The following is a 113951-nucleotide window of genomic DNA, read 5'->3' as shown; positions in this document are numbered from 1 at the left end:
CGCCAACCCCATCTGGCCGACGGCGGCGCAGGCCTGCAGTTCGTGGATGTCGGTCGGACGCTGCTCGAAGCCGAGGCGCAGCATGCCCTCGGCGATGGCGCCGGACGACACCAGCACCACTTCCTTGCCCAAGGCCCGCAGGCCGGCGATCTGCGCGGCCCAGCGCGCGATGGCGGCGTGATCGAGGCCGCGGCCGTCGTTGGTGACCAGCGACGAACCGACCTTGATGATGATGCGGGTGGCTTTTTGTATGACGGAATTCATAGAGACGACAATTCTCAAAACAAGCGGATGAAAGGGCTCAGTGCTGTGATTTGGCGGGCGGTTTGCCCTGCTTTGCCGCTATCGACCGCCTGCCCCGCGGTGGCGGAACGGGTGCCGAAATGGAAAGGCATAATCAGCTGATAACTGATTATGCCGGTGATACGGGGGAGACGTCGAGTATTAGTCGAGTATTAATCCAGGATTTTGAAGCGCGGATCGTCCGGATCGATGGACGAGATGCCGCGCGCCTCTTCCGTCATCTGGGTTTCTTCCGCGCGCTGCTCGCTATGGCGCTTCTCTTCCAGGTGTTTCTGGATGGCGTTGACCAGTTCCTGCGTGCCGTCGTGGCTCAGCGCGGAGATCTCGAACACCGGGCCCTTGAAGCCGAACTTCTTGACGAAGTCCTTGACGCGCTTGACGCGCTCCTCTTCCGGCACCATGTCCAGCTTGTTCAACACCAGCCAGCGCGGCTTGTCGACCAGCGCCTCGTCGTACTTTTTCAGTTCGTTGACCAGCGCCTTGGCTTCCTTGACCGGATCGACGTTGGTCTCGAACGGCGCCAGGTCGACGATGTGCAGCAGCAGGCCGGTGCGCTGCAGATGGCGCAGGAACTGGTGGCCCAGACCGGCGCCTTCGGAAGCGCCTTCGATCAAGCCGGGAATGTCGGCGATCACAAAGCTCTTCTCGTGCGACACGCGGACCACGCCCAGGTTCGGGTGCAAGGTGGTGAACGGGTAGTCGGCAATTTTAGGGCGCGCGTTCGACACGGCCGAAATAAAGGTCGACTTGCCGGCGTTCGGCATGCCCAGCAGGCCGACGTCGGCCAGCACCTTCAGTTCCAGGCGGATTTCGCGGCGTTCGCCTTCCTTGCCTTCGGTCTTTTGACGCGGGGCGCGGTTGGTCGAGGTCTTGAAGTGGATGTTGCCCCAACCGCCCTCGCCGCCCTTGGCCAACAGTTCCATCTGGCCGTGTTCGGTCAGGTCGGCCAGGATTTCGCCGGAGGCGTCGTCGATGATCAGGGTGCCGACCGGCATGCGCAGGTGAATGTCGTCAGCACCCTTGCCGTAGCAATCGGCGCCGCGGCCGGGTTCGCCGTCTTTGCCGCGGTGCACCTTGGAGAAGCGGAAATCGACCAAGGTGTTGATGTTACGGTCCGCTACGGCCCAGATCGAGCCACCCTTGCCGCCGTCGCCGCCGTCAGGGCCGCCGAACGGGCGGAATTTTTCACGGCAAAACGAGGCGCAACCATTGCCGCCGTCACCACCGATCACTTCAATTTTTGCTTCGTCGATAAACTTCATGATGTACCGCCATAAAACTAAAAAGGCTCTACCGTGGGCAGAGCCTTTCGATTGAAGGCTTGCGCCTTACAGACTTGGCTCGCAGTGCGAGCCAAGTCGACCCGCATCACTACGAGCCGGGTAGCGCTATTTACGCTGGAACGACGGTAACGAATTGCTTCGAACCTTCGCCCTTGACTACGAACTTGACCTTGCCGTCCACCAGAGCGAACAGGGTGTGGTCTTTGCCCATGCCAACACCTTCGCCGGCGCGCACTGGCGTGCCGCGTTGACGAATGATGATGCCACCAGCATTGATCGATTGACCGCCATAAACCTTAACGCCCAGGCGTTTTGATTCTGAGTCACGACCATTTCGCGTTGTGCCGCCGCCTTTTTTGTGTGCCATTTAAGACTCCTTGGATACTAATTCTCGGGCAAACGGCAATTAGCCGTTGATCGATACGATTTGGATTTCGGTGTAATTTTGGCGATGGCCTTGATGCTTCTGGTAGTGCTTACGACGACGCATCTTGAAAATCTTCACTTTATCGTGACGACCGTGTGCCACAACAGTAACCAGTACCTTTGCACCCTCAACCAGGGGAGCACCAAATTTGATGCTTTCGCCTTCGCCAACGGCGAGGACCTGATCGATGGTGAGTTCGGAACCAATGTCTGCCGGTATCTGTTCTACTTTAAGTTTTTCGCCAGCGACAACTTTGTATTGTTTGCCACCGGTTTTTATGACCGCGTACATGATTTGAAACCTCATCAAATGTTAAGAAATTTTCCTCTCGGCGCCAGCGGAACTGCATGCATGGAAACCGGGGAACCGCTGATTATACATGGGATGGGATTTCACGTCAAAAACTATTCACAAATGGCCGATGGCGTGGTATGTCGGCCGGCTTGCAAGGCCGGGGTGTTATTTTTCAGGCAAACTTGTTGCTCGGAACCGGGGAGGATGCCCCTGCGGGCAAGGGCATGACGTATAATCTCGGCACCAATAGTCTACCGCACAGGTTCGCCTTGTCTGCCGCTACCCAAAACGCCACCCAAAACAACATCGCCCACACGATCGCCGCCGACATGGACGCGGTCAACACGGTGATCCGCCAGAAACTGCATTCCGAGGTCAGTCTCGTCAATCAGATCGCTGAATACATCATCAGCGCCGGCGGCAAACGCATCCGCCCGGTCCTGGTGCTGCTGGTGGCGAACGCCTATGCGTACAAGGGTACGGCGCATCACGAGCTGGCGGCCGTGGTCGAATTCATCCACACCGCCACCTTGCTGCACGACGACGTGGTCGACGAATCATCGCTGCGCCGCGGCCGCGCCACGGCCAACGCGCTGTTCGGCAACGCCGCCTCGGTGCTGGTGGGCGACTTCCTGTACTCGCGCGCCTTCCAGATGATGGTCGGCCTGAACAATATGCGCGTGATGCAGATCCTGTCGGACGCCACCAACGTCATCGCCGAAGGCGAAGTGCTGCAGTTGCTGAACATGCACGACCCGGACGTCAGCCAGGAGCGCTACCTGCAGGTGATCCGCTCCAAGACGGCCAAGCTGTTTGAAGCGGCGGCCGAGCTGGGCGCGCTGATCTCCGGCTGCAACGACACGCAGATCGAAGCGGCCGGCGAATACGGCCGTTCGCTGGGCACGGCATTCCAGCTGATCGACGACGTGCTCGACTACGCCGGCGACGCCAGCGAAATCGGCAAGAACGTCGGCGACGACCTGCGCGAAGGCAAGCCGACGCTGCCGCTGATCTACCTGATGGAAAACGGCAGCGCCGAGCAGCGCCAGCTGGTGCGCAGCTGCATCGAGCAGGGCGACGAACAACACTTCGACACCATCCTGGCCGCCATCACCAGCAGCGGCGCGCTCGACTACACGCGCCAGCAGGCCGAGACGGCCGCCAAGCGCGCCGCCGAAGCGATCGCCGACCTGCCAGACAGCATCTACAAGGAATCGCTGCTGCAGCTGGCCCACTTCTCGGTCAACCGCAACCACTAAAATCAATCCGGGGTCAGATCCGACATTTGGACACGAACTCTGCCGTAGCGGCCTCTACGGCAGAGTTCGTGTCCGAATGTCGGATCTGACCCCGGGCTTCCGGTAGCGGATGAAGGCGTTGACCGTCAGGCGCCCGCGCGCCGGATCGGCATCGAGCAGCTCCGGCGCATCGATCTGCCCCGTGTGAAAAATCGTGGCGTCGTAAAAGATCGCGCGGTTCCATGCCGCCGGCACGGTGCAGATCTTCTCGAAATAGGCGTTGGTGCCGCCAAGATAGCCCGGCTCCGCGCCGATCACCTTGCTGAACGCGCCGTTCTCCATCACCCGCGCCTGGTGCAGCAGGAAGTCGATCTCCTCCGGATGACGGCGCGGCCGGTAGAAACTGGTGCCGCCCATGCGCGCATCCCCGAACAAATACAGCACCGACGCGGTGGCGCCCTCGCCCGGCGCGCAGCTGCGGGCGTCGCGGTGGCAGATGCGCTGCTGCGGCAGCAGCTGCTCCGGCGGCAAGGTCACGATCGACATGCGCGTCGCCATGCCCATGGTCTCGCTGCCGCCGAATGCGCCCAGCAGGTGTTCGGAAAAATACGCGCCGAGCTGCGCATCGAAATCCGCCGTCATCCGCTGCTCGATACCGGGATAGCAGTTGACCGGCGCGACGGCAAACGCGGCGCGCCTGGCCACGGCGGCCTCCACCAGCTTGTGCGGCTCGCTGAGAAAATCGTCGACGACCAGGCATACGCCGCCATCGCCAAGCGAGACTTGCTGTATGACCGGGCGCGGATTGAACATTACAGCAGTTCCAGCACCAGTTCGGACGGACGGCACAGGCGCACGCCCTTGTCCGTCACCACGAACGGCCGGTTGATCAGGATGGGATGGGCGATCATCGCGTCCAGCAGCGTGTCGTCGGACAGCGACGCATCGGCCAGCCCCAGTTCCTCATACAGGTCGCCCTTGTCGCGCATCGCCGCGCGCGCGGTCAGGCCGGCCTTGGCGATCATCGCCTTCAACCCGGCGCGCGACGGCGGATTCTTCACGTAGTCGATGATCTCCGGCTCGACGCCGCTGGCGCGGATCGCCTCCAGCGTCTTGCGCGAGGTGCCGCAGGCGTTGTTGTGATAAATAGTGATAAGGCGGGTGATTGCCATGATGCTGCCCTTGAACGTATCCAAAGGCAGCATTATCGCTTAAAACTTCGCCGCCAGACTGACGCCGATGCTGCGCGGCGCCAGGCGGTAGCCCTGCACGATGGACGCCACCTGCGGGTGCTGGATCACCGTGTCCGTGTCGAAGGCGTTCTTGACGAACAGGCTGACGTTGTAGCGGTCGAACGACATGCCGGTGCTGAAGTCCGTGGTGTGGTAGGCCGGACGCTCGTAGTCGGTCTGCTCCGGATTCAACGAGCCCTTGCTGGCGCCCACCCACTGCATGCCGCCCATGACGAACGCGCTCTTGTCGCCGAACACCGCGAAGTTGTAGACCGCGTTGAACGCCGCGTTATATTTCGGCACGCCCTGGATCTGCGCCCCGGCCACCGCGCCGACGATGCCGTTCTCGATACCCTTGTCGTTCGACAGCTCGGCCTTCACGTAGCCGGCCGACGCGGTCAGGGTCAGGCCGGGCAGCGGCTTGGCCTTGATGTCGAACTCGAAGCCCTTGCTGGTGGCGTCGCCCGCGTTGGCGTTGTAGGTGTAGGCGCAGGTCGGCAGATACACGCCCTGCTGGATATTCTTCCACTTCACGTAGAACACGTCCGCGTTCACCGACACACGGTTGTTCAGGAAGCGCGACTTGCTGCCGACCTCATAGCTCCACAGGCTGTCGGACGCGTAGGTGTCCGGGCCCTTGGTCAGGCCGTTCGTCTCCAGGTCCTGGCTGCACGTGGTCGGCGGCACGTAGATGTTGTTGCCGCCCAGGCGGAAGCCCTTGGCCACGCTGGTGTAGACCGTGTTGGCCGGATCGACTTCCCACGTCAGCGCATATTTCGGCGTGAACGCCTTCGACGACGTGGCGAAGCTGCTGTTGTTGCCAGCGCCGGCCAGGTAGTTGCCGTTGCGCTGGTCCAGCGTGGTGTCGGCCTTCAGGTAGCGCGCGCCGACCGTGGCGTGCACCGCCGGCGTGAAGTAGTAATTGAGCTCGCCGAAGATCGAAGTCTGCTTTTCGCGGAAATGGAAGGCGCCTGCAAACGAGTTATCGTTCGGGAACTGGCCGGGACGGGCGTCCGGCAGCAGGTCCGGATCGGCGATATCGAAGCCGAAGCTCTTGAAGGTGTCGGTCACGCCGAAGATCGGATCGTTCTCGATGATGTTGGTGTGCTGGTTGGAGAAGTAGGTGCCGGCCAGCCAGGTCCACGGCGACACCGCCGCGTCGTACGGATGCGAGGCCAGGCGGAATTCCTGCGACACCTGGCGCACCTGGTTGTTCAGGTAGACGGCCGACGGCAGGCCGGCGATCGCGTCGATCAGTTCGGGCGGCGCCTTGCCGCCGTCGGCGGTCGACGTCAGGAAGGTCGACAGCGAATAGCTGTTGTAGGCCGAGCCGTTTTGCGTGCGGTCGAACTTGCGCTCGAAGTAGCTGGTGGCCGAGGTCAGGTCGAACGGACCCAGGTCCCAGTTGACGGTCACGCTGGGCGTCAGCAGCGTGTCCTTGGACGGCTCACGCACCTGCTTCTGCGCCTGGTAGTTCGGCAGCTCCAGGTTGAAGGCCGCGATGTCTTTCGCATCGACCTTCTGATAGTACAGCGACGGCATGATCGTCAGCGAGCGGATCGGCTTCCACTTCAGCGCGATGCGCGCCTCCTGGTCGCTGATCTTGTTGATGTCGTTGGCCAGCACGTTGCCGTCGCCGTCGACCTGCTTGATATAGCCGCCGGTATGCTGCGCCTGCACGCCGATGCGCAGCGCCAGCTCATCCGGGATCAGCGGAAAGTTGGCGACCATGTTGGCCGCATAGTTCGGGCTGCCGCCCTTGGTGTTGGACAGCTCGCCGTAAGTGGTGAATTCGCGCTCCTTCAAATCCGGCTCGTTCGGCACGAACTTGATGGTGCCGCCCATCGAGCTGGCGCCGTACAGGGTCGCCTGCGGGCCGCGCAGCACTTCGACGCGGTCGATATCGAAGAATTTCGGCTCGACCGTGCCCATGGTGTAGACGTTGCCGACCGTGATGGAGACGTCGCCCAGGTAGATGCCGACCGTGGCCGCGCCCGCCGTCGAGCTGATGCCGCGGATCTCGATATTCTCCGTGCCCGGCCCGGCGCCGCCGTTGCCGCTGGCGGCGGTGAAGGAAATGTTCGGCACCACGCGCGTCAGGTCGGTGAAGTCCTTCACGTGCTCGGCCTGCAGCTGGTTGCCGGTGACGGCGGAGATGCTCATCGCCACCTTGGCCGGATCTTCCTTACGCTTTTGCGCCGTGACCTTGACCACCTCGATCTCGTCCGACTGCGGCCTGGTTTGCGCCCGGGCCGCCTGGCCTGCCATCGTCGCCAACGCCGCAGCCACAGTGCCGTACAGTACCTTCTGCCGTATTTTCATATCCTGGGATTCTCCGAATCGGTGGGCGAATCTTGATATTTTAGCAAAAATGAATGCCGACTAGTGTCATTTTTGTTGTTTTTAGGTCATTCTTTCCCAACAACAGTTCGGAATGCGTTCTGATGTCATGAATTCAATATAGCATCTTGTACCGCTGACAAGTTTTCACCTTCCGGGTCATTCGCGGTCCATAACATTCGCTATATCTGATGACAAAATTTCACAACCACTACGAAAGTCTCAACGTCACACGAGACGCTCCCGCCGAGGTCATCCGCGCGGCTTATCGTTCGCTATCGCAAAAGCATCATCCAGATAAAAACCGTGGCAACCATGATGCCGCGCAGATGATGATACGTTTGAATACTGCCTACAGCGTGCTGTCGGATCCGGACCAGCGGGAACTCTATGACTTGCAGATGCTTGACCAGCAACTGGGTCGTGGGTCGCACTTCGACATGCCCGATGGCGAGCACAAGACCACCGTGGACGCCTGGTTCCAGCATCTGCGCAACTACGCGAAGGGCCGCGATATGCGGGTTGCCGCCATGCTGGTCGGGAGCTTGTCCATCGCACTGGCAATAGTCATGAGCATGGTCTGGAAGGAAAATCAATCGGCGTTGCGTCTCGAACGGGCGGCTGTTTATGCCGTCACCGCCGAACGGGGATCGCTGACCGAGGCAGGCTCCCCGTCCGGACTTCAAGCGCCGGATAGCGCCTCCACCAAGGTCAAGGAGGAACGGTCAAAGCCAGCCGCCGCGCACAAGGCAGCCGTCGCGCCAGCCGCTGCCACCAAGGCTACGGAATATGAGCGCCTGACCGCGATGTTAAAAAGCATGGGGTTCGGCCTGCACAAGCTGGACGTGCCGGCCCCTCCACCGGCGAAGGCGGCCGACGCGACAAGAGAGAGTGCCGCGCCGGTGCCACCGCCTCCCGTGCAAGCCGCCAAAGCAGCCGCACCGCCCGAAACGGTCCGTGTGCGTGAGGAGATCGCCAGCCCTGCGGCGGCTGATCCGGTGCGCAGCGACGCCAAGCCCCTCGCGGTGGCGAGCCTGGCCAGCGCGCCGGTGGCCGCCAGCGCGAACACGGCCAGCGCCGGCCATCCGCTGCGCACCGCAGTGTTCGCCGACGCGCGCGCTTGCACCCCGCCTCCGTATCCGATCAATGCCTACCGCAACGGCGAGAGCGGCTCGGTGCTGCTGGCCCTGCTGGTAGCCAGCGATGGCCGGGTCCTCGAATCGAAAGTGCAGAAATCGAGCGGTTCCGCTGAGCTCGACAAGGCTGCGCGCAAGGCGCTCTCGCTGTGCAAGTTCAAGCCGGCAAGCAGCGACGTCCAGGCCGAGCCGGTGTGGACCAATTTGAACTATGTGTGGACCATCGACTGACCGGGCCCGGACGCACCCGGTTGAAAAATCATCGTAAATCTGCTGTAATTACTCCAACAGTCGGGGTGTGGCTCAGCCCGGTAGAGCGCTGCGTTCGGGACGCAGAGGCCGGAGGTTCGAATCCTCTCACCCCGACCAAGCATGCCCAAGCATGCACATCCCGCGCCCAAAGTTGGTAACATTTCGTGACAACGACGCGCATTGCCCCTCGTCCTGGACAATTGGGACTAGAATCATCCCATATGAAAAAGCCCTTCACTTCCACGATCGCGCATTTCGCCGACTTGCTGATGGATGCAGTCTGCATGGTTGATGCCCAGGGCCGCTTTGTGTTTGTCAGCGCCGCCGGCGAGCGCATCTTCGGTTACACCCAGCAGGAAATGATCGGCATGGAGATGATCGACCTGGTGGCGCCGGCCGACCGGGAGCGCACGCTTGCCGCGGCGCGCTCCATCATGGACGGCCAGCCCAATTCCCGCTTTGAAAACCGCTACATCCGCAAGGACGGCCAAATCGTCCACATCATGTGGTCGGCGCGCTGGTCCGAGGCCGACCAGCTGCGCGTCGCCGTGGCGCGCGACATCACGGTCAACAAGCGGACCGAAGCCATGCAAGCCGCGCTGTATGCGATCTCCGAGGCAGCCCACGCCAGCGACGACCTGCCCGCCCTGTTCCAGCGCATCCACCAGATCATCGGCGCGCTGCTGCCGGCCCCCGTGTTTGGCGTCGCGCTGTGCGGGGAACACGGCCAGTCCTTGCAGTTCGCCTATCATGCCAGCGCCAGCGGCGCCGTGCCCCCGCAACCGCTGGCGCACCTGCTGGGAGAAGAAGTGTTGCGCAGCGGCTTGCCGGTACTGGTGACGCCGGCCACGCTGCCGTCGCTGTCGCCGGCATTGCAAGCGGCGGCCGGCCTGGCGACCGACTGCTGGATCGGTGCGCCGCTGGCCACCAGCCACGACCTGATCGGCGTGCTGCTGCTGCAAAGTGGCGGCGAACAAGGCCGGACCGGCTATACCGACCAGGACGAGGACTTGCTGATGTTCGTCTCCAATCAGGTGGCCACGGCGATCCACCGCAAGCAGCTGCATACCAGGCTGCGCCATATGGCGCAACACGACGAACTGACCCAGCTGCCCAACCGCCGCCTGTTTCACGACCGGCTGGTCATGGCCCTGGCGCGGGCGCAGCGCCACAAGGACCAGTTGTCGCTGCTGTTCATCGACCTGAACAAGTTCAAGCAGATCAACGACTACTATGGCCACGCCTGCGGCGACCTGCTGCTGCGCGAAGTGGCCCAACGCCTGAAGCGCTGCGTGCGCGAAGCCGACACCGTGGCCCGGCTTGGCGGCGACGAATTCGTCATCATTCTGGAAGAAGTGCTGGTATCCGGGGACGCGCTGCAAATCAAGGAAAAGATCCATCAGGCGCTGGCGGCGCCGGTGCTGCTGGCCGACGGCCGCAGCCTGGCCATCACGGCGAGCATCGGCGTTGCCCACTATCCGGAGCATGGCGCCGACATACAACAGCTGGTGCGCCATGCCGATCAGTCCATGTACAAAAACAAGTTGCAGAAGGAACAGGCGGACCAGGCCATGGCCGGTTTTAACGGGCTTAAGGCTGTTTAGTGGGGAAGACGACGTGACCAGACCTACCGACCTCGCCGGCCCCATGGAAATATCGCCGGCCCGCGATCTGGCTGCACTGGCTCTGCGCCCTGTTGATTGTCGGTTTGCTGTGCCTGGGCTGGTACATGATGTCGATCGAGGATGATCCCGGCAGCGGCTGGTACTTCGATCAGCACAAATCGTTCGGCCTGCTGCTGTTCGCTCTGGTGCTGATACGTGTTGTCTGGCGATCCACGCACAAGCCGCAGCCTTTGCCGGCCACCGTCCCCGCGTGGCAAAAGACTTTGGCGGGCCTGACGCAGTGGCTGCTCTACGGCTGCATGCTGGCGATGCCCATCATTGGATTCGTCGGCGCGTCGTACACCAAGCGCGGCGTGGCGCTGTTCGGCGTCAGGTTCCCGGCCTGGCTGACACCCGATCATGACGTCGCCGAACAATTCTTCGCCTTGCATTCAATCCTGGCATTTGTCCTGACGGCCCTGATCGTCCTGCATGTGGCCGCCAGCCTCAAGCACCTGTGGATGGATAAGGACCGCGTCTTTCACAGAATGTGGTTCTGAGCGGCAGCGGATACTTTCAAAAGAAGGCGTGGCAGGAGGCTATAATCGCCCCTCCTATGATCCGTTACCCGAGCTGGATGACTGAATGAAGCTGACCCTGGTGGTTTTTGACGACGTGCAGGCCCTGGATGTGGCCGGCCCGCTGGACGTCTTCGCCGAGGCGAACCTGCTGCTGCCGAAAAAAGACCATTACGTGGTCACGCTGGTCGGCGAGCGTCCGGGCAGCGTCAGGTGTTCAAGCGGATTGGAATTCAAGGTCCACTGCGCGTATCCGGATTTTCACGCCGAGAGCGACCTGCTGCTGGTGGCCGGCGGCCCGAGACTGCCGGAATATCGCCCCGCCCCAGCCTTCCTGAACTGGCTGAACCAGCGCGCGCAAGGCGCCAGCAGGTTCGGCGCCGTGTGCAACGGCGTGTTCCTGCTGGCGCACGCCGGGCTGCTGGCGGGCCGCGAGATCACCACTCATTGGGATCACGCGGAGCGGCTGTCAAAGCAGTTCCCCGATTCGACCGTCAGGCCCGACAAGATATTCGTCCGCGACGGCAATCTGTTCACTTGCGGCGGCGTCACCGCCGGCATCGACCTGTGCCTGTCGCTGGTGGCCGAGGACTGGGGCCACGAGCTTGCCGTCAAGGTGGCCAAGCGACTGATCGTCTACATCCGTCGCGACGGCGGCCAGTCGCAGTACAGCCCTTACCTGGCGGTCGGTCCGGACGAAAACTCGCTGGTCGCCAAGGTCTTGAAGTATGTCACCGACCACATCAGCGATGCGCTGACCATCGAGGACATCGCCGACGCCGTGGGCGTCAGCCGGCGCACGTTCTCACGCGCGTTCGCCAAGCATGCCCATGTGACGCCGTCGGTGTTTGTCGAGCAGCTGCGCATCGACTTCGCCCGCAAGCTGCTGGAGGAAACCGATGTGCCACTGAAGACGGTGGCGTTCCGCTGCGGCTTTCACACCGCGACGCAGATGCGGATGATTTTCTCGCGCCAGCTGAGCACCACGCCCAAGCAGTACCGGGAACGCCACCGCGCCAACGATGCCGCGCCCACACTAGGCTGACAGCAGGTGCCCCCTGGCCAGCGCATGCAACGTGCGCAAGGCCAGGATGACGATGACCACCGTCAGCAAGGCCAGCAACAGCATGGCGATCAATGCCAACCCCCTGCCGCCGACGGCGCCGGAGTACACCAGGGCGGCGTTGGACAGCGCGGCCATCGGGAAGCCTATCCCCCACCACGACGGCGAAAACGGCGCTGGCTTGGTGAGCAAGCGATAAAAGACAATCGAGAACAGGAACAGGCCGAAGTAGAACAGCAGCGCCGCGAACATGTCCACTTTGTGCACCAGATGGACATACGCCAGGAAGCCGACCGAAAACGGCGCCACCAGGATCATCTTGGAGGGACGCATGCCGGCGGCCATCGGCTCGTGGTGCACCAGCCTGGAGAAAATCAGGATGAAGAAAACCAGCGCGCTCACGCTGCCGATGCCGGCCGCCAGCAAATTGACTTCATGCGTCCATTCCGCCGTCAGCGCGCCGCCCGTCACCACGATATCGAGGCTGCCGACGCCGGCGATCAGCCAGCCCGGCATCACGCTCTTGGGATCGGCGTTGCCATTGAGCAGACGCGAAATCATGATCACGCTCAGCGCCAGCACGACCATGGTTCCGATGCTCCACACCAGCAGCTGGGCAAAATCGCTGTAGCTGCTGAGCACACTCGACAGCAACAGGATGCTGATGCCGATGGTGCCGAAGAAGCTGCCGACGACCGGATGCGCAAACTCCTTCCGGACGACATCGGGATGCTTGAACAGCTTGCGCAGATACGATCCGGCCAGCACGATGAACACCGCCACCGCCACAAGGCCGATCGCGTTCGACACGGCGACATCGGTGCCATAGGCTTTGCTGGCAAGGCGCCAGGCCAGTGCGAGGCCGGCCAGGCTCATCACCGAGCCGAACAGGCTAACGGGTAAATATTGAACAGACAGCGGTGTGCGCGGCGCAATAGCGCGGCTTGATTGGGCAGATTCCATGAGGGCTCCAGTGGGTTATGCAAACTAGTGCGTTGCATTCTGCCGGAGCAATGGCGGTCTGTGAGCGGGTCGGCGACTGCCTGACCCAAAAGCGGCTTGTGTTGTCCCGAAAAGCGCTCATCCCGGACCGCTAGGCGAGATGCTTTTGCCCGAAGCGCTTCAGTACGCCACTCCATCCATCGCGTTGCCACCACTCGGCCTTGAACTCCTGGGCCAGGCTCTCAAGCCGGTATCCGCCGGCGATCAGATCCAGCAGCCGCTGGGATTGCGTCAAACTGAGCAGGTTGTTGTCCGTTACCTCGCCGAGACGGATCAGCGCGGCATGCGCACCCGCAGTCGCCAGGCAAGCCCTGATTTCATCGGCAACAGCCAGAGAGGTCGGGGTCTCGACTTCAAAAAAGGCGTGGTTGCTTTCATTTTGCTTGGTCATGTTTTCGAGGAGTGATATGAAATATCCAACTATACGTGAGCAAAGCACCCAAAATGTACACGGATTATCACGCGTCGAAATGACAACCCGTTTTTTTACGTTAATTTAACTTACGGTTAAGCCAGCTTGAGCCGGTTGACGAACCACCTGCCGGCCGGACCGGGCGGATGGTCCTTCATGTGGATCGCATGCATGGAGAAGCCCGGCGCCTGTCCGGCGTGCATCTGCACTTCGATGCGCACCAGCTTGCCGGTGCGCAGATCCTCCTCCACCATATGCAGCGGCATGTAGCCCCAGCCCAGGCCGGCGCGCAGGAAGGCGTGCTTGGCGCCCAAGTCGGCCAGCCGCCATGTCTGCGATGACATCACGCCGAAGTTGCGGCCGGCCGTCAGGGTCGAGCGGTCGGTCAGCACCAGCTGCACATGCCGCGCGGTCTCGGCTTGCGCTATTGGTTGCCGCGCCAGCGTCAGCGCGTGGCCGGGCGCCACCACCGCCACCGCCGCCACACTGAGCAGGAATTCGGAGGCGCAGCCGGCAGGAATTTCCGGCAGCGAGCCGATGATCGCCACCCGGCAGTTGCCATCCAGCAGAGGCTGCACCACGGCGCCCAGCGCCTCGACATACAGCCGCAGCGGCGTCGCCGGGAACGCCTGGTGAAACGCCTGCACGGCGGCCGTCAGCGTCTCGATCGGGAACATCACGTCGACGGCGACCGCCAGTTCCGGTTCCAGCCCTTCGGCCAGCGTGCGCGCCTTGGCCTTGAAGGCGTCCATGCTGTTGGCGGCTTCCCTGGCCTGCTCCAGCAGCGCCCTGCCCGCCTCCGTCAGCTGTGGATAGCGCCCGGTGCGCTCGAACAACGCAAACCCCACCTGCTGCTCCAGGTTCGCCAGCGTGGTGCTGACCACCGACTGCGCCCGGCGCAGCTTGCGCCCTGCGGCGGAAAAGCTTCCTTCGTCAGCGGCGGCGATAAAGGTGCGCAGCTGGTCCATCGACATGGCGTCAAGCATGTATCTACTCCTTGGATGCTATATATCTGATTATATAGGCTTCCGAGATACATAGGCCCAGCCTAACATAGCACCATGCACTGACAAACAAGGAGCAAGCAATGAACCAAGGACAACGACAACTGGCCCACCGCACCGCCGGCAACCGGCGCGGCGGCATCACCCGGCTGGTCAGCCCCGGCGACGTCGGCCAGCTGATCAAGCCTTTCGTCTTCCTCGACCGCTTCCAGATGGAGGCCGGCCGCGGCGGCAAGATGGGCATGCATCCGCATTCGGGCATCGCCACGGTCACCGTCATCATGGACGGCGCCATCGAGTACAGCGAAACCACCGGCAGCGAAGGCGTGCTGCAGACCGGCGGCGTCGAGTGGATGGCGGCGGGCAACGGCGTCTGGCATGACGGCGGCCCGGTCGAAGGCCAGGGCGTGCATGGTTTCCAGCTGTGGCTGGCCCTGCCGGCCGAGGATGAAAACGGCCCGTCGCACAGCCAGTACCTGGCGGCGCCGCAGGTACCGCAAGACGGCCCGGTGCGCGTGATCATCGGCCGCTACGGCGATGCAGTCAGCCCGATCAAGCCGCGCGCTTCGATCAACTACCTGCACGTGAAGCTGGAAGACGGCCAACGCTGGACCTACACGCCACCCGCCGGCCATGACGTGGCCTGGGTATCGGTCGGCAACGGCGCGCTGCATGCCGCCGGCACGGTGATCGGCCGCGAAGTGGCGGTGTTTGAAGAGGGCCAGGCGGCGATCACCTTCGTCGCGGAAGGCGCGACGGAATTCGTGCTCGGATCGGCAGTCAAGCATCCCTACGATCTGGTCACGGGCTATTACTCGGTACACACCAGCGTAGCCGCGCTGGCGCAGGGCGAAAACGAAATTCAGCGCATCGGCAAGCAACTGCGCTCAGCAAATTTAATTTAATCCATCAATTGAAAGGAAATGCCATGAACACCACCAACACCACCGTCATCCCGGTCATCGGCCGTATCCTGCTGGCCACCATCTTCGTGCTCAGCGGCTTCGGCAAGCTGATGGCGCCGGCGGCAACGATAGGCTACATCGAATCGTCCGGCCTGCCGTTCGCCACGCTGGGCCTGGCCATCGCCATCGCCGTGGAACTGGGCGGCGGCCTGCTGCTGGCAGCCGGCTACAAAACCCGCCTGGTGGCCGCCGTGCTGGCCGGCTTCTCCGTCGTCACCGGCCTGGCCTTCCACCATGCGATCGGCGACCAGAACCAGATGATCCACCTGCTGAAAAACTTCGCGATGGCCGGTGGCCTGCTGCAAGTGGTGGCCTTCGGCGCCGGAGCCTACAGCATCGACAACCGCGGCACCGTCAGCACCGGCCGCAAACTGGCATAAGCCAAGGCGCAGCACTCACGCAGCCGTAAAAAGCTGCGCGCGGCTGCGCAGGCGGGGCGCGACGAAATCCAGGAAGGCGCGCAATTTCAATGGCAGCGGCGCCTGTCCTTTGTGCACCAGATTGATGGGTAACGGCGCCGACTCGAACGCCTCAAGCACGACGCGCAGCGCATCGCCGCGCAGGGCGTCCGCCACCTGATAGGACAACACGCGCACCAGTCCGACGCCCAGCATCGACGCCGCGATCGCCGCCTCCGCCGTATTGACGGCAAGCCGAGAATGCACGGGCACGGCCAACTCCGACTTGCCCGCCCCGAACACCCAGGCGCGCTTGGATGCAAGCACTTCGAAGGTGATGCACTCATGGCCGGCAAGGTCGCGCGGCTTGGCCGGCAGGCCATGCGCCGCCAGATAGGCCGGGCTGGCGCAGACCACCCGGCGCACCGCGCCCACGCCCGTCGCGACGAAGGTGCTGTCGGGCAGTTCGCCGATGCGGACCGCGACGTCGGCCGCTTCGTCCATCAGATGCACCACACGGTCCGTCAGCACCAGATTGACGTCGATCTCCGGATACTGCGCGAGAAACTCCGCCACCACCGGCACCACGTGCAGACGTCCGAACACCACGGGCGCAGTGACCACCAGCTCGCCTTTGGGCACCGCATATTCCCCCGTCGCGGCGCGCTCGGCCTCGCCGATTTCCTCGAGTATGCGCCGGCACGCGGCCACATAGGAGGCGCCGGCTTCCGTCAGCGACAGCTGCCGCGTCGTGCGGTGAAGCAAACGCGTCTTCAAACGGGATTCCAGTTCCGCCACCTTGCGGCTGACCGTCGCCAGCGGCATGCCGAGGCGGCGCGCCGCGGCCGACAGACTGCCCGCGTCAACGACAGCGACCAGGACAGACATGGATTCAAGACGGCTCATCTGACTCTATCAAATTATGGAAGGATGATTCCCGATCTTATGGGATTCTCTTTGTGTATGCAAGCACGTAAGCTGCGGCCATACATTGAAAGGAAAGCGTCATGAGCAGCCAGCCCCAGTCTATCCCCTCCGCCAGTCCGGAGACTCCCGCGATGGCGTCGCGCGGCAAGATCGTCATGATGGCGGTCATCGCCGGCGCGGTGATCACCAACGTCTATTGCACGCAGCCGATCCTGCCGCTGATCAGGGCCAGCCTGGGCGTCGACCTGGCGACGGTCGATCTGGTCGCCGGCGCGGCGCTGCTAGGTTTCGCCACCGGGCTGGCGCTGCTGCTGCCGCTGGGCGACCGTTTCGACCGGCGCAAGCTCGTGCTGGGCCAGATTGCGGTTGCTGCCGGCTTCGGTGTCGCGGCGGCGGTCTCGCCGGGCATCTGGTCGCTGGTCGCGGCGTCGTTTGGCCTGGGCATGGTCAGCTGCGTGCCGCAGCAACTGGTGCCCTTTGCCGCCGTCATGTCGCTGCCCGCCGAGCGCGGGCGTTCGGTCGGCACGGTGGTCAGCGGCATCATGGTCGGCATCCTGCTGGGCCGCACGATCAGCGGCGCGGTGGGTGCGGCCTACGGCTGGCGTGCAGTCTACGGGCTGGAAGCGGCGTTCATGGTCCCGGTCTGGATCGCCGCCGCGCTGCTGTTGCCGCGCGGCGTGCCAAGCACCGACCTGTCCTACGGCCGCTTGCTTGCCTCGCTGTGGCCGCTGGCGCGCGACCATCGTCCGATACGCGAATCGATGATGGTGCAGGCGCTGCTGTGGGCGTGCTTCAACGCTTTCTGGGTCAACCTGGCGGCGCTGCTGGCGAATGGCCCCTGGCACCTCGGCAGCGCCTGGGCCGGCGGCTTCGGCATCATCGGCGCGGCCGGCGCGTTGGCAGCCTCATTCGGCGGCCGCGCCGCCGACCGGCTGGGATCGCGCAGCGTCATCGGCGCCAGCATAGGCATCGTCACGCTGGCTTACGTGCTGCTGGCCGGGGCGGATACGTCGCTGGCCCTGCTGGTGATCGGCGTCATCGTGCTCGACATCGGCGTGCAGTCCGGCCTGGTGTCGAACCAGACGCGCGCCTTCGCGGTCGATCCCAAGGCGCAGGGACGCATCAACAGCCTGTATATGACCGCGACGTTTTCCGGCGGCGCGCTAGGCGTCATCGCCAGCGGCTGGCTGATGACGCGCTTCGGCTGGCACGGCGTGGTCGCGCTGGGCATCGCGCTCGGACTGGCCGCGGCCGCCATCCACCGGTTCGGCACACCCTCAAGGAGCAAGGCATGAACATCACCACTCTCGGCCAGAACCTGGACGACTACGACGCCTTCTACGACATGCTGACCGACAGCCATCAGGACCTCAGCGACGACCAGAGCAAGATACTGAACGCCCAGCTGATCCTGCTGCTGTCGAGCCACATAGGCGACATGGCCGTGCTGCGCCAGGCATTCGCGCTGGCGCGTGTTCACGCTGAAATGACGGAAGCGCACTGAGGCTTTGCGCCACCAGGCCCCTACTTCGCCGGCTTGACGAACAAGGCCTGCAGATCGCCGTAAGGCATCGCCTTGTCGATCAGCGGGCCGGCGCTGCCGGTGGCCAGGAAACCCTTGGCCATCTCGGCGGCGACGGCCCATAGCGCCTGCGGGATGCCGGAGCCGGCGCTCAGGCGGCGCACGCCCAGCTTGTGCAATTCGTCCGCCGACGGCACACCCGGCCAGTCCATCACGTTCACCGGCAGGCCGGCGCCCGCCACCACGGCCTTGATGTCGTCGACCTTGCAGATGCCGGGCACGAACAGGCTGTTGGCCCCGGCGGCCTTGTAGATGGCGGCGCGCTTCAGCACCTCGGCGACGCGCTCCCCTTCCGGCGCCAGTCCTCTCAGATATACGTCGGTGCGAGTGTTGATGAAGATATCCTGGCCCGACTGCGACGCCAGCTTCTTGATGGCGGCGATCTTGGCGGCCAGCGCCTGCGGCGTGCCGTTGCCGTCCTCCAGGTTGATGCCGGCGACGCCGGCCTCGATCAGCCGCAGCGCGTGGCGGGCGACCACTTCCGGATCTTCCGAGTAGCCGTTTTCCAGATCCACCGTCAGCGGCACCGTCAGCACGCGCGCGATGTTGGCGGCCACGCCGAGGGCGACATCGGCCGGCATGTTGTCGCCGTCGGCGTAGCCGGCGGCCCAGGCCACGCCGGCACTGGTGGTGGCGATGGCCGGCGCGCCCAGGCTCTCGAACAGACGCGCGCTGCCGGCGTCCCAGGCGTTGGGCAGGTGTAGCAGCTTGCTGCCGTCGTGCAGTTTTTCAAATGCGGTAAAGCTTGGATTCATGTCGTCTCCTAATGGTTGGTGGTGGTTCTTGTCGCTTGCTTGTTCTTGTACATCTCGGCGTCGCCCCGCGCCAGCAGGTCGGCGATGGCGCCGCGCGCATCGGGCGGCAGTTCTACCTGGCCGACGCTGAAGCGGATGTCGTAGCCGCGCCGGTCCACCTCGTTGCGTTCGTTGATCGCGGTGCGCAGGCGCTCGACCACCAGCGCCGTTTCGTCGCGGTTGGAGTCGATCAGCAGCGCGACGAATTCGTCGCCGCCCAAGCGCGCCGGCAGGTCGCTGCTGCGCAGGACCTTGCGCAGCGTTTCTGCGAACACCTTCAGCGCCCGGTCGCCCTCGGCGTGGCCGAAGGTGTCGTTGATTTGCTTGAAGTGGTTCAGGTCGAAGAACAGCAGCGACGCCGGCTTGCTCATGCGCGTGCACAGCTGCAGCGCCTGCGGCGCCGACGCCTCGAAGCCGCGCCGGTTCAGCAGCAGCGTCAGTTCGTCGACGGTCGCCATCTGCACGGCCGCCACTTCCTGCTCCACCATCGTGGCCAGGTCGCGCAGCAGCGCCACGTCTTCGTCGCCGAAGTTGCGCGGGTCGAAGTCCACCAGGCACAAGGCCCCCAGCCGCGACCCGCCCGGCACCGCCAGCGGATAGCCGGCGTAAAAACGGATATAGGGCGCGGAAGTCACGTAGGGATTGTCGCAAAAGCGCGGGTCGGTCCGCGTGTCCGGCACCACCAGCATGCCGTCATTGACGATGGTGTGGGAACAGAACGACAGTTCGCGCGGCACCGGCGCCGAGGACTGGCCGGCGCAGGACAAGGCATACACGGCGTCCGTGTCGACCAGCGTGACCTTGGCCACCGGGACGTTGAACAGGCGCTTGGCCAGCCGCGTGAGCCGGTCGAAGCGCTCGTCCGGCGCGCTGTGAAGCAAGCCCAGCGAATGCAGGACATGGATACGCTGGGTTTCATTGGCAGGCATCTGCGGTGCTGACATGATGTTCCCTCCGGGCTGTACGTGAAATAAGCGGTCAGAAGATAAGCTGTCAAAAAAGGCTGGCTTGCGCCGTCGTCAGGCTGGTAAAACTGTCGTGCATCGGCAGCAGGATCGAATCGGCGATCGGCTGCAGCTGCTTGGTCAAATAGTGTTCGTAGTCGATGTTCGAGCGCATGACCTCCAGCGGCTCGGGGCCGCCGGTCGTCATCACGTAGCTGATCCAGCCGCCATTCTGGTAGCGCAACGGCCGGTGCTGCGCTTGATTGTACTCGTCGGCCAGGCGCGCGGCACGCACTTGTGGCGGCACGTTGACCTTGTATTCATCGAGCCGCTGGCGCAGGCGCTTGCGATACACCAGCAGCTCGTCGTAGTCCCCGGACAGCGTCTTTTGCGCATATTCGCGCACGAAGTCCTGGTAAGGCTCATCCTTGAAGATGCGCTTGAACAGCCCCTGCTGGAACTGCTGGGCCAGCGGCGTCCAGTCGCTGCGCGCCACCTCGAGGCCGCGGTAGATCACTTCCTCCTCGCCCTTGCCGTTGATGGTCAGGCCGGCGTAGCGCTTCTTGCTGCCCATCTCGGTGCCGCGTATGGTCGGCATGAAGAATTTCTGATAGTGCGTATCGAACTCGATCTCGAGGTGGCATTCCAGGCCGTGCTTTTGCTTCAGCATGGTGCGCCACCAGGTGTTGATCTTGTCGGCCAGTCCCTGCCCTATCGCCAGCGCCTCGCCGTTCTCGTACTCCTTCTTCAGCCAGATGAAGATCGAGTCGGTGTCGCCGTAGATGACGTCGTAGCCTTCCGCCTCCACCAGCTCGCGGGTCTGCTTCATCATCTGGTGGCCGCGCAGCGTGACCGAGGACACCAGGCGCGGATTGAAGAAGCGGCACTCGGTCGCGCCCAGCACGCCGCAGAAGGAATTCATCAGCAGCTTCAGGGCCTGCGACAGAGGCTCGTTTTTGGCACGCTTGGCGGCGTCGCGCTGCTTCCATATTTGCGTGGTGATCTCGGGCAGGCAGTGCCGGGTGCGCGAGAACACGGTGCCGTTGACGCCCTCCACCACGGCGGCCGGATCGTCGGCGTGCTCGCCCTCGATCAGCCCGACCGGATCGACCAGGAAGGTGCGGATGATGGACGGGTACAGGCTCTTGTAGTCGAGCACCACCACCGAGTCGTACAGGCCCGGCTTGGAGTCCATGACGAAGCCGCCGGGCGAGGCGCCGCCGGAGATGTCGCCGACATTCGGCGCGACATAGCCTTCGCGATGCATGCGCGGCAGGTAGTGGTGGCCGAAGGCGGCGATCGAGCCGCCCAGGTGGTCGGCCTGCAGCCCGGTCACGGTGGCGCGCTCGATCATGAAGGCCAGCAGGTTGGCCTTATCGAAGATGCGGGTGACCAGCTCGCAGTCCTTCAGGTTGTAGTGGGCCAGCGCCGGCTTGTCCTCGTGGAAGCGGCGCTCGATCTCCGCCATCTTGTCGTAGACGTCGCCGATGTCCTTGCCCTCGCCCAGCATCGCCTGCGACACGTTTTCAAGGCTGAAGGACGGGAACATCCACGACGCCGCCTTCAGCGCGTCGATGCCGTCCAGTACGATGCGGCCGACCACCGGCGCGAACATATAGCCCTGCTTGCCGGGATGCTCGCGCCATTCGATGGTCTTGCCTTCGCGCCCCAGCGTCAGCGGGATCTTGTGCTTGTCGGCGTTTTTCTGCAGCACGCGCAAATCGAACTGCACCACGTTCCAGCCGACCAGCACATCGGGATCGTGGCTGGCGATCCAGGCGTTGAGCTTTTCGATCAGCTGGCGCGGCGTGGCGCAGTATTCGAGATCGAAATCGATCTGCTGCGACGACTGCTGCGGCTCGCCCAGCATGTAGACCTGCCGCTGGCCGCAGCCTTCCAGCGCGATCGAATACAAGTCCTCGTAGGCGCTGGTCTCGATATCCAGCGACACCATTTTCAGTTTCGGCCGGTAATCCGGGGCGGGCTTGAGCTTGCAGTTGTGGATGGAATGCGCGCCTTCCGGGCGGCCGCCTTCGATCTGCACGCCGGCGGTGATGAAGCGCTCCATCAGGTAGCGCTCGGGCGGACGGATGTCGGCCTCGTACATCTTGATGCCGTGCTCGCGCAGGGTGCGCTCGAGCGCCGTCAGCTGCTTGTAGCGCGAGGAGTAGACGCCGATTACCGGTTGCTGCTCAAACGTCTTGAGCTCCAGTTCGCGCAGTTCGATGCCGGAGTTGGCGTCGATCAGGGCCGAGATGGCGTCACGCTGCCCGGCCTCGGCAAAGGCCACCGAGGTTTGCGCGGTCAGGCGGATTTTCTTCGGGCCGTCGTCGGTCGCCAGCCAGAATTCGAGCTCCGTCCCCTGGGCGGTGTCGCGCCAGTGGCGGGTCAGGATGAATCCTTGTTGGGGTGCGTGCGTCATGCCAGAATTATACTGTATGCGCATACAGGCCGCCCATCCTCAAAAAAAATCGCATGCCCGGGACTGCGGCATGCGATTTCAGGTACGGCTAAAGCCTGGCTGATGCTTAGTAACGCACGTCCAGCTTGACGCTGAAGAAGCGGAACACGTCGCGCGGCGGCACCCAGCTGTTGACCGTGAGCGACGGCGAGGTCGCGGTCGGGCCTTCGCGGAACGACGGGCCGCTGGCATTCGCGTTAGGAATGTAGAAGCGGTCGAACAGGTTGTTGACGCGGAAGCTCAACTGGTAGCGGCCCGACGGCTCCTTGATGCCGAAGCCCAGGTCGGTGATGCTGTAGCCGGCGTTGACCGAACGTGGATCGTTGTTGATGTTGGTCTGGTAGTCGTTCTGGTAGCGCGTGTTGAAGTTGACGAAGCCCTTGAACGGCATGCTCGGAACCAGGAACTCGTAGTTGGCGCCGATGTTCAGCTTGATCTTCGGCGTACCCGGGAACACGCTGTTGTCCAGGTTTTGCACACCGGTGGTCGAGCCGGGAGCGATCGGGAAGCAGGCCGTATTCTGGCCGGCGATCGAACCGTTGGCGGCCAGCTTGGTGGTGCCGACGGCGACGTTGGTGGCGTCGGCGTAGCACGGACCGTTGGCCCACTTCTCGATGGTCGGCAGCGTGAACGCCAGCGCCGCGTTGAAGGTCAGGTCCTTGGCCACCAGCAGATGGCTGTCGACTTCGAAGCCGTGGGTGCGGATGCGCGGGATCGAATTGAGCTGGCTGTAGATGGTCGGATCGTTCGGCAGCACGTAGGTGACGTTTTGCTGGTAGTTGAAGAATTCCGAGTTGTACACCGTCGCGGCAACCGACATGCGGTTGTTGAACAGGTTGGCCTTGGTACCGATCTCGAAGGTCTGGCTGGTCTCCGGACGCACAGGGAATGCCGCCGCCGCCTTCAGGCCGGAGGTCACGTCGTAGGCCTTGCCCTTGTAACCGGTGGCGCCCATCACGTAGACCATCAGCTCAGGCGTGACCTGCTTCTGCAGGCTGACCTTGCCGGTGTAGGCGCGGTCGGCGTTGCCGGTGCTCTGGAACTGGTCCACGCCCACGGCGCCCGGCACGAAGCTGGCGCGGTCGACCTGGTTGGTGTAGTAGTTGCGCGCATAGTGGAAGCCCGAGGTTTCCAGGTTGTCGCGCAGGCCCGCTTCCAGGGTCCAGGTCGGCACGAACTCCCACGACGCCTGGCCGAACACCGCCTTGTTGGTGTTGTAGATGTCGGTGTAGTAGTTGGTCGGGCTGGACGGCGAGGTGCCGCTGCAATTGGTCGGCGCCACGCAGTAGCCGCGGATGAAGTGGCGGTAGATTTCGTTATGCGCCGCCCACAGGCCGGCCACGTACTTGAAGTTGCCCTTGTCCGGCGAAACGTAGCGGATCTCCTGCGTCTTGGTGCGGATGTCGTAGGTGCCGAACTGGTTGTTGCCTTGCGTCAGGGCGGTCTTGCCGGCTTCGGCGATGGTCGGCACGTCGGTGAAGTCCTGGTCGCGGAAGTCGTTGGCCAGGTACTGGTCCACCGAGCTGATCGACATCAGCGTGGCGTCGTTCGGCAGCGTGTACGACACTTTCAGGCCGGTGCCGCGGTCGCTGGAGACCAGGCCGGTCGGGAAGTCGCGGCGCACGTTGCGGTTGTTCGGATCGTTGACGTCGATGCCCGCCAGTACCTTGGTGGCCGGCAGCAGCGCGTTGCCGTTGAAGTAGGCGCCGTCCAGGCCGACCGGCACGCCTTTCAGGAAGAAGCCGTTGATGGCGGTCACGCCCTTGGTGTTTTCCGAATAGTTGTAGTGCGGCGTCAGGTCGACCGACAGGTTGTCGAGCGGCGTCCACTGCAGCTTGGCCAGGAAGGTCTTGCCGCCCGAGCCGTTGACGTCGCGGCCGTCGGTCAGGTTGTGGAAGGTGCCGGCCAGGCGGGTGTTGCTGGCGGCGATGCGCATGGCGAATTGGTCGTTGATGCGGCCGCCCATCGACGCGTTCAGGCGCCATTCATTGTCGTTGGTCAGGTAGGCGCTGCCGCGGTAGGTCATCGGGCCCGACAGCGGCTTGGTGACGATGTTGATCGCGCCGGCCACGGCCGATTTGCCGAACAGCGTGCTCTGCGGGCCTTTCAGCACCTCGATGCGCGATACGTCGGCCAGGTCCTTGAAGGCCTGGAACTGGGTGGCGATGGGGATGTCGTCGATGATGACGGCAACGTCGGACTCGACGCCGATGCCGACCGAGACGGTACCGATGCCGCGCATGAAGATGGCGTTATTGGCGGCCGTGGTGCCGGAACTGATGGTCAGCGACGGCATCATGTTGACCACGTCTTCGATTTCGCGGATGTTGGTGCGCTGGATTTCCTGTTCGCTCATGACGGAAATCGCCATTGGAACGCTTTCCAATTTTTCGACGCGTTTGTTGGCGGTCACCACCACCGTTTCCAGCTCGCCCGGCTTGGCGGTCGCCTGGTCCTGCGCTTGCGCGGTCATGGCGAACAGCGCCAGTGCCAACGCGGACGCCATCGGCGTCATCTTGATGGGTTTCATGGTCGATTGTTGCTTGTAATTGTTGTCAAACACTATTGTCCCCTAATTAACAGATAAAAACTGAGGTGCAGCTGCTTTACGGTGATGTGGCTGGAAGTTAGGTAACCGTTTATTGGTACCGGTACCAGTTGTACGATGACTTAGGTTAATGCATTCCATTTTGTACGTCAATCACTTTTGGGAATGACCGCCATTCGGTTGGAAAATGACGACGGGATGCAACAGATCATAGAAAAAAACCAACTCAGGGAGCGGGCTTCGGAAACGGCGGCGGGCGCTCAGGCGCTCTCGCGCTCCATGATGGAAAAGCCGATGTCGAGGATGGAATCCTGCACCACGCGCTCCTCCGAGCGCTCGAAGATGAAGCGCGCCGCGGTGCTGCCGATCCGGGCGCCGTCGATGCGCACCGTGGTCAGCGCCGGATGCAGGTCGCGCGAAAAACTCAGGTCGCCCAGGCCGACCACGGCCAGCTGGCCCGGCACGGCGATGCCCATCGCCTGCGCCTCGGTCAGCACGCCCAACGCCACCATGTCCGAGCTGCAGAACAGCGCGTCGACGTCCGGATGGCGGGCCAGCAGCTCGCGCAGGCCGGCGCGGCCCATGCCGACGTTGGTCGGCGCCGACACCACCCAGCCCGGCACCGTGGTTTCACCAGGCATAGCCATGCCGAGCGCGACAGCGGTGTCGGAAAAGGCTTTCATGCGGCGCATGGCGCGCTGGTCGTTGGCGCTCAGCGTGGCGACCCGGCGGCGGCCCCGTCCATACAGGTAACGCGCCACGGCCTCGCCCACTTTTTCGTGGGAAAAGCCGATCAGCATGTCGATGGGATTGGGCGTCAGGTCCCAGGTTTCCACCACCGGGATGCCGGAGGTCAGCAGGCGCTGGCGGCCCTGCGGCGAGCGCATGATGCCGGTCAGCACCACGCCGTCCGGCCGGCGGCCGATGATGGTTTCCAGCAGTTCGTCCTCGCGCGAATCCTCGTAGCCGGACTGGCCCAGCATCAGCTGGTAGCCGTATCCGGCCAGCGCCGACGTCAGCGACTGCACCATCTCCAGGAACACGTTGCCGGAGATGGTGGGGATCACCGCCGCCACCAGCCGGCTCTTGCGCGAGGCCAGGCCGCCGGCCAGCATATTGGGCACGTAGCCGGTCTGCTCGACCGCCTGCCGGACCCGCAGCAGGATGGCCTCGGACACCGCGTTCGGCGTGTTGAGCGCGCGCGATGCAGTGATCGGCGCCACGCCGGCCAGCTTGGCGACATCGCGCAGCGTGGTGCCGCCGCTCTTGCGGCGGCTGCGGCGCGCCAGCGGCGGTTCCAGAGGATTGGGGTTGTTGGTATCAGTATCATCCATGAAATGATTCTAACACCGCAACATCAGTTGACTAGTGGACTGTAACGTTTAAATTGGGAGCGAAGGACGCGCAGGCGGCGCGCAGGGCAAGGCGCAAAGCGCAGCGATAGCAGGCTATCGCGAGCATTTGCAACGCAGCCATGCGCGTTGCCTGTGCGGCAGGCGCTACCGATTTAAGCGTTACAGTCCACTAGTGTGCTTTAGTTTCTGCTTTGGTTTTATAGCGCGCCAGTTCCATCTTGCCGATCTGGCTGCGGTGCACCTCGTCCGGACCGTCGGCCAGCCGCAGCGAACGCGCGCCCGCATAGGCCGAGGCCAGGAAGGGATCGGCCATGCCGCCGCCGCCCTGCACCTGGATCGCCCAGTCGATCACCTTGCAGGCCATCGCCGGCGCCGCCACCTTGATCATGGCGATCTCCTTGGCCGCCACCTTGTTGCCGACGGTGTCCATCATGTGGGCGGCGTTCAGCACCAGCAGGCGCGCCTGGTCGATCATGATGCGCGCTTCTGCGATGCGCTCCAAGGTGACACCCTGCTCCGCCACCGGCTTGCCGAAGGCGACGCGGCCCAGACTGCGCCTGCACATCTGCTCCAGCGCGCGCTCGGCCAGGCCGATCAAACGCATGCAGTGGTGAATGCGGCCAGGCCCCAGACGGCCCTGGGCGATCTCGAAGCCGCGGCCCTCGCCCAGCAGCAGGTTGGCGGCCGGCACGCGCACGTTGTCGAAGACGATTTCGGCGTGGCCGTGCGGCGCGTCGTCGAAGCCGAACACCGGCAGGTGGCGCAGCACGTTGACGCCGGGCGTGTCGCGCGGGACCAGTATCATCGACTGCTGCAGGTGGCGGTTCGGATTGTCCGGATCGCTCTTGCCCATGAAGATGAAGATCTTGCAGCGCGGGTCATTGCCGCCGGACGACCACCATTTGCGGCCGTTGATCACGTATTCGTCGCCGTCGCGCACGATGGAGCTGGCGATGTTGGTCGCGTCCGACGACGCCACGTCCGGCTCGGTCATGCCGAAGCAGGAGCGGATGCGACCGTCCAGCAAAGGCTCCAGCCATTCGCGCTGCTGCGCTTCGGTGCCGTAGCGGGTCAGCACTTCCATATTGCCGGTATCCGGCGCCGAGCAGTTGAACACCTCCGGCGCCCACACCGCGCGGCCCATGATCTCGCACAGCGACGCATATTCCAGGTTGGTCAGGCCGGCGCCATGCTGGGAGTCGGGCAGGAACAGATTCCACAGGCCCGCCTCGCGCGCCTTCAGCTTCAACTCTTCCATCACCTTGGTCGGTATCCAGGCATTGCCGGCAGCGCGGTTGGCGTCGATCTCGGCGTGGAAGCGCGCCTCGTTCGGGTAGATGTGCTGCTCCATGAAGGCGGTCAGCCTGGCCTGGAGTTGCTTTACTTTCGGGCTATAGTCGAAATCCATGAAGTGCTCCTTAACGGTACGTGACGGCGCCGGGTTGTCCCAGCCATTCGAGGTGCGCGTAGTTGTTCAGGTAACTGAGCGTGATCTGGCCGGGGCGCTGCAGCAGTTTGGTGACGGCGCAATTGGCCAGCGTCCAGGTCATCTCCATCACCTGATAGTCCTGCAATCCCAGCAGGTGTTGCATCAGCGTGGAGATCACGCCGCCGGAGGTGAACACGATGGTCGACTGGCCGCGGCTGCCGGTGTCGAGGCGCTCCAGCGCGGCCACGCAGCGGCGGCGGAATTCCGGCCAGGTTTCGCCGTAGTCGCTGTCATGCCAGCCGCTCATCCAGCGCTGCATGGCGGCGCGGAACAGATGCTCGAGCGCGCGCTGTGGCTCCACATGGCGCGCCATCATCTCCTTGAAAGCGACGGCGTCGCCGAATTCCGGGCAATGGCGCAGCAGCACCTGGTGATGGTCGAATTCGGCGAAGCCTTCGTCGGTAATCCATTCGGTATCGGCCAGCTGCGGCTTCGGCAACTCGGCCAGGCAGGTATCGGCGGTCTGGCGGTGGCGCGCCATGCCGCCGACCACCACGCGCTGGAACGACTGGCGGCCGTTGGCATACCACTGCCCCAGCAGGCGCGCCTGCTCGTAGCCCAGCGTCGACAGCTGATCGTAATTGGCGCTGCCGAACGAGGCCTGCCCGTGGCGCACCAGATAAATTTGTCCCATTTCGCTTCCGCCGTCAGATCAAAACAGCCCCCAGCTTACCGCCCGGCCTATAATTCATCAAATGAATAGTTTTAATTTGGCCCGATAAATATCATGCATATATCCAAGGTGGACCTCAACCTGTTCATCGTCTTCGAGGCTATCTACGCCGAAGGCAGCATCACGCGCGCCAGTTTGAAGATGAATCTGACGCAGCCGGCCATCAGCCATGCGCTGAACCGCTTGCGCCAGCTGTTCGACGATCCGCTGTTCGAGCGCCAGGGCCACGTGATGGTGCCGACACCGCTGGCGCGCTCCATCATCGATCCGGTGCGGCAGTCGCTGCGCGGCTTCGAGGTGACGCTGAACGGCGCCGAGCGTTTCGACGCCGCCACCAGCGGGCGCAGCTTCTCGCTGGCGCTGCGCGACGTGCTGGAAGCGAGCGTGCTGCCGCCGCTGATGGCGCGCATGGCGCAGGATGCGCCGACGGTGGGCCTGAACACGCTGCAGGTCGGGCGCCGCGAACTGGAAAGCGAACTGGCGGCCGGCACGCTGGACGCCGCCATCGACGTCATGCTGCCACTGTCGAACGAGATCCGCCGCACCTTGCTGGCGGCCGACCAGACGGTGGTGCTGGTGCGGCGGGGCCATCCGCTGGTGCAGGATGGGCAGGGAATGGATCTCGACGGCTACCTGGCGCTGGAGCACATCCAGACCAGTTCGCGCCGGCGCGGACCGGGGCTGGAGGATTTTGAACTGAGCCGGCTGGGATTGCAGCGCCGCGTGCGGCTGCGCTGCCAGCACTACTTCGCGGCCTGCCGCGTGGTCAGCCAGACCGACCTGGCGCTGACGATGCCGGAGCGGCTGGCGCGCGTGGTCAACCAGCAGTTCGGCAACCAGATCCTGCCCTTCCCGCTGCAGATGCCGTCACTCGACATCTACCTCTACTGGCACGCCAACATCGACACCGATCCCGCCGGCCAGTGGCTGCGCGAACAGATCATCGAGGCCATGCGGGCGGTGGACTAAGCTTAGAACCCAGGCGGGCGCTGGGCCGCCACGCCGGCGGCTTTTTCCAGCGCCATGCCGGCGCGGGCGATGGTGCCTTCGTCGAACAGGCGGCCGATCAGCGTAACGCCATGCGGCACCCGGCGCGGCGGCGACAGCTTGACCGTGGGATGCGACGGATCGGGCGCCCAGTCGCTGCGCGTCTCGCCGACTTCGACGAAGCCGGTGCGCAGCGTCAGCGACGGATGGCCGGTGTTGTTGGAGATGGTCAGCATCTCGTCACGCAGAGACGGCACCAGCAGCAGGTCCACTTGCGAGAAGATGCGCGCCATCTCCAACGCCACCTTGCGCCGCAGCCGGTCCGACTGCACGAAATCCACCGCCGACAGGAAGCGCGCCTCGCGGAACAGATTGGGCCAGGCATCGGGCGTCTGCTCGCGCAGCTGGTCGATGCGGCCGTCCTCCACGATCTCCTCGAACGCCGCCGCGCCTTCCGCGAACAGGATCACGTTCAGCGACTGATACGGCCAATCGGGCAGCGTTACAGGCGTCGGGATCATGCCCAGCTTCCTGGCCGATTCCAGCGCCTGCCGATCGATATCGGTGGCCGGCGCCTCGTTCATCCACGATGGGAAATAGCCTATCTTCAGGCCGCGCACCGGTGCGCCGCTGTCGAAGTCCAGCCTGGCCGGCACGCTGGCGACGTCGGACGCATCCGGTCCCGATATCGCCTGCAGCACCAGCATCGCATCCTCGACGCAGCGTGTCATTGGGCCGAGCTTGTCGAGCGACCAGCACAAGGTCATCGCGCCGCCGCGCGGCACGCGGCCATAGGTGGGACGCAACCCGGTCACGCCGCAGCGCATGCTGGGACTGACGATGCTGCCGCCGGTCTCGCTGCCGATCGAAAAGCCCACCAGCCCGGCCGCCGTCGCCGCGCCAGGACCGGCGCTGGAGCCGGACGCGCCCTCTTCCAGCAGCCACGGATTCATGGTCTGGCCGCCGAACCAGATGTCGTTCAAAGCCAGCGCGCCGAGACTGAGCTTGGCGATCAGCACCGCGCCTGCCGTAGTCAGGCGCGCGACCACGGTGGAGTCGGCGGCCGGCACGCGGTTGCGGAACGGTTCCGCGCCCCAGGTGGTGGCGATGCCGGCGGTGTCCAGCAAATCCTTGACGCCGTACGGTATGCCGTGCAGCGGGCCGCGGTATTTGCCGGCGGCGATTTCCTTGTCGGCCTGGCGCGCCTGCGCCAGCGCATGCTCGCGCGTCACGGTGATGACGCAGCGCAGCTTCGGATCGAGACGCTGGATGCGGTCCAGGTAAATCGTCGTCAGGCGCTCGGAGCTCAGCTTGCGGCTCTCGATCCAGCGCGACAGCTGGGTCACGGTGGCGAAAGCGATATCGTCGGCGCTGGCGGGCAGCGCGCCGGCATCGGCCCGGGTCCGCACAAAGCGTGCGCGCGACGGGCCAGGCGTAGCGGCGCCCAAGGCGGGATCCCATACGGTGGCGGGCGCCAGTCCGTCGGCCAGCGCGACCTTGCGCGGACCGGTGCGGCGTTCCAGCATCGATGCCATCGACGTGCGCCAGCTGGCGGCAGCCATCGCACGCTGGGCCGGCGTCATCGAGGTTTGCATCAGCTTTTCCGCCTCGGAGAAGGTGGCGGACGATACTTCCGGGCCGACGGCGGGCAAAGTGCCGAAGGTCGGCGGCGAGCCCGCAGGCGCCTCGTTTGCCACCTGCGCCTGCGCGCCGCGCGTGGCGGCCAGCGCGGCCAGAGTGGTGGATGCGTTGATCAGGAATTGTCTGCGGAATTTCATGAGCCCTCTCTATGTCGAATTATTGGCAGCCTGCGCTGCCGCCGGCAGCCAGTCCGCGTATGGCCTTGGACATCTCGGCGGCAATGCGGGCGACAGCGCGGCGGTGGCCCGCGACCAGCGCATCGTAGCCGGCGCCGACAGTTTCATTGGCGACGCTGCGGCAGGTCAGCACCTTCGTACTGCCGACCAGCCGAACGCTCCACACGGCGTCGATCAGCGCATACCGGCCCGGCGCGGATTCGAAGCGCTGCACGTTGGTGCTGATGCGGTAGACCGGCGCGCCGTCGGTGGTCGGCGTGCGGAACACGTCCACCGTTCCCAGCTCACCGGTGATCGCCAGCGACAGCGACTGGCTGATTTCCGCCGCGGGCATCGCCGACCAGCGCTCGTGTTCCAGCAGATCGACGCGCCCGGCCTCGGTGCTGACCACCATCTGGTAACGCGCCACCTGCTGCGGCACCGTCACCGTGGGCAGTTCGATGTAAAAGCCGGGCGATGCGGCCGGCTGCGCCGGCACGCCCATGCCGTTACTCAGGCTGTAAAAGTGCTCGGGCGGACTGGCGGCGCAAGCGGCCAGCAGCAGCGAGCCCGCCATGGCCAGCGCGGTTCGATAGCGCATCATTTAGGTTCTCCCTTGGTGTCTTGCTTGCTCTGCTTGCCGCGTATCAGCGACTCCGGATGCCGCTCCAGATAGTCCGTCAGCGCGTTCAGCGATTGCATCGTTTGCGTCAACTGCTGCAAGGCCTCGCGCAGGTCGGACTGCACCGGCGAATCCTTCTGCAGCAGCTGGTCGGCCGCGCCGAAAGTCTTGCGCGCCGCGCCCAGCGTATCCTTCATCTCCGGCACCACCTGCGCGTCGAGCTGCTTGAACAGCACGTTGGCGCTCTTCAGCGTATCGCGCAGGTTGTTGCCGATCTCGCCGAACGGCACCTGGTCCAGCTTGCGCGCGATGCTGGCGATCTGGGTCTGCAGCTCGTCCAGGCTGTTCGGCACCGTCGGCACCTCCAGCGGATACTGCGCCATATCGAGCTTGACCGCCGGTGCGTTGGGGAAGAAGTCCAGCGCCACGTAGAGCTGGCCGGTCAGCAGGTTGCCGGTGCGTAGCTGGCCGCGCAGGCCGCGCGAGACCATCCGCTCCAGCACCAGCGGCCCGGCGCTGCGTTCCTGCTCGCTGGCGACGCTTTCCTGGAAGCTGCGTCCCAGCCGCGCCGGATACATGTCCACCGTCACCGGCATGCGGAACGATTTCTTGACCGGATCGAACTCCACGCCGACGGAACGCACCTCGCCCAGCACGATGCCGCGGAAGTCCACCGGCGCCCCCGGCGACAAGCCGCGCAGCGACTGGTCGAAATACAGCACGGTGGTGATCGGCACGCCGTCCGGTTCGCGCAGGGCGCTGGCCTGATCGGCCGCCAGCGGGAAATCGGTGCCGGCGGGAGCCAACGCATCGGGCTTCTGGCCGCTGATGGTCTCAAAGGCGATGCCGCCAACCAGCAGCGCCGCAAGCGACTGCGTGTTGACCTTGAAACCGTTGGAGTCGAGCCGCACGTCGATGCCGCTGGCATGCCACCAGCGCGTGCTCTTGCCGACATACTGGTCATATGGTGCGCTGACAAACACGCCCATCTTGACGCCACGGCCTTTCTCGTCCAGATCGAAAGAGGTCACCTGTCCGACCTGGATGCGGCGATAGAAAATCGGCGAACCGACATCGATCGAACCGAGGCTTTCGCCGTGCAGTGTATAGCGCGTACCCTTCTCGTCCAGTGCCACCTGCGGCGGTTTTTCGAGGCCGACGAATTCGTCCTTCTTCTCCTGCGACTTGCCGGCATCGACGCCGATGTAGGCGCCGGACAGCAAGGTGCTCAGGCCGGAAACGCCGCTGGCCCCCACGCGCGGCCTGACCACCCAGAAGCGCGTGTCGGCGGCGGTGAAGCGCTTGGCCTCCTTGCTCATGTCGATGGTCACCAGCACCTTGGACAAATCCTGCGCCAGCGTGATCGAGCGCACCAGGCCGATATCGACATCCTTGAACTTGACCTTGGTCTTGCCCGGCTCCAGCCCGTCGCCGCTGCGGAAACTCACCGTCACCGTCGGCCCCTGGTCCATCACCGACTTGGCCACCAGCGCCAGGCCGATCAGCGCCGCCAGCAAGGGAATCAGCCAGACCAGCGAAGGCAGCCAGCGGCTGGCTTTCTCCACTTTCGGTTCGGGCAACGGCGGCGGGCCGCCTTCGTTTTCAGGCATGGTTCTCTCCATTTGAATCGATCGGGTCCCAGATCAGGCGCGGATCAAACTGCATTGACGCCAGCATGGTCAGCACCACCACGGCGCAAAACGCCATTGCGCCGGGACCGGCGGTAATCACGGCCAGCGACTGGAAGCGCACCAGCGCCACCGTCAGCGTGATGACGAAAATATCGAGCATCGACCAGCGGCCGACAAACTCCACGATCCGGTACAGCGTCGTGCGCTGCAAGGGCCGCCAACGCGAGCGCCGCTGCGCCGTCAACGCCAGCAGCGACAGCGCGGCCAGTTTCAGCACCGGCACCACGATGCTGGCGATGAAGATGATCGCCGCCAGCGCCGGCGAGCCGCTGGTCCAGAAGTAGACCACGCCGCTGATGATGGTGTCGTCCTCCTTGCCGAACAGCGAATGGGTGTACATCACCGGCAGCAGATTGGCGGGAATATAGAGGATGGTGGCGGCCAGCAGGAAAGCCCAGGTGCGGCCCACGCTGTCCGGACGACGCCGGTGCAGCACGGCGCCGCAGCGGGCGCAATGCTGTTTCTTCTGATTGGACTGATTCAGTTGCGCCACCAGACCGCAGCTGTGGCACGCGGCCAGCCGCGCGTGCGGCTTGTATTGAAAATCGGCTTGGGCAGGCCGTCCCGGTCCGGGCAGGTGCTCGCCGATATTCCACAGCATTTGCGGATCGAAGGACGTGACGATGGCCAGCATCAGCGTCAGCGCGCCGAACGCGAACAGGCCCGGTTGCACCATCACCTGCGCAAGGCTGGTCATCTTGACGATGGTGATCAGGATGCCGATCATCAGCACCTCGGTCATGCCCCAGCGCCGTGCCGCGCCGACCGCCCGCAGCAGCCGGTCGAAGCCGCGCGGCCGCACGCCGCTGCGCAGCGCCAGCGTCACGTACAGCAGCGCACCCAGCTCCACCGCGGGCAGCAGCACCGTGAACAGGGTCACGGCCACCGCCACCATCTGCATCTGCTCCGTCCACAGCACGCGGATCGCGCCCAGCAAGGTGGCGCTGGACGTGTAGCCGTTGACATCCAGTTCGACGATGGGACAGGCCTGGGCGATCAGGAAAGTGAAGATGGCGCCCAGCGTGATGGCCGCCATGCGGTTGACATCCGAATGGATGCCACGGTACAGGATCGAACGACAGCGCACACAGCGCGCCTTCTCGCGAGGGCGCACCGGGCCTCGGCGGTGAAGGACACCGCAGTCATGGCAACTGATCAAATCGTATCGATGCACTGGCTGGCCGTTTGGTCAATAATGACCATATCATACGACAATCAGCCTGTCTCCAAACGAAACCGGCTTACTTGATGCTGGTGGCCAGTTCCTGGAAATTCTCCGTCTTGCCCAACGCCTGCCAGGTGGCCAGCAGGTTGGCCGGCGGTGCGATCAACTTGCGGGCGGCCAGGTCGAGCCAACCGCCGGTGCTGGTGACCCGCGCCGCCAGCTTGCCGTCGGCGCGGATGATGTCGGTGCTGAGCGACCAGCGGCTGCCGTCGGCGGACAAACCCGCGACGCCCAGCGTCACGGTAATCTCTTCCAGCAGCATCACTTCCTTGAAGTAGGCGATTTCGTCCTTCATCACCACCGGGCCGATGTTCAGGCGCATGAACTCACTCATCGGAAAACCGTTCTCCGACAGGAACAGCATGCGCACGTCGCCCGCCTTGTCCAGGAAGGCGGTGTTGCGCATATGGCTGTTGAAGTCCATATCGCCCCAGCCGGCCATCATCTTTTTCTCAAACATCTCTACTCTCCAAGGAAATCCAATAGCGTGCATGCTACCACCTTGGTCGCCTTGCGCAGGTCTTCCAGCAGCAAGCGCTCGTCGGCCTTCTTGGCGTTCGATTCCGGCACCGAGCGCGGACCGGCGCCATACAGCACGGCCGGGATGCCCTGCTCGCCGTACAGGCGCGCGTCCGCGTACAGCGGCGTGCCTTGCGCCGGGATCTTCTCGCCGATCCAGGTCTGCGCATTCTGCTGCAGGCTGGCCACCAGCTTTTCAGTGCCCGGCTGTTCGCGCAACGCGTGCGACAGCAGCAGGCGCTTGATCTCCAGCGTGATGCCCGGCAGGCCCTTCACCGAATCTTCGATCAACTCGCGCACCTGCGCCTCCACCGCCACCGGATCTTCTTCCGGTATCATGCGGCGGTCCATCTTCAGCACCACCTTGCCGGGCACCACGTTGGTGTTGGTGCCGCCGTCGATGCGGCCCACCAGCATGGTCGGCGAGTCAATGCCAGGGATGTTCGATTTGATTTTTTTCAGCTCCGGCAGCTGGCCATAGATGGCGTTCAATATGTGGGTGGCGGCTTGCAGCGCATCGTGGCCGGTTTCCGGCATCGCGCCGTGGCCGGACTTGCCGTGCACCGTGATCTCCAGCTGCAGGCAGGCGTTATGCGCGGTGACGATGTTGTAGCTGAAACCTGCGGCGATGACGAAATCGGGCTTGGTCAGCTTTTGCTCCAGCAGCCAGCCCGGCCCGAGCAGGCCGCCGAATTCCTCGTCGTAGGTGAAGTGCAGCTCGACGCCGCCCTTCAGCGGTACACCGAGCGCCTCCAGCGCGCGCGTGGCGAAGATGTAGGTGGCGAAGTCGCACTTGGAGACGGCGGCGGCGCGGCCATAGATGTAGCCGTTCTCCACCACGCCGCCGTACGGCGGATAGGTCCAGTTATCGCCCGGAGGCACCACGTCGCCGTGGGCGTTCAGCGCCACGGTCGGGCCGCCGGCCGCATAGGGGCGGCGCACGATCAGGTTGGTGATGGTCTCCATGCCGTAATCGCGCACCACCTGCTCCGGTACCGCGTGCTTCTCTGCGTTCCAGCCGTAGCCCTTGACCAGGTCGGCCACCATATCCGCATGCGGCGCGTTGTTGCCTGGAGGCGTATCGGTCGGCACGCCAAGCAACTGCTGCAGCACGCGGACTTCCTCGTCAAAATGCGCATCGATCCACTGCGCCAGTTGTTCTTTTTGAGTGCTCATTATTTTTCTCTCACTTTGCGCCGGCTTCGAACCAGGCGCCAAGCTGCGCCCGTTCCGCGTCGGTGATGTTGGTCAGGTTCGCCAGCGGCATGGCTTTCAGCTGGACCGCCTGCTTGTAGATTTTTTCCGCGTTCTGGTGGATCTGCTCCGGCGTCTCCAACATCACGCCGGACGGCGCGGTCGCAAAGCCCGGCTGCGTTGGGTGCGCTGCGTGGCATGCCACGCAGCGCTGGTCGATGATGGTCTTCACCTTGGCGAATTGCGCCGCCGGATCGGCGGCCGGTGCGACCGCCACCGGGCGCGCCGGCGCGATCGCCACGGCCACGCCGGCCAGCAGCGCCACGCCGATGGCCGGATAGCGCCATTCCACGCGGCCCTTGTGGCGCAGGTTGAAGAAGTGGCGGATGAAGACGCCGGCCGCCATGATAAAGGCCAGCACCAGCCACGCGCGGTCGTTCCGGTAGGTCATCGCGTAGTGGTTGCTGATCATAATGAACAACACCGGCAGCGTGAAGTAGTTATTGTGGACGCTGCGCTGCTTGGCTTTCTGGCCATGGATAGGATCGGGCATGCGACCGGCCGACATGGCCTCGACCATCTTGCGCTGGCCGGGAATGATCAGCATCAGCACATTGCCGACCATGATGGTGCCGATCAGCGCGCCGACGTGGATATAGGCCGCGCGGCCGCTCAGCACATGGGTCAGGCCGTAGGCCGCGCCGACGATCAGCGCGAACACCACCACGCCGAACCACAGGTCGCGCTGTCCCAGCGGCGAGCGGCACAGCAGGTCGTACACGGTCCAGCCGACGACCAGCGTGCCGACGCCGATGCCGATCGCCTGCCAGCTGCCGATGTCGGCCACCGACTTGTCGATCATCATCGCCTGCGCGTTGAAGTAGTAGGCGATGGTCAGCAGCGCGATGCCGGACAGCCAGGTGGAATATGCCTCCCACTTGAACCAGTGCAGCTCCTTCGGCAGTTCCGCCGGCGCCACCAGGTATTTTTGCGGGTTGTAGAAGCCGCCGCCGTGCACGGCCCACAGTTCGCCGGACACGCCCTTCTTCGCCAGCTCCGAGCCGGGTGCCGGCGGGCGGATCGAATTATCCAGCCAGACGAAGTAGAACGAGGCGCCTATCCAGGCGATGCCGGTGATGATGTGCAGCCAGCGCACGATCAGATTGAGCCACTCAAGGCCGTACGGGATCAGATAGGCGAATGATTCCATGGATACTTTCAGGTAAAGGCTGTGGCTAATTTACAGAAGATAAACGGATTTGATTCCGGCTACATGAACATTGGAGTATATTAAACATATCCGATCCCGTATAACAAAGTACAGAAATACACGCATATGGCCGCCCTGCCGCAACACCTGGACCTGCACCTGATCCGCATTCTCTACCTGCTGCTGGTGGAGAAGAACGTCTCGCGCGTCGCCCTCAAGCTGAATCAGCCGCAGCCCTCGATTTCCGCGTCGCTGCGCAAGCTGCGCGAACTGACCGGCGATCCGCTGCTGGTGCGCGGCGCGCGCGGCATGGTGCCGACCCAGCACGGCGAGAGCCTGCTGATTCCCGCCAAGCGCATCCTCGACGACACCGAGAACCTGTTCCTGAAAAAGTCGCCGTTCGTGCCGCAGGAAGAAGCGCGCACCTTCCACATCGCCGCGCCGGATTACCTGGACAGCCAGTTCCTGCCCAACCTGGTGGCGCTGCTGCGGCGCGGTTCGCCCAACAGCCGCGTCAAGATCCACGGCCTGGGACCGGGCGTGGACTACGTGCGCCTGCTGTCGGACGGCGAGATGGACCTGGTCATCGCCAACTGGGACGAACCGCCCGAGCACCTGCACATGTCCAAGCTGTTCGAGGACCCGATCATCTGCGTGATGCGCTCCGACTGCCCGTATGCGCTGCGCACCGGCAGCGAGGACATGACGCTCAACGACTACCTGTCGCTGCCCCACGTGGCGCCGACGCAGATACTGCCCGGCTATCACGGCGTCATCGACGATTTCCTCGAACGCCAGGGCCTGCAGCGCAACGTCGCGGTGGAATCGGCCTACTTCGGCCTGATCCCCTACATGCTGACGCAGACGGACCTGGTGCTAACCACCGGCCGCCAGTTCGTCCGCTACTACGAACGCAACATGCCGCTCAAGACATTCACGGTGCCGGTCAAGTTTCCGCCGATGCGCTTCTACCAGCTGTGGCATGAACGCGTGCATCAGGCGCCGGAACACAAGTGGCTGCGCGAGCAGGTGTCCACCGCGGCCAAGGCGCTGGGGAAGTAGGCCGCCCATATAAACCGCAACGGATACCACCTATCCATGACGACACTTTCAGAATTAAACAGTTGTGACGCAGCCACCTTCATCGAGCGCCTTCGAGGTATCTACGAGCATTCGCCATGGATACCGGAACGGGCGGCGGCGCAGCGGCCGTTCGTCAATATCACGGCGCTCAAGCTGGCCTTGCAGGGCGTGGTCAGCGCCGCATCGCTGGATGAGCAACTGGGCCTGATCCGCGCGCACCCCGAGCTGGCGGGCAAGGCCGCCGTGGCCGGACAGCTGACGGCGGAATCGACCAGCGAGCAGGCCAGGTCCGGCCTGCATCTGTGCAGCGCCGAGGAATTCGCCACGCTGCATCGGCTCAACCAAGACTACAACGACAAATTCGGATTTCCCTTCATCCTCGCCGTCAAAGGTCCGGATGGACAGGGGCTGACGCGCCGCGCGATCATCGCCACTTTCACGCGCCGCCTGAAGAACCAGCGCGCCGACGAAATCGCCGAATGCCTCCGCCAGATCAAGCGCATCGCCGAGCTGCGGTTGAACGATCTGCTCGGCGTCGCGCTGGACTTCGGCCCGGCCATCATGCAGTGGTGCGAAACCCTAGGCGCATGGAGCGACGTGGACAACGGCGCGGACACGGACTTCGACCTGACCTGCGCCTACATGACGCCCGCGCACCGCAGGACCGCCGCGCAGCTGACGGACTGGATGCGCGAAGCCGGCATGGACGCGCACATCGACGCCGTCGGCAACGTGGTCGGCGTCTACCGCTCGGACGCGCCGGGAGCGAAGACGTTGATGACCGGCTCCCACTACGACACCGTGCGCAACGGCGGCAAGTACGACGGCCGCCTCGGCATTCTGCTGCCGATCGCCATCGTGCGCCATCTGCACCAGCGCGGCGAGAAGCTGCCTTTCCACTTCGAGATCGTCGGTTTCGCGGAGGAAGAAGGCGTGCGCTTCAAGAGCACTTTCCTCGGCAGTAACGCGGTAACAGGCCGCTTCGACCTGTCGCTGCTGGACCAGACCGACGCCGACGGCGTCACCATGCGCGACGCCCTGCTGGCCGCCGGCCATGATGTGACGCGTATTCCGGCCATCGCCCGCGATCCGGCCGAACTGCTCGGCTTTGTCGAAGTCCATATCGAACAAGGGCCGGTGCTGCTGGAGCGCGACCTGGCGCTGGGCGTGGTGACGGCGATCGCCGGCAGCTCGCGCTACCTGGTCGAGCTGACCGGCCTGGCCAGCCATGCCGGCACCACGCCGATGACGATGCGCAAGGACGCCGCTGCCGCGGCGGCGGAGATCGTGCTGCTGGTTGAGCGACGCTGTGGGCAAGGGGCATCGCTGGTCGGCACGGTGGGCCAATTGCAGGTACCCGGCGGCTCGGTCAACGTGATACCTGGCGCGTGCAAGCTGTCGCTGGATATCCGCGCCGCCGACGATGCGGTGCGGCTGGCGGCGGTGAAGGATGTACTGGACGGCATCGCCGCCATCTGCGCGCGGCGCCAGGTGGATTTCAGCCTGCAGCAAATCGTCGATGCCTCGGCCGCGCCCTGCGCGCCACGCTTGATGCGGCAGTTCGGCGCCGCCGTCGAACGCGCCGGCCTGCCGCGCTTCGACCTGCTGTCCGGCGCCGGCCATGATGCGATGGCGATGGCCGCCATCACCGACGTGGCGATGCTGTTCACCCGCTGCGGCAACGGCGGCATCAGCCACAATCCGCTGGAGACGATGACGGCCGACGACGCCGACATCGCCGCAAGAGTACTGCTCGATTTCCTGCGCAATTACGCCTGAGCCGCGGCGCGCCGGCGCCGCGCCAGCGCCAACGGCAGCACGCCGGCCAGCAGCAGCGCGATGCTGCCCGGTTCGGGCACCTCGCCGATCAGCGCGAACGAATTGTTGAAGGTGCCCGCGCCGACGATGTCCGTTCCCACCCGCAGCCAGTCAGGGGCCAGCGGCTCGTTGCGTATCCAGCTTTGCAGATCCGGGGCGAACGGCCCGGAACCACCCGCGATGGGACGCGGCGCGGACAGCCAGTAGAACTCCCCGCCAGTCACTTCCACCTGCGGCACGAAGAAGTAATGGTCCGCCGGCAGATCGAATGGCGTGCCGAAGTTGACGGTGATAGTGACTTCGGTGCCAGTGACCGCACCGTCGCCGCCGGTGGTCTGGTTGGGTATCGGGTTGATGCCATTGAGTACGCTGTTGGCGGCGGTGAAGGTGCCCAGCGTGGTGATGTTGAAGGTCAGGCCGCCGCCAGCGCTGTCGCGACTGTCGAAGGCCACGTCGGAAGGCGAATTGACGCGGGTCGGCACCCGGCCCGAGGGGGATTGGTCGAATCCTTGGGAAACACCCGGTAGATTTCCGCCACCACCTGGCCGATATTGGCGGCGCTGGCGCCGCCGGTCAGCAAGCCGGTGAAGGTGGCGGTGTTGATCCGCGTTTCCGAGGGCAGGATGAAATCGTCCGCCGCTTCGATTTCTATTTTTCCGCCGGCACCGGGCCGTGTCGCGCTGGCCATCAGGCCGTCCGGCGTGCCGGTGCTGAAAAAGAACGGCGCGGCCGATGCCGGCAACGCCGCCGCCATCGCGGCAAGCAGTGCGCCAAGCGCACAGCCGCGCCGGATGTTGGAATGGATGTTCATGTCGCGTCTCCCTGGTCAATGGCCAGCGGGATTGCCGTCCATTCAGGCGCGATGCACAAACTGTGCCCCGGAATACGGCCCAATGAAATCAGGGGCTTGCACTACCAGATGCCGCCGCCACGGCACCGCTTGTCAGGAAAGCCGACAGTGCCCGCCTGACGGCGTCGATCACCGGCGTCCAATCGCCAGCGCGGGATTGGCGGAACAGGCGCATCGACGGATACCACGGCGTATCGTCACGCTCCGTCATCCAGCGCCAGTCGCACCGGTAGTCGGGCAGCAGCAGCCAGCAAGGCTTGCCCAGCGCGCCGCCCAGATGGGCGACGGCAGTGTCGACGCTGATCACCAGGTCCAGATTGGCGATGACAGCCGCCGTGTCGGCAAAATCGCGCAGTTGCGGACCGATGGCGTGCAGCGTCATGCCGGCGGGCGGCGCCTCCTCTTCTCCCGCTCCTTTTTGCAGACTGACGAAATGCGCCGGCACGCCGCCCAGCGGCGCCAGGGTCAGCAACGAGGGCAGCGAGCGATCCGCGTCGTTCTCGAAGTCCGGATTGCCTTTCCATGCCAGGCCAACGCGCAAGCCCTGCCGCGGCAAAAGGCCGTGCCAATGCCTCACCAGTTCCGGCTCCGCCGCGAGATAGGGCACCGACGACGGGATGCTGGCAAGACCGGTGCCGAACAATCCCGGCAAGCGCATGGGATGCGTCCAGTAGTCCCAGCCCTCGGCCGGTACGATGCCGTCGACCGCATACACCTCATCGACGCCCGCCAGCGTCGTGAACAAGCGCCGCAACGCCGGATGGCAGACCACCGCGATCCGCGCGGCACCGCGCGCCTTCAGCAGCGCGGCGTAACGGCAAAACTGGATCATGTCGCCCTGCCCCGCTTCCAGCGCGATCACCAGCGTTTTTCCTTGCAGCGGCTCGCCGTTCCAGCGCGGACAATGGAAGGCATGGGCCAGGTCATCGAATTGCCAGCGCGCCTCCAGCAACGGCCAGCCTTCGGCAAAGCGTCCCTGGCGCAGCAGCACATAGGCCAGATTGAAGCCCGCCCGCGCATGGCCTGGGTCCAGCGACAGCGCCCGCAGATAACACTGCTCCGCCTCCCGTTCTCGCTTCACGCAAACCAGCAGAACGCCCAGCTGGCTCCACGCGGACGGCGACTCCGGCTCCAACTCGACAGCCGTGCGCATCGCCGCCTCAGAATCGCCGAAACGCCTGGTCTTCAGCAGCAGCACGCCAAGATTCTGATACAGCTGCGCGTGATCGGGCATCAGCGCTATCGCCTGCAGATAGTGGAACTCCGCTTCCGCCAGCGCGCCCTGCCGTTCCTTCAGGTAGCCAAGATTGGCGCGGGCCGCGCCGTGCAACGGCTCCAGCAGCAAGGCCTGCATGAAGCTGTCCTCCGCTCCGGCCAGGTCGCCGGCGGCCATGCGGTGATTGCCATCGAGGTAGGCTTGCTGGGGGTCTGAAAACATCAATCCGGCAGATGCGAGATGAGTGTCGCCAGCTCCGCCGCCGGCAGCGGCTTGCTGAACAAATAGCCCTGGTAGTACTGGCATCCTTCGGCGGCCACGAAGGCCAGTTGCTCCTGCGTCTCCACGCCCTCGGCCAGCACCGACATATTCAACGCCTTGCCCAGCGCGACGATGATGCGCACGATCTCCGCGCCGCTGCCTTCCTTGAAAGCGCCCCAGATGAAGGAACGGTCTATCTTCAACTGATCCAGCGGCAGCCGGTGCAGATAGGAGAGCGACGAGTAGCCGGTGCCAAAATCGTCCAGCGCGAAGCTGACGCCCGCATCGCGCAGCCGCTGCATCTTCGACACCGTGCCCTCCACGTCCTTGAGCAGCAGGCTCTCGGTGAGCTCCAGCCGCAGGTGCGACGGGTTCGCGCCCGTCTCGGCCAGCGCCGCCAGCACCTGTTCGACAAAGTCGGGGCGGTGAAACTGCGTTGCGCTGACATTGACCGCCATCTCCAGCGTCGAAGAATGCGGGTCTCGACTCCAGAGCGCCAGCTGGCGGCAGGCTTCCCGCATGACCCAGCGGCCCAGCGGCAAGATCAGGTTGGACTCCTCCGCCACCGGAATGAACTCGCACGGCGGCACCAGTCCGCGCTGCGGATGCTTCCAGCGCACCAGCGCCTCGGCGCCGACCATGCGTCCATCGACGCCCATCAGCGGCTGATAGTGGAGCATGAATTCATCATTCTGCACGGCGCGCCGCATGTCGGCTTCCAGCGTTGCGCGCGCGTTGACGCGGATTTGCATGGCGGGGTCGAACAGGGACACGGTATTGCGGCCGGCGGCCTTGGCCTGGTACATGGCCAGGTCGGCACGCTGGAGCAGGTCGTCCACACCGTTGGCTTCATGGTCGAAGACCGTGACGCCGATGCTCGGAGTGCTGTAGTGCTCCACGCCGGCGATATCGAACGGGTCGCAAAAGGCGCGGACAACATTGGCGGCAAGGCCATACGCCGCAGTCGCGACATCTTCCGGCGTATCGCCCAGGTCCTCCAGCAACACGACGAATTCATCGCCGCCAAAGCGGGCCACCGTGTCGTCGCTGCGCACCGCCGTGCTGATACGCTCGCCAGCGAGCCGCAGTAATATGTCGCCCTTGTCGTGGCCCCGGGTATCGTTGATGGTCTTGAAGTTATCCAGGTCGATGAACAGGATCGCGCCGGGCCGGGACAGCGACAGCGCATGGCCGATCCGCTCCAGCAGCAGCTGGCGATTCGGCAGTCCCGTGAGTTTGTCGTAGAAGGCCAGGTTGTGAATCTCGGCCTCGATGGCCTTGCGCTCGCTGATGTCGCGGAAGTAGATCGTCACGCCCTCTTCCGACGGATAGGCGCGTATTTCGGTCCACAGGTTGAGCGGCGCGTAGTGCTCCTCGAACGACACGACGCTGTTGGTTTCCACCGCCCGGTGATAGGCAAGGTAATAAGGCCCGCCAACCGCCTCGGGGAACACCGACCAAACGTTCTTCCCCATCACGTCGGCACGCTGCACCTGCAGCAAACGCTCGGCGTTGCCGTTCATGTAGCGGATATTCCAGCTGCCGTCGAGCATCAGCACCGCATCGGTGATACTTTCGAGGGTCGCTGTCAGGCAGGCCGTCTCCAGTGCCGCCGCGTGCGATTTTGGTGGTCCTTGCATGTTGGTAGCCGGTGCGGCGTGATGTATAGGTTGTTAGCCTATCACATTCAGGCGCCACACCGGCTGGCCGAGGCAGCAAATCAGACGATGCGCGCGCGCTCCAGCATGGCGTGCAACAGGACGTTGCAGCCGGCTTCCAGATGCTCGGATTTGGCATCCTCGATTTCATTGTGGCTGATGCCGTCCTTGCAGGGCACGAAGATCATTCCCGCCGGTGCCAGGCGGGCGGCGTAGATCGCGTCGTGACCTGCGCCGGAGACCACGTCCATCGTCGAATATCCCATCTTGGCGGTGGCGTTGCGCACCGCATCCACGCACTCCGGATGGAAGGGGCATGGCGGATAGTAGGACACGCGCTCGATCGAAATCTTCAACCCTGTCTCGACGCGGGTCTTGTCGATAAAGGCCAGCATCTCTTCGTGCATGGTGTTGAGCAGCTCGTCGTTCACGTTGCGCAGGTCGATGCTGAATTTGACTTCGCCAGGGATCACGTTGCGGCTGTTCGGGAATACCTGCACCATGCCTACCGTGCCGCGTCCATACGGCGGGTAGCGGTTGGCGATGGCCACCACTTCCTGCATGATCCTGGTCGACACCTGCAGCGCATCCTTGCGCAGGCCCATCGGCGTCGGGCCAGCGTGCGCCTCCATGCCGGTGACCACGCAGTCGTACCAGGACAGGCCCATCACCGCCGGCACCACGCCGATCACCTTGTCGGCGTCTTCAAGCACGGGGCCCTGTTCGATATGGGTTTCGAAGTAGGCGCCGATAGGATGATCGCCCGGCACCTGGTCGCCCTTGTAGCCGATGCGCGCCAGTTCCTCGCCGACGGACTTGCCCTCGGTGTCCTTGGCGGCGTAGGCCGTCTCCAGGCTGAAGGCGCCGCAAAATACGCCGGACCCCATCATCACCGGCACGAAACGCGAGCCTTCCTCGTTGGTCCAGAAGGCCACTTCAATCGGCGCCTCGGTCTTGATCTTCAGATCGTTCAGCGTGCGCACGACTTCCAGGCCCGCCAGCACGCCGTAGTTGCCGTCGAATTTGCCGCCGGTGGGCTGGGTGTCGATATGGCTGCCGGTCATCACCGGCGGCAGCGCGTTGTTGGTGCCGTCGCGGCGCATGAACACGTTGCCGATCTGGTCGATGGTGACCGACATGCCGGCGTCCTTCGCCCAGCCGACCACCAGGTCGCGGCCCTGCTTGTCCAGGTCCGTCAGCGCCAGTCGCTTGACGCCGCCCTTGGGCGTTGCGCCGATCCGGGCCAGTTCCATCAACGCCGCCCACAGGCGGTCGCCATTAATACGCATGTCGCTCATAATCAAATCTCCGTTAAATCCGTCATTCCCGCGCAGGCGGGAATCCATACTTCGCCGCCCTGGTGATGGCCTATGGATTCCCGCTTTCGCGGGAATGACGGTTGGTATGGTTAGCGCGCCGACGTCGGCTTGAATGCCGGGCGGTCGATGTGGCGGCCCGCGCCCTCCACCGCCATCAGCACGCCGCGATGGAACACGACGTTGCCGGCGGCCAGCGTGGTGCTCGGAATCCCGCGCACGGTGCGGCCTTCGAAGACGTTGAAGCCGCCCTTGGCGAACTGCGTCAGCGACGAAATGGTGCGGGTTCCTTCCGGATCCCAGACGACGATGTCGGCATCGGCGCCGACTGCGATCACGCCCTTGCGTGGATACATATTGAAAATCTGCGCGGTGTTGGTCGATGTGACCTTGACGAACTCCGACGGCGTCAACAGGCCGGTGTTGACGCCCGCGTCCCACACCACCGACATGCGATCCTCCACCCCGCCGCAACCGTTGGGGATCCTGGTGAAATCATCCTTGCCGGCGGCCTTTTGCTCGGCGCAGAAGGTACAGTGATCGGTCGCCGTGGTATGCAGGTTGCCCCCCACCAGCCCTTGCCACAACGCGGCCTGGTGGTGCTTGCTGCGGAACGGTGGGCTCATCACGTGGGCAGCCGCATATTCGAGATCGTCGCTGTGATACACGCTGTCGTCGATGACCAGGTGGCCGGCCAGCGCTTCACCGTACACGCGCTGCCCGTGGGCTCGCGCGCGGGTGATAGCTTCCAGCGATTCGGCGCAGGAGACGTGGACGATATAGACCGGCGTGTTCATCACGTTGGCAATCGCGATGGCGCGGTTTGCGGCCTCCGCCTCCACTTCCGGCGGCCGCGACAGCGGATGCGAGCTCGGTCCCGTCAAGCCGCGTTTGAGCAGATCCTGCTGCAGCTGGAATACCAGCTCGCCGTTTTCCGCATGCACGGTCGGCATCGCGCCCAGTTCCAGGCAGCGGCGGAAGCTCTTCACCAGCGTTTCATCATCGGCCATGATGGCGTTCTTGTACGCCATGAAGTGCTTGAAGCTGTTGACGCCGTGATCCCGCACCAGGATCTCCATGTCGCGGTGCACGGTCTCGTCCCACCACGTGATCGCCACGTGGAAGCTGTAATCGCCGGCGGCCTTCTTGGCCCAGCCGCGCCACTGGTGGTAGGCCTCGATCAGGTTCTGCTTCGGCGCGGGGATGACGAAGTCGATGATGGTGGTGGTGCCGCCGGCCAGCCCTGCGGCGGTACCGGTGTAGAAATCATCCTGCGTGACGGTGCCCATGAACGGCAAATTCATGTGCGTATGCGGGTCTATCCCGCCGGGCATCACGTACTGCCCGCTGGCGTCGATCACCTTGGCCGAAGGCGGGGCGTCCAGGCCTTCGCCCACGGCGATGATCTTGTCGCCGTAGCACAGCACATCGGCCTTGAAGGCGCGGTCGGCGTTGACGACGGTACCGCCGCGAATGATAGTTGACATGGACATCTCCTGAATCTTTTAGGGGTGGGCCGGCGCCCGTATCGCGGGCACGGCTTTACCCTTCATCATAACCCCATACACCAATGCCGAAATAGCGATTCCGACAAACCAGGCGTAGGTATAAATCGTCTTGAATCCGGCCCCCACGTCGGGGAAGGAAGCCGGGAATGCGGCATTGAGGAAGCCGGGTATGTTGGGCAGCACGCCGATCACGAACGCCACCAGCGCGGCCATGTTCCAGCCCTTGCCGTACGAGTACTGGCCGTCTTCGCGATACAGCTCGCCGACGTTCAACTCGGTCTTGCGCACCAGGTAGTAGTCGACAATCAGGATGCCGGCGATGGGCCCCAGCAGCGCGGAATAGCCGATCAGCCAGGTGAAGATATAGCCCTGCGTGGATTCCAGTATCTTCCAGGGCATCATCAGGATCGCGATGCCGGCCGTGATGTAGCCGCCGACCTTATACGAAATATGCTTGGGCGCCAGTGACGAGAAATCGTAGGCCGGGCCGACCAGGTTGGCGGCCAGGTTGACGGAGACGGTGTCGATCAACAGGATCACCAATGCGATCAGCACGGCGGCGCCGGTCATGCGGCTGGACAGGTCGACTGGATCCCAGATCGCCTTGCCGTACAAGACCACCGTTGCCGAAGTGACGATCACCGCCATCATCGCCAGCAGGCCCATAGGCACCGGCAAGCCGACCGACTGGCCGATGACCTGGTCGCGCTGCGATTTGGCGAAGCGGGTGAAGTCGGGAATATTCAGCGCCAGCGTGGCCCAGAAGCCGACCATCGCCGTCAGCGAAGGCCAGAACACGGACCAGAACTGGCCCGCCTTCTTGCCACCCTCGACGAACTGCGAAGGCGCCGACAGCAGGTCGCCGAAACCGCCGGCCTTGTTGTAGACCCATCCCAGCAGCACAAAGCAGATCAATATCTTCAGCGGCGCGGTGTAGGTTTCCAGCTTGCGGATCGCGTCCATGCCGTGCACGATGTACCAGAACTGGATGCCCCAGAAGGCCAGGAAGCACAGCAGCTGTCCGCCGTTGATGCCCAGGCCTGCGATTTTCTCGCCGCCGATTTCACCGCCCATCAGAACGCCCAGCAGCGTGTAGATCATCTGCCCGCCGAACCAGGTCTGGATGCCGTACCAGCCGCAGGCGACGATGGCGCGCATCAGCGCGGGCAAGCGCGCGCCCGATGTACCGAACGAAGAACGCGCCAGTACCGCGTATGGGATGCCGTACTTGGTGCCGGCGTGGCCGATCAAGAGCATCGGCAGCAGCACGATCGCGTTCGCGAAGAACACCGTGAGCACCGCCTGGTAGCCGGACATGCCGCCCTCGATCAAACTGGCGGACAGCGTGTAGGCCGGAATGCACATCACCATGCCGACCCACAGCGCGGCGAAGTGATACCAGCGCCAGGTACGCTGCGCCGCCGTGGTTGGGGCCAGGTCTTCGTTCCAGAGTTGCGTGCTGCCAGAGAGTTCTTTGCTCACGGGGCTTTCTCCAAAGGTTGATGTATCCTTCTATCGCTGCAAGTTCCGTACCCGAGATGTCTATGCCGTTTCGGTTGCCTTCACGTTTTCCGCGCGCGGGTTGCGCGGGTCCTGCGTCCAGTTCATGTATGGCTTGCCGGTATCCTGCGGCACCATCGTGATGCAGCCCTGCACCGGACAAGTGATCTCGCACAGGTTACACCCAACGCACTCTTCCTTGATGACTTCATACGTGCGCGTGCCGGTGGCGGCGTCGATCAGCTGCGCGATCGACTGGTGCGAGGTATCTTCGCATGCCACGTAACAGCGGCCGCACTTGATGCAGTCGTCCTGGTTGATCTGCGCGATCACCTGGTAGTTCATGTTCAGGTATTTCCAGTCCGTCGTATTCGGCACAGCCTTGCCGACGAATTCGCTGATACTCTTGTAGCCCTTCTCGTCCATCCAGCGCGACAGGCCGTCCTTCATCTCTTCGACGATGCGGAAGCCGTGCAGCATGGCGGCGGTGCACACCTGCACGCAGCCCGAACCCAGCGCCATGAATTCCGCCGCATCGCGCCAGTTGCCGATGCCGCCGATGCCGGAAATTGGCAGGCCCTTGGTCTGCGGATCGCGTGCGATCTCGGCCACCATGTTCAGTGCGATCGGCTTGACCGCCGAACCGCAATAGCCGCCGTGGGTGCTGGCGCCGCCGACGATGGGGAAGGCCACCATCTGGTCCAGGTCCAGGTGCGTGATCGAGTTGATGGTGTTGATCAGCGAAACCGCGTCCGCACCGCCGGCCTTGGCGGCGCGCGCCGGGGCGCGCACGTCGGTGATGTTCGGCGTCAGCTTGACGATGACCGGCAGCTTCGAGTGCGTCTTGCACCAGCGCGTGACCATCTCCACGTACTCGGGAACCTGGCCCACGGCGGCGCCCATGCCGCGCTCCGGCATGCCGTGCGGGCAGCCGAAATTGAGTTCGATGCCATCGGCGCCGGTCGCTTCCACCAGCGGCAGGATATCGGCCCACAGTTTTTCTTCGCACGGCAGCATCAGCGAGACGATGATGACGCGGTCCGGCCAGTCCTTCTTGACCTGCGTGATCTCTTCAAGGTTGATCGCCAGCGAACGGTCGGTAATCAGCTCGATGTTGTTGAAGCCGAGGACTTCGCGGTTCTTGCCGTAGTGCGCCGAATAGCGCGACGACACATTGACGGCGGCCGGATCCTCGCCCAGCGTTTTCCACACCACGCCGCCCCATCCCGCTTCGAATGCGCGCACCACGTTGTAGGCCTTGTCGGTCGGCGGCGCGGACGCCAGCCAGAACGGATTGATGGACTTGATGCCGCAGAATTCTATGCTCAGGTCAGCCATTATGCAGCCTCCTTCATACCGTTGATGTCTTGGTGAATGGCGTGCGCCGCCAGTTTTCCGTGCTGTACCGCCTGCACGGTCAGGTCCTGTCCGGGCGCCACACAATCGCCGCCGGCGTAGATACGCGGCAGGACTGTGCGGAACTGATCATCGACGTGGATTTTGTCGCCGTCGCGTTTCAGCGTTTTCGCCAGTGGATCACTGATGCTCGTTTCGTCCATGCTCTGGCCGATGGCTTTGAAGATCGCGTCGGCCGCGATCTCGAAAGTCTCACCGGTGCCAGCCAGACGGCCGTTGGTGATTGCGGTTTTCTCGAAGCGCATGCCGCGCACGCGGCCTGCTTCGTCCAGCAGCACTTGCTGCGGCTGGGCCCAGGTGCGCATGCGGACCTGGTTTTCCTTCGCAATATGTTGTTCGTGTTCGGTGGCACTCATCGCGTCGAAGCCACGGCGGTACACCAGCGTGACTTCTTCCGCGCCCAGGCGCTGGATCTGTACCGCCATGTCGATGGCGGTATTGCCGGCGCCGATGACGATGGCGCGCGCGGGCAGCGGCAGCTTGCTCAGGTCATCTGCCTGGCGCAGCGCGGCGATGTAGTCGACGGCCGCCAGCAGGCCGGGCGCGTCCTCACCGGTCAGGCCCAGCTGCTTGCTGGCGCCAAGGCCCAGGCCGAGGAACACGGCGTCGTACTGCGCGTGCAAATCCTTCAGCTGCACATTGCCGCCGAGTGCCTGGCCGTGCTTGATCTCGATGCCGCCGATTTGCAGCAGGAAGTCCACTTCCTTCTGCGCGAAGTTGTCGGTCAGCTTGTACTTGGCGATGCCGTATTCATTGAGGCCGCCGGATTTCTCCTTGGCCTCGTAGATCACCACGTCGTTGCCCAGCATCGCCAGGCGGTGCGCGCACGACAGGCCCGCAGGCCCGGCGCCGACGACGGCGATCTTCTTGCCGGTCGATGCGGCGCGCTTGAACGGGTGCTCGCTGATCGTCATGTTGTCGATGGCGTAGCGCTGCAGCAGGCCGATCTTCACCGGCTGGCCTTCCGCATCGTGATTGCGCACGCAGGCGTCCTCGCACAGGATCTCGGTTGGACAGACGCGTGAGCAGCTGCCGCCCAGGATGTTCTGCTTCAGGATGCCGACGGCCGCGCCGTTGACGTTGCCGTCGTGGATATTGCGGATGAAACTGGCGACGTCGATATCCGATGGGCAGATGCGCGTGCATGGCGCGTCGTAGCAATACAGGCAGCGCGAGCTTTCAATCGCGGCCTGGCGCGCATTGAGCGCCGGCGCCAGGTCGGTGAAGTGCTCCGCCAGCGTGGCGTTGGCTTCCTTCGGCTGGGGCATGTATTTGAGAGATTCGATCATCATACGATTTCCTGGCTAGTGCTTGGAGAACGTCATCCCCGCGAAAGCGGGGATCCATACTTCGCGTGATGCCATGCTGTGTATGGATTCCCGCCTGCGCGGGAATGACGGGAGCTTACTTCATCTGAGGGAATGCAAATTCTGCGCCAGCGCTTGCGGTGTTCGGCCAGCGCTGCATCACCGCCTTGTGGCGCGTGTAGAAACGCACGCCCTCGGGACCATACGCGTGATGGTCGCCAAACAGACTGCGCTTCCAGCCGCCGAAACTGTTGAAGGCCATCGGCACCGGCAACGGCACGTTGACACCGACCATGCCCACCTGGATCTGCCGCACGAACTCGCGCGCCACGCCGCCGTCGCGGGTGTAGATCGCCACGCCGTTGCCGTACTCGTTGCGGTTGATCAGTTCCACCGCACTACCAACGTCCGGCGAGCGCAGCATGCACAGCACGGGGCCGAAAATCTCTTCCTTGTAAATCGTCATATCCGGCGTGACATGATCGAACAAAGTGCCGCCGATGAAGAAGCCGTTCTCGCGTCCTGCCACGACATGGTTGCGCCCATCGACCACCAGTTTCGCGCCCTGCTCCACGCCTTCGCCGATCAAGCGCTCTATGCGCTGCTTGGCCGCGCTTGAAACGACAGGCCCCATTTCGGCGTCGGACGCCATGCCGTCGCGCACTTTCAGTGCGGCGGTGCGCTTTGCCAGTGCATCGACAATCTTGTCGCCGGCATCGCCGACGGCCACCACCACCGAGATCGCCATGCAGCGCTCGCCGGCGGAACCGTAGGCCGCGCCCATCAGCGCATCGACAGTCATTTCCATGTCCGCATCCGGCATCACGACCATGTGGTTCTTGGCGCCGCCCAGCGCCTGCACGCGCTTGCCCGCGGCGCAACCGCGCGAGTAGATGTATTCCGCGATCGGCGTCGAACCGACAAAGCTCACCGCCTGTACCACCGGATGATCGAGCAGCGCATCGACAGTCACCTTGTCGCCCTGGATGACGTTGAACACGCCGTCCGGCAAACCCGCTTCCTTCAACAGCCGCGCATGCAGCAGCGACGGCGACGGATCGCGCTCGGAAGGCTTAAGGATGAAGGTGTTACCGCACGCCAGCGCCACCGGGAACATCCACATCGGCACCATCACCGGGAAGTTGAACGGCGTGATGCCGGCCACCACACCCAGAGCCTGGCGCATCGACCAGGCGTCGATGCCGCGCGAGATCTGGTCGGTGAATTCGCCCTTCAGCATCTGCGGGATGCCGACCGCGAATTCCACCATCTCGATGCCGCGTGCCACTTCGCCCTGCGCATCGGCGAAGGTCTTGCCGTGTTCGCGCGTCAGCATCGCCGCGAATTCGTCGGTGTGCTGCTGGCACAGCTGCAGGTACTTGAACAGGACGCGGGCGCGCGTCAGCGGCGGCGTGGCGGACCATGCGGGGAAAGCCTTCTCCGCCGCGCGCACGGCGGCGTCGACTTCTTCCGTCGTGCCCAGCGCAACCCTGGCCACCGGCTCGCCCAGCGCCGGATTGAACACGTCCGCGTAGCGGCCGCTTTGCGTATCGACTTTGACGCCGTTGATGTAATGGGTGATGGTGTCCAGGTTGCTCATAACGTTCTCTCTAAAATTCGGATCAGCCCAGCAGGGTGTCCGCGTCCACATACGTATAGCCAAGGCCATGCGCCACCGCTTCATAGGTGACGTGGCCGAGACAGACATTCAAACCGTTCTTCAGGTGCGGATTGGCCTTCAGCGCCTTCTGCCAGCCCTTGTCGGCCAGCGCCACCGCGTGGCCTATCGTTGCGTTGTTCAGTGCGAAGGTCGACGTGCGGGCGACGGCGCCCGGCATGTTGGCCACGCAGTAGTGCACCACGCCGTCGACCACGTAGGTCGGCTTCTCGTGCGTGGTGGCGTGCGACGTTTCAAAGCAGCCGCCCTGGTCGATCGCCACGTCGACCACCACCGCGCCAGGCTTCATGCGCGCGATCATGGCCTTGGTCACCAGCTTGGGCGCGGCGGCGCCGGGCACCAGCACGCCGCCGATGACCAGGTCCGCATCAAGCACCGCTTCCTCGATCGAGTGCGCGTTCGAGAACATCGTCGAGATGCGGTTGCCGTACACCAGGTCGAGCTGGCGCAGGCGGTCGATATTCTTGTCCAAAATCGTCACGCGGGCGCCGATGCCGACCGCCATCTGCAGCGCGTTGGTGCCGACCACGCCGGCGCCGATGATGGCGATATGGCCTGGCGCCACGCCGGGCACGCCGCCCAGCAGCAGGCCCATGCCGCCCTTGGATTTTTCCAGGTGCGCGGCGCCTGCCTGGATCGACATGCGCCCCGCCACTTCGCTCATCGGCGCCAGCAGCGGCAAGCCGCCGTTCGCGCCGGTGATGGTTTCGTAGGCGATGCAAACCGCGCCGGATTCCACCAGGGCCTTGGTCTGCTCGGGGTCCGGCGCCAGGTGCAGATAGGTGTACAGGATCTGCCTTTTCCGCAGCATGGCGCATTCTTCCGGCTGCGGCTCCTTCACTTTGACGATCATCTCGGCACGGGCGAAGATCTCGCTCGCCTCCTCGACGATGGTCGCGCCGGCGCCTTCATACATCGCATCGCTCAGGCCGATGGCGACGCCGGCGTTTTTCTGCACTACCACTTGATGACCACGCAATACGAGTTCCTTGACGCTGGCCGGGGTAAGGCCGACGCGGGACTCCTGGTTTTTGATCTCTTTTGGGACGCCTACCAGCATGGTGTTCTCCTTGTCAGTCGAGGTTTTTCAGTACAGTCGTCAGCTTTCCAAAAAGTTCGTCGATATGTTTTTTCTCCAGCACCAGCGGCGGCGACAGCGCGATGATGTCGCCCGTCGTGCGTATCAGGACGCCGTCGGCAAAGGCCTGCTTGAACGCGGCGAAGGCGCGCGCGCCCGGCTTGCCGGCGATAGGCGCCAGCTCGATGCCGGCGATCAGGCCGATGGTGCGGATGTCGATCACGTGCGGCAGTCCCTTGAGCGAGTGCACCGCATCGGCCCAGTATTCGGCCATGCCGGCGGCGTGTTCGAGGATCTTCTGTTCCTTGAACACTTCCAAGGTCGCCAGCGAGGCGGCGCAGGCGACCGGGTGGCCCGAGTAGGTGTAGCCGTGGAACAGTTCGATGCCGGCCGGCGCTTCCATGAAGGCGTCGTGGATGAATTTTTTGCTGAACACCGCGCCCATCGGGATCACGCCGTTGGTCAGGCCCTTGGCGGTGGTCATCATGTCCGGTTCGACGTCGAAGTAGTCGGCCGCGAACGGCGTCGTCAGGCGGCCGAAGCCGGTGATCACTTCATCGAAGATCAGCAGGATGCCGTGCTTGGTGCACAGCTCGCGCAGGCGCTTCAGGTAGCCCTTGGGCGGAATCAGCACGCCGGTCGAACCAGCCACCGGCTCGACGATGACGGCGGCGATGGTCGACGCGTCATGCAGCGCGACGATGCGTTCCAGTTCGTCGGCCAGCTCGGTGCCGTATTCCGGTTCGCCGCGGGTGTAGGCGTTCTTCTCGAGGTTGTGCGTGTGCGGCAGGTGATCGACGCCGGGCAGCATGACGCCGTAAGGCTTGCGGTTGCCCGCGATGCCGCCGACCGAGATGCCGCCGAAGCCGACGCCGTGGTAGCCGCGCTCGCGGCCGATCAGGCGGGTGCGGCTCGCCTCGCCGCGCGCCTTGTGGTAGGCCAGCGCGATCTTCAGCGCCGTGTCCACCGCTTCGGAGCCGGAGTTGGTGTAGAACACGTGGCCGAATTTGTGATTGGTGTACTCCATCAGCTTTTCGGCCAGGTCGAAGGCGGCCGGGTGGCCCATCTGGAAGGTCGGCGCGAAATCCAGCTGGCCGACCATCTCGCGCACAGCGGCGACGATCTTCGGCTGCGCGTGGCCGCAGGGCACGCACCACAGGCCGGCGGTGCCGTCGAGGATGGAGTTGCCGTCGACATCCTTGTAGTACATCCCTTCGGCCGATACCAGCAGGCGCGGATGCGCCTTGAAGTCGCGGTTGTTGGTAAACGGCATCCAGAAGGACGCCATCGATTCAGGTCTGGACTCGTTCATGCTCATCTCCTGTGATACAGCTCAATTCAGCTTCGAGTTTGCTCGCAAACGTAAGGATTTTTTTGACGAACCGTAAAAAAATTTACCAGTTGGCAAAATGATGATGCAATAATAGACAGCGCAACAACTATGGCACAGATACACAAATATCAAAACTGTCCAACCGTACTGGCAACAAAAACACTACAGTTTTGCTTTACGCAGCAATTGGAGTCAAGGATGGACCTAGCGAATCCTGTGATCGATCAAGCCGACTGTCCGCCCGGAGCGGCCGGCTGGCCCGTGCTCGCCATAGAGCGCAGCAAGAAAGGCAGCCTGGTCGACCAGATCGTCGCCGCCATCAGCGCCATGGTGGGACGCCGGGAGTTGCGCATCGGAACCAAAATGCCCTCCGTACGGCAATTTGCGAAGTGTAATGGCATCAGCACCTTTACAGTTGTCGAATCCTATGACCGTCTGGTGACCCTGGGACTGTTGTCATCGCGCCGCGGTTCCGGCTATTTCGTGGCCCGCCAGGACGTTCCCGCAACACTGCTGCCTTCCACGCTGCAAGCCACGCCGACAGCCATCGACGCCCTCACTCCCGACCTGTATTCCGGCACCTCCGAGGCGCTGGCCGTGGGGGCCGGCTGGTTGCCGCCCGAGTGGTACGGCGAGGACACCATCCTCGACGCCGTGCGCCACGCGATGCGCATCCCGGCCAACCGCCTGCGCGGCTACGGCCACCCGCTGGGCTTCCCGTCGCTGCGCCAGCAGCTGTCGTCGACGCTGAGCGACGAGCTGTTCCCGGTCGAGCCGGAGCAGGTGCTGCTGACCCACGGCGCCACCCACGCCTTCGACCTGATCCTGCGCACGCTGACCAAGCCGGGCGACACCGTGTTCGTCGAGGATCCCGGCTACAGCAACCTGCTGTCGCTGATACGCCACCACGGCTGCGTGCCGGTCGGCATTCCGCGCGGCGAGAACGGCCTGGATTTCGACACGCTGGCCAGACAGGCGGCGCAGACCCAGCCCAAGCTCATGTTCGTCAACACGGTGCTGCAAAACCCGCTGGGCACCTCGCTCAGCGCGGCGCAGGCGCACCGCCTGCTCGGCCTGGCCGAGCAGTTCGACTTCTGGCTGGTGGAGGACGACATCTACCGCGAGCTGGCGCCGCGCGGCGAAGCCTCGCTGGCGGCGATGGACGGCCTGCGGCGCGTGATCCGCGTCGGCAGCTTCTCCAAGACCTTGTCGCCGGTGCTGCGCGTGGGCTCGATCTGCGCGTCGGCCTCGCTGATCCCCGAGCTGCTGCGGGTGAAGATGCTGGCCGGGCTGACCACCTCCGAGATCAACGAGCGCGCCGTCTACCACGCGATCACCGCGCGGCCCTACAAGCGCATGGTGGACAAGCTGGCCGCGCAGCTGGAGGCCGGTCGCGAACGCACCATCGACAGCCTGCGCAGCGCCGGCATGGAACCGCTGGCGCGGCCGCGCGGCGGCATGTTCGTCAGCGCCGGCTGGAGCGATGCGCCCACCGCCGACTGGAACGGCAAGATCATCGCCGACCAGGCGCTCAAGTCCGGCATCCTGCTGTCGCCGTGCGACTTCTTCATGCTGCGCGCACCGGAATCGATCTGGTTCCGGTTCAACGTGGCCTACACCGACCAACCTCAACTCCTGACCTTCCTGAGACTCATATGCCGACAGCAAAACTGAATGCAGAGCCAGCGCCGAAGATCAAGCGGCGCGTTCTCAACCGCGACAAGCTCGAAGCCGACATCGCCGCCGAGGCGGTGCGCGTGTTTGCCGAATGCGGCTACGAGGGCACGTCGATCGCCACCGTGGCGGAAAACGCCGGGCTGTCGAAGCAGAACCTGATGTACTACTTCCCGACCAAGCAGGCGCTGTACCAGCGCGTGCTGGACGAGGTGCTGGACGAATGGCTGGAACGCATGGAAAACCTGGCCGCCGAGGACCAGGATCCGCGCGAGGTGCTGCGCACCTACGTGCAGGCCAAGCTGAAGTTCTCGCGCGAGCAGCCGTGGGCGTCGCGCGTGTATGCGATGGAAGTGATCAGCGGCGCGCAGCTGTACGGCGAGCAGATACAGAGCCGCGTGGTGCCGCTGGTGCGCAAGGATATCGAGGTGTTCGAGAAGTGGATCAGCGAGGGCAAGATCGCGCCGATCAACGCGACCCACCTGCTGTTTGCGATCTGGGCGATGACCCAGTCCTATGCCGATTTCTCGGCGCAGATGGCGTTGGTGTTGAACCGCAAACAGCTGACGAAAAAAGACTTCGACGATGCCGAGAAGGTCATCGTCGACATGGTGCTGGCGGCGATCAGCGTGCCGCAGCCTGCTTGCGGCGGCGGGCAATAAAGCCCATCAAACCCAGGCCGGCCAGCAGCATCGCGTAACTTTCCGGTTCCGGCACAGGACTGGTAAAACCTTGTATGTTGGTCGCCTTGAAGAAGTGGTTGGCGTTGATCTGCACCGACGAGCTCCATGAATCGACGATCACATTCCCGTTGATCACGCCGCTGCCGCCGGTTACGCTGGCCTTCGGTGCCAGGATGTTGGCGGTCAGGCCGGTGTGCACGCCCAGATCGGTCGCCTGATAGAAGTTGAACAGCACGTTGTAATTCTCGAAGCCCTGGTAGCCGCCGTTGAAGCTGGCCTTGTCGCCGCTGACGTTGAAGATCAGCGTGGAGCCAGCGTTCAGGTTGCTGAAGTTGAAATAGGTGACGGAGGACAGCGACTTGGCGTCGATATCGATCACTTCGACAGCCTTCTTGCTGCCGGTGATGTTCAAGCCGCCCCACTGGACCGCCGCGCTGCCGGTGGTCGCCAGCTTCGACAGCGAGGACGAGGTGCTCTTCAGCTGGGTGCTCAGCGCGCCCAGGTTGACCGGCGCGGTACCGGTCTTGACAGGCGAGTACATGTCGACCTGCTTGGTGACGCTGGTCGTGCCGCCGACATAGGTGTCGCCGTTCTTGATCGAGCCGCTGGTGAATTTCAGGTTGCCGCCGACGATCAGCGAATAGCCGCCGAACGCATCGACGTTGTTGTAGTTGACCGAGTAATTGTTCAGCTGGACATCGCGGCCGGCCATGATCGCGCCTTCGACGTCGGCGCTGGGCGCCTTGAAGTCGGTGAACGAAAATACATTGGCGCCGCTCAGCCCCAAATCCAGCACGGCAGCCTGGGCGCCGCCCAGCGAGGCGATGGCGAGCACAACGGCGGAAACAGCACTTTTCGCGACAGCAGGCATAATGTTCCTAAAGGCAATTTAAGTTACCCCAAGGATATCACAACTTCATATTTCATTTCTGAATCACAAGTAAAAACACGCCGGCTTCGCTTTAAATGCGACGAAAAAAAATCAACGATGACCAAATGGCCATCGTTGATCCGGGGTATTGCAGCGCTGTCGGGGCCGGCTTATTGCTTGCGGCGGCGGGCGACGGCGCCCATCAGGCCCAGTCCGGCCAGCAGCATGGCGTAGGTTTCCGGTTCCGGCACCGGCGCGGTCGGGATGGTGCCGCTGAAGCTTTGCAAGTGGACTTCGCCGTACTGGTTCAGCGTCTTGGCGAACACGCCGCCTTCGACGTTGGCGCCGCCCGTATTGCTGAAACTGCCGTCCGCGACCAGCACCTGGCCGCCGAAGGTGCGGCCGACGCTGACGCTGGTGTCGTGGCCGGCAAAGTTCCAGATCAGCTTGCTGCCCAGGCTTTGCGCCTGGTTGAAGTTGGCCATCAGGTTCAGCGTGGAGTCGTTGGTGTTGAAGATTACCGTGCTGGCGTTGCTCAGGTTGAACGAAATATCCGTGGTCGTGGACGAGAAGATCTTCGTGTCGAGCGCGGTCAGGTCGAACACCAGCACGCCGTTGACGCCGCTGCCGTTCAGCGTCACCTGGTGGTCGTTGTTGCTGAAGACCACCGAGGTGCCGGCGGTCGCCTGCAACGACGACAACTGGCTCGACAGCCCGGTCATCACCGACGAGAAGTTGGTCGACGTCGATGCGGCCAGGGTGCTGTTCATGATACCGGTCGGGGCGTTGAGTACGTTGTTGTTATTGGTGCCGCTATAGCTGGCGGCATGGCCCTTGCCGTTGAAGTTGACGCTGGAGGCGCTGCCGACGATCCAGGCGTCGCCGTTGAAGCTCGAATTGCTGGCCGAGCCGCCGACATAGGTGCTGCCGCTATTGACGTTGACGCCGCTGGCGTTGCCGCCGACCACAGCGCCCAGGCCGTTCACATGCGTATTGCCGCTGTAATTGCCGCCCACGGTCAGGCCGGCGTAAGCCGAGGCCGGCGTGTCGTTGACGTGCTGTACATAATCGCCGCCGACGGCGTCGCCGCCCACGTAAGTGCGGCCGTCGACGTGCGAGGTCGAGTTCAGGTTGCCGCTGACCACCACATTGAACTGGCGCAGCATCTCGGTCGCGCTCAGCGGGGCGGCCTGGGCCGCGCTGGAAACCATGGCGACGACGGCCAGGGCAAGACGGGTACGGGTGATCATCAATCTGTCCTCAAGAAAAAGAAGGAGCGGCCTTGCGGCCACTCAACAATTACCAAATATTAATAACAATTGCAATTAGCATATCATAATTTCCTGTCAGCAGTCCATCGTAAAAGCACATTTTGATAATAATTACGCTAAGCTAGAGGGCTGTTACCTCTCGAGTATCGCCATGCCCAGCTTTGAACCATTCCAGCTGCACACTCCGCGCATGACCCTGCGCTTTGTGGAAACCGCCGACGCCGCCGCCATGTTCCGCCTGTTCTCCGATCCGGAAGCGCTGCGCCACTGGAGCAGCGCCCCCTGGCTGGACATTTCCCAGGCTGTCGACAATATCGAACAGACGCAGCGCGCCTACCTGGACGGCAGCGCGCTGCGCCTGGCCATGGCGCTGCCGGACGGCGAGGTGATCGGCACCGCCACGCTGTACGCCTTCGACCGCCGCAACCACCGCTGCGAAATCGGCTACATGCTGGCGCGGCCGCACTGGGGCCGGCGCTACATGCAGGAGGCGCTGGCGGCGCTGATCAGCCACGGCTTCGGCCCGCTGGAGCTGCATCGCATCGAAGCCGATATCCATCCCGATAACATTGCCTCCGCCCGCCTGCTGGAAAGCCTGCATTTCCAGGTCGAGGGGCATCTGCGCGAACGCTGGTTCGTCGGCGGCGAAATCTCGGGCAGCACCATCTACGGCCTGCTGCGCAGCGACTGGACCACTCATCGCGTGGAATAACCGGTTCATTCCGCCGAAACCGCCGTTGGTCGGAATCCTCTGTTGGCCATGGGAAGGCTTTGTTACAGTGATTCCATCGCAACGATTTGATGGAGACACGACATGAGCAAATTCAACAGCCAGGCGGTGGTCGATCTGCTGGAAGAAATCTTCCACGCCCTCGCGCAAACGATACGGTACGGCGTGCGCCTGGTGCAGCGCATGTCGCCGCCGGCGCTGCTGGGTGCGGCGCTGATCCTGGCCTTCATCCTGACCATCCTGCCGCTGGCGATGGTGCTGTTCGCCTTCTTCCTGCTGCTGAAGATCGCGGTCGGCGCGTGCGTGGTCGGCAGCCGCCGCCAGCGCCGCCACCAGGAGCACAAGCAATGAAGAAATCCCGGCTGGCCAAGGCCGGCTACGACAACGCCAAGAGCCTGCTCGACATCGTCCGCGAGATAGGCGAAACCGCGGTCAGCCTGTGGTGGCGTTTCTTCGACTGGCTGGCCCAGGTCGAGTGGCGCAAGCTGATGATGATCTGGCTGCTGTTGCTGATCTTCGGCCTGACGCCGTTCGGCCTGCCGAAGCAGACCGGCGCCTTCATCCTGCTGTCGTTCGGCCTGAAGGTGCTGGCCGGCGGCAAGCGCAAGGCCGAGATCGAGGCGCGCCACGCCACCAGCCACGCCGACGAGGAAGGCATGGAACGGCGCGTGGTCGAGGCGCGCATGGCCGCGCTGCAGGCCCAGGTCGAACCGCACTTCCTGTTCAACACGCTGGCCCTGATCGGCCAGCTGATCGAAACCGATCCGCCGCAGGCGGCGCGCATCCACCAGAACCTGATCGACTACCTGCGCGCCACCTTGCCGCAGATGCGCGCCAAGGGCGCCGGCACGCTGGGCCGGCAGATCGAAATGTCGCGCCTACCTGGCCATCATGCAGGCGCGCATGGGCGCGCGGCTGGCGGTGTCGATCGACGTGCCGGCCGAAATGCTGAGCGCCACCTTCCCCGTGATGATGTTGCAGATCCTGATCGAGAACGCCATCAAGCACGGCCTGGAACCCAAGATACAAGGCGGCCGCATCGACATCCGCGCCAGCGTCGACGGCCAGATGCTGCAGGTCGACGTGCTCGACGACGGCATCGGTTTCAACATCCACGCCGGCGACGGCATCGGCCTGGCCAATGTACGCGAACGCCTGCGCATCCTGTACGGCAACCGCGCGCAGCTGGTGATCGAGGCACCGCTGACGGGCGGCACCCGGGCCAGCGTGCGCATTCCGTATGCGCCGGATATTTTTGCCGGGAGCAGCAAATGAATTTCCCCGCAAGCAGCGGCCAGCGCCGCGCCACCGCGCTGATCGCCGACGACGAGCAACCGATGCGCCAGCAGCTGCGCGCGCGCCTGCTGGACGCCTGGCCGGGACTGGAGATCGTGGCCGAGGCGGCCAACGGCATCGAGGCCGTGGCGCTGGCCGGCCAGCACCAGCCGGACATCGTGTTTTTGGATATCCGCATGCCCGGCCTGTCCGGCATCGAGGCGGCGCGCATGTTGTTCAACCGCTGCCACCTGGTGTTCGTCACCGCCTACGACCAGTACGCGATCGAGGCGTTCGAGCAGGGCGCGCTGGATTATCTGCTCAAGCCGGTCGGCGGCGACCGGCTGAAGACCACCTGCGCGCGGCTGCAGACCTTGATCGGCCAGCAGCCGTCGAACATCGAACGGCAGCTGAGCCAGTTGCTGTCACACCACAGCAAGCCGGAGACCAAGCCGGAGTACCTGCGCTGGATCCAGGCGGTGGTGGGCAGCAACCTGCGCATGATCAGCACGCGCGAAGTGCTGTTCTTCCGCGCCGATGAAAAATACACGCGGGTGCAGACCGAGGGCTCGGAAGTGTTGATACGCAAGACGCTGAAGGAGCTGGCCGACGAGCTGGACCCGGACGAGTTCTGGCGCATCCACCGCTCGACCTTGGTGCGCGTGGATGCCATCGAAGAAGTCACGCGCGACCTGCGCGGACGGCAGATGGTAAAGATACGCAACTTCGCCGAGCAACTGGAAGTCAGCCGTGGCAACGCGCATTTATTTCAGCAAATGTAAGCCCTGTCTGATCGTTATCAATATATACTTTTATTTCTCATCCGCTCGCCCCAGCCCGGCGAACGGCAGGGTGTCAAACGCGATCGAATCTGTTCCACTACCCAGGATAGGGAGAGAACAATGTCCAGCATACCCAAGCAGACTCTCTGCAACGTCATCCCCTGCATGCGCTATCGCGATGCGCCCGCCGCCATCGACTGGCTGTGCACCACCCTCGGCTTCGAAGCGACGCTGGTGGTGCCCAACGAGGACGGCACCATCGCCCACGCACAGCTCAGTTTCGGCAACAGCATGATCATGCTGGGTTCGGTGTTCGACACTGAATACGGCCGCCTGATGAAGCAGCCCGGCGAGGTCGGCGGCTTCAACACGCAAAGCACCTACCTGGTCGTCAACAACGCCGACCTGGTGTACGGCCGCGTGCTTGAATCGGGCGCGAAAATCCTGCTCGACATCAAGGATGAGGACTACGGCGGACGCGGCTTCACCTGCCGCGATCCCGAAGGCCATATCTGGAGCATCGGCACCTACGATCCGGAAGACTAAGGAGCAGACCATGGGACGTCCAGTACATTTTGAAATCCAGGCCAGCCAGCCGCAGGCGCTGATCGATTTTTACGGCTCGCTGTTCGGCTGGAATTTTCACCGCTGGGAAGGCGGCGAATACTGGCTGATCGACACCGGCGACGGCAGCAAGCCCGGCATCAACGGCGGCCTGCTGCCGCGACGCGGTGCGGTGCCGGAGCCGATGCAAAGCGTGAACGCCTTTGTCTGCACGGTCGACGTCGAACAGCTGGACGACACGCTGTCGCAAGTCGACCAGTTGAAGGCGGAAGTGGTGGTGCCGAAGATGGCGGTGCCCGGCGTCGGCTGGCTGGCCTACGCCAAGGACCCCGACGGCAACATCTTCGGCATGATGCAGGCCGATACGTCCGCAGCCTAAAGGCCGGCAAACCAGTTGTAGCCGTGCAGGTCTTCCCAGTAGCCGCTGGTGAATTGATCGGTCACGGTGATCCCGGTCAGGTGCTTGGGGTTCTTGAACCCCAGCTTGGTCGGGATACGCAGCCGCAATGGAAAACCGAATTCGTCCGGCAGGCTGGCCGAGCCGTTGAAGCTGAAGGCCAGCATGGTTTGCGGGTGCAGCGCGCTGGCCATGTCGATGCTGGTGTAGTAGCCGTCGGCGCAGCGGAAGGCGACATATTTCGCGCGCGTATTGGCGCCGACCAGGCCGAGGAAATAATGCAGCGGCACACCGGTCCACTGGCCGACCGCGCTCCAGCCTTCGATGCAGATCAGGCGGGTGATTTCCGTCAGCGGCGGCAATGATTTCAGCTGCGCCAGCGTCCAGTCGCCGGGGCTGAGCACCATGCCATCCACGGCCAGGCGCCAGCCGGCCTCGTCGATTTCCGGCACCGACGCTTCCGAATAAAACGCATTGAAGCGGAACGGCAGCGTCAGTTCGCTGCGCGGGTACAACGGCGCCAGCGTTTGCGGCGAGAACAGCGCGGCCTGCGCCGCGTCGTTGAAGCGCGATACGCCGCGCAGCGCGGCGGCAACAGTGTCGTTGTCGGTGCCCGCGCAGCCTTGCAGCAGCGCGGCGGCACCGCCGCCCAGCGCCAGCCGCAGGAAGCCACGCCGTCCAGCATCCAAGTCCTTCCTCCGTTCCTTCATCTGGTCCTCCTGTTCAACCCCAGCATCGCCAGCAGCAGACGCGGCGACGACAGCGCCAGCACCACATGGCCGGCAACAAACATGCCCAGCAGGGCCATGCAGATGAAATGCACTTCGCGGGCGCGCTGGAAGCCGCCGGCCAGTTGCGTCAGCGCTTGCAGCTGCACCGGCTTCCAGATCGCCAGGCCGGACAGGATTTCCAGCGTCAGCAGCACCAGCACGCCGAGGTAGGCGATCTTCTGCACCCGGCTGCGTTCGCCGCCGGGCTTGTGGCTTCGGCCCAGCGACAGGTACAAGTGCCGCAGGCGGCCGCTGGCGGCCAGCAGCGTCAGCGCGACGATGCCGTTGGCCGCCAGCACCCACATGCCGGCGAAATGCCACAGCAAGGCGCCGGGCAGGCTGCCGCCCAGCGTCAGCGCCGTGGGAAAATGGTCGATCCAGAACGGCGAGGCGTTGAACACCTGCCAGCCGCTGGTCAGCATCAGCAGGAACACCACGGCATTGGTCCAGTGGCACAGGCGTACCCAGAGCGGCGGGCCGCCGCCGATGTCGGTCGATGCGGTCGTCATGCGGCGGCCTCCTCTCTATGCGGCTCAGATCGGCGGCAGGAAGCCGTCGCGGCCCACCATCACAGCGTTGGCGGCGGTGGCGCCATCGGCGGCCGATGCGCCGATCACCAACACCTTGGCGCCGACGACTATCAACTCGCGCTTGCCTGGAACGAACTGGCCGTAGACGGTGTCCTTGTCCAGCACCACCTGCTGCGCCTTGCCGCCGAAGCGCATTTCCAGCTCGGTGGCGCTGGCCTTCTTGACCACCTTGGCGACGGTGGCGTTGGTCATCGTGCCGCGATCGCCGAGATCCCATGGGAAATGGCCTTCGTTCAAGCCGCGCGCCGCCTCGGGGAACACCATCACGCCCATGGCGCGCACCTTGCCCTGCGGCGCCGGCGCGGCGGCGATGCCCAGGTAGCTGTTTTCCTGGATGGCCGCCTGGCTGCTGCGCGAAACGTCCAGCACTTGCGCCTGTTCAGGCAGCTTGATGGTGGTCTTGGTGCCCTTGCGGTCGGTGACGACGAAATCACCGGCGCCAACGGCGGTGACTTCGCCGCGCAGGTGCACCGGGCGGTCGGCGGCAAAACTGGATCCGGCCAGCGCCAGCGTGGCGACGGCGATCAGGGTGGAGATGCGTTTCATGGTGCTTCCTCGTATGGTTGAAGTGAAGCCGCACTATGCGCCGCCCGGCGGCGCCGGGGAATCGGTCGAATGTCCGATGCCTGCGATGCCGCGCCGCTCGCTATAATCGGTCCATGAACCTTGATACCCCCGCCTCCGTCACCGACACCATGCACGCGCTGGCCTATATCGGCGACCTGACCATGGGCCAGCCCACCGACCACTCGCTGCGGACCGCGTGGCTGGCCTGGCGCATCGCAGAAGCGGCCGGCTGCGGCGATGCGGACTGCGCGGCCGTCCCGCAAGTCGCGTTGCTGCGCTGGTCGGGCTGCACCGCCAACGCCCCCGAATTCAGCGAGCTGCTGGGCGACGACGTCGAAGGCCGGGCGCTGATGCTGTCGCAGAAACTGGACGATCCCGCCTATGCACTGATGGGCCAACGGCTGCACGGCGACATGCAGCGGCTGGCCGAGATCCATTGCGAGGTATCCGGCGACGTCGCCCGCATGCTGAATGTATCGGACGACGTCGAACTGGCGCTGCGCTCGATCTTCTCCACGGCCGACGGCGCCAGCCCGAGCGTCTTCATCGTTGCCCTGGCCAGCGATGTGGAAGTGCTCAGCCGCGTGCAGGGGCTGGAGCGGGCCTTGTCCATCATCGTCCACAAAAGCGGGCACGCCTACCCGGCTGCGCTGGCCGCGGTGGCGGTGCGTCATGCCTCGCAGTGGCTGGAGGTGCTGGACCGCGACGAGAGCTGGCACGCCGACCTGGCGTTCGGGGCCGCCACCGGGGACATGGTGCCGCTGGAGTTGCTGGCCGACGTGATCGATCTCAAGCTGCCCTGGATGACGGGCTATTCGCGCCGGGTGGCGGAAGCGGCCCGTTGCGGCGCGCTGGCCATGGGTCTTGAAGCGGAGACCGCGCAGCGCTGCTACCGGGCCGGCCTGCTGCATGGCATCGGCCGCGCGGCGGTGCCGAACACGGTGTGGAATACCGTCGGCCGGCTGTCGGCGGCGGCGCGGGAGCAACTGCGGCTGGCGCCATACTGGACCAGTCGCTCCACGGCGCGCCTGGGCACCCTGTCGGACGCCGCCCATATCGGCTCATATGCCGCCGAGCGGCTCGACGGCAGCGGCGCGTTCAGGGCCTGCGCCGGCGCCGCCATCCCGTTCGAGGGCCTCATCGTCGCCGCTGCCACCGCATGGGTGGCGCTGCAATCTGCGCGGCCATGGCGGGCCGCGATGACTCTGGAACAGGCCCGCGCAGTGCTGGAATCGGAAGCAGCAGGCGGCCGCTTCGACGCCGGCGCGGCGCGCGCGGTCACCGGCGGCACGACGCCGGCGGCGGTTCACACCAACATCGTGTTGACGGAGCGGGAGATTGAAGTCTTCCGGGGCATCAGCCTCGGACAGACCAACAAGGAAGTGGCGCGCGCATTGGCCATCAGCCCGAGCACCGTGCGCACCCACGTTGAGAATGTGTTCCGCAAACTGGGATGCACCACGCGTGCCGCCGCCACGCTGAAGGCATCGACGCTACGGCTGTTGTAGCTCAGGACAAGGCTGCGACCAGGTCCGGGTCGGCGACCTGGGTGGGGCGGATGCGGATGACGCTGCGGTACAGCGGCGGCATGGCGGCGCACAGCGCGGCCAGTTCCGCTTCGGGCATGGCCGGCAGCACGTACTGGAACTGCGTCGGATTCTTCAGCGGCAGCGGGCCTTCCATGGTCGAGCCGTAGGCGCCCAGGTTCATGAAGCTGACCGCGCCGGCATCCGGCCCCTTGGCGAAGACGAAGGTGCCGTCCTTCGGATGGCCCAGGTAGCGGCGCACCTCGTCCTGCTGCGCCACCGTGGCACCGGCCATCAGCTTGTAGCGCAGCTGCGCGTAGGCGCGCGTGGTTTCCATGAAGGCGCTGCGGATGCCAGACTGCGTCATCCGCCCCGGCATGCACAGCAGCAGGTTGCCGAACGAATCCAGCAAGGCCACCGCATCCCCTGCCCCGCCATGTTCGCGGTCGCGCGCCATCGCCTGCTTCAGGAACGGCGCCAGGCCCACGTCCGGCTGATGCGGGGTGCAGCGGTAGGCCAGCGCGTCGGGATACAGCTGCTTCAAGGCGTGCACGATGGCGTGGTCGGGCGGCAGAGTCAATGGACACTTCAATTGCTGCTGCGGCAGATCGGTATTGAACAGCTCCATCACCTCGCCGGAGGTGGCCTCGAACACCAGTGCGCACAAGGCTTGCGTCGGTTCGGAGATGGTTTTGCCGATGAAGAAGGACTTCGGCGTGGCGCCCGAACCGGCGCGCGCGTACAGCGACGATCCGAGGATGGCCGGGTAGCTGAAGCTTGCCGCCGCCTGCTGGCGCAGCGCTTCCGGCAGCGCGTTGAAGCCGGCGCTTTCGTCGAAGTTGACGCCGGCGTTGCGGTCCGGCGCCGCCACCACCACATTGAAGCCGCCCGCCAGGATCGCGCCGCTGCACATGCAGCAGGGATCGAGCGAGGTGACGATGGTGATGTCTTCCGGCGCGGGCAGTTCGCGGCCCTTGGCGCGTTCGGCGTAATACCAGTCGATCAACTGGCGTTCGCCGTGCGCGGTCGGGTCGAAGATCAGGCCCTGCTTGATGACGTTGTTGTGCAGCGACTGCAGCACGTTGCCGTGCTGATCGAGCATCAGGCCGCCGACGCCGAAGGTGCCCTGGGTTTTTGCGGCAATGGCTTCAGCCGCCGCGATCGCGACGGCCGCCTGCACATCGATAGTCTTCTTGAAGGCCAAGGTGGCTTACTTCCTTCTCAGGTCGGCGCCGCCGAACGCGTTCGGCAGTTGCCCGGCTGCGGTGGTCTCGAAGATGTCGCCTTTGAGATTGGTCAGCAGCACCGGCAGCTCGTTGCCGCCCAATTCCAGGATCACCTGGCGGCAGGCGCCGCACGGCGCGATAGGACCGTCGGTCTCCCCGATGACCACCAACTGGTTGAAATCGCCCGGCTTGTAGCCGTGTGCGAAAGCGCTGAAGAAGGCGGTACGCTCGGCGCAGTTGCACAGGCCATAGGAAGCATTCTCCACGTTACAGCCGTGGAAGACCTTGCCGTCGTTGGTCAGCAACGCGGCGCCGACCTTGAAGTTCGAGTACGGCGTGTAAGCCTTCAGGCGCGCGGCGGCGGCTTCGGCGATCAGTTCTTGTTTGTTCATGACCGGCTCTCTTATGGACGGATCGTGCGGTAGATGACCGGATTCGCGGCCGGTGCGGCGTCGGCGATCTGGTAGGCCGCCTGGATTTCGCGCACCGCCTGCTGGGCGGCTTCCTGCGTACGCGCATGCACCATCGCCAGCGGCTGGCCGGCTTCGATCCTGTCGCCCAGGCCTGCCAGGTCGGTCAGGCCGACGGCGAAGTCGATCGGATCGGCGGCGCGGCGGCGGCCGCCGCCCAGCGACACCACGGCCAGGCCGATGTCGCGGCAGTTGGCGGTGGCGGCATAGCCGGAGACCAGCGCAGGCGCCGGCACGATGATAGGCGAGCGCTCCAGGTACTTGTCCGGATTATCCATCAGGTCGGCCGGGCCGCCCAGCGCCACCACCATGCGCGAGAAGCGCTCGGCCGCTTCGCCGCTGTCCAGCGACGCCTGCAGCTTGGCGCGCGCTTCTTCTTCGGTGGCGGCCAGCTTGCCCAGCACCAGCATCTCGGCGCACAGCGCCATCGTCACTTCGTGCAGGCGCGCAGGACGCGATTTTCCGGTCAGGTAGTCCATCGCGCCGCGCACTTCCAGCGCGTTGCCGGCGTATGGCGCCAGCGATTCGTTCATGTCGGTCAGGATGGCCGAGGTCATCATGCCGGCGCCGTTGCCGACCTTGACGATGCTGTCGGCCAGTTCCACCGATTTGTCGTAGGTCGGCATGAAGGCACCGCTGCCCACCTTGACGTCCATGGCCAGCGCATCCAGGCCCGCCGACAGCTTCTTCGACAGGATGGAGCCGGTGATCATGGCGACCGATTCCACGGTGGCGGTCACATCGCGCACGCCGTAGAAGATCTTGTCCGACGGCGCCAGTGACGAGGTCTGACCGATGATGGCGACGCCAACTTCCTTGACTACTTTGCGGAACTGCTCATTGGTCGGCACGGTGGTGTAGCCGGGGATGGAATCGAACTTGTCCAGCGTGCCGCCGGTGTGGCCCAGGCCGCGGCCGGAGATCATCGGCACGAAGCCGCCGCAGGCTGCGACCATGGGGCCGAGCAGCAGCGAGACCACGTCGCCGACGCCGCCGGTGGAGTGCTTGTCGACCACCGGGCCTGGCAGGTCCAGCGAGCGCCAGTCCAGCACTTCGCCGGAATCGCGCATGGCCAGTGTGAAGGCGACGCGTTCGTCCATGGTCATGTCGTTGAAGAAGACGGCCATCGCCAGCGCGGCGATCTGGCCTTCGGTGACGCGGTTCGAGGTGATGCCGCCGACGAAGAACTGAATCTCCTCGGCGCTCAGGACGCCGCCGTCACGCTTCTTGCGAATGATCTCTTGGGGTAAAAACATGGAATTCTCCACTTCAAATTATTGGGTATTGAAAGCACAAGGGCGGGTCCGCGGACCCGCCCGTATTACTGAGCTATTACTTAGACGCCGTAAGGAATCCAGACGTTCTTGACTTGCGACGCATGCGCCAGCACCGCGCGGCCGCCGGCTTGCGCCGTGCTGTACCAGTCGCGGCCCTTGGCCCCGCCAACCCAGGTACGCTTCAGCGATGCGGCCGACAAGCGCTCCACTTCCGCGCAACCTTCGGCCGAACCGTCGTGACGCCATACCGCGTCGATATCCGAGTGCGAAGCCAGCGTACGCGCCAGCTCGTCCGCCGAACCGGTGACGATATTGACCACGCCGTCCGGCAGGTCCGACGTGTCGAGCACCTGGTACAAATCGGTCGCCGACAGCGGATGCGCTTCCGATGGCACCACCACCACGCGGTTACCCAGCGCGATCGCAGGCGCCACCAGCGAGATGAAGCCCAGCAGCGGCGACTCGTTCGGGCAGACGATGCCGATCACGCCGACCGGCTCGTTCAGCGCAACGGTAATGCCGTGCATCGGCGGCTGGTGCGCCAGGCCGTCGTACTTGTCGGCCCACGCGGCGTAGTAGAACAGGCGCTCGATCGAAGCTTGCACTTCTTTTTCAGCGTTCTTGGTGCCGGTCATGGCGGCGATGCGGGCGGCGAACTCCTCGCCGCGCGCGGCCAGGTTTTCGGCGATGTAATACAGCACCTGCGCGCGGTTGTGCGACGTGGCTTTCGCCCAGCCGCCCGCCTTGTGCGCCGCTTCCACCGCGTTGCGGATGTCTTTGCGGTTGCCTTCGCCGACTTCGCCGATGAAGGAACCGTCGGCGCCGTGGATGGCGCGGCTGTAGGCGCCGTCAGGGCGTGCCTGTTTGCCGCCGATATACAGCTTGGCGGTGCGGTCGATGGCGAACGCGCCACCAGATACAGGAGCGGCTTTAGGCTTGGCCTTCGCCTCAACCACCGGCGCCGCAGGGCGCGCATCTTCCGACAGCGCGGTCATGTACTCGTACATGCCTTCGCGGCCGCCTTCACGACCGAAGCCGGATTCGCGGTAGCCGCCGAAGCCGCAGGCGGCGTCGAACTGGTTGGCGGTGTTAATCCACACCACACCGGATTTGATCTGCGGCGCGACATCCAGCGCCAGCGAGATGTTCTCGGTCCACACGCAGGCGGCCAGTCCATAGACGGTGTTGTTCGCCAGCTGCACGGCTTCCGGCGGGGTGCGGAAGCTCATCGCCACCAGCACAGGGCCGAAGATCTCGGCCTGCGCCACGGCGGCGGAAGTCGATGCGCCGGTGATCAGCGTCGGCGGGAACCACGAGCCGTTGGCAGGGATTTCGCACTTCGGCTGGTACACGTCGCAGCCTTCGGCGCGGGCCGATTCCACCAGGCCGGCGATGCGCTGCTGCTGCACCGGATCGACCAGCGCGCCGATGTCCATCGACTTGTCCAGCGGCGAACCGAGAGTCAGCTTGTCCATGCGGGCGCGCAGCTTGGCCAGGAATTTATCCTGCACCGATTCCTGCACCAGCAGGCGCGAACCCGCGCAGCAGACCTGGCCCTGGTTGAACCAGATCGAATCGACCAGGCCTTCAACGGCGGCATCCAGGTCGGCGTCGTCGAACACGATGAACGGCGACTTGCCGCCCAGTTCCAGCGACAGCTTCTTGCCGCTGCCCGCCGTGGCGACGCGGATCAGGCGGCCCACTTCGGTCGAACCGGTAAAGGCCAGCTTGTCGATGCCGGGATGGTTGACGATCGCTTCGCCCACGCGGCCGTCGCCGGTGACGATGTTGATCACGCCGGCCGGCACGCCGGCTTGCACGCAGATCTCGGCGAACAGCATCGCGGTCAGCGACGTGAATTCGGCCGGCTTGAAGACGATGGTGTTACCGGCGGCCATGGCCGGAGCGATTTTCCACGACAGCATCAGCAGCGGGAAATTCCACGGCACGATCTGGCCGACCACACCGACGGCGCGGTAGTCGCTGAATTCTTCGGCTTGCAGTTGTGCCCAGCCGGCGTGGTAGTAGAAGTGGCGCGCGACCAGCGGCAGGTCGATGTCGCGGGTTTCGCGGATGGTCTTGCCGTTGTCCAGCGTTTCCAGCACCGCGAACAGGCGCGCATGCTTTTGCATCAGGCGCGCCAGCGAGTACATGACCTTGGCGCGGCCGTGACCGCCCAGCGCCTGCCAGCCCGGCTGCGCGGCGCGCGCGGCTGCGACGGCACGATCGACGTCGCTGCCGGTGGCTTGCGTCAGGTCGGCCAGCTTGGCCGCATCGGCAGGGTTGGTCGAGGCGAACAGCTCGCCCGGCTCGCTCCACTGATTGTCGATGAACAGGCCGAAGGTGCGGCCGTGCTGTTCCAGCCACGCTTGCGCTTCTTTTTGGCTTTCGGGTGCTGGGCCGTATTCCATAGTGTTCAGGATCTCTTTAATTGATGGCATGACGTGTCCGTAATCTTGTAGCTGCGTTAGGGTTGCGCGTGGCGGTGAGCGGCGGAGTAGTTGCCGGTCACATAGTGCTCAAGCTGGCGTTCGATGTCGGTCAGCAGGCTCGATGCGCCGATGCGGAACAGGTGCGGCTCGAGCCACTCGTTGCCCAGTTCTTCCTTCATTAGGGTCAGATACTGCAGCGCGGCCTTGGCCGTGCCGACGCCGCCCGCAGGCTTGTAGCCGATCTTGAAGCCGGTCTGCTCGTGGTACTCGCGGATCGCGCGCACCATCGTCAGCGACACGGGGATCGTCGCATTCACCGGCTCCTTGCCGGTCGATGTCTTGATGAAGTCCGCGCCGGCCATCATGCACACCCACGACGCCTTGGCGACGTTTTCCAGCGTGACCAGTTCACCGGTCGCCAGGATGGCCTTGACGTGCGCTTCGCCGCAAGCCTTGCGGTAGGCGACCATCTCGTCGTACAGCGCCTGCCAGTTACCCGTCAAGACGTGCTGACGGGTGATGACGATATCGATCTCGGTCGCGCCCGCGGCCACCGACAGCTCGATCTCGCGCACCTTGGTTTCCATGCTGGTCAAACCGGCGGGGAAGCCGGTCGACACGGCGGCGATCGGCAAACGGCCTTGCAGCACCTGCACCGCCGGCTTGATCATCTCGTGGTAGACGCAGACGGCGCCGGTGGTCAGCTTGACGTCCTGCAGGCCCAGCGCCTCGACCAGGTCCGAACGCAGCGGACGCATGGCTTTCATGCACAGGCGCTCGACGCGGCCCGGGGTGTCGTCGCCGGACAGCGTAGTCAGGTCGATCAGGCCGATGGCCTTGACCAGCCAAGCGGCCTGGAACTCCTTCTTCACCGTGCGGCGGTTCGCCAGGCTGGCGGCGCGGCGGTCGGCCGCGCTCTTGTTGATGTGGATGTGGTTGATCCAGCCCAGGTCCAGTGGGACCGCCTCGTTGCGCTTGAAATCAATGCTCATAACAGGTTGCTTCCGTGGGAAAGTGGTTTGACGCCGAGGTGATGGGCCAGGGTCTGGCCGATGTCGGAGAAGGTTTCGGAGATCGGCAGCTGGCGCGCTTTCACGCCCGGACCGAAGAAGATCATCGGGATGTGCTCGCGCGTGTGGTCGGAGCCCGGCCAGGTCGGATCGCAGCCATGGTCGGCGGTGATGACGACCAGGTCGCCCTCTTTCAGCTTGCCGATGAACTCGGGCAGGCGCGCATCCATCTCGTGCAGCGCGTTCGAATAGCCGGTCACGTCGCGGCGGTGGCCGAAGGCCTGGTCGAAGTCGACGAAGTTCACGAACGTCAGCGACTTGTCGCCGGCTTCTTCTTCCACCTTCAGCAGCGCGTCGAACAGCGCCATGTTGTCCTTGCCCTTGACCAGGCGCGATACGCCCTGGGTCGCGAAGATGTCGCTGATCTTGCCGAGGGCGATCACTTCGCCGCCGTCGTTCTTCACGTGGTCGAGCAGCGTAGGCGCCGGTGGCGCGACCGCGTAGTCGTGACGGTTGGTGGTGCGGGTGTAGTTGCCGTTGGCGCCGGTGAAAGGACGGGCGATCACGCGGCCGATGTTGTACGGCTCGACCAGCTTGAAGGCGATCTCACACACTTCATACAGGCGCTCCAGGCCGAACGATTCCTCGTGCGCCGCGATCTGCAGCACCGAGTCGGCGGAAGTGTAGATGATCGGTTTGCCGCTGGCGACGTGCTCGTCGCCGTGCTTGTTGATGATCTCCGTGCCCGATGCGTGGCAGTCGCCGAGGAAGCCCGGCACGCCGGTCAGTTCCTGCAGCTTCTGGGTCAGCTCGGCCGGGAACGACGGCACCGTTTTCGGGAAGTAGCCCCAGTCGAATTCCACCGGCACGCCGGCGATTTCCCAATGGCCGGACTGGGTGTCCTTGCCGGTCGAGCGTTCGCGCGCGGCGCCGTAGGCGGCGGTGAATCCTTCGCGTTGTTCGAAGCCGGCGGCCCACTGGCCGCTGGCGGTATGGGCGGCGGCGGCCAGGCCCAGTTTTTCCATGGTCGGCAGCGACATCGGTTTGCCGCTCTTGGCGGCCCACTCGGCGATGTGGCCGAAGGTATTGGCGCCGACGTCGTTGTACTTCGCGGCATCGGGCGTGGCGCCCAGACCGAACGAGTCAAGCAGCAGAATAAATGCGCGTTTCATTGTGTACTCCCATCCGCTGACGCTCCGTCATTCCCGCGAAAGCGAATGACGAGCTAACAATGCAAAAGGGGCGGACCAGCCGCCCCTCGTTATCTTACGCCTGCGGCGTTTTGGCCACGTTGGCCAGGAAGCCCAGGATCACTTCAATCAGCGACTTCGCCGCGACGGCTGCGTACTTCAGGGTCTGCTCGTGCGACAGCGGGAACGGCGACAGGCCTTCTGCCAGGTTGGTGATGGCGGACACGCCGACCACCTTCAGGCCGCAGTGGCGGGCCGACACCACTTCAGGCACCACCGACATGCCGACGACATCGGCGCCCAGCGTCTTGAAGGCGCGGATTTCCGCAGGCGTTTCGAAGTTCGGACCGGCGTAGGCGATGTACACGCCTTCGTGCATCGGGACGTTCTTCTCGGCGGCCGAGGACTTCAGCAGCGCGCGCAGGTCGGCATCGTAGGCGTTGGCCATGCTGAAGAAGCGCGGGCCGAAGCGCTCGTCGTTCGGGCCCATCATCGGCGTGCCAGGCAGGAAGTTGATATGGTCGGTCAGCGCCACCAGCGAACCGGCGTCGACTTCGGTGCGCAGCGAACCGGCGGCATTGGTCACGAACAGCATCTCGCAACCCAGCAGCTTCATGGTGCGCACGGCGCTGGTCATCACGCCCAGGCCGTAGCCTTCGTAGACGTGGCCGCGGCCCTTCATGCACACCACCTGCACGCCCGACAGCGTGCCGACCACCAGTTCGCCGGCGTGGCCGTGCACGGTGGAGATCGGGAAGCCCGGCAGTTCGTTGAAGCTGATGGTGACCGCGTCGGTCATTTGTTCGGCCAGCACACCGAGGCCCGAACCAAGGATCATCGCCACGCGCGGCTTGAAGCCGGCTGGGATACGGGCGCGAATAATGTCAGCTGCCTGGAATGGGGAATTGTTAGACATGTATATCCTCTGTTTTTCTGTTGTGGCTGGGGAAGCTGACACTATGCATCATCGTCCATATGTATGGCAAATACCATTTTTCTTCATCATTTATACAAAAACCATATAAATAAGGGGTATTATAAATCAATGAAAACTGAGCCGCAGAGCGCGTTTGGCTCAGGGTTTGACTCAGAAGGAACAAAAGTTTATCATGACGGACAATTGTTTAAAAGATGCTGCCGTGACCGATTCTTCTAAAAAGGAACAGCTGTACCAGCTGATCCGCTCCAACCCCTTCATCTCCCAGCAGGACCTGGCGGTCGAACTGCGCCTGTCGCGTTCCGCCGTGGCCGGCCACATCGCCGGCCTGATACGCGAGCGTCGCCTGCTGGGCCGCGCCTACGTGCTGCCGGACCAGCGCCCCGTCATGTGCATAGGCGCCGCCAACCTGGACCGCAAGCTGCGCACCATCGCACCGATGCAGCTGGGCACCTCCAATCCCGCCACCGCCGAGGAAGTCTATGGCGGCGTGGCCCGCAACATCGCCGAGAACCTGGCGCGCCTGAACCTGCCGACCTCGCTGCTGACGGCGCTGGGCGACGACAGCGCCGGCCGCACGCTGCAGGACCACGCCGAGAGCGCCGGCATCGACACGCGCGGCAGCCTGAAGCTGCCGGAAACGGCCACCGGCACCTACACCGCCATCCTCGACGACCGCGGCGAGCTGGTGGTGGCGCTGGCAGACATGGCGCTGTACGACCGCATCACGCCCGCCTTCCTCGACAGCCGCCAGCCGCAGCGCGCCGCCGCCGCGATGACAGTGGTCGACCTGAACCTGCCGGCCGACAGCATCGCCACGCTGCTGGCCGGCGCCCGCGCCGACAAGGTGCCGCTGGTGATCGTCGCCGTGTCGCAGCCGAAGATGGCGCGCCTGCCGGCCAGCCTGGACGGCCTGCGCCTGCTGATCCTCAATCGCGGCGAACTGGAAACCCGCGCCGGACGCGCGCTGCCGACGGAGGCCGACGTGCGCGCCGCCTGCCGCGACGTGCAGGCGCAGGGCGCGCGGGATGTCATCGTCACCTGTGGCAGCCAGGGCGTGTTCCACACCAAGGGCGGCGAGCTGGTATGGCTGGCCGCGCACCAGGTCGAGGTGGTCGACGTCACCGGCGCCGGCGACGCCTTCTCGGCCGCCGTCTGCTGGTCGCTGTACCAGGGCAGCGACGACCTGACGCTGGCCTGCCGGCGCGGCCTGAAAGTCGCCGCGATGACGCTGGAAAGCCCGGACACCGTTTCCCCCCTGCTCGCCGCCGACGTACTCGACGAGATCCACGATTTCGATATGAGCGCTCCGCTCTTCCCTCTCCAAGGCTGAACACCATGCACCAATTCCTACTCTTCTCGCCGGAAGTAGCCGCCGCCCGCGCCGCCGGCAAAGCCATCGTCGCGCTGGAATCGACCATCATTTCGCACGGCATGCCGTATCCGCAAAACGTGCGGATGGCGCGCGAGGTCGAGCAGATCATCCGCGACGGCGGCGCCGTGCCGGCCACCATCGCCGTCATCGGCGGCAAGATCTGCATCGGCCTGTCGGACGAGCAGCTGGAACTGCTGGGCACCTCGCCCGACGCGATGAAGGTCAGCCGCCGCGACCTGCCCTACGTGCTGTCGCAAAACAAACTGGGCGCGACCACCGTCGCCGCCACGATGATCTGCGCCGAGCTGGCCGGCATCACCGTGTTCGTCACCGGCGGCATCGGCGGAGTGCACCGCGGCGCCGAGACCAGCTTCGACATCTCGGCCGACCTGCAGGAACTGGCGCACACCTCGGTGGCTGTGGTCTGCGCCGGCGTCAAGTCCATCCTCGACATCGGCCTGACCCTGGAATACCTGGAGACGCACGGCGTGCCGGTGATCAGCGTTGGCCAGCGCGGCTTCCCCGCCTTCTTCACGCGCGAGAGCGGCTTCAACGCCGACTTCCAGCTCGATACGCCGGCCGAGCAGGCGGCCTTCATCCACACCAAGTGGCAGCTGGGTTTGAAGGGCGGCGTGGTGGTCAGCAATCCGGTGCCGGCGGCGGAGGCGATGCCGAAGGCGGAGATCGACGCCATCACCGCGCAGGCCTTGCAGGAAGCCGCTGCGCAAGGCGTCACCGGCAAGAACGTCACGCCGTTCCTGCTGGGCCGCATCAAGCAGCTGACGGAAGGCCGCAGCCTTGCCACCAACATCGCGCTGGTGAAGAACAACGCCCGCTGCGGTGCGGCGCTGGCCGTCGCCATGCAATCGAACTAAACTCGAACCCACATCGCCCAAGACCCGCCATGTCCATCGACCTGAAACAACTAAAGTACTTTCTCGCTGTGGCCGAAGAAAAGAGTTTCAGCCGCGCGGCCGAACGACTGCATATTTCGCAGCCGCCACTGAGCCAGCAGATCATGAAGCTGGAGAGCGAGCTTGGCGTCAAGCTGTTCGCGCGCACCACCCGCACCTTCGAGCTGACGGTGGCCGGCAAGGCGCTGATGAACGAGGCGTCCGACCTGCTGGCCAAGATGCGCATGACGATCGACACCATCCGCCAGATCGACCGCGGCGAAGTGGGCCGACTGCGCGTGGGCATCGTCGGCTCGGCGATGTGGGGACCGATCCCCAGTTTGCTGGAAGAGTTCCAGACCAAGTTCCCGCGCGTGACGTGGACGCTGCACGAGCTGGGACCGACGCTGCAGTACGAGGCGCTGCGCGCCAAGCAGGTCGACGTCGGTTTCTGGCGCGAGCCCAAGCTCGACGAGGACGACCTGAAGCAGGACAACCTGCGCCAGGAACTGTGCTTCCGCGAAGACGTGTGCGTGGCCATCAACGAGCATCACCCGCTGGCCAAGCATGAATCGATAGAGCTGATGGATATCGCCGACGAGCCGATGCTGACGCTGGCGCTCGACAAGTCGTCGTTCCCGCGCTACCTGATCCAGTGCTGCGTGAAGGCCGGCTTCCAGCCGACGATCTTCCAGGAGGCGTCCGAGCCGCAAACGCTGCTGGCGATGGTCGGTGCGGGCCTGGGAGTGGCGCTGCTGCCGGAGACCACCAGCCGCATCGGCTGGCCGGGTGTGGTGTTCCTGCCGATCCGTACCAATCCGCCGTCGGCGAATTTGTACATCACCTACACCACGCTGGACGATGCGCCGGTGGTGCGGGCCTTCCTGAACATCCTGAATCCGCCGGCGCGCGCCGATTGACTTAGTGCCAGCTTAATCGGTAACTAATGGGTAACGCCGCCCGCCTCGCGCATGTCGACGTCGTGGGCGAGCGTGGTGCGGATGGCGATGCGCAGGCCTTCCACCATGTCCTCCAGCTTCATGCTGGCCGAACCCGGATGCGCGGCCGCCTGCTGCGGCAGGTACGGGATATGGATAAAACCGGCGCGCATCGTCGTGCCCCACTCGTGGGCCTGGTGCATCAAGCCGTAGAACACGTGGTTGCAGACAAAGGTGCCGGCCGACTGCGATACCGACGACGGCAGGCCCGCTTCACGCAACGCATGTACGATGGCCTTGATCGGCAGCGTGGAAAAATAAGCCGCCGGACCGCCGTTGACGATGGGCTGGTCGACGACCTGCCGCATCTGGTTGTCGGCGATCGGCGCGTCGTCGATATTGATCGCCACCCGCTCGATGGATAAATCTACGCGGCCGCCGGCCTGGCCCACCGCGATCACGATACTCGGCTGCAGCTCTTCCACCGCCTGGTGCATCACCTTGTTGGCACGCCCGAACACGCATGGCAGCTGTCGCGCGTGGACGATGAAATCGCCTTCACGCCAGCCTTGCAGGGATCTCACCGCTTCCCACGAGGGATTGATGGTCTCCTGGTTGAAGGGCTCGAAGCCCGTCAACAATATTATCTTTTCCATCTACGTTTGCTCCGATTGCATCCTGCCAGAGCATTACTCTACTCCAACTTCTTGCTTTTCACATGTTCATCAAGAAATAGAGCAGTGCAATATTAGCAAGCAGCAAAGGCAACGCGGTCGGCACCTGTATCTTCACGACGGCGTTCTTGTCGGGCAGCTCCAGCAAGGCCGCGGGCACGATGTTGAAGTTGGCGGCCATCGGCGTCATCAGCGTTCCGCAGTAGGCGCTGAACATGCCGATGGCGGCCATCACTGCGGGATTGGCGTGATACACGCCGACCAGCACCGGGATGCCGACGCCGCCCGCCATCACCGGAAAAGCCGCGAAGCCGTTGCCCATGATGACGGTGAACAGCGCCATGCCGACGCAGTACACCGCCACCGCCACCAGCCGCACATCCATGTTGATGTACGAGGTGACGACGTGCGCCACCGCCTTGCCCATGCCGGCCTCGGTGAACAGCAGGCCAAGCACCGCCAGCATATGCGGCAGCACCACGGCCCAGCCAAGATGGTCGATCAGCCGGCGCGATTCGCGCATCGCCTGCAGCGGCGTCGAGCGCGTCAGCCAGCACGCGGTGGCGACGGCGAACAGCGAACCGCAACCGAGGCTGACCAGCGTGGCGTTCTTCGGATCGAGCAGTAACACATCGCCGAGGTGTACGTCCTTCAGCAAGGTCGAGCCGATCACCGTGGTGAAGGGAATGATCAGCGCCGGTATCAGCAGGCGGTGGCCGAGGCGCTGCGCGCTGCTCTTGCGTTCCTGCGGCGTGCGGTCGCCGTAGCGGCCCAGCGCGACGCCGCCGAAGCCGGCGATCAGCGCCATCACCACCATCAGCACGCCCGCCGCCACCGGCGGCAGATAGTCGCCGGCCAGGTAGACCACCGCATACAGCACCCAGAACAGCGCGCTGGAATAGCGCTTGGGATTGTGCGGATCACGCAGCGCCATCAGCGCGACCACCAGCAGCATCACGCCGAGGACGTCGTAGAAGTACTCCAATTTGAGGATCATGCGCCCTCCTTCAGCATCGCGCGCGCGATGTGCGCGTCGAGCCGGTGCAGGCGCCAGGAATGGATGATGAACGCGGTCACCGCCGTCGGTATGCCCCACATCGCCATGTGCAGCGGATCGACTTCCAGGCCCTCGCCGCGCAGGATGGTCTGCATCAGCAGGATGGCGCCGAAGGCGACGAACACGTCCTCGCCGAAGAACAGGCCGACGTTGTCGGTGGCGGCGGACATGGCACGGATGCGGTGCCGCAGTTCCTGCGTCAGCGCCGGATAGCGCACCTCGGCGGCGCCCTCCGCCATCGGCGCGATCAGCGGACGCACCATGTTCGGATGGCCGCCGATGCTGGTCAGGCCGAAGGCCGCGCTCAACTCGCGGATCGCCAGGTAGACGATCAGCAGACGGCCGGTGGTGGCGGACTTGATGCGCGCGATCGAGGTCTGCGCATGCTCCTTCAGGCCGTAGCGCTCCAGCAGGCCGATGGCCGCCAGCGGCAGCAGCAGGATCAGCGGCAGGTTGCGGGTCTTGATGAAAGCCGCGCCCAGGGTGGCCAGCAGCTTTTCGACCGGCATGGCGGCGGCGATGCCGGTGACGGCGCAGGCGGCGATCACCACCAGCACCGGATGCGCGCGCAAGGCAAAGCCGAGAATGATGACGGCCACGCCCAGCAGCGGCCACAGGTTGACGACGGTGTGATTCAAGAGAGGCTCCCCAATGTAAAAATCCCCGCACGCCTTGCGGCAGTGCGGGGATTTTAGCGGTTATCCTGGATTAGAAGTTAACCTTGAAGGTGCCGCCCCAGGTGCGCGGCTCGTTCAACATGCCGGTCAGGTTGTCGAAGTCGATGGCGCCGATCAGGACTTGCTTGTCGGTGATGTTGCGGCCGAACAGCGCCACTTCATACTTGCCGTTGCCCCACTTGTAGCCTGCGCGTACGCCGCCTTCGGTCAGAGGCTTGGCCTTGTACTCAGGCGCCTCGTACAGGAAGAAGTTGTAGCTGCTGCGGTAGGTCCAGTCGGTGTAGGCGTAAAACTCGCCGTTGCCGATGTCCTTGCTGTACTTCAGCGTGAAGTTCAGCTGGGTCTTCGGTGCGCGCGGCAGCGGGTTGCCGTCGATCTTGGAGGTGCCGGCGAACGGGCCTGGCGCATTGGTCGGGGTGCAACCGCTGCTTGGGTTGTTGTTCACGTTACCGCAGTACTGGACGAACAGGTTCTTGTCCTTGATCTCGGTATCGTTGTAGCTGCCGCCCAGGGTCATGCTGAACTCGTCGCTCAGGTTGGCCTGGAAGTCCACCTCGACACCCTGGCCGGTCACTTTCTCAGCGTTGATCAGCTGATTCATGTTGACCGCGCCGCTGCCTGCCGTCAGCTGCTTGTCCTTGACGCGGTACTGGAACACCGAGGCGCTCAGGCGCGCGCGCTTGTCGAACAGGTCCTGCTTGATACCGGCTTCATACGACAGCGCTTTCTCGGCGCCGGCGAACGATGGCTTGTCGGTCAGGCCGTTCAGGCGGCCCTGCATCGACGGTGCGCGGTAGCCGGTGGCGACGCGGGCGAACAGGTTGGTGGTCTTGTCCAGCTCATAGGTGCCGCTCAGGTCCCAGCTCACGTTGTGCGAGGTGTTGTTGATGTTGAACGGGCCAGAGCTTGCAGGCGGTTCATAGCGCGAGGCCGAGAATTCCTTCTTGTCGCTGGTGTAGCGGATACCGCCGCGCATCTTGAACTTGTCGGTCACCGTGTAGTTCAGCGAGCCGAAGGCGGCCCACGACTTGGCGTTCTGGAACTGCTGCGCATAGGCCGCGTTCTGTGGATTGCCAGGGGTGAAGGAGTCGAAGCTGATGCTGTCGATCTGGATGCTCTCGTCGAAGAAGAACAGGCCGCCGATCCACTGCAGCGGACCCTTGTAGTTCGACTCGGCGCGGAACTCCTGCGAGAACTGCTTGTGGTTAGGCAGCACGTCGGCCGTCTCGACCGGGAACGGGATCACGCCGGGACCGCTGCCCTTGGCCGCTTGCACAGGACCGCAGAACAGCGTGCAGCCGTAGCCGCCATCGACGTCGCCGCGGCTGTAGAACTTCAGCTTTTCGTAGCCGGTGATCGAGTGCAGCGTGATGTCGTCCATGTTGTACTTCAGGCGGATGCTGCCGCCCTTGGTGCTCAGGCTCTGGTAGTTCTGGCCGTCGGTCGGGTAGGAACCGTAGTCGAAGCCGTCGACCAGGTCGTTGGTACCCTTCTTGATGATATTGGCGCGGAACAGCGTGGCGCTGCCGTGGTAGTCGCGCTCATGGTAGTTGAACAGCACGTCCAGGTCCTTGTTCGGCTTGACCAGGGCTTGCAGGCGGAAGGCGTTGTCGCCGTAGCCTTCGAAGTCCTTGGTGCCGGTGTTGGCGACCGGATTGGTGTTGTGCACGCGGTTGTCGCGGTGCTGGGTGGTGCCGGAGAAGCGCAGCGCCACGGTGTCGCTGACCGGGATGTTGAACATGCCTTCGGCGGTCTTGGACGAGTAGTTGCCCACGCCCAGGGTGACATAGCCTTCCTGTTTGAACACCGGCTTGGCGGAGTCGAACTTGATCACGCCGGCCGGGGAGTTGCGGCCGAACAGCGTGCCTTGCGGGCCGCGCAGCACTTCAACCTGGTCGACGTCGAACACAGGGAAGCCCTTCAGCATCGCGTTTTCCTGGACGATATCGTCCATCACCAGACCTACGGGCTGGGAAGCGTTCAGGTCGAAGTCGGTGTTGCCCAGGCCGCGAATGTAGAAGCGCGGGAAGGTACGGCCGTAGTCCGATTCCACGTTGACGGATGGCGAGCGGCCGGCCAGGAAGCGGATGTCGGCGGCGCCGGAAGTCAGCACGTCCAGCTTGTCGCCCTTCAGCGTGGCGATCGACATCGGCACGTCCTTGATGTTTTCCGCGCGGCGCTGCGCGGTCACGATCACGGTTTCCAGTTGGCCCTTGGTGGCGGTGTCCGGGGCGCTGGCCGCTGCGGCCTGGCCTTCGGCGGCATCCGTTGCTGCTGCGGCGGCGGCGTCGGCCGCCATTGCTGCGTGCAGCGGGAAGGCGCTTGCGACAGCCAGGGCGATCAGCGATCGCGCTGCGTAACCACTACTTTTTTTGCTCATGAGTGCTGCTCCCTATTTATTGTGTAGGCAAGTTGTAAATACCATCCGTAATCCCGTCCTCCCCCGCGCTTGGCAGCGGGACGATGTCTTTTTATTGGCAAAACTTATTGCTAAAACAGTACTAAAACTACTAGCTTCCGCATAACAATATGCAGATTGCCAACCATGCTAGCATGGAAAAAAATGACAGAAACTCACTTTTTGAGTGTTTCGATTCATATATATTTTATATAAATAGCTAAGTAAAATCGAATTTGTCGTACATATCGCCGCTGATGCATAGTAGTGGATCGCCTGAAAAAGCCGGCCTCCGAGGGCGAAAACACCCTGGCTTGCAATGAAAAAGCCGTTTTTCGGCAGGCTTGGGAGGCCGCTGCAGATTTATCCAATCAGCAGGAAATTTTTCCAAACGGACAAAAAAGCAACAATATAAAAATATTTAATTTGGCGTCGACTGTTGCGGCGGTGCGACATGCGCGGACTCTGCGGGCCCCGAGGGGCCGGCGCGGAGGCCGGCTGACGCAAACACCGCCGTCATGATGCGCTGCGTCACATACTTGGAACGGTAGATGAACAACATGCTTGAACACAGCCGCCTGCGCGCGGTGGGCGACCTGGGACAACAAATCTGGCTCGATAACCTGAGCCGCCACCTGCTCGCCTCCGGCCAGTTGGCCGAACTGATCGCCGCCGACGGCATCCAGGGCCTGACCTCGAACCCGGCCATCTTCTACAACGCCATCCGCACCGACGCCGCCTACCAGGCCGCCCTGCCGCTGCTGCGCACCGCGCTGGCGACGCCGGAAGCGCGCTTCGAGGCGCTGGTGCTGCCGGACGTGCAGCGCGCCTGCGATTTGTTCGCGCCGCTGTACCAAAACTCCGACGGCAAGGCCGGCTTCGTCAGCTTCGAAGTGGCGCCGCGGCTGGCCCACGACACCGCCGGCACCGTGGCCGACGCCAAGCGCCTGTGGGCCGTCATCGGCCGCCCCAACGCCATGATCAAGATTCCGGCCACGCCGGCCGGCATCGCCGCGCTGGAGGAAGTGATCTACGCCGGCATCAACGTCAACATGACGCTGATCTTCACCGCCAGCCAGACCCAGGCCGTGCGCGCCGCGCACCGCCGCGGCCTGGCCCGCCGCCTGCAGGACAAGCTGTCGGTGCAGCGCATCGCCAGCGTGGCCAGCGTGTTCATCAGCCGCATCGACGTTGCCGTCGACGCCCTGCTGGAGAACGCCGCCGACAGCACCGCCGTCGCCGTGCGCGGCCGCGCCGCCATGGCCGCCGCCCGCCTCGCCTATCACGACTGGAAGAACGACAGCGGGTTCGCCGTGTTCGCCGCCTTCGGCGCCACACCGCAATGGCTGCTGTGGGCCAGCACCGCGACCAAGAAGCCGTCCGAGCGCGACGTGCGCTACGTCGAGGGCCTGATCGGCGCCGGCACCATCAACACCGTGCCGGACGCCACGCTGGACGCCTTCCGCGACCACGGCGTGGCCGAGCCGACGCTGGACGGCGACGTGGAGGCCGAGCGCGCCGTGCTGGCGCAGCTGGCACACCACGGCATCGATCTGGAAACCGTGGGCAGCGAGCTGCTGGCCGCCGGTTTGCTGCAATTTGAACAAGCTTTTGACAAACTGCTGGCGCTGACCGCGTGATACGCCGATGATTAGCTGCGTATCCCCGAGGCAAACCTCTAAAAATCAGGGGTTTGCGGCGATAAAGCGGCGCCGGATTACATGTTTCGTTCAATAAAAATATACAATATCGTTCTTCCAGGAGCCTATTCATGAAACTTTCACAACTTAGTTTGACGCTTGCAGCACTCTTCATCGCTGGCAGCGCGTCCGCGGCTGACCCTAAGCTGGGCATCGTGTATGACGCAGGCGGCAAGTTCGACAAGTCGTTCAACCAGTCCGCTTTTGAAGGCGCCTCGCGCTTCAAGAAGGAAACCAACATCAATTTCATCGAGGTGCAAGCCTCCAGCGACACCCAGGCCGAACAGGTGCTGCGCGGCCTGGCCCGCAAGAACCTGGACCTGATCGCCTCGATCGGCTTCGCCCAGCAGGCGGCCGTGCAGAAGGTGGCCAAGGAATTCCCGAAAGTCCACTTCGTGCTGATCGACGGCGTGGCGCAGGGCGCCAACATCAACTCCATCACCTTCAAGGAAGAAGAAGGCTCGTACCTGGTGGGCGTGGCCGCGGCCATGGCCTCCAAATCCAAGAAGCTGGGCTTCATCGGCGGCGTCGACATCCCGCTGATCCGCACCTTCGCCTGCGGCTACGCCCAGGGCGCCAAGTCGGTCAACCCTAAAGTCGAAGTGAGCTCCAACATGGTCGGCACCACCTCCGATTCGTGGAACAACCCGGCCAAGGGCGGCGAACTGGCGCGCTCGCAATTCGACCGCGGCGTCGACGTGGTGTTCGCCGTCGCCGGCGGCTCGGGCCTGGGCACGCTGCAAACGGCCAAGGAAAAAGGCAAGCTGGGGATCGGCGTCGACTCCAACCAGAACAGCCTGTACCCGGGCACCATCCTGACCTCGATGGTCAAGCGCGTGGACAACGCCGTGTACGACTCCTTCATGCAGATGAAGGCCGGCACTTGGAAGGCCGGCGTCACCGCCAAGGGCCTGAAGGAAGGCGGCGTCGATTGGGCGCTGGACGAGAACAACCGCAAGCTGATCACGCCGGAAATCGAGAAGCGCGTCACCGGTGCCCGCAAGGACATCATCGACGGCAAGGTCAAAGTGATCGACATCCGTTCGGGCGCAGCCTGCCCGGCCTGACCCCTGTTTGAACATGAGAGCGCGCCGGCGGAGTCATGCTCCGTGCGGCGCGTTTAACGTTCCAGGCATTTACTTAACTCCGCACCGAAAACGATCCTATGCAGCCAGCAGTAGAATTTCGCGGCATCTCCAAGCATTTCGGAGCCGTCAAAGCGAACACGGACGTCAGCTTCGCCATCGCCAAGGGTTCGATCCACGGCCTGGTGGGCGAGAACGGCGCCGGCAAATCGACCCTGATGAGCATCCTGTATGGATACTACCGCGCCGACGGCGGGGAGATCCTGCTCGATGGCCAGGCGCGCCGCATCCACAACAGCCAGGAAGCCATTGCGCTCGGCATCGGCATGGTGCACCAGCACTTCATGCTGGTCGAGAACATGACCGTGCTCGATAACGTGATGCTGGGCAGCGAAGGCGGCTTCAAGCTGAAGCCGAAACGCGCCGCCGTCGAAGCGCAGCTGCGCGAGATCTGCACCCGCTACCGCCTGGACGTCGATCCGCTGGCCACCATCCACGACCTGTCGGTGGGCGCGCAGCAGCGCGTGGAGATCCTCAAGCAGATCTACCGCAGCGCCAACATCCTGATCCTCGACGAGCCGACCGCCGTCCTGACCGCGCAGGAGACCGAATCGCTGTTCGAGATCCTGCGGCTGTTCAAGGAACAGGGCAAGACCATCATCCTGATCACGCACAAGCTGCAGGAGATCCTCGACATCACCGACACCGTGACCGTGATGCGCGGCGGCCGCGTGATCGGCGCCGTGCCGACCGCCGGCACCACCAAGGAAGACCTGGCCAACATGATGGTCGGGCGTCCCATCGAGAACAACCTGCCGCGCAAACCGTACAACCCGGGCGCGCCTGTGCTGCATGTCGAGAACCTGCTGCTGCAGGACGAACAGCAGGTCAAGCTGCTGGCCGACATCGGCTTCACGCTGCGCGCCGGCGAGATCGTCGCGATTGCCGGCGTGTCAGGCAACGGCCAGAGCGAGTTGATGGAAATCCTGTCGGGCATGCGCCTGCCGACTTCCGGCAAGATCGACTTCCAGGGCAAGGCGCTGCCCTTCGCCGGCCGCTCCGACGCCGACGGCCTGCCGCGCACCTTCCGCGAACTGGGCATCGCCCACATTCCGGAAGACCGCCTGCGCGACGGCGTGATCAAGGCCTTCTCGGTCATGCACAACACCATCCTCGGCTACCAGGACAAGCTGAAAAACCGCTGGGGCCTGTTCGACTTCAAGGCCATCGCCGCGCGCTGCGCGGAGCTGATGAAGAACTTCGACGTCCGCCCGAACAACCATGATTTGCGTATCGGCCTGCTCTCCGGCGGCAACCAGCAGAAGGTGGTGATCGCGCGCGAAGTGCTGGCGCAGCCCAAGCTGATGCTGGTCGGCCAGCCGACGCGCGGCGTCGACATCGGCACCATCGAAAGCATCCATACCCAGCTGCTCGCCCTGCGCGACGCCGGCGTGGCAATCCTGCTGGTGTCCGTGGAGCTGGAGGAAGTGCGCGCGCTGGCGGACCGTATCCTGGTCATGTGCGGCGGCCGCATCACCGGCGAACTGAAAATTGAAGAATTCGACACGACCCGTATCGGCTTGCTGATGGGCGGGATGCACAAATCATGAACAACCAAGACCTGCCACGCTGGGCAACCGGCTTTGTAATGCCCGTACTGAACCTGTTGTCGGCCCTGCTGGTGGCCGCGCTGGTGATCTATCTGCTGGGCGAAAGCCCGGTCGAATCGATGGGCATCCTGATCAACAGCGCCGTCGTCAATCCGGAAGGCTTGAGCTACACGCTGTTCTACGCCTCCACCTTCATCTTCACCGGCCTGGCGGTATCGATCGCCATGCAGGCCGGCCTGTTCAACATCGGCGCCGAAGGCCAGATGTACTTCGCCGGTCTTGGCCTGACCCTGGCCATGCTGGCCTTCGACAGCTCGCTGCCGATGTGGATACTGATCCCGGTCGGCATGATCGGAGCGGCGCTGTTCGGCGCGCTGTGGGCTTTCCTGCCCGGCTACCTGCAGGCGAAACGCGGCAGCCACGTGGTGGTGACCACCATCATGTTCAACTACATCGCCGGCGCGCTGATGAACACCGTGATCGTCAAATACCTGGTGCCGGCGGGCGAGCAGAATCCGGCCAGCCGCGCCTTCAGCGCCGCCGCCGAAATGCCGCGCCTGAACCAGTGGTTCCCCATCCTCGGCGAGACGCCGCTCAACATCAGCTTCTTCCTGGCGATCATCGCGCTGGTGATTTACGGCGTGATGGTGTCGCGCTCCTCGTGGGGCTTCAAGCTGCGCGCCACCGGTTTGAACAAGCATGCGGCGCACTATGCGGGCGTCCGCATCAGCAAGATGATCATCACCGTGATGCTGATCTCCGGCGCGCTGGCCGGCCTCGGTTCGGTCAACTCCATCATGGGTTCGACCCACTACCTGTCGCTCAACTTCGTCGGCGGCGCGGGCTTCGTCGGCATCGCGATCGCGCTGATGGGACGCCAGCATCCGGTAGGGATTTTCCTGTCGGCGGTGCTGTTCGGCGCGCTGATCCAGGGCGGCTTCGACCTGTCGCTGGAAAAGCAGAACATTCCGCCCGAGACCTTCATCTTCATCCAGGGCTTGATCATCCTGTTCTGCGGCGCGATGGAAAACTTCTACGCCCCCGCCATCGCCGCCCTGCTCAAACGGAAAAAGTGAGACTGTCATGACTTTTGAAGACCTCCATATCGGCAGCATCCTGGTGTCGACCGTGCGCAATGCGCCGGTGCTGATTTTCGCCGGCATGGCCGGCTTGTTCGCCGAACGTTCGGGCGTGATCGACATCGGCCTCGAAGGCAAGATCCTGGCTTCGGCGTTCGTCTCGGCGGCAGTGGCCTTCGCCACGCAGAATCCGTGGTACGGCGTGGCCGCCGGCATGCTGGTGTCGGTGCTGCTGGCGATCTTGCAGGGCTATGTCGCCATCTCGCAGAAAGGCAACCAGCTGGTGGCCGGCATCGCGATCAACATCGCCATGAGCGGGCTGACTTTCGTGGTCGCGCAATTCTTCTTCCAGCAGGGTGGACGCACGCCAGACCTGGGCCAGGCGCGCCTGTTCGACGTGGTGCTGCCGGGCAGCGCCGCGGTTGAAGACATACCGTTCGTCGGCTGGCTGTACGCGCACCTGATCGGCGGCCACTCGGTGCTGGTGTACCTGGCGTTCGCTCTGGTGCCGCTGGTGCACTGGGTGCTGTACCACACCAGCTTCGGCCTGCGCCTGCGCGCCTGCGGCGAGAACCCGCATGCGGCCGATGCGGCCGGCGTCAGCGTCGAGCGCCAGCGCTACATCGCGATGTTGATCGCCGGCGTACTGTGCTCGTTCTCGGGCGCCTACCTGGCGATCGTGCAGAGCGGCTTCTTCCTGCGCGACATGTCGGCCGGCGCCGGCTACCTGGCGCTGACGGCGATGGTGTTCGGTAACTGGCGTCCGCTGTACACCTTCCTCGGCTGCCTGATGTTCGGTTTCTTCGGCGCGGTGCAGATCCAGATCGAGGGCGTGGACCTGCCGCTGGTCGGCCGCCTGCCAGGCTCGCTGATCCAGATGGTGCCTTATGTGGTGACGGTGATCGTGCTGGCCGGCCTGATGGCCAAGTCGGTGGCGCCGAAAGCGCTGGGTACGCCGTTCGTCAAGTCCCGTTAATCGCTCGCGCCGATCACTTCAGCGTGCGCATATAGGACAGCAGGTCGGCGACCTGCTGTTCATCCTTGATTCCCCAAAAACGCATGCTGGTCCCCGGCACCACGTCGTGCGGCGCGCGCAGGAATGCGGCCAGCGTTTTCTCGTCCCACACCAATCCCGACTTCTTCATCGCTTCCGAATACTTGTAGTCCGTGGTCGACGCCGCGTGGCGGCCGATGATGGCGTTCAGCTGCGGCCCGAAGCCGCCTTGTGCGTAAGGGCCGACCTGATGGCAGGAGGCGCAGCGCTTGAACAGCAACTCGCCGGCCTTCGGATCTCCCGTCGCACCGGCTTGGACTCCTATCAGCAACGCAAGTAAAAGATATGCTCTCATGCGCCGATGCAACTGCTTTTCGGCATAGCCTGCTCGAAGTCAATCAATCGCGTAGTGGACATTGTCGTAGGAGTTGACCATGACCGCCAAAAGTTCAAGCAGTCCGGCCAAAGGATGCTGCTCACTCTCTCCCATGATGTCCAACACACGATTCATCAAGGCCACAGTGTGATCGTATTCCTCATCATTGGTAATAGGTCGAAGCTTGGCTATACGATCAAACTCGGTCCAAGCGGACTCCAAAGCCGCCCCATCAATATTGTCAGCGATGACATTCATGTCCTAATCTTTCCTTGATGATAACTCTTGGTCCATTTATCATATTCTGCGTGGGTCAGCATCCAACGTATAAACACCGAATTACTTGAGTATTTGACGATAGTAATCAAACGATATTTGTTACCCGCAATATTAAAAATCGTAAAGGGCGATACATAATCCACACTTCCGGAAATCAGACGTAACTCACTAAAGCTATGAGGTGAGCCTGCAGCCATTCTTTGCTTCCATTGGCGAACCCCGCTTGCGGCGTCCGGATAGCGGACGCAAAACTCTTTCAACACTTTTAAAGAAACGAGGCGCATGCGCCACTGTAGGACTCTACTACTTTTGACGTTTGACGACACGCAAAGTCGATAGTCGAGCCCGCGAATTTCTAGCAAAGCAAGTGCAGCGCCGCGTATTGCAGCAGCATGATGGTCTTGCCGTCGGCGATGCGGCCATCGGCCATCATCCGCATGGCGTCGGCCATCGCCAGTTCCAGTACTTCGATGTCCTCGCCCTCTTCCGCCAAGCCGCCGCCGTTGCCGGCGCGCGATGCGGGGTCGTATTCGGCGACGAAGAAATACAGCCGCTCCGTGACCGAGCCGGGACTCATGAAGGCTTCGAACACCTTGTTCACTGCGCCGACGCGGTAGCCGGTTTCCTCTTCGACCTCGGCACGGATGCGCTCCTCGGGACTGGCCTGGTCCAGCAGGCCGGCCGCGGTTTCGATCAGGAAGCCGTCGTGGCCGTTGCCGTAGGTCGGAAAGCGGAACTGCCGCACCAGCACCACCGTGCGCCGCTCGCGGTTGTACAGCAGGATGGTGGCGCCGTGGCCGCGATCGTAGGTCTCGCGCGTCTGGCGCTGCCAGCTGCCGTCGTTGCGGCGATAGTCAAAGGTGGTCTTCTGCAGCAGGAACCAGTCGTCGGACAGGGTTTCCACTTTGTGGATGCGGATGCGGTCTTCAAGCATGGCGATACACTCCTTGGTTGCGTTTTTTTACGATATCATGCAATATCGTGCAACATCAAGATATTTCATGCATATGCTGACACGCCAACGCAAAGAACTGCTGCTCGCCCGCCTCCGGCAGGATGGGCAGATCGTCGCCAAATCCCTCAGCGAGGAACTGGGCCTGTCCGAGGACACCATCCGCCGCGACCTGCGCGAGCTGGCGGCAGAAGGACTGCTGCAGCGCGTGCACGGCGGCGCCCTGCCCCTGGCTCCGCCCCTGCCAACTTCGCCGGCCATGGGCGACTTCGCCCAGCGCCAGCAGATTTCCAGCGACGCCAAGCCCGCCATCGCCCGCGCCGCCGCCGCGATGATCGCGGACGGACAAGTCGTCTTCATCGACGGCGGCACCACCGCCGTGCAGCTGGCGCGCGCCCTGCCGCGCGAGCTGCGCTGCACGGTCGTCACGCATAGTCCCAGCGTGGCGGTCGAACTGGTTGCACATCCGCTGGTCGAGGTGATCCTGATCGGCGGCCGCCTGTTCAAGCACTCGGTGGTCGCGATGGGCCCGTCGGCGCTGGAAGCCATTACACAAATCCGCACCGACATCTACTTCATGGGCGTCTGCAGCCTGCATCCTGAAGCCGGCATCACCACCGGCGATTTCGACGAAGCCGGCATCAAGCGCGCGATCAGCGCCATGGCCCAGCGCACCGTGGTGCTGGCCTCGCCCGAAAAACTGAACACCGCCTCGCCCTACCAGATCGCACCGCTGGCGCAGGTCAGCGCCATCGTCGTCAACAGCTCCGTGCCCGAAGCCCTGCTTGCCCCTTATCGCAACATGGACATAGCCATCATCCGCGCCTAGCGCTACTTGATGGATCGCGGCAGGCCGTGACATACTCGCAGGATGAAACAGTCCTGGGGCTATCGAAAGCGCGTCTGGTTGGGAGTACTGCTGGCGGCATTGTGCCTGCACGCGGGCGCGGGGACGCATGTCGTCTATCCGCTCACCAGCGCCGACGACAGCGACAGCCGCTACGACTACGATTGGGCCGTGCTGCGCACCGCGCTCGACAAGACCGTGCCGCGCTTCGGTCCTTACGAACTGCAGCAATCGACCCATGTGATGTCGCCGCCGCGCGTGGCGCAGGAAGCGCTGCTGCCGGGTGGCCGCATCAACATCTTCGCCCGCGCCACCTCGCCCGAGCTGGAGCGGCAATTCATCCCGGTGCGCCTGCCTATCGATCGCGGCCTGCTGGGCTACCGCATGTTCCTGGTGCGCGACGCCGACCTGCCGCGCTTCGCCGCCGTGCGCACGCTGGACGATCTGCGCAAGCTGCGCGTCGGCCAGGGCAAGGACTGGATCGATGTGCCCATCCTGCGCGCGGCGGGCTTCGAAGTGGAGGAAGGCACCACCTACCGGGGCTTGTTCGCGATGCTCGACGCCGGACGTTTCGATTTTTTCTCCCGCGGCATCGACGAGGCGCGACGCGAGTTCCAGGAACGCCGCGCCAGCCATCCGCACATGGCGGTCGAACCGACGCTGCTGATGTACTACCCGCTTCCCTTGTACTTCTTCCTGCGGCGCGACGCCGAGGGCAAGCTGCTGGCGCGGCGCATCGAAGCCGGCATGGAGATGATGATCAAGGACGGCTCGCTGAACGCGATCTTCCAGAAGTACAAAGGCGAAAGCCTCAAGAACGCGGGGCTGGGCAGACGCCGCGTGCTGACACTGCCCAATCCGACGCTGACGCCGGAGACGCCGCTGTCGCGCAGCGAACTCTGGTTCAATCCCCTGACCGGCAAGTAAAGGCCACAGCCATACCCATTCCGGTATCGCAGATCGCGAAGATGTTATTGGAGACGCAAGGACAATCGGCATAAGATCGTCTCAAACAATAGATCAAGAGACAATCATGAAACGCCATCTGCTTGCGCTCGTCCTCTGCGGCGCGGCCGCCCTGTGCCACGCGCAATCCGCGCCCGTCGCCATCCATGTCGACGCCAACGCCGCCACCGGGCCGATGAAGCCCGTCTGGGCGTGGTTCGGCTACGATGAGCCCAACTACACCACCGCGCCCAACGGCCGCAAGCTGCTGGGCGATATCGCCGCGCTGTCGCCGGTGCCGGTCTACGTGCGGGCCCACAACCTGATGAGTTCCGGCGACGGTAGCTACGCGCTGAAATGGGGCTCGACCAATATGTACACCGAAGACAAGGACGGCAACCCGGTCTACGACTGGCGCATCGTCGACGCCATCTTCGATACTTACATCCAGCGCAAAATGAAGCCGCTGGCGCAGATCGGCTTCATGCCGGAGGCGCTGTCCGAACACCCGCAGCCCTACCAGCACCACTGGAAGCCGGGCACGCCGTACCAGGAGATCATGACTGGCTGGGCGTATCCGCCGAAGGACTACGCCAAATGGTCGGAGCTGATCTACCAGTGGGTCAGGCACAGCGTGGCGCGCTACGGCCAGGCCGAGGTGGAGAGCTGGTACTGGGAAGTGTGGAATGAGCCGGACGGCTGGTACCTGATCGCGCCGGACGTCAAGCGCACCTATTTCAAGATGTACGATTATGCGGCCGACGCGGTCAAGCGCGCCCTGCCGACCGCCCGCATCGGCGGCCCGCACACCGCAGCCGCCGGCCAGTTCCTCGACGACTTCATCGTCCACTGTCTGCACGAGACCAACTACGCCACCGGAAAAACCGGCAGTCCGCTGGACTTCGTGGCCTTCCACGCCAAGGGAAGCCCGACCGTGAAGGACGGCGTCGTACAGATGGGCATGGGCATCCACCTGAAACGCATACAGGACGGCTTCAACATCGTCGCCAGCCATCCGGAAATCAGGCATCTGCCGATCATCATCGGCGAATCCGACCCGGAAGGCTGCGCCGCCTGCGGCATGCAGACCAACCCGGAAAACGCCTACCGCAACGGCACGCTCTATGCCAGCTACACCGCCGCCTCCATCGCGCGCGAGTACGACATGGCCGCGCAGACTGGCGTCAATCTGCTCGGCGCGGTCAACTGGTCGTTCGAGTTCGAAGACCAGCCGTGGTTCGCGGGCTTCCGCGACCTGGCCACGAACGGCGTCAACAAGCCGGTGCTCAACGTGTTCCGCATGCTGGGCATGATGGGCGGCCAGCGCCTGAAGGTGGAAGGCGACCTGGCCTACGACGCCGCGAACATCATCGCCGGCGGCGTGCGCGGAGAGCGCACGGACATCAACGCCCTGGCCAGCAGGGACCGGCACCGGATCGCCGTGATGGTATGGAATTATCACGACGACGACCGCATCGACGACGGCACGCCGGTGGCTGTGACCATCACCGGCATACCCGGCAAGCGCGCGGTGCTGCGGCACTACCGGATCGACCAGCAGCACGGCAACTCGTATGCGTTGTGGAAGAAGATGGGGGCGCCGGCGCAGCCAAGCGGCGAGCAGATCGCCCAGCTGGTCAAGGCCAGCGAACTGGCGCAGCTGGACAAGCCAAGAACGGTGGCGCTGCGCGATCACAGCACCACCGTCACGATGCAGCTGCCGCGCCAGGCAGTCTCGCTGCTGACGCTGAGCTACTAGACCGCCGTTACTGCGGGAAGATCGCTTTCAGGATCGCGGCCAGGTGATAGCCGCCCTGGATCAGCTGCGTCTTGGCGGCGGCAGAACTGGGGACCGGATAATTGTCCGGCACCGTCAGCGACCACACGTTGTAGACCTCACCGTTCTTGCTCGTCTGCTGGGTGGCCACGCCCGGCACCACGTCGGCGTAGGCCAGCTTCGACACGGCCAGCGACTGGTCGGCCCACTCGTACGGCCAGCTGATCGGATCGCCGCTGTTCGGCCCCACCGCCGGATTGCCGGCGATGACCATCTGCGCGAACTGCTCCGGCGTGCGGGCGCCGATGCGGCGGAAGGCGTAGTTCACCACCGTGGTGTCCCAATACGAATGGAACGGACGCGTGGTCTGCGGCGCGCGCGGCGGGGTGGCCGGCTTGGCCTCCGCATCCACCGGAGCGGCCGGAATCAGCTGCGCGCTGTTGGCGCTCAGTTTGACGTCGTCCAGCAGCAGGTTGTTGCCACCGCGCGAATCGAACATCTCCACCGCATCGATCTGGCCTTTCTTCTGCGGCACGACGAAGCCGCCGTTCTTGCCGACGTAGGCGGCGCCCACGTGCAGCGGCTGCGCGATGTCGCCGGTCAGGTGGGTCAATATCAGCAGCGCCTGGCGCGGCGTGAAGTTGTGCGGGTTGCTGATCTTGTCACCCTTGCCCTGCAAGGTGGCGATGCACTGCTTCAGCGTCTGCACGATATCGTCATCGGCGGTGCCGACGTCGTGGTCGTGGTAGTGCTGGTTCTGGAATGGCACGTCGGTGTAGTGGTACTCGCTGTGCTTGGGATTGGCGGCCACGTAGGCCACCATCTCTTCACTCTGCGGTCCGCAGTAGGTGCCCTTGACGCAGTCGGCCCAGTTGGCGACCTTCTCCAGGCTTTCGCCCGGCAGCAGCAAGGCCTGCACGCGCTTCTCGGCGGGCGTGCCCTTGATCAGCTGGTCGGCGATCGCGCCGACGGCGCGGTGTCCGTCATTGCCCCAGGCATGGGCATTGAAGGAGACGAAGGCGCCGCTCAGCGCCAAAAACAATGCAAGCTTTTTCATTCCGGGCTGCCTTTCGCGGGTTTTGCGTACTTCTTGTTGATGTCCAGCGGCTGCGCATACTGCGACGCCCAGGTCTGTTCGTGCAGCGCAGCCAGGCGCTGCGCCATTTTCTCGTTGCGCATCACCACTTCCAGGTTGCGCGACAAGTCCATGTAGCCGCCGCTCCAGTTGCTGGTGCCGACCCACGCGATCTGGTTGTCGATCACCATGGTCTTGCTGTGGATGACGCGCGCGAACGGTATGAAACCGGTCGAGGCCGCCGGCAGCGTGACCACGCGGATCTCCACGTTCGGCAGCACGGCCAGGCTTTTCAGGTAGGCCTGCGCCGGCTCTTCGAGGTTCCAGTTCGACACCATCAGCTTGATCTTGACGCCGCGGTTGGCGGCGGCTCGCACCGCGTTGTCGATCACGGCGTAATAAGGGCGCGTGCCTTTCGGGCCGTAGCTCAGCGGCGCATAGTCCAGCAGTTGCACGCGCACTTCGCTTTTGGCTTCTGCCAGCAGTTGCGGCAGTCCGGCTTCGGAATCGCCGACGCCGGCCGGATTGAACTGGTTGGGGCTGGACAGCAGGAAGACGTCCTGGTGGATGTTGGCCGCTTCCTTCTTGACGTTCAGCGCCGGCGCCACCAGGCCCTGCGTGCTGAGCGCCTGCGCGCGCCAGTCCTGGTTGAACACCGCCATGATCTGGCCGACGATCTTCGCGTCGCTGATGCGCAGGCCGGTCTCGTGGATATGCTCGAACGAGCGCCAGTCGAAGTTCTGGCTGCCGACATAGGCCGTCGCGCCGTCGACCACCAGGTACTTGGCGTGCAGGATGCCGTTGCCGGTCAGCTTGTTGACATCGATGATGCGCAGTTCCAGGTTGGCGATAGCCTTCAGCTGCTCGATGGTGCTTTTCTCCGACAGGCCGACGCCCTTGGCGTCGAGCAGGAAACGGATCTTGACGCCACGCTTGCCGGCGGCCACCAGGTGCTCGACCACCTTGCTGAATACGCTGCCCTCCTTGTTCACCGCGTAGAACTGACCCAGCACGATTTCGCTTTTGGCGTTGTCGAACAATTCGCTCCATACGGTGGCCGGGTCGCGCAGGTCGGCGCTGCGCAGCGGCGTTTCGACCGGCGCGGTCTGCACCAGTTCAAAGCCCGGGATGGAGAAGTCGGCGCGCGCCGGCGCCGCCAGCGACACCAGCAGCGCGGGTACTACAACAGAAAGCAAAACTCGACGCATGATCATCCTTAAAGTGGTTGCCGCCGCTTGATGCGGCCCTGTACTTCCGCCCTGCCGGCGGGCTTGCCGTTCTGTTCGCGCTTGACCAGGTAGTCGGTCAGCGCATCGATGTCGCGGATGCTGGTCTCGGCGCGGTTGCTGCCGGAGACGAACATCGGGAAGGCGTCGCCGCCTTCGGCCAGGAAGTTGTTGACGACGATACGGTACGAGGTGTTGTCGTCCAGCGGCACGCGGTTGAGCATGATGCTGTCCTGCACCACCTTATTGCCTTCGCCGCGCCGCGGATCCCATTCGTAGCTGAAGCCTTCCGACACCTGCAGCAGGCCGCGCGTGATATCCCGGCCGCCGGTCCATTGCTGCTCCAGCAGTTCGCGGATTTGCGCGCCGCGCAGGTTCATCACCACCAGCGAATTCGTGTACGGCAGCGACGACAGCAGCTGGCCCACGCTGACGCGGTTGTCGGCGCCGGTGTCGAGGTCATGGCGCAGCGAGCCGTTATTGACGAAGGCGATCTGCGCGCCGTAGGCACGGCCCGCCGCCAAGGTGGCGTCGGTCACCAGGTCGCCCAGCGCCGATTCGCCGTCATCCTGCTTTTCGCGCGGCACGCTGGGCACGGCCAGCCTGGCGATCGGGCGAGCCAGCGCGGTGGCGCTGCGCTCGCGGATTTTTTTCAGATAGGCGTCCAACGCCGGATTCGCCGGCCAGGTGCCGGGAATCATCACTTCCTGCCTGGCGCTGACGTCGCGCAGCGTGTTGGTGCCGGTATCGACCGTCAGCTTGATGCGCGACATGACGTGGCCGCCCATGTCCGATTGCGTCACCAGGCGGCCGTCCACGCGGCACAGGTAGCCGCGGTGCGAGTGACCGCTGATCACCAGCCGGATCGCCGGATCGAGACGCTTGACCACGTCGACGATCGGTCCGCCCAGATGGGTGCAATCCTGCTGGTCGAATTTGTCGGTGGTGCGGCCGCCCTGGTGGATCAGCACCACGAACACGCCCACGCCCTGCTTGCGCAGTTCCGGCAGCTGGCGGTTGATGGCGTCGGCCTCGTCGGCGAAGTCCAGGCCGGCGATGCCGGAAGCCGGCGCCTTCTCGACGGCGTCGCGCAGCACGGCGCCGATGAAGCCGATCTTGACGCCATGCGCCTGCTCGATTTTGTAGGGCGGCAGGATGGGCTTTTTGGTCACCATGTCGATGACGTTGGCGGCCAGGTATTGGAATTTGGCGCCGCCGTAGGAGGTTTCGAATTTGCAGGCCTTGTCGGCGCGCGGCGAATTGCAGCCGCCTTTTTGCTGGCGCAGCAGTTCCAGCCGGCCGGTGTCGAATTCGTGGTTGCCCACCGAGCTGATGCGCAAGCCCAGCAGGTCCATCGCGCCGATGGTCGGCTCGTCGGCCCACATCGACGACATCGCCGGACTGGCGCCGATCAGGTCGCCGGCGCCGACCAGCAGCAGTTCCGGGTCTTGCTTGCGCCATGCCTGCAGCGCGGCGCCCAGCGTATCGATGCCGCCGGCGACGACGGTGCGCGGCGCGGCCGCATAGGCGCTGTCGATCACATACTTGGTGGCTTCGATATTGCCGTGGAAATCATTCAGCGTCACCAGCTGGACTTCCGCCATGCCGGGCGGCGCATGCCGGAACAGGCCGCAGGAAGACAGGACCAGCGCGGCGCCGCAAGCCAGCAAGGGGCCCAGCGCGTGCGCCGGCTTGGAAAACTTGTTCATGTAACCGCGTTCCAAAAATGAAAAACAGGCCCGAAGGCCTGCGAAACGACGCTCATCCGCGCCAGATCCAGCCGGCGCCGCAGCGCCAGACCGGTATATTAACGTAGAACTCAGCTTAGAAGTCGACGCGCAGAGTTGCCGACAGGAAGCGTGGAGCGCCCAGGTAGTAGAACACGGACTTCGCGGTAACGCCTGGGTAGGCGGTAGCGTTGGTCACGGACTGCGACGATGGGTTGCGGTACTGGCGGTCCAGCAGGTTCGACACGTTCAGGGTCAGCTTGGGATTCTTGAACATGCCGGCGCTGGCGAACTGGTAGCCTGCGTCGAAATCAACCGTGGTGTAGCCTGGAACCAGTTCGTCGTTGGCCAGCGTAGCTTGCTGGTTGCTGGTGACTTTGGCTTTCAGACGGGTGTACCAGTTGTTGGTCTCGTACGAAGCGGACAGGCCGCCTTTCCATTTCGGGGTCAGTGGGAACTGGTTGCCCTTGGTCGGCAGGTACACGCCCTTGGCTGCCTGCAGATCGGCCTGGATCTCGCTGCTGCTGTAACCCAGCGAAGCGTAGAACGACCAGCCGTTCACAGGGGTGTTACCCGCTTCCAGTTCGAAGCCCTTGTTGCGCACTTTGCCGACGTTGGTCAGCGTCGAGGTCTGCGAGCTAGGATCGAAGGCGGTAGCCTGGCGGTCCTTGAAGTCGCTGAAGAAGACGGTGGCCTGGGTGGTGATGGCGGTCGTCTGGTGACGGTAGCCCATGTCCAGGTTCATCGAAGTTTCGGCTTTGACATCGCCCAGCAGCGTCGGGATGTTGTTGACGATCTGCAGGTTGCCGTTGGTGGTCGAGAACACGAAGTTAGGTGGCGCCTTCATGTTCTTGGCCAGGCTGGCGAACAGCTGGTCGTCGTTGGTGATGCGATAGCGCAGGCCCAGTTGCGGCAGGACCGTCGAGTAGGTCTTGTTGTACTGGTAGGTCACGCCCGAGTTCGGCGTGGACTGGCTGTTGCCTTCGTTGGCGTAGTTGGTGAAGTCGCGCTTGATGTGCGGGGTACGCAGGCCAACGTTGACGGTCAGCTTGTCGTCGACGAAGGTGGCGGTGTCCTGGATGAAGCCCTGGAACGCGGTCGAGATCGATTTCCAGTTACGCGATTCGTACAGCGAACCGTCCGGACGGGTCACCAGGTTGTCGCGCAGCCAGATGTCGGTAGGCTCGCCGTTGTTGTCGAGCTTTTCCATCGGACCGGTTTGCTGGTGCTTCGCGCGCTCGTACCAGAAGCCCGCCAGGATCTGGTGGTTGCCCCAGTTCTGGGTCAGCGATACGGAACCGCCCGGACGCTGGGTACGGGTGATCGAGCCGCTGTACACCCAGACCTTGTCCAGGGTGTCGCCGTCGCCGTTCAGGTCGACGCCGGTGAATTTGCCGGTGGCCGGATTCAGGAAGGCATTTTCCTGTTGCAGTTTCTGCTGCACGCCGCCGGTGCCGTAGCCGTACCAGTAGTAAGGCACGATCTTGATGTCGGTGTTCTCGCCCAGGCGGAACTTGGCCGTTGCCGAGGCAATGACGTTCTCGAACGGGTTCAGCGACAACTTGTAGTAGGAGTCGGCGTTGTTCTGTGCCGGATCGCTGACTGCCTTGCCTGGGCTCGCTGGTGCGTGGCCGATGAAGGTGGTCGAGTAATCGTAGTAGTAGCCGTGCGACTTCAGGTCAGCCAGGTTGAAGCTGCTGAAGTTGTTGTTCTTGGCGTTGTTGTACAACACGGTGCCGTGGATGAAGTTGAAACGGTCCCAGTCGTAGTTGAAGCCGATGTCGACGTGCTTACGGTTAGCTTCGCCGGCGCCTTTCCATTTGTCCGACTTGGCCTGCGATACCGAGACGAAGACCTTGGCCTTGTCGTTCAGGAATCGGCCGCTGTCGTAGCGCAGATAGGTTTTGAACATGCTCAGCTGACCCAGGGTCTGGGCCACGCGGAAGCGCTGCTTGTCTTCTGGATCGCAGGTGGTGATGCCGAAGTTACCGCCGGTGGCGCCAACTTGTGGCGAGTCGACGTCGGTCGAACCCTGGGTCACGAAGGTGGTGCAGGTGTTTTCCTGGTCGACGTATTCCTGTGGGAACACAGCGAAGTTACCCGAATCGTTCACTGGAACGCCGTTGATGGTCGCGCCGATCTGGTCAGAGTTGAAGCCGCGCAGGGTCAGGCCGCCGCCGAACAGGCCGGTCGAGTCGTAGCTGTAGGTGTTCACTGCCGGCAGCAGGGCCAGAGCGTCGTAGGCGTTACCGGTAGGACGCTGTTTGGCCAGTTCCTCGGCGGTAACGGTCGAGCGTGCCTTTGGTACGTCTTCCTGCACCATCAGGCCCATACCGACTTTGCGGCCGGTAATGGTCACGGTTTCAGTGGCCGGCTTGGCGGCGTCGGCGGTTGCGTCTTGCGCGAACGCGGCGCCCATGCAGACCATCTGGCATGCCAGAGCGACCAGGCTCAGACGCAGCTTCGGATTGTGTTTCACGGCGGATTGCATTAAGGGAACTCCCAGTTTATGTAAAAAAATTTATTGTGTTTTACGATGCCTGGACCTGGCCGGGCTTGTGGCCCGCGGTCACATTCTTGACACAAAGTGCCCATGACATCACAAAATTGTAATCAGTAAATATTTCACCACCATGACAAGAAAGTCAGGTCGATCAGACTGCCACTGCTTGCCGGACTGAATGTGGTATCAACACCTTCGAAACCACAACAAAGTTGACGGTTTGGAAGCATCTTCAACAACTATGCATCAGCAAAAAATGTGTGACAAATACGATTTACTTTAGGGATTTATATGAAAGCCATATAAATGGGGCGCTGAACCGCGCTGGTTTCCACTCTATGAGCAGACAGGCATCTTTAAGGGGAGAATTATAGTAGACGGATAAAGGCTTGAAATTAATTCATGCGTAAAACGCACTAAGACGGTGCAGGCAAGTCTGTTTATGTCGCAATGCTGCCACACTCACTCTGGAGTGTGGCAAACATGGCAAGCCGCGTAAAGAACGAATTTAGATGTGTAACACCAGCGATTACGTCGTGCCAGCGCAACAGGATCAGCGCTTGGCGCCGGCGATGGCCGCCTCGAACCGGGCGAACTTGCCGTCCAAAGCTTTCAGCAAGCGCTGTTTATCGGCGTCCGCCAGGAAGGAATAGCGGATGCTGTCATATGACAGCTTTTTGACTTCGGCGTAATCGGGCTGGTAGCGCGCGGCGTACAGCACGTATTCGCCGGACAGGTTGTTGCGCGACACGCCGGCATCGTCGGTCGCCAGCACGAACGGCACGCCGTATTTGCGGTACAGCGTGACAGGGTGGGCGGCGCCCTTGATGCCGAGGATGAAGTCGTTGCTGCTGAGGTTGACCTCGACGGCGATCTGCTTGTCGTGCATTTTTTTCATGATGCCCAGCGGATCGGTCTCGTGGGCGATATCCATGCCGTGGCCGATGCGGCTGGCGCCGGCCACGTCGATCGCGTCCTTGATGTGGAAGGTCAGGCCCTCCGGCGGCACCATGCCCAGCGCCAGCTCGCCCGCATGCAGCGCCAGTTTCACGGATGGATACTTCGCTTTCAGGAATTTATACATCTGCATGTGCATCGCGTAATCGCGCATCGACACGTTGACGCTTTCCTGGCCGACGATGTTGACGCCGACGATCATCGGGCTGGCCAGCGCCAGCTTGAAGCTCGACACCATCTGCGAGAACACCTGCGACGGCGACAGGAAGCGCAGCGCGAACGGCTGGTAGCGCAGCGTGAAGTTGGCGTCGTCGATGCCGGCGCCGTTGGTCTGCACCCCCTCCAGGTAGCCGGCGATCCAGCCCTGGAAGGCGGCGTCATGGTCCAGTTTGGCCGCCCAGGCTTCCAGGTCGGCGTCGGTGACGCCGCCGCCGGTGGCCTTGCGGTCGAAGTCCAGGTCCTGCGCGATCGGCGCGATCTCGTAGATGGTCTCGATGTAGCTCAGGTTTTCCTGGATCGCACGCTGCTTCAGGCGCTGCAGGCCGTCGGCGCCGTTGGTCGACGACACCGGATTGAAGTAGGCGAAGGTGTCGAAGAACTGGCGGTCCGGCGGCGACTGCAGGCCGCTGTGGTTGTAGAAGTCCTTGTCCGACCAGCGCTGCAGCAGGTTGGCCAGCACGGTGTTGTTGTTCATGACGTCCTGGCCGGACAGGCAGGCGCGCTCGGCCAGCGGCTTGGCGGCTTCGGCGGCCGCCACGTCCGGCTTGATGTCGATGGTGTAGCTGGTCTTGTTGACGCAATAGCCCTGCTTGTCCACCCATTCCAGGTACTGCTCGGCGTACAGCGCGCCCGAATAGTGGTGATGCAGGTCGCCCCCCTTGGGCATCATGGTGAAGAACATCGTCAGCTCGGCCAGCTTGGGCTCCTTGCCCGAGACCAGCGCGGCGAAGTGGCGCCTGGTGATCTCTTCATTGCTGGCGGCCTGCGCGCCGTGCGGCATGGCACAGAACACGGCGGCGGCAATGGCGGCGGCCTTCAGGACGGCGATTTTTTTCTTCATGTGTGATCCCAATGTGAATTAATTCGTTTCGCGGGTATGGACTTTGCGGCCGGCCGAATAAGTAGCCGCCACGGCGCGGTCGTCGCCCAGCAAGGCCAGCGCAAACAGCAGCTCTTCCAGGCTCTCGCCGCGCGCGGTCCGCCGTTGCAGCAGCGGCGTCGCCTGCGGATCGAGGACGATGAAGTCCGCCTCGGCGCCGGCGGCGAAATTGCCGATCGTGCCTTCGAGCTGCATGGCGCGGGCCGCGCCCAGCGTGGCCAGGTAGAACATGCGCAAAGCCGGCAAATAACTGCCGCTCAAGCGCGCTACTTTATAGGCTTCATTCATCGTTTGCAACATCGAGAACGAGGTGCCGCCGCCCACGTCGGTGGCCAGCGACAGCGGCACGCCGGCCTGGTCGGCGCGCTCGAAGTCGAACAGGCCGCTGCCGAGGAACAGGTTGGAGGTCGGGCAGATGGCGGCGGCCGAGCGGGTTTCCGCCATGCGCAGGCGGTCCTGCTCATCGAGCCAGATGCAGTGGCCGTACATGGCGCGCGGGCGCAGCATGCCGTAGCTGTCGTAGACGTCGACGTAGCTGCGCGACTTGGGGAACAATTTGCGCACCCACGCGCATTCGGCTTCGTTTTCCGATACGTGGGTCTGGATGAAGGTGTCCGGATACGCGCGCGCCAGCTCGCCAGCCAGTTGCAGCTGTTCCTCGGTGGAGGTGGGCGCGAAGCGCGGTGTGATCGCGTACAGCGAGCGGCCGCGCTGGTGCCAGCGCTGGATCAGCGCTTCGGTGTCGCGGGCGCTGGATTCGGCGGTGTCGCGCAGGAACTCGGGGCAGTTCCGGTCCATCATCACCTTGCCCGCCACCATGCGCAGGCCGCGTGCCTCGCTCGCGGTGAAGAAGGCGTCCACCGATTGCGGATGCACGGTGCAGTAGACCATGGCGGTGGTGGTGCCGCAGCGTAGCAACTCGTCGAGGAAGAACTCGGCCACGCCGGCCGCATGAACGGGGTCCTCGAACTGGCGCTCGGTCGGAAAGGTATAGGTTTCCAGCCATGGCAGCAGGCCTTCCGACGGCGAGGCGATCATGTCGGTCTGCGGATAGTGCACATGGGTGTCGATAAATCCGGGCAGCAGCAGCTTGCCGCTGTAGTCGTGCAGCTCGGTGCCCGGCGGCAGCGCGGCGTGCAGCGTGGCATAGTCGCCGGCCGCCTGCACCTTGCCGTCGGCGACAACCAGCAGGCCGTCTTCATGCCATGCATATGACTGGTCGCTGAAGGCGGGATCGGCAAGAAAGTGCAGCAAGCTGCCACGGTAGGCTTGCAGGGTGTTTGGCATGAAAGGCCTTCCTGGTTGGGAATGCTCAGTTTAACGCGAAGCGATCAGACGCACCGGCGCGCCTTGCACGGCGGCCTGCTGCGCCTCCCACACCATCAGCAGTTGGGCGCACACGGACGTGGCGATGGCGGCGGGCAGTTTATTGGTGATGCCGGCCACGCCGATGGGGCAGACCATGGCGGCGATGCGGTCCTGCGGCAGGCCGCGCGCGGCCATGCGGCGCTCGAACTGGACGCGCTTGGTCTTCGAACCGATCAGGCCGAACCAGCCGACGTCGGCGCGGCGGAGGATGGCTTCGCTCAGGCGCTGATCGAGTGCGTGGCTATGGGTCATGACGAGGTAGCTGGCGTTTGCCGGTGCGGCAGCGACCAATGCTTCCGGCGCGTCGGTAGCTTCGACGGTGACGTTGGCGGGGATGGACTGCGGGAACATGTCATCGCGCTCGTCGATCCAGGTAACGGTGCACGGCAGCTCGCCCAGCATGCGGATGATGGCAGCGCCCACGTGGCCGGCGCCGAACAGCAGCAGATGCGCGCGCGGTGCCAGGCATGGATCGGCCAGCCAGCGACGGCCGGCGGTGTCGCGCAGGACGTGCGTGCAGCGCTGGTGGTCGATTGCCGGGAAGGCCGGGCCGAACGGGGCGGCTTCGTCCGCGCCGGCGACGATTGCACCATCGGCATCGAGCAGCAGCGAGACCGGCATGCCGTCGATGGCGCTAAGGCGCCAACTGTCCTCCCGCTGGCGTTTGCGCAGACTGGACATCACCCTGGCCAGCGCGGGGTCGATCAATTCAAAGGCCAGGTGCACGACGCCGCCGCAGCACTGGCCCAGCGTCGGACCGAGCGCGTACCGCTCCAGCCGGGCGTGGACATCCTCTCCCCTGGCGGCGCCTTTCAACATGCTGCGTCCGACATCCACCGCGCACATTTCCAGATGTCCGCCGCCGATGGTGTCGACCTGGCCATCGGCCGTCACCAGCATGCGGGCGCCGGGTTCGCGCGGGCCGGAGCCCTCGACGATGGCCACCGTCACCAGCACCGCCGGTTCCGTGATCGCAGCTGTCAGCCATTCGTTCATGATGACGTCCTCAGGCCGCGGCTTCCACCGCCGACACCGCGCGCAAGATCTCTTCGCTGGTCGCCGGTGCGTTCAGCGGCGGATTGACCCGATGTCCGCCGACAGCGGAAATCGCATCGCGTATCGCGAAGAACACCGAGAACGGCAGCAGCAGCGGCGGCTCGCCGACCGCCTTGGAACGGTGGATGCTGTCCTCCACGTTGCCGTTGTCGAACAGCCGCACGCGGAAGTCTTCCGGGCAGTCCGACACGCCGGGAATCTTGTAGGTCGACGGCGCATGCGTCATCAGCTTGCCGGCCGGATTCCACCACAATTGCTCGGTCGTCAGCCAGCCCATGCCCTGTATGAACGCGCCCTCCACCTGCCCCAGGTCGATGGCGGGATTGAGCGAACGGCCGGCATCGTACAAGGCGTCCGCGCGCAGCAGTTTCCATTCGCCGGTCAGCGTATCGACCACCACTTCCGAAACGGCGGCACCGTAGGCATAGTAGGAGAACGGGTGGCCGTTCATCGTCTTCGGATCCCAATGCAGGCCCGGCGTCGCGTAGAAGCCGTCGGACCACAGCTGCACGCGCGCCAGATAGGCCTTCTGCACCAGCTCGGGGAACGGAATCGAGTGGCCGTTGGCGTGCACCGCGTTGTCGAAGAACTGCACCGGCACGCCGTCGTCATCACCATACAGCCTGACCGCAAAGGCGGCCAGGCGTTCGCGGATCTGGCGCGCCGCGTCCTGCGCAGCCTTACCGTTCAAGTCCGCGCCGGTGGAGGCCGCCGTGGCCGAAGTGTTCGCGACCTTGCTGGTGTCGGTCGCCGTGGCGCGCACACGCTCCGCATCCAGGCCCAGTTCGTGCGCCACCACCTGCAACACCTTGGTGTTGATGCCCTGCCCCATCTCGGTGCCGCCGTGATTGACCAGCACCGAGCCGTCCACATACACGTGAACCAGCGCGCCGGCCTGGTTCAGGTGAGTGACATTGAAGGCGATGCCGAACTTGAGCGGCGTCAGCGCCAGCCCTTTCTTCAGCACGGGACTGGTCTTGTTGTACGCCTCGACAGCGGCGCGGCGCGCGCGGTAGTCGCTGCTTTGCTCCAGCTCCGCCGTCAGCGCCTCGATGACGTTGTCGACGATCTCCTGGCCATATGGCGTGATGTTGCGCTCGGTCTTGCCGTAGAAATTCAGGCGGCGGATATCGAGCGCGTCGCGGCCCAGGTTGCGGGCGATTTCGTCGACGATGTATTCGATCGCAATCGCACCCTGCGGGCCGCCGAAGCCACGGAAGGCGGTATTCGACTGCGTGTTGGTCTTGCCACAGCCGGCACGGATGTCGACGTCCGACAGGTAGTAAGTGTTATCGAAGTGGCAGACCGCGCGCGTGGCGACGGGGCCGGACAGGTCAGCCGAGAAGCCGGCGCGCAAGGTCATGTCCACCTTGGCGGCGAGGATCTTGCCGTTGTCGTCGTAGCCGACCTCGTATTCATAGAAGAAACAGTGGCGCTTCCCTGTGACGAGCATGTCGTCGTCGCGGTCCGCGCGCAGCTTGACCGGCCGGCGCAGCTTGGCCGCGGAGATAGCCGCGGACGCGGCCCACAGCGCCGATTGCGATTCCTTGCCGCCGAAACCGCCGCCCATGCGGCGGCATTCCACCAGTATTTTGTGCGAATGCACGCCCAGCGCATGCGCGACCACGTGCTGCATCTCGCTCGGGTGCTGCGTCGAACACTGCACCAGCATGCCGCTGTCTTCCTTCGGGATCGCGTAGGCGATCTGGCCCTCCAGGTAGAACTGCTCCTGGCCGCCGACGAACAACTGGCCCTTGACCACGTGCGGCGCCATGTCGAAAGCGGCTTGATAGTCGCCGCGCTTGAGGTGCATTGGCGGCAGCACATAGGAATTGGCCGCCTTGGCTTCCTGTGGCGTGAAGATCGCCGGCAGCTCGTCGTAGCCGATCACGGCGCGGCGCGCGGCGCGGCGGGCGTTGTCGTGGGTGTCGGCGACGACGATGAATATCGGCTGGCCGACATACTGCACCTCGCCCGCGCACAGGATGGGATCGTCGTGGATGATCGGGCCGCAGTCGTTGGTGCCGACAATATCCTCGGCCGTGTAGACCGCCACCACACCCGGCGAATTGCGTACCGGCGCCAGGTCCATCGCGCCGATGCGCGCGTGCGCCTTGGACGACAAGCCCAGCGCCGCATGCAGCGTGCCTTGCAGCTCGGGGATGTCGTCGGTGTAGGTGGCCTGGCCCAGCACATGCAGCTCGGCCGATTCATGCGGACGGGCGACGCCGACCGCCTTCCATGCCTGGGCGGCGAGCAGCGCGGGAGCGACTGGTTGATTCATGATGGCTCCTTTCAGGCGCGGCAGGCGAAAGCGTTGACGGCGTCGGCCGCCAGCGGCGCCTCGGCGCGGGTTTCGAACCAGAAGCGGCGCAGCAGGTTCTGCGCCGTCTGCATGCGATAGGTGCTCGATGCGCGCATGTCCGACAGCGGCGCGAAATCCTGCGCCAGCATGTCCATCGCCACGCGCAGGTTGACTTCGTTCCAGCGCAGGCCGGTCAGCGCCGCCTCGGCGCGGGCGGCCCGGCGCGGCGTGGCCGCCATGCCGCCGAAGGCGATGCGCGCGTCGACGATGTGGTCGCCATCGAGCTTGAACGCGAACGCGGCGCAGACGGCCGAGATATCCTGGTCGAAGCGCTTGGCCAGCTTGTAGGTGCGGAACTGCACGCCCGCGCGCGGCAGCGGCACGCGCACGGCGGCCACGAACTCGCCCGGCTGCATGTCCTTTTTCTGATAGTCGAGATAGAAGGCTTCCAGCGGCAATATGCGCTGGCCATTGGCGCCCTGCAGCACCACTTCGCTGCCGACGGCGATCATCCACGGCATCGAATCGCCGATCGGCGAACCGTTGGCGACGTTGCCGCCCAGGGTGCCGGCGTTACGAATCGGCAGCGAGGCGAAGCGCTGCCACATTTCGCTCAATTGCGACGGATACAGGCGGCACAAGGCTTCGTACGCGTCGTTGAGCGAGACGCCGGCGCCGATTTCCAGCATGCCGTCCGCCTCGCGCACCGACTGCAGCGCGGCGACGTGGCCCAGGTAGATGATGTCGCCCAGCTCGCGCATCTGCTTGGTGACCCACAGGCCGATGTCGGTGGAGCCGGCCAGCAGCGTGGCTTTCGGATGTTCGTTGCGCAGCGCGACCAGCTCGTCCAGCGTGCGCGGCGCGTGGAAGGACTGGCCTTGCGCCGTATAGGTGGTGCCGGCGCCTCGCTGCAAGGCGCGCAGCTGTTCGGCCAGCGCGGCGCGGTCGAAGCCGACCTTCGGCAACTCGGTCATGCGCTGCGCGGCATCGATGATCGGGCGGTAGCCGGTGCAGCGACACAGGTTGCCGGACAGGCAATCGTCGATCTCCTTGCGCTGGGCGGGCTGGCCGTCTTTGTCGAGGTACATGCCCCACAGCGACATGACGAAGCCCGGCGTGCAGAAACCGCACTGCGAGCCGTGGCATTCCACCATCGCCTGCTGCACCGGATGCAGCGCGCCGTCCGGCTGCTGCAGGTCTTCCACGGTGAACAGCGCCTTGCCGTCCAGCGTGGGCGCGAACTGGATGCAGGAATTGACCGCCTTCATTTCCAGTTCGCCGGCGGCGTTCAGGCTGCCGACCACCACGGTGCAGGCGCCGCAATCGCCCTCGGCGCAGCCTTCCTTGGTGCCGGTGCAGTGCAGGTCCTCGCGCAGGTGCTGCAGCACGGTGCGGGTTGGCGCGGCGGCGGAGATTTCCTGAACCGCGCCACGGTAGTAAAAACGAATCGGTTCGGACATCGTGGCCTCAAGCTGCGTATGGATGTGTTTTGCGCCAGTGTTCGGCGATATCGATGCGGCGCGTGATCCAGACATTATCGTGCTTTTGCACGTAGTCGAGGAAGCGCGCCAGCGCGGCGGCGCGCGCCGGGCGGCCGACGATGCGGCAGTGCAGGCCGATCGACAGCATCTTCGGCTGATTCAGGCCGTTGGGGTCGCCCTCGGCGTACAGCACATCGAATGCGTCCTTCAGGTAGTCGAAGAACTGGGTGCCGGAGTTGAAGCCCTGGGCGGCGGCGAAGCGCATGTCGTTGGTGTCCAGCGTGTACGGCACGATCAACTGCGGCGCGACGGCGGCGCGGCCTTCGGCGTCGGTGTAGTCGACCTTCTGCCAGAACGGCAGGTCGTCGCTGTAGTTGTCGGCGTCGTAGCGGAAGCCGCCGTGTTCGACCACCAGGCGCTTGGTCTGCGGCGAGTCGCGGCCGGTGTACCAGCCCTGCGGCGCGCTGCCGGTCAGGTCGCGGATGATCTCGACCGCTTCCTTCATGTGGGCGCGCTCGGTGGCCTCGTCCATGTTCTGGTAGGTGATCCAGCGCAGGCCGTGGCAGGCGATTTCGTGGCCCAGGTCCTTGAACGCGGCCACCGCGTCGGGATGGCGCTTGAGCGCCATCGCCACGCCGAAGATCGTCAGCGGCAGCTTGCGCTCCTCGAACATGCGCAGCAAACGCCACAAGCCGGCGCGCGAGCCGTACTCGTAGATCGATTCCATGCTCATGTGGCGGTTGCTGAACGAGGCCGCGCCGATGATCTCGGACAGGAATGTCTCGGAACCGGCGTCGCCGTGCAACACGTTGTTTTCGCCGCCTTCTTCGTAGTTCAGCACGAACTGCAGGGCCACGCGGGCCTTGTCGGGCCACTGGGCGTGGGGTGGTTTCGGGCCGTAACCGATCAGGTCGCGCGGGTAGTTGTCGTAAGTAGTCATTGGCGCAAGCGAGTCTATGAGGAATATATCTGCAATCATATATGCGTCGAACCATGCCGGTATATGATTTGTGCAATAGCTACTTATCACTTAAACATATAGGACTAACGGGGACTAATCATGGGCAAGCTCAGCACACACGTTTTGGATATCACAGTCGGCAAGCCTGGCGCAGGCGTCAAGGTGGCGCTGTATGCGGTGACGGCGCAAGGCCGCGAGCTGCTGAAGACCGACGTCACCAACGCCGACGGCCGCTGCGCGGTGCCGCTGCTGGAAGGCGAGACGATGAAACCGGGGAAGTATGAGCTGGTGTTCGGTGCGGGGGAATACTTCGCGGCGCGCGGCATCGACCTGCCGGAGCCGCGCTTTATCGACGAGGTGACGCTGGCGTTCGGTATCGCCAGCGCCGACCAGAACTACCACGTGCCGCTGGTCGTCTCGCCGTGGGCGTATTCGACCTATCGCGGCAGCTGATTACTTCGGCTTGCCCAGGTATTTGGCGAAGAAGGCTTCCAGCCGCTTGTAGACCTCGGTCTGGTTTTCGGTGTCGTAGAAGCCGTGGCCTTCGTAGTCCACGTAGTACCACTCCGGCGCATGGCCGGCCTTCTCCAGCGCCTCCTTCATCAGGAACGCGTGCTCCTTGGGGGCGGTTTCATCGTGTCCGCCATGGATCAGCAGCACGCCGGCCTTGATGCTGGCCGCGTGCTGCGCCGGCGAATAACGCGCCAGTTCGGCCGCATCCTCGCCGATGTAGCGGACAAAAGTACTGGACATGCGTGAGTTGCCCTTCACCTGGTCTTCCTTGTGCAGCAGCGGCAACTCGTAGATGCCGGCATAGCCTACCGCGCACTTGAACATATCCGGCTCGCGCGCGGCCAGCATCAGGGCGGCGTAGGCGCCGAAACTGCCGCCGTAGGCGCACATCCGCGTGCCGTCCACCGCCCCCTGGGCCACGGTCCATTTCACGCCATCGACCAGGTCGTCGAGTATCTTGCCGCCCCACTCGCGGTAGCCCAGCGTCTTGAAGTGCTCGCCGCGCCCGCCGGAACCGCGATAATTCACCTGCAGCACGGCATAGCCGCGGCTGGCCAGGAACTGCGCGTCGGTGTCGAAGTACCAGGTATCGAACAGGCCGTGCGGGCCACCGTGCGGCAGCAGGATCAGCGGCGGCTTGGCGCCGCTGGCCAGCTTGGGCAGGGTCAGGTAGCCCTCAAGCAGCAAGCCGTCGCGCGCCTTGAATTTGATTGGACGGCGCGGCGCCATCTGGTCCGGGTCGATGCCGCCCATAGACACATACAGCTGGTCGGCCTTGTTGGCTTTGCGGTCGTACAGATAAACCACGCCCGGATCGCGGTCGCTGTGGACAAACGCCAGCAGCTTGGAGCCGTCGTCCGTGGCGCTGACCAGATTGACGGTCGCATCGGGGAACTGGGCACTCAACGCCTGGTGCAGCGCCACGTCAGGATGCGACGGCTCCAGGTAGATCACGCGCGGACGGCCCGTGTGCGTGAACGCGGCGACCGGCAAGGTATGGCTCGATGCGTGCATCACCCGGTCGATGCTGCCGATTTCGTCTTCGGCCACCACACGGCGCTCGTCGCTGTCCAGTTTCTGGCGCACCAGCTTCGACGGACCGCCATGTTCCGAGTACCAGGCCAGGAACTCCTTGTTGTCCGCGCTGAAATCATTCGGCGACAGGCGCGAGCCAGGCTTCTCCTCGACCATCGCCCATTTGCCGGTGGCGTCGCTATAGCGCCACAGCTTGAGGTAATTCTGTTCGTCGGTGGCGATGACGAAACGGGGCTTGCCGTCGTTCTGTACGACGAAGGTGGCGTTGGCGACCGGAATGGTCGTGAGTTCCTTGCGGATGGCCGAGCGGGTATCGACGTCGTACAGCGAGCTGGCCTCGTTGCGCCAGAGGTAGGTCCCCAGCTGCACATGGTCGTTGCGGGTATCGGGGAAGTAGGCTGGAGAGGCGTAGCCCCAGTCGTTGCCGTAGCGTCCGCCCTGTTTGGAATAGGTGGTCATTTCATGGCCGTACAGATAGGCCTGGTTGGTGCCGTCGAAGTCCATCGCCAGCACCTCCCCTGTCGCGTGCGGCGCTTCGCGCGAGCCAACCTCTATGCCCTTTTCCACCACCAGGCGCGTGTTGCTGACCCACTGGTAACTCACCGGCACCGAGAACAGCGGCATGCGTATCGTGCTTTCCAGCTTCAGGTCCGGCAGGCTGTAGAAAGTCACCATCGGTATCGTGCGCTTGCCCACGGGCGTGCGCACCGTTACCGCCAGATGCTTGCCGTCGGGCGACATCTTCGGATTGAAGTACTGGTCTTCGCGCACGAAGCTCTCGATCGGTATCAGCCCGAGCGCGGCCTGGGCGTGGGCCAATGCAGGCGATATCGCGCTGATGGCTAAGGCTAACGGCAATTTCAAGCGCATGATCGACTGGCTCCGGGGAATGATATTGCCTGAAATGCTATCACGCCATACAATGTTTTCATATTGCAATATTTGGAGAGAATTCAGGCATGCGGATGCGCCATCGGCTAAGATGCGCACTATGAATGGATCCCACTCGGCGCTGACCGCGTCTTTTCTGCAACAAGCCGTGGCGCTGCATCAGCAGGGCCTGCTGGAACCGGCGCAAGCGCTGTACCGCCAGGTACTGGAACTCGACCCCGCGCAATTCGACGCCCTGCACCTGCTGGGCGTGATCGCGCGCCAGTCCGGCGATGCGCAAACGGCC

At 64.0% G+C, this 113951-nt stretch carries 101 protein-coding genes, 1 tRNA gene and 2 pseudogenes (2 of these 104 only partly in view); 36 read left to right on the top strand and 68 right to left on the bottom strand.

The features are described 5' to 3' along the window. From proB to rplU, 4 genes are all read right to left on the bottom strand, one after another. On the bottom strand, positions 1-264 hold the beginning of the coding sequence (proB, locus tag ACSQ3S_RS07595; RefSeq protein ID WP_436142016.1) for a glutamate 5-kinase. It extends 855 nt beyond the left edge of the window; the window shows 264 of its 1119 coding nt (coding positions 1-264); its start codon is at positions 262-264; its stop codon lies beyond the left edge, outside the window. 191 nt (positions 265-455) lie between these two features. Continuing rightward, positions 456-1565 carry a GTPase ObgE gene (obgE, locus tag ACSQ3S_RS07590; protein WP_436142015.1) on the bottom strand — a complete coding sequence of 370 codons (1110 nt, stop codon included), beginning with the start codon at positions 1563-1565 and terminating at the stop codon, positions 456-458. A gap of 130 nt (positions 1566-1695) precedes the next feature. Then, positions 1696-1953, bottom strand: coding sequence for a 50S ribosomal protein L27 (gene rpmA / locus ACSQ3S_RS07585; protein WP_008445659.1), 258 nt, complete (start codon positions 1951-1953; stop codon positions 1696-1698). 39 nt (positions 1954-1992) lie between these two features. Next, positions 1993-2304: a 50S ribosomal protein L21 gene (gene rplU / locus ACSQ3S_RS07580; protein WP_008445658.1), complete on the bottom strand. Its 312-nt coding sequence runs from the start codon at positions 2302-2304 to the stop codon at positions 1993-1995. Positions 2305-2576: 272 nt separating this feature from the next. Between rplU and ispB the strand changes: the two genes are divergently transcribed. Next, complete coding sequence (ispB, locus tag ACSQ3S_RS07575; RefSeq protein WP_436142014.1) at positions 2577-3566, top strand: octaprenyl diphosphate synthase; 990 nt, start codon at positions 2577-2579, stop codon at positions 3564-3566. A 54-nt stretch (positions 3567-3620) separates the two neighbouring features. Here the strand turns inward: ispB and ACSQ3S_RS07570 are convergent, their stop codons facing one another. From ACSQ3S_RS07570 to ACSQ3S_RS07560, 3 genes are read right to left on the bottom strand one after another with little or no spacing between them, the layout of a single operon-like run. After that, positions 3621-4358, bottom strand: a complete 738-nt coding sequence (locus ACSQ3S_RS07570) for a DUF6445 family protein (protein WP_436142013.1) — start codon at positions 4356-4358, stop codon at positions 3621-3623. Then, a complete protein-coding gene (gene arsC / locus ACSQ3S_RS07565) occupies positions 4358-4717 on the bottom strand; it encodes an arsenate reductase (glutaredoxin) (RefSeq protein WP_436142012.1) in 360 nt (119 codons plus the stop codon). Before arsC ends, ACSQ3S_RS07570 begins: the two co-directional genes overlap by 1 nt. A 39-nt stretch (positions 4718-4756) precedes the next feature. Then, positions 4757-7099, bottom strand: a complete 2343-nt coding sequence (locus ACSQ3S_RS07560) for a TonB-dependent receptor (RefSeq protein WP_436142011.1) — start codon at positions 7097-7099, stop codon at positions 4757-4759. A gap of 209 nt (positions 7100-7308) precedes the next feature. Between ACSQ3S_RS07560 and ACSQ3S_RS07555 the strand changes: the two genes are divergently transcribed. The 5 genes and pseudogenes from ACSQ3S_RS07555 (at position 7309) to ACSQ3S_RS07535 (ending at position 11732) form a co-directional block, all read left to right on the top strand. After that, positions 7309-8484 (top strand): TonB family protein, encoded by a 1176-nt coding sequence (locus ACSQ3S_RS07555; protein WP_436142010.1) that lies wholly within the window; start codon positions 7309-7311, stop codon positions 8482-8484. A gap of 61 nt (positions 8485-8545) precedes the next feature. Continuing rightward, positions 8546-8622, top strand: a tRNA-Pro gene (locus ACSQ3S_RS07550). 104 nt (positions 8623-8726) lie between these two features. After that, entirely contained in the window at positions 8727-10109 is a 1383-nt protein-coding gene (locus ACSQ3S_RS07545; RefSeq protein WP_436142009.1) for a diguanylate cyclase domain-containing protein, read from the top strand. Positions 10110-10171: 62 nt separating this feature from the next. Continuing rightward, positions 10172-10669: pseudogene (locus tag ACSQ3S_RS07540) on the top strand (cytochrome b); the annotation flags it as partial. Between the two features lie 85 nt (positions 10670-10754). Then, positions 10755-11732 carry a GlxA family transcriptional regulator gene (locus ACSQ3S_RS07535; protein ID WP_353400059.1) on the top strand — a complete coding sequence of 326 codons (978 nt, stop codon included), beginning with the start codon at positions 10755-10757 and terminating at the stop codon, positions 11730-11732. Here ACSQ3S_RS07535 and ACSQ3S_RS07530 read toward each other — a convergent pair. From ACSQ3S_RS07530 to ACSQ3S_RS07520, 3 genes are all read right to left on the bottom strand, one after another. After that, a complete protein-coding gene (locus ACSQ3S_RS07530; RefSeq protein WP_436142008.1) occupies positions 11724-12713 on the bottom strand; it encodes an SLAC1 anion channel family protein in 990 nt (329 codons plus the stop codon). The genes ACSQ3S_RS07535 and ACSQ3S_RS07530 overlap by 9 nt on opposite strands. A 130-nt stretch (positions 12714-12843) precedes the next feature. Further along, entirely contained in the window at positions 12844-13143 is a 300-nt protein-coding gene (locus tag ACSQ3S_RS07525; RefSeq protein WP_176654527.1) for a hypothetical protein, read from the bottom strand. Between the two features lie 116 nt (positions 13144-13259). After that, positions 13260-14150, bottom strand: coding sequence for a LysR family transcriptional regulator (locus ACSQ3S_RS07520; protein ID WP_353400052.1), 891 nt, complete (start codon positions 14148-14150; stop codon positions 13260-13262). 101 nt (positions 14151-14251) lie between these two features. Here ACSQ3S_RS07520 and ACSQ3S_RS07515 point away from each other — a divergent pair, with 101 nt between their 5' ends. After that, positions 14252-15073 (top strand): pirin family protein, encoded by an 822-nt coding sequence (locus ACSQ3S_RS07515; RefSeq protein ID WP_436142007.1) that lies wholly within the window; start codon positions 14252-14254, stop codon positions 15071-15073. Between the two features lie 23 nt (positions 15074-15096). Continuing rightward, positions 15097-15513, top strand: a complete 417-nt coding sequence (locus ACSQ3S_RS07510) for a DoxX family protein (protein WP_436142006.1) — start codon at positions 15097-15099, stop codon at positions 15511-15513. 15 nt (positions 15514-15528) lie between these two features. On the opposite strand, the gene ACSQ3S_RS07505 is transcribed toward ACSQ3S_RS07510, so the two are convergent. Beyond that, the gene (locus ACSQ3S_RS07505) at positions 15529-16437 is read right to left on the bottom strand and encodes a LysR family transcriptional regulator (protein ID WP_436142005.1); all 909 of its coding nucleotides are present in this window, start codon (positions 16435-16437) and stop codon (positions 15529-15531) included. Between the two features lie 101 nt (positions 16438-16538). Here ACSQ3S_RS07505 and ACSQ3S_RS07500 point away from each other — a divergent pair, with 101 nt between their 5' ends. Further along, positions 16539-17753, top strand: a complete 1215-nt coding sequence (locus tag ACSQ3S_RS07500) for an MFS transporter (RefSeq protein WP_436142004.1) — start codon at positions 16539-16541, stop codon at positions 17751-17753. Then, positions 17750-17962 (top strand): DUF2783 domain-containing protein, encoded by a 213-nt coding sequence (locus ACSQ3S_RS07495; protein ID WP_436142003.1) that lies wholly within the window; start codon positions 17750-17752, stop codon positions 17960-17962. Before ACSQ3S_RS07500 ends, ACSQ3S_RS07495 begins: the two co-directional genes overlap by 4 nt. Before the next feature lie 20 nt (positions 17963-17982). Here ACSQ3S_RS07495 and ACSQ3S_RS07490 read toward each other — a convergent pair whose 3' ends face one another. The 7 genes from ACSQ3S_RS07490 to ACSQ3S_RS07460 all read right to left on the bottom strand — a co-directional run bounded on the left by ACSQ3S_RS07490 (position 17983) and on the right by ACSQ3S_RS07460 (position 28265). Further along, positions 17983-18795: an isocitrate lyase/PEP mutase family protein gene (locus ACSQ3S_RS07490; RefSeq protein ID WP_436142002.1), complete on the bottom strand. Its 813-nt coding sequence runs from the start codon at positions 18793-18795 to the stop codon at positions 17983-17985. 8 nt (positions 18796-18803) lie between these two features. Then, complete coding sequence (locus ACSQ3S_RS07485) at positions 18804-19778, bottom strand: sensor domain-containing diguanylate cyclase (RefSeq protein WP_176654535.1); 975 nt, start codon at positions 19776-19778, stop codon at positions 18804-18806. Positions 19779-19827: 49 nt separating this feature from the next. Next, on the bottom strand, positions 19828-22200 hold the full coding sequence (locus ACSQ3S_RS07480; protein WP_436142001.1) for a DNA polymerase II: 2373 nt from the start codon (positions 22198-22200) through the stop codon (positions 19828-19830). Positions 22201-22306: 106 nt separating this feature from the next. Then, complete coding sequence (locus ACSQ3S_RS07475; RefSeq protein ID WP_436142000.1) at positions 22307-24802, bottom strand: TonB-dependent receptor; 2496 nt, start codon at positions 24800-24802, stop codon at positions 22307-22309. A gap of 245 nt (positions 24803-25047) precedes the next feature. Beyond that, positions 25048-26121, bottom strand: a complete 1074-nt coding sequence (locus ACSQ3S_RS07470; protein WP_176654538.1) for a LacI family DNA-binding transcriptional regulator — start codon at positions 26119-26121, stop codon at positions 25048-25050. A gap of 190 nt (positions 26122-26311) precedes the next feature. Then, on the bottom strand, positions 26312-27550 hold the full coding sequence (locus ACSQ3S_RS07465) for an acyl-CoA dehydrogenase family protein (protein ID WP_436141999.1): 1239 nt from the start codon (positions 27548-27550) through the stop codon (positions 26312-26314). 10 nt (positions 27551-27560) lie between these two features. Then, positions 27561-28265 (bottom strand): histidine phosphatase family protein, encoded by a 705-nt coding sequence (locus ACSQ3S_RS07460; protein ID WP_176654540.1) that lies wholly within the window; start codon positions 28263-28265, stop codon positions 27561-27563. A 93-nt stretch (positions 28266-28358) separates the two neighbouring features. Between ACSQ3S_RS07460 and ACSQ3S_RS07455 the strand changes: the two genes are divergently transcribed. Beyond that, complete coding sequence (locus ACSQ3S_RS07455) at positions 28359-29273, top strand: LysR family transcriptional regulator (protein ID WP_436141998.1); 915 nt, start codon at positions 28359-28361, stop codon at positions 29271-29273. 2 nt (positions 29274-29275) lie between these two features. Here ACSQ3S_RS07455 and ACSQ3S_RS07450 read toward each other — a convergent pair whose 3' ends face one another. The 7 genes from ACSQ3S_RS07450 to ACSQ3S_RS07420 form a co-directional block, all read right to left on the bottom strand. Continuing rightward, on the bottom strand, positions 29276-31069 hold the full coding sequence (locus tag ACSQ3S_RS07450; protein ID WP_436141997.1) for an amidase family protein: 1794 nt from the start codon (positions 31067-31069) through the stop codon (positions 29276-29278). Between the two features lie 19 nt (positions 31070-31088). Next, positions 31089-31691, bottom strand: a complete 603-nt coding sequence (locus tag ACSQ3S_RS07445) for a PqiC family protein (protein WP_436141996.1) — start codon at positions 31689-31691, stop codon at positions 31089-31091. Further along, entirely contained in the window at positions 31688-33319 is a 1632-nt protein-coding gene (locus ACSQ3S_RS07440; protein ID WP_176654544.1) for an intermembrane transport protein PqiB, read from the bottom strand. Before ACSQ3S_RS07440 ends, ACSQ3S_RS07445 begins: the two co-directional genes overlap by 4 nt. Next, positions 33312-34574 carry a paraquat-inducible protein A gene (locus ACSQ3S_RS07435; RefSeq protein ID WP_436141995.1) on the bottom strand — a complete coding sequence of 421 codons (1263 nt, stop codon included), beginning with the start codon at positions 34572-34574 and terminating at the stop codon, positions 33312-33314. The genes ACSQ3S_RS07440 and ACSQ3S_RS07435 overlap by 8 nt, the downstream gene beginning before the upstream one ends. A gap of 67 nt (positions 34575-34641) precedes the next feature. Further along, positions 34642-35085 carry a thioesterase family protein gene (locus ACSQ3S_RS07430; RefSeq protein WP_176654546.1) on the bottom strand — a complete coding sequence of 148 codons (444 nt, stop codon included), beginning with the start codon at positions 35083-35085 and terminating at the stop codon, positions 34642-34644. A gap of 2 nt (positions 35086-35087) precedes the next feature. Then, positions 35088-36320 (bottom strand): M20/M25/M40 family metallo-hydrolase, encoded by a 1233-nt coding sequence (locus ACSQ3S_RS07425; protein WP_436141994.1) that lies wholly within the window; start codon positions 36318-36320, stop codon positions 35088-35090. A 10-nt stretch (positions 36321-36330) separates the two neighbouring features. Then, the gene (locus ACSQ3S_RS07420; protein ID WP_413446978.1) at positions 36331-37548 is read right to left on the bottom strand and encodes a urate hydroxylase PuuD; all 1218 of its coding nucleotides are present in this window, start codon (positions 37546-37548) and stop codon (positions 36331-36333) included. 126 nt (positions 37549-37674) lie between these two features. Here ACSQ3S_RS07420 and ACSQ3S_RS07415 point away from each other — a divergent pair, with 126 nt between their 5' ends. After that, positions 37675-38610 (top strand): LysR substrate-binding domain-containing protein, encoded by a 936-nt coding sequence (locus tag ACSQ3S_RS07415; protein ID WP_176654549.1) that lies wholly within the window; start codon positions 37675-37677, stop codon positions 38608-38610. A 36-nt stretch (positions 38611-38646) separates the two neighbouring features. Continuing rightward, on the top strand, positions 38647-40410 hold the full coding sequence (locus tag ACSQ3S_RS07410; RefSeq protein ID WP_436141993.1) for an allantoate amidohydrolase: 1764 nt from the start codon (positions 38647-38649) through the stop codon (positions 40408-40410). Here ACSQ3S_RS07410 and ACSQ3S_RS07405 read toward each other — a convergent pair. From ACSQ3S_RS07405 to ACSQ3S_RS07350, 12 genes are all read right to left on the bottom strand, one after another. After that, positions 40401-40901 (bottom strand): PEP-CTERM sorting domain-containing protein, encoded by a 501-nt coding sequence (locus ACSQ3S_RS07405; protein WP_436141992.1) that lies wholly within the window; start codon positions 40899-40901, stop codon positions 40401-40403. The two genes, ACSQ3S_RS07410 and ACSQ3S_RS07405, sit on opposite strands and share 10 nt — an antisense overlap. Beyond that, positions 40862-41260, bottom strand: a complete 399-nt coding sequence (locus ACSQ3S_RS07400; RefSeq protein ID WP_436141991.1) for a hypothetical protein — start codon at positions 41258-41260, stop codon at positions 40862-40864. Before ACSQ3S_RS07400 ends, ACSQ3S_RS07405 begins: the two co-directional genes overlap by 40 nt. A gap of 88 nt (positions 41261-41348) precedes the next feature. After that, entirely contained in the window at positions 41349-42737 is a 1389-nt protein-coding gene (locus ACSQ3S_RS07395; protein WP_436141990.1) for a tetratricopeptide repeat protein, read from the bottom strand. Further along, positions 42737-44416 (bottom strand): putative bifunctional diguanylate cyclase/phosphodiesterase, encoded by a 1680-nt coding sequence (locus ACSQ3S_RS07390; RefSeq protein WP_436141989.1) that lies wholly within the window; start codon positions 44414-44416, stop codon positions 42737-42739. The genes ACSQ3S_RS07395 and ACSQ3S_RS07390 overlap by 1 nt, the downstream gene beginning before the upstream one ends. A gap of 80 nt (positions 44417-44496) precedes the next feature. Further along, a complete protein-coding gene (locus ACSQ3S_RS07385; protein ID WP_436141988.1) occupies positions 44497-45732 on the bottom strand; it encodes a Zn-dependent hydrolase in 1236 nt (411 codons plus the stop codon). A gap of 110 nt (positions 45733-45842) precedes the next feature. Next, positions 45843-47237: a dihydropyrimidinase gene (hydA, locus tag ACSQ3S_RS07380; RefSeq protein ID WP_176654554.1), complete on the bottom strand. Its 1395-nt coding sequence runs from the start codon at positions 47235-47237 to the stop codon at positions 45843-45845. Positions 47238-47255: 18 nt separating this feature from the next. Next, complete coding sequence (locus ACSQ3S_RS07375) at positions 47256-48740, bottom strand: NCS1 family nucleobase:cation symporter-1 (protein ID WP_436141987.1); 1485 nt, start codon at positions 48738-48740, stop codon at positions 47256-47258. A gap of 60 nt (positions 48741-48800) precedes the next feature. Then, the gene (gene preA / locus ACSQ3S_RS07370; RefSeq protein ID WP_353399979.1) at positions 48801-50096 is read right to left on the bottom strand and encodes an NAD-dependent dihydropyrimidine dehydrogenase subunit PreA; all 1296 of its coding nucleotides are present in this window, start codon (positions 50094-50096) and stop codon (positions 48801-48803) included. Then, the gene (locus tag ACSQ3S_RS07365) at positions 50096-51466 is read right to left on the bottom strand and encodes an NAD(P)-dependent oxidoreductase (protein ID WP_218087959.1); all 1371 of its coding nucleotides are present in this window, start codon (positions 51464-51466) and stop codon (positions 50096-50098) included. The genes preA and ACSQ3S_RS07365 overlap by 1 nt, the downstream gene beginning before the upstream one ends. 112 nt (positions 51467-51578) lie before the next feature. Then, complete coding sequence (locus tag ACSQ3S_RS07360; protein ID WP_413446986.1) at positions 51579-53081, bottom strand: CoA-acylating methylmalonate-semialdehyde dehydrogenase; 1503 nt, start codon at positions 53079-53081, stop codon at positions 51579-51581. A 22-nt stretch (positions 53082-53103) separates the two neighbouring features. Beyond that, on the bottom strand, positions 53104-54219 hold the full coding sequence (ald, locus tag ACSQ3S_RS07355) for an alanine dehydrogenase (RefSeq protein WP_436141986.1): 1116 nt from the start codon (positions 54217-54219) through the stop codon (positions 53104-53106). Positions 54220-54232: 13 nt separating this feature from the next. After that, entirely contained in the window at positions 54233-55549 is a 1317-nt protein-coding gene (locus ACSQ3S_RS07350; protein ID WP_413446988.1) for an aspartate aminotransferase family protein, read from the bottom strand. Between the two features lie 219 nt (positions 55550-55768). On the opposite strand from ACSQ3S_RS07350, the gene ACSQ3S_RS07345 reads away from it, so the two are divergent. Both ACSQ3S_RS07345 and ACSQ3S_RS07340 read left to right on the top strand, forming a co-directional pair. Further along, complete coding sequence (locus ACSQ3S_RS07345; protein WP_353399964.1) at positions 55769-57244, top strand: PLP-dependent aminotransferase family protein; 1476 nt, start codon at positions 55769-55771, stop codon at positions 57242-57244. Continuing rightward, the gene (locus ACSQ3S_RS07340) at positions 57226-57906 is read left to right on the top strand and encodes a TetR/AcrR family transcriptional regulator (RefSeq protein WP_353399962.1); all 681 of its coding nucleotides are present in this window, start codon (positions 57226-57228) and stop codon (positions 57904-57906) included. The genes ACSQ3S_RS07345 and ACSQ3S_RS07340 overlap by 19 nt, the downstream gene beginning before the upstream one ends. Here the strand turns inward: ACSQ3S_RS07340 and ACSQ3S_RS07335 are convergent. Continuing rightward, on the bottom strand, positions 57869-58798 hold the full coding sequence (locus ACSQ3S_RS07335; protein ID WP_436141985.1) for a choice-of-anchor A family protein: 930 nt from the start codon (positions 58796-58798) through the stop codon (positions 57869-57871). The two genes, ACSQ3S_RS07340 and ACSQ3S_RS07335, sit on opposite strands and share 38 nt — an antisense overlap. Positions 58799-58968: 170 nt before the next feature. After that, positions 58969-60048 (bottom strand): FxDxF family PEP-CTERM protein, encoded by a 1080-nt coding sequence (locus ACSQ3S_RS07330; RefSeq protein WP_436141984.1) that lies wholly within the window; start codon positions 60046-60048, stop codon positions 58969-58971. Between the two features lie 172 nt (positions 60049-60220). Between ACSQ3S_RS07330 and ACSQ3S_RS07325 the strand changes: the two genes are divergently transcribed. The 7 genes and pseudogenes from ACSQ3S_RS07325 (at position 60221) to ACSQ3S_RS07295 (ending at position 63799) form a co-directional block, all read left to right on the top strand. After that, positions 60221-60781 carry a GNAT family N-acetyltransferase gene (locus ACSQ3S_RS07325; RefSeq protein ID WP_436141983.1) on the top strand — a complete coding sequence of 187 codons (561 nt, stop codon included), beginning with the start codon at positions 60221-60223 and terminating at the stop codon, positions 60779-60781. A gap of 102 nt (positions 60782-60883) precedes the next feature. After that, positions 60884-61150, top strand: coding sequence for a hypothetical protein (locus ACSQ3S_RS07320; protein WP_413446989.1), 267 nt, complete (start codon positions 60884-60886; stop codon positions 61148-61150). Continuing rightward, positions 61147-61608: pseudogene (locus tag ACSQ3S_RS07315) on the top strand (sensor histidine kinase); the annotation flags it as partial. The gene ACSQ3S_RS07320 and the pseudogene ACSQ3S_RS07315, both read left to right, overlap by 4 nt. 82 nt (positions 61609-61690) lie before the next feature. Next, on the top strand, positions 61691-62074 hold the full coding sequence (locus tag ACSQ3S_RS07310) for a sensor histidine kinase (protein ID WP_436144999.1): 384 nt from the start codon (positions 61691-61693) through the stop codon (positions 62072-62074). Continuing rightward, positions 62071-62856 (top strand): LytR/AlgR family response regulator transcription factor, encoded by a 786-nt coding sequence (locus ACSQ3S_RS07305; protein WP_436144998.1) that lies wholly within the window; start codon positions 62071-62073, stop codon positions 62854-62856. Before ACSQ3S_RS07310 ends, ACSQ3S_RS07305 begins: the two co-directional genes overlap by 4 nt. Positions 62857-62976: 120 nt before the next feature. Then, entirely contained in the window at positions 62977-63402 is a 426-nt protein-coding gene (locus ACSQ3S_RS07300; RefSeq protein ID WP_176654566.1) for a VOC family protein, read from the top strand. A 10-nt stretch (positions 63403-63412) separates the two neighbouring features. After that, positions 63413-63799 carry a VOC family protein gene (locus ACSQ3S_RS07295; RefSeq protein ID WP_176654567.1) on the top strand — a complete coding sequence of 129 codons (387 nt, stop codon included), beginning with the start codon at positions 63413-63415 and terminating at the stop codon, positions 63797-63799. Here ACSQ3S_RS07295 and ACSQ3S_RS07290 read toward each other — a convergent pair. The 3 genes from ACSQ3S_RS07290 to ACSQ3S_RS07280 are packed head-to-tail and all read right to left on the bottom strand — an operon-like array spanning position 63796 to position 65723. Next, positions 63796-64527: a molybdopterin-dependent oxidoreductase gene (locus ACSQ3S_RS07290; RefSeq protein ID WP_436141982.1), complete on the bottom strand. Its 732-nt coding sequence runs from the start codon at positions 64525-64527 to the stop codon at positions 63796-63798. The genes ACSQ3S_RS07295 and ACSQ3S_RS07290 overlap by 4 nt on opposite strands. Then, positions 64524-65096: a cytochrome b/b6 domain-containing protein gene (locus tag ACSQ3S_RS07285; protein WP_436141981.1), complete on the bottom strand. Its 573-nt coding sequence runs from the start codon at positions 65094-65096 to the stop codon at positions 64524-64526. Before ACSQ3S_RS07285 ends, ACSQ3S_RS07290 begins: the two co-directional genes overlap by 4 nt. A gap of 24 nt (positions 65097-65120) precedes the next feature. Further along, positions 65121-65723, bottom strand: a complete 603-nt coding sequence (locus ACSQ3S_RS07280) for a hypothetical protein (protein WP_436141980.1) — start codon at positions 65721-65723, stop codon at positions 65121-65123. 113 nt (positions 65724-65836) lie between these two features. On the opposite strand from ACSQ3S_RS07280, the gene ACSQ3S_RS07275 reads away from it, so the two are divergent. After that, positions 65837-67252 (top strand): HD domain-containing phosphohydrolase, encoded by a 1416-nt coding sequence (locus ACSQ3S_RS07275; RefSeq protein WP_436141979.1) that lies wholly within the window; start codon positions 65837-65839, stop codon positions 67250-67252. A 1-nt stretch (position 67253) separates the two neighbouring features. On the opposite strand, the gene ACSQ3S_RS07270 is transcribed toward ACSQ3S_RS07275, so the two are convergent. The 7 genes from ACSQ3S_RS07270 to xapA form a co-directional block, all read right to left on the bottom strand. After that, a complete protein-coding gene (locus ACSQ3S_RS07270) occupies positions 67254-68474 on the bottom strand; it encodes a nucleoside deaminase (protein WP_413446992.1) in 1221 nt (406 codons plus the stop codon). 6 nt (positions 68475-68480) lie between these two features. Then, entirely contained in the window at positions 68481-68888 is a 408-nt protein-coding gene (locus ACSQ3S_RS07265) for a cytidine deaminase (protein WP_436141978.1), read from the bottom strand. Between the two features lie 11 nt (positions 68889-68899). After that, positions 68900-70222, bottom strand: coding sequence for a thymidine phosphorylase (gene deoA / locus ACSQ3S_RS07260; protein ID WP_436141977.1), 1323 nt, complete (start codon positions 70220-70222; stop codon positions 68900-68902). A gap of 80 nt (positions 70223-70302) precedes the next feature. Then, complete coding sequence (locus ACSQ3S_RS07255) at positions 70303-72684, bottom strand: aldehyde dehydrogenase family protein (protein WP_436141976.1); 2382 nt, start codon at positions 72682-72684, stop codon at positions 70303-70305. Between the two features lie 26 nt (positions 72685-72710). Further along, positions 72711-73667 carry a deoxyribose-phosphate aldolase gene (deoC, locus tag ACSQ3S_RS07250; RefSeq protein WP_176654574.1) on the bottom strand — a complete coding sequence of 319 codons (957 nt, stop codon included), beginning with the start codon at positions 73665-73667 and terminating at the stop codon, positions 72711-72713. Beyond that, positions 73664-74857, bottom strand: a complete 1194-nt coding sequence (locus ACSQ3S_RS07245; RefSeq protein WP_176654575.1) for a phosphopentomutase — start codon at positions 74855-74857, stop codon at positions 73664-73666. Before ACSQ3S_RS07245 ends, deoC begins: the two co-directional genes overlap by 4 nt. Positions 74858-74951: 94 nt before the next feature. Beyond that, positions 74952-75791 (bottom strand): xanthosine phosphorylase, encoded by an 840-nt coding sequence (gene xapA / locus ACSQ3S_RS07240; protein ID WP_176654576.1) that lies wholly within the window; start codon positions 75789-75791, stop codon positions 74952-74954. Positions 75792-76014: 223 nt separating this feature from the next. Here xapA and ACSQ3S_RS07235 point away from each other — a divergent pair, with 223 nt between their 5' ends. From ACSQ3S_RS07235 to ACSQ3S_RS07225, 3 genes are read left to right on the top strand one after another with little or no spacing between them, the layout of a single operon-like run. Beyond that, positions 76015-77145, top strand: a complete 1131-nt coding sequence (locus ACSQ3S_RS07235; RefSeq protein ID WP_353399926.1) for a carbohydrate kinase — start codon at positions 76015-76017, stop codon at positions 77143-77145. A gap of 5 nt (positions 77146-77150) precedes the next feature. Further along, entirely contained in the window at positions 77151-78062 is a 912-nt protein-coding gene (locus ACSQ3S_RS07230) for a pseudouridine-5'-phosphate glycosidase (RefSeq protein WP_353399923.1), read from the top strand. A 29-nt stretch (positions 78063-78091) separates the two neighbouring features. Next, a complete protein-coding gene (locus ACSQ3S_RS07225; RefSeq protein ID WP_176654579.1) occupies positions 78092-79000 on the top strand; it encodes a LysR family transcriptional regulator in 909 nt (302 codons plus the stop codon). A gap of 23 nt (positions 79001-79023) precedes the next feature. On the opposite strand, the gene pcp is transcribed toward ACSQ3S_RS07225, so the two are convergent. The 4 genes from pcp to ACSQ3S_RS07205 all read right to left on the bottom strand — a co-directional run bounded on the left by pcp (position 79024) and on the right by ACSQ3S_RS07205 (position 83806). Continuing rightward, entirely contained in the window at positions 79024-79674 is a 651-nt protein-coding gene (pcp, locus tag ACSQ3S_RS07220; protein ID WP_176654580.1) for a pyroglutamyl-peptidase I, read from the bottom strand. Between the two features lie 58 nt (positions 79675-79732). After that, on the bottom strand, positions 79733-80689 hold the full coding sequence (locus tag ACSQ3S_RS07215) for a DUF979 domain-containing protein (RefSeq protein ID WP_436141975.1): 957 nt from the start codon (positions 80687-80689) through the stop codon (positions 79733-79735). Continuing rightward, the gene (locus tag ACSQ3S_RS07210; RefSeq protein WP_176654582.1) at positions 80686-81387 is read right to left on the bottom strand and encodes a DUF969 domain-containing protein; all 702 of its coding nucleotides are present in this window, start codon (positions 81385-81387) and stop codon (positions 80686-80688) included. The genes ACSQ3S_RS07215 and ACSQ3S_RS07210 overlap by 4 nt, the downstream gene beginning before the upstream one ends. A gap of 70 nt (positions 81388-81457) precedes the next feature. After that, entirely contained in the window at positions 81458-83806 is a 2349-nt protein-coding gene (locus tag ACSQ3S_RS07205; RefSeq protein WP_436141974.1) for a TonB-dependent receptor, read from the bottom strand. Positions 83807-84375: 569 nt separating this feature from the next. Between ACSQ3S_RS07205 and tal the strand changes: the two genes are divergently transcribed. From tal to ACSQ3S_RS07180, 5 genes are all read left to right on the top strand, one after another. Further along, positions 84376-85464, top strand: a complete 1089-nt coding sequence (tal, locus tag ACSQ3S_RS07200; protein ID WP_436141973.1) for a transaldolase — start codon at positions 84376-84378, stop codon at positions 85462-85464. A gap of 131 nt (positions 85465-85595) precedes the next feature. After that, complete coding sequence (locus ACSQ3S_RS07195) at positions 85596-86591, top strand: BMP family lipoprotein (protein ID WP_176654585.1); 996 nt, start codon at positions 85596-85598, stop codon at positions 86589-86591. A 98-nt stretch (positions 86592-86689) separates the two neighbouring features. Then, positions 86690-88219, top strand: coding sequence for an ABC transporter ATP-binding protein (locus ACSQ3S_RS07190; RefSeq protein ID WP_436141972.1), 1530 nt, complete (start codon positions 86690-86692; stop codon positions 88217-88219). After that, a complete protein-coding gene (locus ACSQ3S_RS07185; RefSeq protein WP_353399911.1) occupies positions 88216-89295 on the top strand; it encodes an ABC transporter permease in 1080 nt (359 codons plus the stop codon). Before ACSQ3S_RS07190 ends, ACSQ3S_RS07185 begins: the two co-directional genes overlap by 4 nt. Positions 89296-89302: 7 nt before the next feature. Then, the gene (locus ACSQ3S_RS07180) at positions 89303-90274 is read left to right on the top strand and encodes an ABC transporter permease (protein WP_436141971.1); all 972 of its coding nucleotides are present in this window, start codon (positions 89303-89305) and stop codon (positions 90272-90274) included. A 13-nt stretch (positions 90275-90287) separates the two neighbouring features. Here ACSQ3S_RS07180 and ACSQ3S_RS07175 read toward each other — a convergent pair whose 3' ends face one another. The 4 genes from ACSQ3S_RS07175 to ACSQ3S_RS07160 all read right to left on the bottom strand — a co-directional run bounded on the left by ACSQ3S_RS07175 (position 90288) and on the right by ACSQ3S_RS07160 (position 91881). After that, positions 90288-90647: a c-type cytochrome gene (locus tag ACSQ3S_RS07175; protein ID WP_436141970.1), complete on the bottom strand. Its 360-nt coding sequence runs from the start codon at positions 90645-90647 to the stop codon at positions 90288-90290. 39 nt (positions 90648-90686) lie between these two features. Next, entirely contained in the window at positions 90687-90926 is a 240-nt protein-coding gene (locus ACSQ3S_RS07170; protein ID WP_436141969.1) for a hypothetical protein, read from the bottom strand. Then, positions 90923-91231, bottom strand: coding sequence for a type II toxin-antitoxin system HigB family toxin (locus ACSQ3S_RS07165; protein WP_436141968.1), 309 nt, complete (start codon positions 91229-91231; stop codon positions 90923-90925). The genes ACSQ3S_RS07170 and ACSQ3S_RS07165 overlap by 4 nt, the downstream gene beginning before the upstream one ends. A 71-nt stretch (positions 91232-91302) precedes the next feature. Further along, a complete protein-coding gene (locus tag ACSQ3S_RS07160) occupies positions 91303-91881 on the bottom strand; it encodes an NUDIX domain-containing protein (RefSeq protein ID WP_353399899.1) in 579 nt (192 codons plus the stop codon). A 73-nt stretch (positions 91882-91954) separates the two neighbouring features. On the opposite strand from ACSQ3S_RS07160, the gene ACSQ3S_RS07155 reads away from it, so the two are divergent. From ACSQ3S_RS07155 to ACSQ3S_RS07145, 3 genes are all read left to right on the top strand, one after another. Further along, positions 91955-92728, top strand: a complete 774-nt coding sequence (locus ACSQ3S_RS07155) for a DeoR/GlpR family DNA-binding transcription regulator (protein WP_176654899.1) — start codon at positions 91955-91957, stop codon at positions 92726-92728. Positions 92729-92770: 42 nt separating this feature from the next. Beyond that, positions 92771-93673: a substrate-binding periplasmic protein gene (locus tag ACSQ3S_RS07150; RefSeq protein WP_436141967.1), complete on the top strand. Its 903-nt coding sequence runs from the start codon at positions 92771-92773 to the stop codon at positions 93671-93673. Between the two features lie 106 nt (positions 93674-93779). Next, positions 93780-95450 carry a GH39 family glycosyl hydrolase gene (locus tag ACSQ3S_RS07145; RefSeq protein ID WP_436141966.1) on the top strand — a complete coding sequence of 557 codons (1671 nt, stop codon included), beginning with the start codon at positions 93780-93782 and terminating at the stop codon, positions 95448-95450. Positions 95451-95457: 7 nt separating this feature from the next. Here ACSQ3S_RS07145 and ACSQ3S_RS07140 read toward each other — a convergent pair whose 3' ends face one another. The 10 genes from ACSQ3S_RS07140 to puuE all read right to left on the bottom strand — a co-directional run bounded on the left by ACSQ3S_RS07140 (position 95458) and on the right by puuE (position 111205). After that, complete coding sequence (locus tag ACSQ3S_RS07140) at positions 95458-96525, bottom strand: S1/P1 nuclease (RefSeq protein ID WP_436141965.1); 1068 nt, start codon at positions 96523-96525, stop codon at positions 95458-95460. After that, entirely contained in the window at positions 96522-97751 is a 1230-nt protein-coding gene (locus ACSQ3S_RS07135) for a phospholipase D-like domain-containing protein (protein ID WP_436141964.1), read from the bottom strand. Before ACSQ3S_RS07135 ends, ACSQ3S_RS07140 begins: the two co-directional genes overlap by 4 nt. A gap of 8 nt (positions 97752-97759) precedes the next feature. Beyond that, positions 97760-99478 carry a bifunctional metallophosphatase/5'-nucleotidase gene (locus tag ACSQ3S_RS07130; protein ID WP_436141963.1) on the bottom strand — a complete coding sequence of 573 codons (1719 nt, stop codon included), beginning with the start codon at positions 99476-99478 and terminating at the stop codon, positions 97760-97762. A 115-nt stretch (positions 99479-99593) separates the two neighbouring features. Continuing rightward, on the bottom strand, positions 99594-101975 hold the full coding sequence (locus tag ACSQ3S_RS07125; RefSeq protein ID WP_353399882.1) for a TonB-dependent receptor: 2382 nt from the start codon (positions 101973-101975) through the stop codon (positions 99594-99596). 577 nt (positions 101976-102552) lie between these two features. Then, on the bottom strand, positions 102553-104016 hold the full coding sequence (locus tag ACSQ3S_RS07120) for an adenosine deaminase family protein (RefSeq protein ID WP_436141962.1): 1464 nt from the start codon (positions 104014-104016) through the stop codon (positions 102553-102555). An 18-nt stretch (positions 104017-104034) separates the two neighbouring features. Further along, the gene (gene guaD / locus ACSQ3S_RS07115; RefSeq protein WP_436141961.1) at positions 104035-105342 is read right to left on the bottom strand and encodes a guanine deaminase; all 1308 of its coding nucleotides are present in this window, start codon (positions 105340-105342) and stop codon (positions 104035-104037) included. A gap of 30 nt (positions 105343-105372) precedes the next feature. After that, positions 105373-106419, bottom strand: coding sequence for a xanthine dehydrogenase accessory protein XdhC (gene xdhC, locus ACSQ3S_RS07110; protein WP_436141960.1), 1047 nt, complete (start codon positions 106417-106419; stop codon positions 105373-105375). A 10-nt stretch (positions 106420-106429) separates the two neighbouring features. Then, positions 106430-108763: a xanthine dehydrogenase molybdopterin binding subunit gene (xdhB, locus tag ACSQ3S_RS07105; protein WP_436141959.1), complete on the bottom strand. Its 2334-nt coding sequence runs from the start codon at positions 108761-108763 to the stop codon at positions 106430-106432. A gap of 11 nt (positions 108764-108774) precedes the next feature. After that, positions 108775-110244, bottom strand: coding sequence for a xanthine dehydrogenase small subunit (gene xdhA, locus ACSQ3S_RS07100; RefSeq protein ID WP_436141958.1), 1470 nt, complete (start codon positions 110242-110244; stop codon positions 108775-108777). Positions 110245-110251: 7 nt separating this feature from the next. Next, positions 110252-111205 carry an allantoinase PuuE gene (gene puuE / locus ACSQ3S_RS07095; RefSeq protein WP_436141957.1) on the bottom strand — a complete coding sequence of 318 codons (954 nt, stop codon included), beginning with the start codon at positions 111203-111205 and terminating at the stop codon, positions 110252-110254. A 120-nt stretch (positions 111206-111325) separates the two neighbouring features. On the opposite strand from puuE, the gene uraH reads away from it, so the two are divergent. Beyond that, the gene (gene uraH, locus ACSQ3S_RS07090; RefSeq protein ID WP_436141956.1) at positions 111326-111679 is read left to right on the top strand and encodes a hydroxyisourate hydrolase; all 354 of its coding nucleotides are present in this window, start codon (positions 111326-111328) and stop codon (positions 111677-111679) included. Here the strand turns inward: uraH and ACSQ3S_RS07085 are convergent, their stop codons facing one another. Beyond that, positions 111680-113644 (bottom strand): prolyl oligopeptidase family serine peptidase, encoded by a 1965-nt coding sequence (locus tag ACSQ3S_RS07085; RefSeq protein WP_436141955.1) that lies wholly within the window; start codon positions 113642-113644, stop codon positions 111680-111682. A gap of 121 nt (positions 113645-113765) precedes the next feature. Here ACSQ3S_RS07085 and ACSQ3S_RS07080 point away from each other — a divergent pair, with 121 nt between their 5' ends. Continuing rightward, positions 113766-113951, top strand: partial view of a tetratricopeptide repeat protein gene (locus ACSQ3S_RS07080; protein ID WP_436141954.1) — the 5' portion only. It continues 1323 nt past the right edge of the window; only the first 186 of its 1509 coding nucleotides appear in the window; the start codon lies at positions 113766-113768; its stop codon lies beyond the right edge, outside the window.

It is taken from the genome of Duganella sp. LjRoot269 (assembly GCF_964254095.1).
GTDB lineage: Bacteria > Pseudomonadota > Gammaproteobacteria > Burkholderiales > Burkholderiaceae_D > Rugamonas > Rugamonas hordei.
This window is presented reverse-complemented; position numbering and strand designations above follow the sequence as displayed.

Bases quoted from the DNA above. Each gene is read 5' to 3' on its own strand.
- ACSQ3S_RS07140 (WP_436141965.1), bottom strand. From the start codon at position 96,525: ATGAAAAAGCTTGCATTGTTTTTGGCGCTGAGCGGCGCCTTCGTCTCC.
- ACSQ3S_RS07410 (WP_436141993.1), top strand. From the start codon at position 38,647: ATGACGACACTTTCAGAATTAAACAGTTGTGACGCAGCCACCTTCATC.
- ACSQ3S_RS07155 (WP_176654899.1), top strand. From the start codon at position 91,955: ATGCTGACACGCCAACGCAAAGAACTGCTGCTCGCCCGCCTCCGGCAG.
- ACSQ3S_RS07485 (WP_176654535.1), bottom strand. From the start codon at position 19,778: ATGTCAGCACCGCAGATGCCTGCCAATGAAACCCAGCGTATCCATGTC.
- ACSQ3S_RS07300 (WP_176654566.1), top strand. From the start codon at position 62,977: ATGTCCAGCATACCCAAGCAGACTCTCTGCAACGTCATCCCCTGCATG.
- ACSQ3S_RS07150 (WP_436141967.1), top strand. From the start codon at position 92,771: ATGAAACAGTCCTGGGGCTATCGAAAGCGCGTCTGGTTGGGAGTACTG.
- ACSQ3S_RS07335 (WP_436141985.1), bottom strand. From the start codon at position 58,798: ATGCCTGCTGTCGCGAAAAGTGCTGTTTCCGCCGTTGTGCTCGCCATC.
- ACSQ3S_RS07470 (WP_176654538.1), bottom strand. From the start codon at position 26,121: ATGGATGATACTGATACCAACAACCCCAATCCTCTGGAACCGCCGCTG.
- ACSQ3S_RS07330 (WP_436141984.1), bottom strand. From the start codon at position 60,048: ATGATCACCCGTACCCGTCTTGCCCTGGCCGTCGTCGCCATGGTTTCC.
- xdhC (WP_436141960.1), bottom strand. From the start codon at position 106,419: ATGAACGAATGGCTGACAGCTGCGATCACGGAACCGGCGGTGCTGGTG.
- tal (WP_436141973.1), top strand. From the start codon at position 84,376: ATGAACAACATGCTTGAACACAGCCGCCTGCGCGCGGTGGGCGACCTG.
- rplU (WP_008445658.1), bottom strand. From the start codon at position 2,304: ATGTACGCGGTCATAAAAACCGGTGGCAAACAATACAAAGTTGTCGCT.
- ACSQ3S_RS07120 (WP_436141962.1), bottom strand. From the start codon at position 104,016: ATGAAGAAAAAAATCGCCGTCCTGAAGGCCGCCGCCATTGCCGCCGCC.
- ACSQ3S_RS07195 (WP_176654585.1), top strand. From the start codon at position 85,596: ATGAAACTTTCACAACTTAGTTTGACGCTTGCAGCACTCTTCATCGCT.
- ACSQ3S_RS07500 (WP_436142004.1), top strand. From the start codon at position 16,539: ATGAGCAGCCAGCCCCAGTCTATCCCCTCCGCCAGTCCGGAGACTCCC.
- ACSQ3S_RS07325 (WP_436141983.1), top strand. From the start codon at position 60,221: ATGCCCAGCTTTGAACCATTCCAGCTGCACACTCCGCGCATGACCCTG.
- ACSQ3S_RS07340 (WP_353399962.1), top strand. From the start codon at position 57,226: ATGCCGACAGCAAAACTGAATGCAGAGCCAGCGCCGAAGATCAAGCGG.
- ACSQ3S_RS07190 (WP_436141972.1), top strand. From the start codon at position 86,690: ATGCAGCCAGCAGTAGAATTTCGCGGCATCTCCAAGCATTTCGGAGCC.
- ACSQ3S_RS07525 (WP_176654527.1), bottom strand. From the start codon at position 13,143: ATGACCAAGCAAAATGAAAGCAACCACGCCTTTTTTGAAGTCGAGACC.
- ACSQ3S_RS07440 (WP_176654544.1), bottom strand. From the start codon at position 33,319: ATGCCTGAAAACGAAGGCGGCCCGCCGCCGTTGCCCGAACCGAAAGTG.
- ACSQ3S_RS07365 (WP_218087959.1), bottom strand. From the start codon at position 51,466: ATGATGATCGAATCTCTCAAATACATGCCCCAGCCGAAGGAAGCCAAC.
- ACSQ3S_RS07295 (WP_176654567.1), top strand. From the start codon at position 63,413: ATGGGACGTCCAGTACATTTTGAAATCCAGGCCAGCCAGCCGCAGGCG.
- ACSQ3S_RS07345 (WP_353399964.1), top strand. From the start codon at position 55,769: ATGGACCTAGCGAATCCTGTGATCGATCAAGCCGACTGTCCGCCCGGA.
- ACSQ3S_RS07570 (WP_436142013.1), bottom strand. From the start codon at position 4,358: ATGTTCAATCCGCGCCCGGTCATACAGCAAGTCTCGCTTGGCGATGGC.
- ACSQ3S_RS07265 (WP_436141978.1), bottom strand. From the start codon at position 68,888: ATGAACAAACAAGAACTGATCGCCGAAGCCGCCGCCGCGCGCCTGAAG.
- ACSQ3S_RS07515 (WP_436142007.1), top strand. From the start codon at position 14,252: ATGAACCAAGGACAACGACAACTGGCCCACCGCACCGCCGGCAACCGG.
- obgE (WP_436142015.1), bottom strand. From the start codon at position 1,565: ATGAAGTTTATCGACGAAGCAAAAATTGAAGTGATCGGTGGTGACGGC.
- ACSQ3S_RS07185 (WP_353399911.1), top strand. From the start codon at position 88,216: ATGAACAACCAAGACCTGCCACGCTGGGCAACCGGCTTTGTAATGCCC.
- ACSQ3S_RS07560 (WP_436142011.1), bottom strand. From the start codon at position 7,099: ATGAAAATACGGCAGAAGGTACTGTACGGCACTGTGGCTGCGGCGTTG.
- ACSQ3S_RS07465 (WP_436141999.1), bottom strand. From the start codon at position 27,550: ATGGATTTCGACTATAGCCCGAAAGTAAAGCAACTCCAGGCCAGGCTG.
- ACSQ3S_RS07165 (WP_436141968.1), bottom strand. From the start codon at position 91,231: ATGCGCCTCGTTTCTTTAAAAGTGTTGAAAGAGTTTTGCGTCCGCTAT.
- ACSQ3S_RS07520 (WP_353400052.1), bottom strand. From the start codon at position 14,150: ATGCTTGACGCCATGTCGATGGACCAGCTGCGCACCTTTATCGCCGCC.
- xdhB (WP_436141959.1), bottom strand. From the start codon at position 108,763: ATGAATCAACCAGTCGCTCCCGCGCTGCTCGCCGCCCAGGCATGGAAG.
- ACSQ3S_RS07180 (WP_436141971.1), top strand. From the start codon at position 89,303: ATGACTTTTGAAGACCTCCATATCGGCAGCATCCTGGTGTCGACCGTG.
- ACSQ3S_RS07255 (WP_436141976.1), bottom strand. From the start codon at position 72,684: ATGCCATCAATTAAAGAGATCCTGAACACTATGGAATACGGCCCAGCA.
- arsC (WP_436142012.1), bottom strand. From the start codon at position 4,717: ATGGCAATCACCCGCCTTATCACTATTTATCACAACAACGCCTGCGGC.
- ACSQ3S_RS07290 (WP_436141982.1), bottom strand. From the start codon at position 64,527: ATGAAGGAACGGAGGAAGGACTTGGATGCTGGACGGCGTGGCTTCCTG.
- ACSQ3S_RS07495 (WP_436142003.1), top strand. From the start codon at position 17,750: ATGAACATCACCACTCTCGGCCAGAACCTGGACGACTACGACGCCTTC.
- ACSQ3S_RS07205 (WP_436141974.1), bottom strand. From the start codon at position 83,806: ATGAGCAAAAAAAGTAGTGGTTACGCAGCGCGATCGCTGATCGCCCTG.
- guaD (WP_436141961.1), bottom strand. From the start codon at position 105,342: ATGCCAAACACCCTGCAAGCCTACCGTGGCAGCTTGCTGCACTTTCTT.
- ACSQ3S_RS07310 (WP_436144999.1), top strand. From the start codon at position 61,691: ATGCAGGCGCGCATGGGCGCGCGGCTGGCGGTGTCGATCGACGTGCCG.
- ACSQ3S_RS07430 (WP_176654546.1), bottom strand. From the start codon at position 35,085: ATGTTTGAGAAAAAGATGATGGCCGGCTGGGGCGATATGGACTTCAAC.
- ACSQ3S_RS07450 (WP_436141997.1), bottom strand. From the start codon at position 31,069: ATGAAATTCCGCAGACAATTCCTGATCAACGCATCCACCACTCTGGCC.
- ACSQ3S_RS07215 (WP_436141975.1), bottom strand. From the start codon at position 80,689: ATGATCCTCAAATTGGAGTACTTCTACGACGTCCTCGGCGTGATGCTG.
- ACSQ3S_RS07145 (WP_436141966.1), top strand. From the start codon at position 93,780: ATGAAACGCCATCTGCTTGCGCTCGTCCTCTGCGGCGCGGCCGCCCTG.
- uraH (WP_436141956.1), top strand. From the start codon at position 111,326: ATGGGCAAGCTCAGCACACACGTTTTGGATATCACAGTCGGCAAGCCT.
- ACSQ3S_RS07425 (WP_436141994.1), bottom strand. From the start codon at position 36,320: ATGAGCACTCAAAAAGAACAACTGGCGCAGTGGATCGATGCGCATTTT.
- deoA (WP_436141977.1), bottom strand. From the start codon at position 70,222: ATGTTTTTACCCCAAGAGATCATTCGCAAGAAGCGTGACGGCGGCGTC.
- ACSQ3S_RS07305 (WP_436144998.1), top strand. From the start codon at position 62,071: ATGAATTTCCCCGCAAGCAGCGGCCAGCGCCGCGCCACCGCGCTGATC.
- ACSQ3S_RS07490 (WP_436142002.1), bottom strand. From the start codon at position 18,795: ATGAATCCAAGCTTTACCGCATTTGAAAAACTGCACGACGGCAGCAAG.
- xdhA (WP_436141958.1), bottom strand. From the start codon at position 110,244: ATGTCCGAACCGATTCGTTTTTACTACCGTGGCGCGGTTCAGGAAATC.
- ACSQ3S_RS07245 (WP_176654575.1), bottom strand. From the start codon at position 74,857: ATGAAACGCGCATTTATTCTGCTGCTTGACTCGTTCGGTCTGGGCGCC.
- xapA (WP_176654576.1), bottom strand. From the start codon at position 75,791: ATGTCTAACAATTCCCCATTCCAGGCAGCTGACATTATTCGCGCCCGT.
- ACSQ3S_RS07175 (WP_436141970.1), bottom strand. From the start codon at position 90,647: ATGAGAGCATATCTTTTACTTGCGTTGCTGATAGGAGTCCAAGCCGGT.
- pcp (WP_176654580.1), bottom strand. From the start codon at position 79,674: ATGGAAAAGATAATATTGTTGACGGGCTTCGAGCCCTTCAACCAGGAG.
- ACSQ3S_RS07135 (WP_436141964.1), bottom strand. From the start codon at position 97,751: ATGCGTCGAGTTTTGCTTTCTGTTGTAGTACCCGCGCTGCTGGTGTCG.
- ACSQ3S_RS07085 (WP_436141955.1), bottom strand. From the start codon at position 113,644: ATGCGCTTGAAATTGCCGTTAGCCTTAGCCATCAGCGCGATATCGCCT.
- hydA (WP_176654554.1), bottom strand. From the start codon at position 47,237: ATGTCAACTATCATTCGCGGCGGTACCGTCGTCAACGCCGACCGCGCC.
- ACSQ3S_RS07555 (WP_436142010.1), top strand. From the start codon at position 7,309: ATGACAAAATTTCACAACCACTACGAAAGTCTCAACGTCACACGAGAC.
- ACSQ3S_RS07350 (WP_413446988.1), bottom strand. From the start codon at position 55,549: ATGAACGAGTCCAGACCTGAATCGATGGCGTCCTTCTGGATGCCGTTT.
- ACSQ3S_RS07460 (WP_176654540.1), bottom strand. From the start codon at position 28,265: ATGGGACAAATTTATCTGGTGCGCCACGGGCAGGCCTCGTTCGGCAGC.
- ACSQ3S_RS07275 (WP_436141979.1), top strand. From the start codon at position 65,837: ATGAACCTTGATACCCCCGCCTCCGTCACCGACACCATGCACGCGCTG.
- ACSQ3S_RS07415 (WP_176654549.1), top strand. From the start codon at position 37,675: ATGGCCGCCCTGCCGCAACACCTGGACCTGCACCTGATCCGCATTCTC.
- ACSQ3S_RS07285 (WP_436141981.1), bottom strand. From the start codon at position 65,096: ATGACGACCGCATCGACCGACATCGGCGGCGGCCCGCCGCTCTGGGTA.
- ACSQ3S_RS07445 (WP_436141996.1), bottom strand. From the start codon at position 31,691: ATGATGCGCTATCGAACCGCGCTGGCCATGGCGGGCTCGCTGCTGCTG.
- preA (WP_353399979.1), bottom strand. From the start codon at position 50,096: ATGGCTGACCTGAGCATAGAATTCTGCGGCATCAAGTCCATCAATCCG.
- ACSQ3S_RS07160 (WP_353399899.1), bottom strand. From the start codon at position 91,881: ATGCTTGAAGACCGCATCCGCATCCACAAAGTGGAAACCCTGTCCGAC.
- ACSQ3S_RS07360 (WP_413446986.1), bottom strand. From the start codon at position 53,081: ATGAGCAACCTGGACACCATCACCCATTACATCAACGGCGTCAAAGTC.
- ACSQ3S_RS07480 (WP_436142001.1), bottom strand. From the start codon at position 22,200: ATGACGCACGCACCCCAACAAGGATTCATCCTGACCCGCCACTGGCGC.
- ACSQ3S_RS07420 (WP_413446978.1), bottom strand. From the start codon at position 37,548: ATGGAATCATTCGCCTATCTGATCCCGTACGGCCTTGAGTGGCTCAAT.
- rpmA (WP_008445659.1), bottom strand. From the start codon at position 1,953: ATGGCACACAAAAAAGGCGGCGGCACAACGCGAAATGGTCGTGACTCA.
- ACSQ3S_RS07530 (WP_436142008.1), bottom strand. From the start codon at position 12,713: ATGGAATCTGCCCAATCAAGCCGCGCTATTGCGCCGCGCACACCGCTG.
- ald (WP_436141986.1), bottom strand. From the start codon at position 54,219: ATGCTGGTAGGCGTCCCAAAAGAGATCAAAAACCAGGAGTCCCGCGTC.
- ACSQ3S_RS07535 (WP_353400059.1), top strand. From the start codon at position 10,755: ATGAAGCTGACCCTGGTGGTTTTTGACGACGTGCAGGCCCTGGATGTG.
- ACSQ3S_RS07545 (WP_436142009.1), top strand. From the start codon at position 8,727: ATGAAAAAGCCCTTCACTTCCACGATCGCGCATTTCGCCGACTTGCTG.
- ACSQ3S_RS07455 (WP_436141998.1), top strand. From the start codon at position 28,359: ATGCATATATCCAAGGTGGACCTCAACCTGTTCATCGTCTTCGAGGCT.
- deoC (WP_176654574.1), bottom strand. From the start codon at position 73,667: ATGAGCATTGATTTCAAGCGCAACGAGGCGGTCCCACTGGACCTGGGC.
- ACSQ3S_RS07505 (WP_436142005.1), bottom strand. From the start codon at position 16,437: ATGAGCCGTCTTGAATCCATGTCTGTCCTGGTCGCTGTCGTTGACGCG.
- ACSQ3S_RS07130 (WP_436141963.1), bottom strand. From the start codon at position 99,478: ATGAACAAGTTTTCCAAGCCGGCGCACGCGCTGGGCCCCTTGCTGGCT.
- ACSQ3S_RS07390 (WP_436141989.1), bottom strand. From the start codon at position 44,416: ATGCAAGGACCACCAAAATCGCACGCGGCGGCACTGGAGACGGCCTGC.
- ACSQ3S_RS07230 (WP_353399923.1), top strand. From the start codon at position 77,151: ATGCACCAATTCCTACTCTTCTCGCCGGAAGTAGCCGCCGCCCGCGCC.
- ACSQ3S_RS07510 (WP_436142006.1), top strand. From the start codon at position 15,097: ATGAACACCACCAACACCACCGTCATCCCGGTCATCGGCCGTATCCTG.
- ACSQ3S_RS07280 (WP_436141980.1), bottom strand. From the start codon at position 65,723: ATGAAACGCATCTCCACCCTGATCGCCGTCGCCACGCTGGCGCTGGCC.
- ACSQ3S_RS07395 (WP_436141990.1), bottom strand. From the start codon at position 42,737: ATGTTTTCAGACCCCCAGCAAGCCTACCTCGATGGCAATCACCGCATG.
- puuE (WP_436141957.1), bottom strand. From the start codon at position 111,205: ATGACTACTTACGACAACTACCCGCGCGACCTGATCGGTTACGGCCCG.
- ACSQ3S_RS07320 (WP_413446989.1), top strand. From the start codon at position 60,884: ATGAGCAAATTCAACAGCCAGGCGGTGGTCGATCTGCTGGAAGAAATC.
- ACSQ3S_RS07170 (WP_436141969.1), bottom strand. From the start codon at position 90,926: ATGAATGTCATCGCTGACAATATTGATGGGGCGGCTTTGGAGTCCGCT.
- ACSQ3S_RS07225 (WP_176654579.1), top strand. From the start codon at position 78,092: ATGTCCATCGACCTGAAACAACTAAAGTACTTTCTCGCTGTGGCCGAA.
- ACSQ3S_RS07400 (WP_436141991.1), bottom strand. From the start codon at position 41,260: ATGAACATCCATTCCAACATCCGGCGCGGCTGTGCGCTTGGCGCACTG.
- ACSQ3S_RS07385 (WP_436141988.1), bottom strand. From the start codon at position 45,732: ATGAGCGACATGCGTATTAATGGCGACCGCCTGTGGGCGGCGTTGATG.